Raw genomic sequence first — 115,343 nt, forward strand, 5'->3', positions numbered from 1 at the left:
ACTTCATTTAATAACTTTAGTTCATCAATACATTCCTTATCATCTTTTATTTCTCCCATTATTTTCCTTCCTTTATCAATATAATCCTTAAGAATGGATGAAACTTCAACCACCCCAGGTTTTATACAAAATCCTTCATAAAGGATATTTAAGCTATAGCGAAAAATAATTCTCTTTTCTTTAGGTGTAAAAGCATCATTTTCAAACAGCATGGTTTCAAAATTTGGAAATGTGAGAGTCATCGCACTTGATAACTGTCCACAGACGCACTGAACAAAGAAGCCATAATCTTGATTTTTAATCTCTACAAATTCATTTCTAAGCTCCTGACTTTTGCTAGCTAAGGTGTGCGTTCTTTCAACAAATCCTTTTGGTGCTAAATTCTCAGTATAGTGCTTATAAAAATCGCCCAATTCTTGGAGTTTATTAATTTTTGACTTATTATTGTCTTTTAAGATATTTGAATTAATTTTCTGTATAACAACTTTAATTTCTCGGTCTTGACTGTTTTTATTACGCCACTCTCGAAGGATTGTTTCAAATGAATATTTTTCGCGGATATCAGCAGAAAGTTTGGCATAAGCTTTGCCGACAATACATCTATAATTATATTCAATGACTTCGAGTACCGCAACCTGGTAAAAGCGATTAATAGTTGCTTTTGGCCCATCTTTCTCAACGAATTTTTCGCATTCCTGAGTTAATACGGATCGCAAACAGGAAGCAAGATTATTTTGAATTAAGTTCTTGTTTTCCTCCGTTATATTATCACCTAAAATAATGCTTCGTAATTCACCAATTACCGCCGCTGCAGCATCCGTGCCCTCTTCCAATGGAAAAAAGCGTCCTAAACATTCTTTCGTAAACAGGTCGTCATAATTTTGACTGAATATATGATAAAATGCTTTGTCTGGCATATCACGTGCATAAAGATATAGGGCGATTCTGACATCTGGATATTCCTCTAATTTCTTTTGAAAATCCATAAACGCCCGCATCAAAATGATCGATTGTTCATCTCCTTTTCCCCCTGGCATAAGTACATCAATCCCTGTCACAGGTTTCATGACACCATTTTCTGAAATGCTTCCAAAACCATAAAAATTTTGGGTAAGTCTTAAAACATTTTTAAAGGCTCTTGTTCCCCCACCATTGATGACTTCTTGGGCTAGATTCTTAACCGCGTGCTCTGAAAATTGATTTTTAAGAAAATCACCATAAAACTTAAAGGTGGAAAAAACTGCTTTCAATTGTTTGCGTACTTCCTCGTCTTCAACAGACGATAAACATGCGTCTCCAAAATTATCTTCAACAAAGGCCATCGGTAAATTTGCATATAAACCGACAAATTCCTGAACTGCTTTTGGATAAGGAATCAGCAAACTCTTAATCTGCGACCCTTGTACTGCTCTTACATCACCAAGGATATGCTCCTGGACATTACCGCTCAAATCGTTGATGGGTGAATTTTTGTGTTCATAAAAAATGTTCGATACAATTGAGTCGAAGTCATTTTTGTTTATTTCTACTTGGTCACTTCGTAGTATTTGTATTAATTCTTCTTTATTACTATCTATTGATTTGAGCTCGGTCTCACTTATGACATCTATTATTATTTGTTTTAAATTTACCGTTGCCGCATTAGGGTCAACTTTAGCACGAACAGCCTGTTCTAATATCTCAATATCTTTACGAAGTTTAACAACTTCGTCAAAATAGACTCTCATTTCTGAGTCTTTCGGGGAGTTTCTTTTTAAATTGACTCACCCATGGTCCCAATGCTGTAGTCACTTCATTGCTGATTCGCTCTTGCAACGTGAGCGTAATCTTGATAGGTTCAGGTTGTGATGAATCCATACGTACCACATCGGAAGATGATCCGATATTATTGTTGAAATGACTTTTACTTTTCGTTCTACTCATAATCTTAATACCACTCAAATATTCGCATATTATTCAAATATAGCAACTTCTTGCCATAACGAGGAATGCCACTATACACCGTTTTCTTGACACTATTATGACTATCAGATTCTGTTTTCTAAAGAAAGGAATATTTTATTTTTAATATAAGATTCATAAAACACAATAACCACAGAAAAAATTAAACAAACCAATATTCTATAATTCCCAGGAATCGTATCTATTCTGTATCTCAAAAATTGCATTTTTAATATTGTCCCCCTACCCAAAAGAAGCTAATATCTAACTTTTGAAAATTATTCACGATCCTTAATCCCATATGCCTCACCAACCTGCCCTTTTTGAAGCTCCCTCCCCCTTACTACAAAGGGTTGAGCGCGTCTGTAGGCATACCCTCAATTCTGAAAAAGCAACAGCAACAGAAGCTACCATTCAAAAAGAAATTACCTCCATCCTGGAATCCTTATCCCAAACGCCTCCCAAGGAACTGGCCCAATCAGCCGGATCACTTATCCCCCCCTTGTTTGACACCATTAGCCAACACCACCAATACTACGAGCGGGATAACGCCCCCCTTATCAGCGACAGCCTCTATGACCAGCTCAGGGGCTTATATGAATCCCTCGCCGATCTCCTAATGAAAGAAGGCATTACGGTTCCTGCACTCCCGGTTGGATTTACCGCGGATAGCACCTTTGCCCCCGTCACCCACAAAAAACCCATGCTTTCCCTTGATAATGGTTTTAATGAAGACGATATCGCCAAATTCTTAGAGCGTGTGCGTAAATTCCTCGGTCTTGCTAGCCACGATCACGTTGATATACTCTGCGAGCCCAAAATTGACGGATTGTCGTTTTCTGCCACCTTCCTTAACGGAAAATTCGTCCAGGGTGCTACCCGTGGCGATGGTGAAGTGGGCGAAGACATCACCGCCAACCTTAAACATGTAGTCTCCTTTCCGCACCATCTTAACACTAAAACGCCATCTATCCCCCATAGGCTGGAAGTACGCGGAGAAGTGTATATGTCGCATCACGACTTCCTCCTCCTTAACCAACGCCAGGAGCGCGAAGGCAAAGATCCCTTTGCTAACCCACGCAATGCAGCTGCGGGTTCCTTGCGACAACTTGATTCTGCCGTAACCGCTAAACGCCAGCTTCGCTATTTTGTTTATGCAGTGGGGGATTATGAAGGCATTAGCTTTACCACTCAAAGCGATATGATCCTTCAACTGCAACAGGCTGGCTTTTGCGTAAATCCCTTAAACCGCCTCTGTACTAGCCTTGAGGAGATGTTAGCCTTCTATCAAGATTTAGGTGAGCAGCGCTCTGCGCTTGATTATGATATTGACGGCCTGGTCTATAAGGTCAACCGCCTTGATTTACAGGCACGCTTAGGCCATTCAACCCGGGCTCCCCGCTTTGCTATCGCCCATAAATTCCCCGCCGAACAAGCGCAAACCATCCTCGAAGATATCATCGTCCAGGTGGGAAGAACCGGTGTACTCACCCCGGTCGCGGTGCTTAAACCCATTACCGTAGGCGGTGTCGTGGTGTCACGCGCGACCTTGCATAACCAGGATGAGATCAACCGCAAGGATGTCCGCATTGGCGATACCGTCACCATCCAACGTGCGGGCGATGTCATTCCCCAGGTGGTCCGCGTTGATCTTCATAAACGACCTGTCGGTACAACGCATTTCCACCTTCCTAAGCACTGCCCCATCTGCCACGCAGAAGCCATCCGCGAAGAAGGCGAAGCGGCTACTCGCTGTAGTGGTGGCATTTCGTGCCCGGCTCAGTTACTGGAGCAGCTCAGGCATTTTGTTTCCCGCGATGCTTTTGATATTGAAGGGCTGGGCGAAAAACAAATCACTGCCTTTTTTGAAGCAGGACTGATTCACAGCCCTGCCGACATCTTTACCCTGCAACAGCGTGATACCACCAGCGAAACACCGCTTAGAACCTGGGAAGGCTGGGGCGAGAAATCAGCTGATAATCTCTTCAAGGCCATCCAGGATCGCACCACCATCAAGCTTCACCGTTTTATGTATGCCCTGGGTATCCGCTTTGTGGGCGAAAAAGGGGCTAAACTGATCGCCCGCCATTATGGCTCCTTTAATCGCTGGTTTGAAGCCATGCAGGAACTTGTTCACGGACAAGGCGCTGATGATTTACTCTCTATCGATGGTATCGGCCCTAAAGTGGTCGATTCATTAACCCTGTTCTTTAAAAATAAAAAGCACATTAGCCTCATTGCCCAATTAGGCGCGCTTCTTACCATTGAAGACGAAAACCAAATCCAGGGCAATTCCCCTTTAGCCGGTAAAACCATCGTCCTCACCGGCACCCTCACCACCATGACCCGCCAGGAAGCCAAAGCCCGCGCCGAAGCCTTAGGCGCTAAAGTCGCCAGCGCCGTATCGGCTAAAACCGATTTTGTGGTCGCTGGCAGTGAAGCAGGGTCAAAATTGACGAAAGCCCAAGAATTGGGTGTGAAGGTGCTTACCGAAGATGAGTGGGTTGACGTTGTTAATTCATAATATTCTACGATCAACTTCGAACCATTCAACACCATCATGATCTTTATTTTCGTAAATCAATGCCCCTTATCTCCGATGATCGTGGTTATAAGGCACTGGAACAGACTCGCTACCCAGAAAACCAGGTAAGACTAGCAAACCTTGCTTTTGTCGTAGCATTTCACAAATACCCACTTGACTTTATCTGCTGAACATCGTCAACTATGGTGCCATCAACCTATTGATACATAACATTCTGTTCAATGACCGACTTTATAAGTATTCCATGCTCCGACTGACCGAAATCAAACTTCCACTTAACCATTCCGCAGAAGCAATCACCGATGCGGCGATTGCACGTCTGGGCATTGCCCCCCACGATCTTATTTCCTGCACTGTTTTTCGCCGTGCACACGATGCACGCAAAAAATCTGCTATTATGCTGATTTATTCATTGGATGTAGAAGTCCAAGATGAAGCAAATGTGTTGAAACGCTTTGCCAGAGACATCCACGTAAAACCGACTCCCGACATTGATTACCGCTTTATCGCTAAAGCCCCTGAGACACTTTCAACACGCCCCCTGGTGATAGGTGCAGGCCCTTGTGGATTATTTGCGGCTTTATTGCTGGCGCAGATGGGCTTTCGACCTATTATACTTGAACGCGGCAAAGTGGTGCGCGAACGCACCAAAGACACCTGGAAATTATGGCGGCAATCGGTGCTTGATCCCGAATCCAACGTGCAATACGGCGAAGGCGGTGCAGGTACATTTTCCGACGGAAAACTTTACAGCCAGATCAAAGATCCACGGCATCTAGGCCGCAAAGTCTTGACCGAGTTTGTCAAAGCAGAAGCACCGCCAGAAATCCTGACGGAAGCCCACCCCCATATCGGCACATTCCGCCTGGTAAAAATGGTTGAGAATATGCGCGCAACCATTGAATCGCTTGGTGGAGAATATCGTTTTCAAAGTCGCGTCAGCGACCTTGACATTGCGATAAGCCATGATGGGACACGACAAGTTCGCGGTGTTATTTTAGCTAATGGCGAACAGATTGCTTCCGATCATGTCGTGCTGGCCATTGGCCATAGTTCACGGGATACGTTTCAGATGCTGGAAGATCGCGGTGTTTATATTGAGGCAAAACCTTTTTCACTCGGTTTCCGCATTGAACACCCGCAATCGCTCATTGACAATGCGCGCTTCGGAGCAAGTGCCGGCAATCCTATTCTGGGTGCTGCCGACTACAAGTTAGTCCATCACGCCACAAACGGGCGCGACGTGTACAGCTTCTGCATGTGCCCTGGCGGCACTGTAGTTGCCGCCACCTCTGAAGAAGGACGCGTGGTTACCAACGGCATGAGTCAATATTCGCGTGCTGAACGCAATGCCAATGCCGGCATTGTGGTGGGCATCACTCCCGATGATTACCCAGGTGGGCCCCTGGCTGGTATCGCCTTCCAGCGAAAATGGGAATCAGCGGCCTTCATAGCAGGCGGCAGCTCGTATAAAGCCCCCGCACAACGTGTAGGAGATTTTATTAAAGGAATTCCATCCACGTCACTTGGCAGCGTCATTCCTTCCTATAAACCTGGGCTCACCCCAACGGATCTGTCCTCGTGCCTACCCAATTACGCGATTGCTGCCATCCGCGAGGCGCTTCCTGCTTTTGGCACTCAGATACGTGGCTTCGATATGGATGATGCCGTACTGACAGGCGTAGAAACCCGCACCTCCTCCCCCATACGCATTAAACGTGATGAAACTTTTCAGAGCTTGAACACAAAGGGTTTGTTTCCAGCAGGAGAAGGAGCTGGTTATGCAGGGGGTATTCTTTCAGCAGGCGTTGATGGAATTAAAATTGCCGAAGCTGTCGCCCTCAGCATATTAGCCCGTTAATTAAGTCGATCGGCAACGACAACTGCAATTCTACCAACGTTGTCCTTGACCTCTCTCCCCTTTCCTATAAACTGTGACCACTACTCAATTAGAACATGTTATGAAACACCATTTAACAGACATAGCCATTATCGGTGCAGGGCCCGTAGGATTATTTTCGATTTTCCAGGCAGGCATGCTCAAAATGAAATGCCACGTCATTGATACGCTTGACATGGTCGGCGGACAATGTACCGCCCTTTATCCCGAAAAACCGATTTATGATATTCCTGCCTGCCCGTCGATTTTAGCGCAGGAACTCATCGATAATTTAGAAAAACAAGCATCCCCTTTTCATCCGGTGTATCATTTGGGCCAACAGGTTACCGGCCTAGAACACGCTGATGGAGGATTTGTGCTAACCACCTCCATTGGCACTATGATTGCGGCCAAAGCCGTCATCATTGCTGCAGGCTGCGGTGCATTCGGTCCAAACCGCCCCCCCCTGGAAGGGATTGAACTGTATGAGGGCAAGTCCGTTTTCTATCTGGTGCAACGACGCGAACATTTTCGTGATAAACATGTGGTGATTGCCGGTGGTGGTGACTCAGCCGTTGATTGGGCTATCTCCTTGCAGGAAGTTGCCAAATCGGTAACCGTTATTCATCGCCGCCCTAAATTTAAAGCAGCACCTGAAAGCGTTGACCGTTTACATAAGCTAGCCGAACAAGGGGCTATTACCTTAGAAATCCCCTACCAATTATCGGGACTGAAAGGTGATAAGGGCCAACTTAAACAAGTGGGAATTGCCACACTTGACGGTCAGGAAAAATGGCTGGAAGCCGATATATTATTACCCTTCTTTGGTTTGGCGATGGAATTAGGCCCCATTACCCATTGGGGGTTAAATCTTGAGTATAATCATATCCTGGTAAACCCTGAAACCATGCAGACATCTACCACCAACGTATTTGCGGTAGGTGACATTGCCCGTTATCCAGGCAAGCTTAAACTGATCCTCTCGGGTTTTGCCGAAGCTGCCATGGCCTGTCACGCGGCTTATGCTATCGTCAATCCTAATCAAGCACTGCACTTTGAATATTCCACCACCAAAGGCGTGACTGTTATTTAATAAGGTATCCCTATGACTACGATTATTGATGGCAAAAAAGTTGCCCAATCCCTCCGCGATCAATTAGCAATCGATGTTGCCCAATTTAAAAACGAACATGGCTTCGCACCTGGGCTTGCCGTTGTTCTGGTAGGCATGAATCCTGCCAGTCAGGTTTATGTAAAAAACAAATGCGTGCAAACCAAGGAAGTGGGGATGGAATCATTTTCCTTTGAACTGCCAGAATCAACCTCACAGGCTGAATTGTTAAAACTCGTTGAAACCCTCAATAATGATCCTAAAATACACGGTATTCTGGTCCAGCTTCCGTTGCCTAAGCATATTGAAGAAGCTGCCGTGATTGAAGCCATTCATCCCGACAAAGACGTCGACGGATTCCATGTTGTCAATAGTGGCAAACTCATGACCGGACAAAAAGGCTTAGTACCGTGCACTCCCAAAGGTTCAATGATCCTGTTGCGGCAAATCCATCCTTCCCTCGATGGTCTCCATGCCGTGGTGATTGGCCGTTCCAATATCGTGGGCAAACCTATTGCCCAATTATTATTGCAAGCGCATTGTACCGTGACCATCACCCATTCTAAAACCAAAAATCTCGAAGAGATCGTGCGTCAGGGCGATATTGTCGTGGCTGCGTTAGGTAAACCTCATTTTGTGAAAGCATCCTGGGTTAAACCAGGTGCAACCGTTATTGATGTGGGTATCAACCGCATCACGACAAGCGATGGTAAAACCAAACTGGTTGGCGATGTTGACTATGATGAAGTAGCCGCTATTGCCGGTGCCATCACTCCCGTACCTGGGGGTGTTGGTCCGATGACAATTGCGTGCCTGTTACAAAATACGCTGGAAGCAGCGAAGCATCTGTTGTGTGCTTAAAAAAGTGAGAGTGACGGAGTTGTGGGGATCCAGCACAAAACTTATTGCATGACTACCACAATTACCCATTCTTCCTTTTTTAAGTATAACGTATAAATTATATAGTTTATATGAAACCTACGATAAACTTAAGAAAAACCCAGTTTCTATTACCTGCTTCACCAAAAACAAAGTGACAGGCCGCTTATGCTGCATAGAGTTTTTATCCAACGCACGCATCAGTCGGTTTATATAACCGTAGCTGCGTTCCCCATGTTTTAAAATAAAGGAAACGACCTCCGAAGACACGATCAGTTGGTGATCCGATGCATATTTATACATAATCACGCTCAATGTTTGTTCGTCAGGTTCGTGTAATTTCATAATTTCACAAGCCTTAATCCGAGACGACACATCATTGATATGCCATTGCCAGTAGTAGGGATCAACTTGAGTGGTCATTAATAATTTTCCACCTAATTCTTTGATGGTATTAAATGTATGAAATAATAAAAGCTCATCGGCACGCTCAATGCCATCGACCACCACATAAGGTACAGGGATAATCCGCAAAAGATTATTCAGCCCTTCTGGAGATAGATTGGTTAAGTTCAGAAATGTTGCGCAATATTTGTTGGCCCAGATATGCGCTAAATGGGTTTTTCCTGAACCTTCAGAGCCACAGACCAACAAAGCATGTGCCAGCCATTGGCTGGTTTGCATTACATGTTGATATGATAACTCATGCGCGGGGCTTACATGGTAATCTGCTTCGCAATAGGAAGGTTGAAGCTCAAGATCAAGCACCATTTGCTGCATGTAATTTACCTTAAAAAGACTCCATGGTTTCTTCACAGACCACCACGCGCTTTCCTAAATACAGCACACTGTGACGATAACGATCGACAGAAAACCGAATCAATACGCCGATCACAGCCGTTACCGGCACCGCAATCAATATACCAATAAATCCAAAGATAGCTCCACCAGACAGTAACCCAAACACAATCCACAGCGGATGAAGCCCTACTTTTTTACCCACCAGTCGTGGAGTGACAATATTGCCCTCCACTATTTGCCCAACGGCAAACACGGCAACCACCATACCTAAATGCGTCCAATCCCCCCAAAACTGGAAACCACCGACAATCATCCCAACCACAAAACCAAATAATAATCCTACATAAGGAATAAACGTCAGTATCCCCGTTGCCATTCCAATAAATAAACCAAACTGCAAGCCTACCGCTGTAAGGCCGATGCCATAAAATACGGCCAGAAAAAGGCACACATTGGTTTGCCCCCGAATATAGGCTGAAATGGTCTTATCGATTTCTTTGCATTGCTGGCGAATGGTTTCCGCATATTCAAGCGGCAGTAAATGATTGATATGTTCGATAAACTTATCCCAGTCTTTTAACAGGTAAAACGCAACCACTGGCGTGATGAATAAAAGCGATAACACGTTCACAACAGCTAGACCAGAATTCCACAAATCGCCCATCATTTGAGCCACATAACGCAAGATACTGGATGAAGCATCACCGAGAATTTCTTTTCCTTTTTCTACAGCACCTGGATCTAAATGCTCAATCACATCATAAACTTTGGGCATCCATCTGGTTTCAATATACATCGAATATTCTGGCATTTTATGGATAAAGGCCAAAAACTGATCAGAAAAAATGGGCATTAACAATGCCACCAAAGTCACCACAATCAGGAAAAAACTAAAACAGAGAATAAAGGTAGCCAATGATCGAGACACGCCCCATAATTCTAACCTATCCGCTGCCGGATCAAGAAAATAAGCAATAATAGCGGCCACAACAAAGGGCAATAAAATCCCTTTGATTAAAAAAACAAATAAACCCAGCAAGACTGCAATAACCAACCACATTGCCAATTTTTCGCGCAGCCGTAAGGTTTGAAGAATGGTTGTCATATCCCTATACACTAATTAACAAACTGTAAGAGCGGAATTCCCCGTCTCGGCGTTAGCATGAACCCTTTTTGTTGTAAGGCAATACCAAATGCGTCAAAGGTTCCTTTATAATTCATATCGACGACCACTTGCTGTATGGTGATTTCCTTGACATTTAATTGCTTAATGCTGGTGATTTCCTTTAACTGTCCACGAATTTTTACCCATTGCGCAGGAGATGATACCGATATCGCAAAAAGCTGATGATTGCCATCGATTTTTTCCTTGGCACTTTTAGAATCAATTAGATTTTTTTGCTCTAACAATTGCCGTGCTTGCACAGGGTTGAAACTGATCTGCATAACAGCTTCATAATGCGATGCAGAAATATGCTCGTTTTGAACTTCCATACTCTGCACCAAGCGATTAATCTCAATCGCATCTATTTGCATTGCTGCTGCTTTGCTAGGCGGGATCAATCTTTCAGCCACCGTTTTAAAGGCTTGAACCTGCCCATCCGCAATCGCTGTTTCCCGCGCCTGAGTAGCACTGACACCATCTGCAGCAATTTTTATATCTTTGACTTTAAACAGGTCATCAGCATCAACGGTTGCAACGAAAAACAGGGCGATACACACAGATAGCAACCATGTGAAAGACTGCCAGGAATATCTGCTTCGCATCGTTAGATAGCTCCTTCCTTGGGCTCAATAGCAATAGCGACACTATTGGGAACGGCCGAAGATGCAGGTGTCATAGTCAACGGAACCGATGCTGAAGCTGCTGGAGCCGGAGTTTTAGACACTTGTGCCTGAGGCTTAGATTGCTCTTCAGGCTTTTTGGGCTGTACCTGAACCGGGGCAGCTGCTTTTGGTTTTTCACCAGGTTTAGCCGATGAATCCTTCGCAGGAGGCGCAGTTGTTGTTGTCGCAGGAGTAGATTGAGGTGTCTCAGGCGTTGTCTTACCAAATACTTCTTCAAAAATAGTGATGGTCTGTGGAATAGTTTTGCCATTAATCACCGTTTGCTTCATCGGCTCGCGTTTGATTTCAAGTGATAAATCCACGCCAGAAATGGGCTGACCATCGGTACTCACCAGGCGGCGTGCTAGCAAATCATATTTCGCCAGCTCTTCGGCGTTAACCGTCACTGGTTGTATCTGACCATTAGCATCTTTATTTTCACCTGCAAATGTACGAACCATCGCCAGATTATCTCCAGCAATTTCAATCAACAAAGGAAAGTTTTTAACGTTGATATTAAATTGTCCAACAGGAAATAATTCATTAGCAACCGTACGCACACTTCCATTGATATTTAAATTTAAGTTTGCCGATTCCAGGGCTATTTTATTCACATCAATGGTAATCAGCGGAATCCCTTTCACTTTACTAAATTCGGCAGGAAGAGTCGATTTAACATCAACTTCCAGCGTATTAGGTCCTGTTTTAGAAAGGGTATGGAAATACGATCTCAATAAGGCGGGCACCATTTCTTCTTTCATCGCCGTATTGATATAGGTAGGACCAGAATTTACAGCCAATGCCAGATTAATCTGATTATCTTTTTCATCGGATGCAGTTAAATGTAAATTTGTTGGTCCTTGAGTAAAGATAACACCCTCATGACCTTTAACCTGGATTGAATTTCCTTTATCCTGAAATAAGATATCCTGAGGATAGTTTTTGCCCCACACCACGCTTACTTGTGGTTTATCTTCAAATAGCTTAACAAGCTCAAGTACCGTTTCCTTTTTCCCATCAGCATTTGTTTTCACATAGGCAACATTGGCCTCTTTGGAGAATTCAAGGCTGAATGATTTGGGCTTGAAAATTGATGTACTCGATCTTACTTCAGAAAATTCCGAATTGATTTCGTATCCTAACGTCGGCAGATGAATGACCGGCTTATCAAAAACAAGCGTGACATAAAAAGGGTAACCTCTTAAAGACACGTTGCCATACGTAATCAAGGGCTGCTTTTGTCCACCTTTGCCACTTGGCAATAAAATCTGTGCCAACATCTGTTCTGTATTTTTACGGACATCAACTGCTTTTTGGTACCAAAACACCGAATAACCCGCTAAAGCCGCGATCCCAAGTACAGCTACCCCAATCCCAACATATTTCCGAACGCATTTTTTTTTCTTGGTCATACGATTACTCCGCTACCTATAGTATTTTTATATTTATTCCTCTTTGTTTCCCACCATCATATTGCGTGTCGCCGAGGGTAAGAAAACTTTCATTCCATCAAGTGCATCAGTCAAACGAATTTGACACCCTAGTCTAGAAGTATGAGTCAACCCAAACGCGAGGTCAAGCATATCTTCTTCTTCGTCTGATGCGGTATCTAATTTATCATACCATTTTTCATCAACCACAACGTGGCAAGTAGAGCATGCCAGCGAGCCTTCACACGCACCTTCCAAATCGATATGGTGTTGATGTGCTACTTCTAAAACAGAGAGCCCAACTGGAGCATCAATGGTTTTTTCTATTCCGTCTTTAAGGACAAAGGTAATTCTGGGCATAATAACTCCTTGATCATATGTAAACCGGCACTATATCACGGAGGGTGGTTACAGACAAGTCGCGATATAAGAGCCCTCACCTTCCCGCATCCCTACAAGCCACTTGGAGCAGCTGCTACCCATCGACATTAGCCGATTTGAACTTCATCTGCCATTTATTGATCGCCCATCTGAAGGGCGCATAGCCCATAGCCCCTAACCATGATCGGGTCGGCAACCCAATCCAAGCGGGCTGAGGATGGCAGAATTATGCAGTGGCACAGGCGCAGAATAATCCGGATAGATCACTCTGTTGCACAGCCATATACAGACCACTCAACCACTAAGCATGATGCTTCACTTTGCCATACTATTCTGTCAAACAAAACCTGATCATCCACCCCTCCCTCTGTCTGCTACGTTAGATTTGCTTAAAAGAAGTTGTTCGAGATAACTTCCAGGTTTAACGTAGTCTATTGCCCTGTTTCCACGGACATCATATTGGCCTATAGCCAGGTCATCATTCTTTGATTCAAGGAGTAATTGAGCGATACGATCATTTCCCTTTTTTAAAGCACGTATAAGCGGAGTTTTGTTACCTATGGATGTACAAGTATTTAAACGAGCCCCCTTAGCAAGCAACTGCTCACATAAGTCAAAATCTTCTATTTTGATGGCATAATCCATGGCGGTATAACCTCCAGAATCTTGCAAATTGATGCCGATATCCCCTTTTTGTCCCAGAATTAACATAGCTACCTTAGGTCGACCATACTTAATTGCCCTCATAAGTGGGCTTTCTCTGCTACCATTTATGATGCTTAAATTAGCTCCTGCGTTTACCAATGAATTGATTATGTCATAATTATTTTGCAATACAGCCCAGTTGACGGCCGTATTACCCTCGAAATCTCGCAGATCTAACCCAATATCTTTATTTAAATTTTTAGCATTTATTAAACAATTAACGACACCAGCATGTTGCGCGATAACCGCACGCATTAATGGAGTAAAACCTTCGCTATCGATATCAGCTAGTTGCGCTCCCTTGTAAATTAATGATCCCATTATTGCAGGGTTCTTGGAATATCTAGCTGCGTAATGAACAGCCCTATCTCCCACTGAATCTCGTTCTTCTAGATCATATCCTAATTCAATTAATGTTTGTGCAGCATTATCACAGCTATGCATACATGCTACCATCAGAGGAGTCATACCATAACTTTCTAAAATTTTATTTAAATTTATGTCTAAGAGTCCAGTTTCTTTTAATATATTATATTCCTTTATTAGATGAGCATTATTTTCGAATACAGCTAAATAAGCAGCAGCTTCATAATGTCCATACGAAAGCGCCAAACCTGAGGGCGTTGTATCTTGACCATTTTTAGTCGCCATATTAGCTCCTGCGTTTGCAAGCCTTTGAAGAACCGAGTTACGATTATTCATTGCTGCGTAATGAACGGCCGTATTTCCCCATGAATCCTTCTCGTCTAGATCACATCCTAGTTTAATTAATTTTCGTGCAATTTTATTACGGTTATATTTACATGCGACTATCAGAGGAGTCATACCACAACCTTCAAGTCTCCTATTTATATTGAAATTTATTGGCCTATTTCTACAAAGATTAATTGCTTTTATATCTTCTGCGACTACCGCCAAATAAACAGCAGCTTCATAATGTCCTCGCATCTGTGCCAGGCATAAAGGTGTTTTACCCGCAACATTTTGAATCTGCGCATCAGCACCAGCAGCAACAAGCATATCGATTATGTTGCACCGATTAAAAAATGCAGCATAATGCAAGGCGGTATAGCCCAATTTAGCTTTTGCATTAACTGCTAAATCTCTATGCTCCAGAAGGATTTCAACGGCATTAAAACAGCTATTAATACATGCGACTATAAGTGGCGAATATCCATCCTCACTCAACTGATAATTTACATCAGCATTTGCTTGTATTACCAGATTAACTACATCGCGATTATCGGTTGAAACAGCAAAAAATATAGGTGTGAAACCACCAATCAAGGCATTTACTCCTATTTCCTTTTTGGAATTAACAAGACAACGGATCATTCCAATATTTTTACTTTGTATTGCTGCAATTAATGGCGTACTGTTACTTAAGTTGCTTGGTACATCAAGAGGTATATCATGCGTTATCAATACGTCCATTATATCTATTTTATTTTGCTGGATTGTCAGCGTGAGGCCTTGATGGACAATAAAATCTATTATATGACTAGTTTTTTCGTTGTTTGCATTCTTGATTGATTGAATCGTATTAGAAAGCAATACACATTGATTTTTGTCAATCAGGTACTTGATAAGCAGTTTAATGAGAGGCTCTTGCAGTGTGAACTGATTGTCAGACAAAAGTGCCACGATAAAGGCGTTTTGAGAATCGCCTGCCAATTGTTCTAATGTTTTAAAAGAATGATATTTAGAGATTTCAAGGGCCATGGCATCTGCTGCCATGTGCCAGTACTCTGGTGAGCTATCACTCAGAGTTTGCAATAAGGCTGATTCTGGTTTTTCAAGACAATGGAGATGCAATGCCAACATAAGCGGTTGGGTTTTTATCCACGATGTTCCCGTTTTTGGATCATAGCCAATAGTGGCATGTTTCTGTGAATTTAAAATAACGTTTTTCAATATGGAATGCCGATCAGATTCGTTTAGTTTGTTAAAGAATTCTATGAGAATAGCAGCCTCTTTTGATTGAAGAAACATGCCCTTACTTATACCCTCTTGTATTCTTAAGATGGCCTCATTACACAAACGTTCGAAATGAGTGTTGATATCGGTAACACCCTCAAGAGATGTATATAATACTTGATGCAAATCCATTAAGGGAGTGAGCCTTCCTATAAAATTATCAAGTATGTCGCTTAGCGGCATAAATGGGGTTTTGCTGTGCCTAGGGTCTGCCAGTTTACAGCAATATTCTTGCCAGCGCTGCTTAACATTATCTTCAGGCGCAATGTTGTCCTTGCCAAGGACGAGGTACGCTTGCATATCTGGCGTGCAGTAGGTTTCCATTTCTCTACTGAAGGATGCTATAGCTTTGGTGGTCATCGTCTCATAAAGATTTTGAGCTCCTACTTCACTTTGTTCTCCCTCGATTGACTTATAGACATAATCGAGGATCTGTAATTGTTGTTCATACGAACATAGCCAGAATTGGTTAATAAGAGCCCGTTTGACTCCTTCACGTAATGGCTCTTCCAGTTGGTCTTTGCTAGAAGCAATGAAAATCAAGGGAGAGCACTTGATATTGAGGGAAGCAAAGAAGTTATTAAATTGGCCTGAAGCGCAATATCCTCTTTTTTCCCTTATGCCAGCAGCAAGTAATTCCAAGCGGGAATGAATGATCTGATGACGATAGGTTTCGGCAGGTTGTTCAGCATTTTCAAGGGCATTAATCAGCTCAATATCACAAGCTGAACGATACATGGGGTCATACACCAGCGATAAGATTAAAGCCAGTCCTTCATGCAATTTCATTTGGTAATGTACGAGGAATTCCTGATTTAAATGCTCAGGATCACTATATGCTTCGACCATGTCAGCAATATCTGGTGCGTAATCTTTTACCCATAGTTTAAAATTACCAAATAGAACCTGGCTATTATTAATATATTCAGGGTATAGCACATTGAGTTTTGAAATCGATCGTTGAACACATAATGTCGTTATGGGATCATGGGTGTCTTGAATAATATTTCCTCCGCTCCTAACGTTATACTGAAGAAGTAATGTTTCAAGCGGTTGGTTATTTGCCTCCTTTGCGAAATCAAGTGCAGACCAGTACTGAATCGTGTCATCCAAGTCTTTATGTCGCAAAACAATTTCTTTATTAAACGTAAGTTCCTGCGCTTTTAGCTTTTCAAGGAAATACCGAACCAGATCAACGTTGCCGCTTTTAACACAATGGATGAAATACGGGGCAGATAGGTTGTCATGCGTCACGAATTGATTGAGGTTATACGTCCTATTGTTCAGCTCTTCTTTGACCGCATCCAATGGCTTCACTGCATCTGTGTTACGAGATGGATTACTGTAAATGATCTCAATAAGTAATGGCATAACAGAGCTTCCTTTATCTACTCAAAATAAATTATGCCATCAATTTTAGTGTTTTTATTCTAATTGTAAATAAAAAATAATATTTTATTATGAATTAACTTGAAGAATCCCCAGAACCTGATGGAAAATCCAAAGGCCGCTGTAAGCACTCGTGCCCAACAAGCAATACATTGATCTATCATGATTATTCTGCGTCACCACACCATGACATCGTCCTCAGCCCGCTCGGTCCTAGAACCCAGCAGGGGTATATTAGGTGCTTATGGCTCTTGCTTTAGTTTTAACTGTTTTGCTAGACTTAAGCAGGGTGTGTCCCACCAACCAATTGCTCAACTAACGCTTTTAATGCATTTTTTGTTTGCACAATCAGATCACGATTTTCGCTTTCCAAGGTTTGTTGAAGGCATTGTCTATATTCTTCAACGTGTTCATACTGCTGAACTGATAAACGGTTCTTTAATAATCCAAGCCATTGTTCTACTTCATCAATGGTCTGCCTGGCCTCAAGCCTTGATTCAATCAGCAATCGCTGCCGATGGTCCTGCTCATTGTGAGCAAATGACTCTTTCAAAATGGCAATGATTTCCTGTTCAGTCAGACCATACGTTGGCTTCACTTCTACCACTTGTTCAATCCCTGTCATTTCTTCCCTGGCGCGAACCGTCAGCAACGCATCGGCATCTACCTGGAATGAAATCGTTACCCTGGCTTTTCCGGCGTGCATCGGCGGAATGCCCCGTAAGGTGAATTCGGCAAGTGACCTGCAATTGGCAGCTTTTTCCCGTTCACCTTGGACCACTTTAATTTTAAGAGTGGACTGGCCATCCTGATAGGTAGTAAATACCTGCGATTTTGATGCAGGTATCGGGCTATTGCGAAAAATAAGTTTTTCGACGAGTCCTCCCATGGTTTCTATCCCCAGGGATAGTGGCAATACATCCAGTAACAGAGTTGAACCACCTACCGTTAATGCGTGCGCTTGAATGGCCGCGCCAAATGCTACCACCTGCTCAGGATGCAAACTGGATAAAGGTTCTTGGGCAAACATCCGCGATACACTCTCCCTAACAAGGGGAACATAGGTAGATCCACCCACGAGTACGACACGATGGATATCACTTATATCCAATTCCTGCTCAATCAATACCACCCGCACAAGATGCAGTGTTTTCTCAACCAGCGGCGCAATGAGCCTTTCAAATAATGCCTTGCTGAGAACAACCTCATACGATTGCCCGGCATAATTAAATTGCACAACCGTATCTACATGGTGCGAAAGTTGCTCTTTAGCATCACGGGCAATGGCCATCAGATAGCGGATAGTTTCATCAGACGGAACGTGACTTACATGAATGGATTGAAGCAAATATTCAACAATCTGGTGATCAAAATCATCGCCACCCAACACCGTATCCCCAGCCGTGGCAATCACTTTAAATACGCCTTTTTGCAAGTGGAGCAGGGAAAAATCAAACGTACCCCCACCTAAATCATACACCGCATAAAGCCCCTCTTCCTGCTGGTCTAAACCATAAGCAACAGCAGCGGACGTAGGCTCACTAAGCAACCTCAACACCTCAATTCCGGCCAAGCGGGCAGCATCTTTTGTAGCCACACGTGCCGCATCATCAAAATAAGCCGGCACCGTAATAACGGCCTGCGTCACTTCATGGCCTAAATGTTTTTCAGCCCGCTCTTTGAGACTAGCCAAAATCACCGACGACACTTCAATCGGCGTTACTTTTTTATCGCCAACCTGAAGCCTCACCACCGACTCTTTCGTATGCGAATCGTCTTCATCTATTTTATAAGGCAAATGGCCGCCAATAGCGGGGATATCTTTAATACCCTTTCCCATTAAGCGCTTAATGGAGGCAACAACATGGCTCTTACGGTGATAAAGTTGTTCTTTTGCTTCATAGCCAACATGAGGGATATTGGCATGTTCATACGATACGACCGAAGGTAACGTCACACGACCTTGATCATCGGCAATAGCAACCGGGTTACCTTGAGAATCAACGTAAGCAACCAACGAGTGGGTCGTGCCAAGATCTATCCCGACCGCGTTTAGAGGCCGTGCAGACTCGTGATTGAGTAACGTTGTTTTAGGTTCCTGAATCTGTATGGGCTGCATGATTTCCCCTATGACATGTGTTTTATCAATTGCTGCCTGGCATCCTTGACAATCTTACTGATATATTGAAGCGTAAGAGTCTCCTTGGCTGCTTCAGCCCAGTTTTTACTGGAGAATGCGTCGTGTAATGCCTGTTCTAATTTTTTTTCTTTCTGTTTTAAATCAATGATTAATTGATTGAGGCCTGCAAAATCCTTTGCTTCTGCAACGGCTTCCCGTAATTCCATGACTTCCATTAATAACGCCGGATTTTTGCTGATTGCCAATTCATCATTATCCATCCATACGCCAAAACGATTCAGTAAATGGATCGCACGTTTGATGGGAGAAGAAAGGATGAAATAAGCATCATTGACATGCGTAATGTAATCAAGCGAACGCTCTTTATCAGAGGCGGAGCGGTTAGCAAATTGGTCGGGATGAACTCGCTGCTGAATCTCTAGATAATGTTTTTCAAGGACCTGACTATCAACATCAAAGGTTTCAGGAACATCTAATAATTCAAAATAAGAACAAGCCTGCGGATCGATAAAGATCTTGCACTGTGAACATTGAGCTGCCTCTGCTGTCAAGGATCTTCGACAATTCCAACAGATTTCTTGCTGATTAAACACTGAATGATTCACCACAACCGCACCTCGCCTTTTCATTAGGATTTTTAAAGGTAAAGCCCGACTTCATTTGCTCTTCAACATAATCCATCTGCGTGCCAATTAAATACATAACAGCCTTGGGATCTATCAATACATGGATCGCACTTTCTTCATTAGAAAACTGGTAGGTTACCTCTTCATCAAACGATTGTTTTTCGTCAACAAATTCTAATTTATAACTAAGTCCAGAACAGCCACCCTTATCCACGCCAACACGTACCCCATAGGTAGGTTTGCCGCGTGAATCAATCAGGTTTTGCACCTGTTTGGCTGCCGCTTCGGTGATAGTCATGATTTGCCGCATGGTTACGCATCCTGTTTATTTTTGAAATCCTGTAACGCAGCTTTGACCGCGTCTTCCGCCAGCATTGAACAATGGATCTTTACCGGTGGCAAATCAAGCGCTTCAACAATATCGGTATTTTTCAATTGTGAAGCCTGTTCAATGGTTTTGCCTTTGATCATTTCGGTTGCCAGTGAACTGGACGCGATTGCCGAACCACAACCAAATGTTTTAAATTTGGCATCCGTAATAATACCATTATTATCGACTTCAATTTGCAGCTTCATCACATCGCCACAAGCAGGTGCTCCAACTAAGCCGGTGCCAACATTCTTCTGTGTTTTATCAAGTGATCCCACATTTCTGGGATGTTCGTAATGATCTTCAAGTGCTTTACTGTAGGCCATGTGTGTCTCCTTAATGCTTGTTTTTAGTTTTTAGATTCCAGTCTTATCTTTCCTAATGGGCAGCCCATTCAATTTTACTGAGATCAATACCTTCTTGAACCATTTCCCACAACGGACTCAGTTCACGCAGCCTCTCAACCGAACCACGCACCACTTTAATCGCATAATCAATTTGTTCCTCCGTGGTAAAACGTCCCAAGCCAAATCGAATCGATGTATGCGCCATTTCATCACTTAAGCCAAGAGCCCTTAGCACATAAGATGGCTCAAGACTGGCTGAAGTGCAAGCAGAACCAGATGAAACGGCCAGATCTTTAATGGCCATAATCATTGACTCACCTTCTATATAGGCAAAACTAAGATTTAGGTTGCCAGGTATGCGTTGTGTTAAGTCGCCATTAGCAAACACATCTGGAATATGGTCAACGATGCCGTGATACAGTTTCATCTGTAATTGATACAGGCGAGCCGCTTCCATGGTCATCTCTTCTTTAGCAATGCGCGCGGCCTCTCCAAATCCCACAATCAAAGGCGTAGGCAAGGTTCCCGAACGCATGCCGCGTTCTTGGCCGCCACCATTAATAAGAGGTGTTAAGCGCACACGCGGGCGACGCCTTACATACAGAGCACCAATCCCTTTGGGTCCATACATTTTATGAGCAGAAATACTCATTAAATCAATGTTCATGGCCTCTACATCCAGCGGAATTTTGCCAAATGCCTGGGCTGCATCCGTATGGAAGAATACACCTTTCTCACGGCACAATGCACCAATGTCTTTCAAAGGCTGAATCACGCCAATTTCGTTATTCACTGCCATAATCGAAATCAACACTGTGTTTTCTTTAATAGCTGCTCGTAAGGCTTCCACGTTGATCAAACCATCTTTTTGTACCGGCAGATAGGTAACTTCAAATCCTTCCTGCTCTAAATGCCTACATGTATCAAGAACGCATTTATGTTCGGTGACTACCGTAATAATATGGTTCTTTTTGTCCCCATAAAAATGGGCAACGCCTTTAATTGCCAAATTATTGGATTCGGTAGCGCCTGAAGTAAAAATAATTTCTTTTTCATTAGCGCCAACTACCGATGCCACGAATGTACGCGCTTGATCTTCCGCGGATTCAGCTTCCCACCCAAAAGCATGGCTACGTGAACCTGAATTACCAAATTTTTCTAAGAAGAAGGGTTTCATCGCTTCAAAAACACGCGGATCCATCGGCGTTGTTGCCTGATAATCCATATAAATGGGCAGTGACAACGACGACGCTCGATTGATGATCGCGGCTGAATCCTGGTTAACTGACATATATCCTCCTATGCTTTACGCATGTTGTTTTAATTCTTGGTTTGCTCTCACCTCCGCCAGGTGGCGTTTAGTCAACTGCATGTGATACAATTGACGCCAGGCGGTGATGAATGTTTCGATGTCTTCACGGCAAGAAGCCGGCGTTAGGCTAATTCGTAGTGCTGTCTGTGCAATTTCTTTTGATATCCCCATCGCCAACAATACCGGCGAAACGTCTACTTTTCCTGATGAACACGCAGCTCCACTGCTTACCGCAATATTAGCCAAATCAAAATGGATTAACTGGGTTTCATGTTTAACACCCGGCATCGTTAAGCAGCTCGTGTTAGGTAAACGCCATCGGTGCTGGCCAAACACTCTGGATTCTTTAGAAATCTCGGCAATACCCACTTCAAGCTGGTCTCTCAAACTTGCCAAATTTTGAAATAACGCTGTCGTTCTAACGAGATGGCTGCATGCCACACCAAAGCCTCTAATAGCAGCAACATTTTCAGTGCCGGCACGAAAACGCATTTCCTGGCCACCCCCCCATTGAATGGCATGTAACGGCACAGATTTTTGGAAAACCAGCGCAGCTACCCCTTGCGTTGCCCCCATTTTATGTCCCGACAAGGTCATCATATCAACGCCAAGAACCTCTAAATCTACATCGATTTTGCCTACCGCTTGGCTGGCATCTGTATGCACAAACGCATTATATTTTCTGGCAATATCCACGACATCCGTCAATGGCTGTATCACACCTGTTTCATTATTGGCAAGCATCACCGAAACCAATTTAATCGGTGCATCTGATGTAGCCAACGCGTCCTCCAACGCTTCAACGTTAATCACTCCTGTTTCTAAAACAGGAATAATCGTTTTTGCTCCTGTATGTTGGGCAGGCTGTAGAACCGATGTATGCTCAATAGCCGAAGCAAACACATGGGTTGCTTGACCTAAACCTCTTAAGGCCAGATTATTAGCTTCCGTACCGCAGGAGGTAAACACCACATGCGCCCCTTGAGCCCCAAGATATTGGCCTACCTGCGAACGGGCTTCTTCTATCACATACTTGGCATACGCCCCATATTGATGAATAGACGACGGATTGAGCGGTCTGCGCAAATGCTCAACCACGGCATCCACGACTTCCGGTAAGGGAGCTAATGTAGCATTCGCATCTAAATAGATTGCTTTACTCAAATCAGCCATGGGTTGCTTCCTCATGAAAATCAGGCACTAATGATACGTGTCTGTCGTGATTGATACCTTGAATTGTTTGTGGCGAATCAAGGCTACCAAATGGATCGATCCTTCGTTTGCACACATCTTCCAAACTAACCATCTTTAGATATCGGTAAATCTGATTGCCAAGCGCTTCCCATAAATCATGAGTCAGGCATTTGGCTTTTTCCTGCAAACAACCATCTCCCTTGGATTCACAGCGTACCATGGCAATTTCCTCTTCCACAGCACACATAATGTCGGATATCGAAATGAGATGGGGTTCGCGGTTCAAGCGATAGCCTCCACCAGGTCCTCGGGTAGATAAAACAAGATCGTGCCTACGTAATTGGGCAAATATCTGCTCAAGGTAGGAAATTTGAATTTCTTGACGCACTGCAATATCCGCTAAGGTAATAGGCTGGCCACTTAGACCATTCTTGGTCAAATCAACCATTGCCATAACCGCATAACGTCCACGTGTTGTCAGTCTCATAAAAGCCCTATTGATTCTTCCCGCTGTCTTTTGATACGGAATGCTCGATAGATCGGTATGCTTCCAGTTCTTCGAGCCGTTGACATAACAGCGCTATTTCTTTTTTAACATTATCCAGCAATTGCTGCGATGGATCCCCCATCGATCCGTGAATCAAACCATAAGCATCAAGCTTATCCTCTTCATCATTCGCGGGTTTGCATTTTTCGACTGGCTTGGCGGGGATACCCACCATGGCCATACCATCAGCGACATCCTTAACAACAACGGCGTTAGCACCTATTCTTGCTCCTGAACCGATATGGATGGGTCCTAAACATTTGGCACCAGCCCCAATCACCACATGATTTCCTACCTGCGGATGGCGCAAAGACCCTTTTTCTGCGACTGCAGAAGTACCACCTAATGTAACTCCATGATAGATAGTAACATCATCACCTACTTTTGAGGTTTCACCAATCACCACTCCCATACCATGATCGATAAAAATATGACGCCCCAATACCGCACCTGGATGAATTTCAATCCCCGTAAACATTCGCGACACATGAGCCAGCAACCTGGCTAACAAAAGCAGTTTCCATTTCCACAAGCGATGAGCCACGCGATGAAAGAACACAGCATGGAACCCGGGATAGCAAAGTATCACCTCAAGCCGCGACCGCGCAGCCGGATCCCGGTGATAAATAGAGTTAATATCTTCGACAATGCGTTTAAACATAAATACCTTTGCAATGAAAAACTTTGACTTTTGAATAAAAATCCGTACATTAGTCTGCCTTGCACGGTTTTGGAAACAAAGCTGTTATTGATGTTTTTCGCTGGGTCCAGATATATTTTTATAATAACCAAGCAAAATAGTCAAGAATTATAAGTTACAGAATCCCTTCCTTGACAGCATGAGGGGAATATGTTACGGATTTTTGACAATTGGTTGGGTTTTTATCAGTTTAAACGCGTGAGTGAAGGAAATAAACATGGCTGAGGTTATTATTCCAGGACCTGAGGGTCGTCTTGAAGGACGCTACCATCAATCGTCAATTAAAAGAGCGCCTGCCGCAGTTGTTCTACACCCGCATCCGCAGCATGGCGGAACCATGAATAATAAAGTAGCCTATAACCTCTACCATCAATTTGCCAATGCAGGTTATTCGGTCCTTCGCTTTAACTTTAGAGGTGTAGGCCGCTCTCAGGGTAAATATGATGAGGGTGTCGGTGAATTGGCCGATGCAGCTGCTGCACTTGATTGGTTACAAAATGAAACACCTGATGCAGGTTCTTACTGGGTAAGTGGATTTTCCTTTGGTGCCTGGATTGCGATGCAATTACTGATGCGACGCCCTGAAATTGAAGGATTTGTTTCTATTTCGCCTCCGGCACATAAATATGATTTCTCCTTTTTATCGCCGTGCCCTTCCCCAGGCCTTATTGTTCAAGGCGATGCTGACAGCGTCGTGGATGAAGAATATGTGGCTAAACTGGTTGATAAACTGGTCAAACAACGGCGTAATGGTGATTCGGATATCGAATATCATGTGATCGCTGGAGCCGACCATTTTTTCCGTGAACGGATGAATGAGATGAATAAAACCATTCTGGAATATTTGTTGTCTAAGCAGGAAGATTCACCCAAAGAAAAGCCGGTGAAACGTGATCGCAGACGCAGGCAATTGCCAGTAGTTTAAGGGTTGATTATTAAGAATGATAAGGGTATGGGCTATTAACTTCTCGCGCATACACCTAGAATCTTAGTTAGGCTCGTATCAAAAATGGTTTTTTCCACCTATTTTTTAGCATTACATCCCCCCGGAAGTTCCAGACGCTTTCTTTTTGTTTGGAGCCATGATCAATCCAGTGGTAATTGGTTTCGTGACCATGGATATTAGTTCGGGTTGACAATGCTTAAGATGACCATCGATTTGCTCAGCTGTACAGAAAATGCATCTATCTTTTCATATGCAACATCCTTTTGACTATCTGTTTGAACAACAAACATCATAAGGTGTTGCACTTCATTTTACAGGCCGCATGTTCCATAATAAGCAGCACTGGTCACTGGAGTCTGCGCACCAGTCGTTTTCTCAAAGGTAATCGGCAAGCCCAATAAGCATCGCACCGCCAAATAACCGAAGGCCTGAGCCTCAAGACCATCACCATCCCACGCCACTTTTTCACAAGGATCGACTGGATGACCTAATAGTTGCCGCATGTGTTTAAGAATCGTTTCATTTAAACGCCCGCCCCCGCAGATCAACCACCGTTGGGGAACCTTTGGCATGAGCTCCTGTGCCTTGCAGATAGCATGCGCAGTAAATGCAGTCATCGTGGCTACAGCATCCTGAAAAGGCAAACCATCCACCAAGGATTCTGCATCAAAGGTATGCCGATCAAGCGACTTAGGATAAGTCTGACTAAAATAAGCATGCTGCAATAATTGATCCAGAATCGGTTGATGAATGCGCCCTTTGGCAGCCGTTTCACCAAAATGGTCATACGTCTGCCCCGTATGTTTAAACATGATATCATCAATATGGGCATTTCCAGGACCGGTATCAAACGCAAGGATAACCCCGTCCTCATCGCTGCGATCAATATACGTCACATTGGCAACCCCACCAATATTAACGACTGCGACTGTTTTTTCTTTAAGATCCCGACACAAGGCTGCATGGTAGACCGGAACCAGTGGAGCCCCCTGGCCTCCCGCAGCCATATCACTTCGTCTAAAATCTGCGATGACAGGGATTTTATGAGCTTGATAGATCTTAGCCGCATTCCCCATTTGCCAGGTTAAGCATTCTTGAGGACGGTGAATAATTGTCTGTCCTGGAAAGCCGATAACGTCAATATCTTGGCATGTTAATTTGGCCGATTCTAAAAGGACGTTAATCGCTTTAATGTGATAGCGTGTAACAACATCTTCCAAAAACAAAACATCTTCCTGCATGGGATTCTTGATTAGGGCACGCAACCGGCTTCTTAATTCATACTCGTACGGAAGAACGATACCAGGGTTACATTTAGAAACAGACACCCCATCGGTTTCAATCAACGCGACATCAACTCCATCCATAGAAGTCCCACTCATCAAACCAATGGCACGGTACATTTTTTTATCCATCGTTCACTCTTTTTCAACTTGCGTATTGCGGATAGAAGATACGGTGTTCTGGAAATTTAGCCATCACCGTTGTTCCCAATCCTGGCGTACTTTCGATCACAAGCTTACCTTGATGCATTTCAAGCAGCATAATCGTCAGCGGTAACCCTAAGCCACTGCCATCATAGCGTTTAGCCATCCCTGATTCAACCTGCCCAAAACGCCGTAATGCTTTGGATACATCTTCCTTACTCATACCAATACCGGTATCTCTAATCACAATGCCCATTTCAACTTTGCCGGAATTTTCAATTTCAACTTTGATCTGGATATTCACCTCACCACCTTCTGGAGTAAATTTAACAGCATTGGTTAGCAGGTTAATAATGATTTGCTTAAATCGCAGGGGGTCAACAAATAAAAGTGGCAATTTAGGCTGAAATTCTGTCGTGATTTTAACTCTACCTTTAAAAGCCCTGTCCGCCACCAACTTGATACAGCGCATAATCACATCTGGAACACTCACATGCTCTTCGGTGATATCGATACTGCCGGCTTCGGCTTTTGAAAGGTCTAATATGTCATTGATAAGATTCAATAAATGTTTCCCCGATATATTAATATCCATGGCATATTCAAGATATTTTTCATTGGTCAATGGCCCCATCATCTCGTTTTTAATAATTTCAGAAAAATTAATAATAGCATTCAAAGGCGTTCTGAGCTCATGACTCATATTTGCCAAAAATTCTGATTTTGATTTATTCGATTCTTCTGCGGTAATTTTAGCCTGGAGCAGTTCCTGGGTCCTTTCTTTCAACGCTGTATCCCGTTCCTCTACCTTGCTCACCATGGTATTAAAACTATCAACCAGGATTGAGATATCATCATCCGAACGCGTACCAGGTGGCTTTTCAGCTCGAATCGTTAAATCACTGGTTTCAGAAATGCGTTCTGCGGTTTGAACCATTGAATGGATAGGCTTGGAGATTGTTTTTTGGAACCACAGTGCCAGCATATACGAAACAAATAACACGTTAAAAATAACAGCAATTACCAGTTCGATTTGCTTGAAAAAATAACGTTGTAACGGCTCTAAACTCTTTTCAACGAAGAGCATCCCCACCGTTTCATTATTAAGGGTCATTAATTCATAAATCTGAATAAAATTATCAGTGACTATAATTTTAGGAACCATGCCTATCGGGCAGGTTTGCCTTACGATTTTAGGATTAAAATAACTTGCATATACACGTCCATTATCGCCAATCACACACGAGCGCATAATGGTTGGATCTTGAAAAAGCACTTGCAAACTTTCACTGGCAAATGCCCCCACATTTTGATCAGCAATAACACGCGCAAGTGTTTTAGCTTCGGTAATATAATTCTCTTTTGCATGCTGGATCGAAATGCACAACATCAACGTCGCTGTCATAACGATGGCAAACGTGCTTACCGTCATAATAACAGCTAGAAGTCTTGAACGAGTTGACAATTTAAAAAACAAGCTACCCATGCACCCACAAACTTATAAGTTTCTTTAGCACATCATTCACCGGCCCTACTTAGAATTGATAAGGATAATGCGCCTGGTGTATTTTAGCTGTATATTGATCGTTTAGAAAGAACTTTGTTGAAATTTTATGACAAAGCACTGATTCTTTAAAGATTTTTAACTGTATTTTTTCAGGATAAGGGAAGCCAAACAAAATTTAGTTGATTAAGGAATGTACCATTAACTTGCACCTCAGGGGCACTTTGATGTATAATCAATCCAACTTTACATAAGGAAACATTATGGCTACTCCTACCCCTATTGAATCTTCTCATCTTTCTGCCGTAGCAGGATCCAGTGTTAATCACGGTGCTGCGGACATGTCATTTCTAACAATGATTATGAATGCGGATATTATCGTTCAATTCGTGATGTTGCTACTCATCATTAGCTCTATCTGGTCGTGGTCTATTATTTTCGATAAATATATGCGTTTTCGTACGCTGAAAGATAAAACATCAAAATTTGAAAAAGTTTTCTGGTCAGGCCAACCACTGGAAAATCTTTACGAAAGGGTTAAAACCTTTGCTGACAATCCCTTTGCTATGGTATTCGTTGCTGCTATGGAAGAATGGAAACGAAACAATCAACCCATGCAGCAGGATTCTGCACTTCGTTCAGGGGTTAAAGAGCGCATCTTTCGCGCAATGCAGGTGGCTACCAATCGCTCACTTGAACGTATCGAAAAACGGTTGAGCTTTCTGGCAACGGTTGGATCGTCTGCTACTTTCGTAGGATTGTTTGGTACCGTGTGGGGTATTATGAACAGCTTTAAATCGATTGCTGTCGCCAACAACACAAGTCTGGCAACTGTGGCTCCTGGTATTGCTGAGGCTTTGTTTGCAACAGCCGTCGGCTTATTTGCAGCTATTCCAGCGGTTGTGTTCTATAATATGTTCAGTAACGAATTAAATAAATTTATCATTCGTTTAGAAAATTTTACCCATGAGCTTGGCAGTTTATTGTCTCGTGATATTGACCAAAACCGATAAACATTGAGAGATCCAATATGTCTATGCAACTTCCTTCTGGCAGCGTTAGTCGACACAATCGGCATACACACCATTTAAGTAACGAGATTAACGTCACTCCAATGGTCGACGTAATGCTCGTACTTCTGATTATTTTCATGGTAACGGCGCCTATGGTTGTGTCCGGCGTAAAAGTAGATTTACCAGACTCGGCTGCCAAAACCATTCCCGAAAAAACTGATCCACTTGAAATTTCAGTTACATCCAAGGGGAAAATTTACCTTCAGGATACACAGATACGCTTCGATGAACTGGTTCCCAAATTAGAAGCCATTACCAAGGCCAATACAGAAACCCGAATTTATATCCGTGGTGATCGCAAAGTCAATTATGGTATTGTTATGCAGGTTATTGGCGCTGTTAATGGTGCCGGCTTCAATAAAGTAGCCCTGTTAACTGAACCTAAACAGAACAACTAGTTAGAGACTTAAGCATGGAACGCAACCTCATTTATTCGTTATTGCTCCATGCCATTGTGCTTGTGTTTCTTATCTTCAAACTTCCATTCATTGAAGACAAAAAAGATATTACCGACGCTACAGCCTTCACCGTTGAATTAGTTCCTATTTCACAAATCACTAATCTGCCAAGTCAACCTACGCCGCCCAAACAGGAAGTGAAAGAAGAAAAAAAGCTCAAAAAAACAGAACCTAAAAAAGCACCACCCAAACCAAAACAGGCTCCTCCTCCGCCTCCATCGGCCAAACCCGCACCTAAGGAAACCAAGGTTGAGCAACCTAAACCTAAAGAAAAAGCCGAAGTTGCTAAACCTGAAGAAAAAAAGGAAAAGCCTAAAGAGGAAAAAAAGGAACCACCTAAAAAGGAAACTGAAAATCGTGAAAAGGTCGATAATGAATTCGATAACATGATGAAAAATTACCTTAAGGATACCAAGGAACAACAGCCGGATAAAAAGCCAAGCCCTCCTCAGCCACAAGCACAGCCTGCCGCAGATCCCTATGAGCAAATGAAGGCCGCGATTGCTCAGGATGCTTTAAATCCTTATAATCCTAATATTCCTGTGTCTTTGAGTGAAAAAGATGGTCTCCGTCAGCAGTTTTACGAATGCTGGAAACCACTGGTTGGTTCAAAGCAAGCAGACTTATTATCTGTCAAAGTAGAAATTATTCTTGATCGAACCGGTTATGTGCGCAATTATAAGGTTCTAACACTATCTCCCCCACCAGGAGTTGATCCCACCTTGTATGGTGCGGCGCAACAACGTGCGATTATGGCTATTCAGAATGACGCCTGTCGTAAGTTACGCCAAATTCCATCACAAGAAAAATACGGTGGTGATAATGGCTGGTGGAGAATTGAGCTAAACTTTGACCACTCTATATATTATTAAGCCGATGAGGACTTTATGAATCTATCTAAACACCTAATGCTCAAAACATTCTGCTTTCTTTCACTTGCTACCGCCATCGTGTACCCACAACCGTCACACGCTGTATTGCGTATTGATATTACGCAGGGTAAAATTGAACCGTTACCGGTAGCCATCACCGATCCGGTTGCAGGCCTGCCTAGCGATAGTCAGATGGGAAACGACATCATGAATGTTGTTAAAGCCGATCTTAAACGTTCTGGGCTCATTGCTCCGATTGATAAAGGAGCCTTCATTGAGCATATTACCTCTATCAATACCTATCCCAACTTTCCAAGCTGGAAACGTATTAATGCAAATGCTTTGGTTACCAGTTCGATTTCTACATTTGTTGATAAGTCGGGTGAGCCTGCCATTAAAATGGAATTCCGTCTATGGGATACCAATGGTGAAAAACAGCTTGATGCAGCGTCACAAGTAACCAAGAGGGACAATTGGAGACGCCTAGCGCATAAAATCGCGGACTCAATCTATTCAAAATTAACGGGAGAACAACCTTATTTTGATTCACGTATTGTTTATATTGCTGAGTCTGTTGCTGGAAATCGCAAAGTTAAACGCTTGGCTATCATGGATCAAGATGGCGCTAACCACCGTTTATTAACAGGTGCTGAAACGCTCGTATTAACCCCGAGGTTTTCTCCCACCACCCATCAAATCACCTACTTGTCGTATGCCAATAACACGCCACGTGTTTATTTACTCGATACCTTTACTGGACGTCAACGGTTAGTCGGTGATTTTCCTGGCATGACATTTGCTCCTCGTTTTTCTCCTGATGGAAAAAGCATTGTGATGTCAGTTGCCGATCACGGAAACTCTGATATCTACAGCATGAATCTAGCTACGGGCCAAAGAATGCGCCTCACTAGCAGCCCAGCTATTGACACCTCCCCCTCTTACTCACCTGATGGGAAGCAGATTGTTTTCAACTCTGACCGTGGGGGCTCTCCTCAGCTTTATGTTATGAGTGCGAGTGGCGGCAATCAAACACGTATCAGCTTTGGTAATGGCACAGCAGAAACTCCAGTATGGTCGCCTCGTGGAGACTTGATTGCATTTACTAAACGCTATCAAGGCGATTTCTATATTGGTGTCATGCGCCCTGATGGATCTGGTGAACGTCTTATTACGCGTGGATTCCTCGTTGAAGGCCCAACATGGGCACCCAATGGCCGCGTACTCATGTTTACCCGTGAAGAACGCAATCGCGGCAACTCGCCTAATTTAGCTCAGCTTTATTCAATCGATTTAACCGGTAATTTTGAGCAACGGGTTGAAATCCCCTACAGCGGATCAGATCCTGCCTGGTCACCACTATTACCTAATTAAACGTTATGCGTCATCTTCCTATAGGGGAGATGTACGCATGTAAGCCACTACCAAAAAGGTGCAGCGTCAAAAATGCTGCACCTTTTTTTTGTTTATCTGTGGCATAAAATCAACAGTGTCAAAAAAAAATGATTTTGACGCACTTCTTGTTAGATCGCTCTTGCTATTTTCTGTCATATCGCTTTAATGTTACCATATCTATCTATGGAGCATTGTGCTCTTTAACAGGTAGGTGAATTACATCACTACTTATAATTTTAGGAGGCTTTATGCGCACATCAAAGGTGCTTTTACCAATCCTTGCAAGCGTTCTTCTCGTTGCTTGTACCTCAACCAAAAAAACTGATTCAGTTGGAGCAAGTTCACCAAATGGTAGCGGAAACACTGGCGATTCGTCATCTGTTTTGGCTCCTTATCCTGGCGATAAAGCTGAATTAGGCAAAGACTTGCAAGACCGCGTATTTTTCGGTTTTAATTCTTCTGATTTAGACAGCACTTCTACTGCTATTTTAGAAAACCAAGCTCGTTGGTTGTCTGCTAACAAAAGCAAAAAAGTTGTTGTTGAAGGACATGCTGACGAACGCGGAACCCGGGAATTCAACCTTGCTCTTGGTGAGCGTCGTGCCAATGCGGTTAAAGAATACTTAACTGGTCATGGTGTTGATTCTTCACGCGTAAAAACTATCTCTTATGGTAAAGAACGTCCTGCTGTTCAAGGTTCTAGCGAAGAATCTTGGGCTCAAAACCGCCGTTCTGTCTTAATCGAAGAGCAAAAATAGTACTTGATAGTTGTATAACTTATAGTAAAATGCCGTCAGAGTTATAATGGATTCTTTAATTGTTAAAGACCTAAGGAGGTATTATGCTAAAAAAACTATGTTTGGTTTTCATGTTGTTGCTTACATTTTCTGCTTGTAAGTATGATGATGCAGAAGTAACGACAACTAATGTTCCGGGCATAGGCCGCCGAGGTCCCGAATCAGTTTCTGGTGTAGACCAGTATGCTGGGGTGGATGACGGTGGTGATTTAGCAAACCTTAACTCTGACGGTAACTCTGACGGGGCTAATACTGGGGATGACAACGGCAGTGGCGATGGAGCCGGAGCCGGAACAGAAACCCAGGATTATTTTGCCTCACATATTGGCGACCGGATATTCTTTGCTCTAGATAGCAGCAACATTTCTTCCGAAGGCCAGGCGATCTTGAATCGCCAGGTAGGATACCTGAAGCAGCATCCGAATATTAAAGTAACGATTGAAGGACACGCTGATGAACGTGGAACCCGTGAATATAACCTTGCACTTGGTGACCGCCGTTCGATCTCAATTAAAAACTACCTAACAGCACAAGGTATAGGTGAAAACCGTATACAAACCATCAGTTATGGTAAAGAAAAGCCAGTGAAATTTTCCTCTGATGATACTTCATATGGCGAAAACCGCCGTGGTGTAACTGTTATAAGCAAATAATTTGAGATCATTGCCCCACCCTGCCCTCCAGAGGATGGGGTGGATGGGAAGTACGCAGCTCCTTTCCTTTACTTTCCTCTATTTTTTGCTATAATCCTAGCTACTGGAAATATAGTTTATTACCAGGCAAAGAAAATACTTTGAATTATTATAGGTTTTATATGCGCTCTCCTGCAATCGTATTAAGTTCCCTCGTGTTTTGTCTTTTATTTTCAGTACCAGCTTTTTCAGCTTCTGATAATACAAAAGAAAGGCTTCAGCGCATTGAGCAGGACATGCTTGTGTTACAGCGTCAGTTCTATGGACAGGACGCGTATATGATTAACGAGTCAGGCGGCCTTAATGCCACCAACGCACCGAAGCCGTCCCCTTATATTGTTTCTACGTCTAAATTACAGATTCAAATATCCGAACTCGAAGAACGCCTCCGCCAACAAACGGGTCAAATTGAAGCTATTCAACACCAAAATCAAGGACTTCAAGAACAGATTAAACGTTTAGCAGCCGATATGGATATCCGCTTTAAAACGCTCCAATCCATGCCACCTGTAGCTCAGCCCCTCCTCCCTGCACCTGCTGCCAATGCGGTTCCGCAGGCACCCCAACCGGCCCAATCATCGCTTGCTAACCATGCGTCCACCACCAATTTATCGTCGGTAACTCCTGTGCCAACGTCGGCTACTAAACCTGCTCCAGCAGCCGCTACGCCAACGAGCCCACAGCCTCCTGTTACAGGGATTCAGCCAGGAGCGCAAGGTAGTGCGACCAACGACCCCAAAGTAACCTCACCCGAAGCTAGTTATAATTATGCCTTTAATCTATTGAGCCAAAATAAATTTCAAGAAGCACAATATTCGTTCAGAAATTTTATTCAGGACAACAAGAATCATCCGTTACTTCCTAACGCCTATTACTGGTTGGGAGAATCTTATTACGTTCAAAAAGATTATTCTACGGCCGCTGTACAGTTTTTGAAAGGATTTCAGGAAGCACCCAAAGGTCAGAAGGCTCCAGACAATATGCTCAAGCTGGGAATGTCACTCGGGAATGCAGGTAAAAAGTCAGAAGCCTGCACAACCTTTAAAAAGCTAAGCAACGACTTCAAAGATGCACCGGAAACGATTCTAGAGCGTGGCAAAGCAGAAGCAGAGAAAGTTGGCTGTTAATATCCTCAACATGGCATCGTAATGGGTCAACATCTCACCGAGACTTTTGATAACATTATCGACTCGTTATGTGGCGATGTTCAACACACTCCCCTTGCAGTGGCGGTATCCGGTGGTGCCGATAGTTTAGCGCTTGTCTTTCTTCTCAAACGATGGGCAGATAAAACCGGCAAAACAATACTGGCATTAACCGTCGATCACGCTTTAAGACCTGAATCCAACCAAGAGGCGCTCATCGTTGCCAAGCTGTTAAAGTCACATCACATTGATCATCATATTTTAGCCTGGGAGCACCCACCAGTTAGACATAACATACAGGCACAAGCGCGGGATGCTCGCTATCAACTTATGTGTTCATGGTGCGCTGATCACAACATACCTATTTTAATGACCGCACATCACCGTGATGATCAGGCAGAAACCGTCTTATCGCGACTATTCAGAGGAAGCGGTGTCACAGGGATGGCCGGCATTCCCGTGGAATCAACGCGCTACGGCATTCGTATTATTCGCCCACTACTTGGAATCCCTAAGCAGCAATTAAGTCACTATCTGTCCGAGAACCAGATTTCTTGGATTGAAGATCCCTCCAATGAAAATCTCCATTATGACAGGGTCAAAATACGCAAGCTACTCACGCATCTTGAGCCCGATTTACAGGTGAGTACTGGCCTTATAAAATCTCGCCTCGCCGATCACGCCCGTCATATGGGCCGCGTTAAAGATTACCTTGAACAACAAACCGTTATGGCGCTCAAACCTGCGGAATTTAACCACGAATTTGGGTTTGCTTCTATTTCTAATAGCCATTGGTTAAGCCTCCACCTTGAAATACAATATCGGGTTATCTCCTCACTCCTTAACCAGGTCAGTCATCAGGAGATCGCTCCTCGTTTTGATAGTTTAGAGCGGCTCTGTCATTCTTTTGCGAATGCTTCGGCACTACAAGCAACTTTACATGGGTGCATCGTTTATCGACATAAAGATACGCTCTATATAATCCGCGAACCTGCTGCAATTGCTTCTGTATCAATAGATATACCCACTCCCATTCAATGGGATAATCGTTTTCATCTCGATCTAGCATCTATCTCCTCTACTGATTTAGCTGAATCTAATATGGCTATCCATCCTCTGTGGCTCTATCGAAAGGCCATTCCTTTAACTGCTATGGAATCACTCACTTCGTTGAGAATAACCCCCAGCAATCGTCTTAATCAGTTAATATTTTCAGGGTTACCTGTACTGACAGCCCTTGAAAAAATCGTAGCCATTCCCCATATAGGTTATTACGACTCTTTCCTAAATAAGGAAAATACAGTGTTCCAGGTTGCGTCACTTTAAAAATGATTGTTTCCTTTAACTCAAGTTCGTATACTAATAGATAGACGTTATTATGGAGCCTCGTTCATAGATGAAACAAAGCAGAAAAAACGGAAAAAATTTCTTTTTCTGGGTACTCATTATTGTTGCAGTTACACTTTCTTATAATTTTTTTAAAAACCTAGGAGAGATACGAGGGCAGTCCATCCCTTTTTCAGATTTTCTTGAAAAGGTTGATGCAGGTCAAGTTGCTGACGTTGCCATTAATAATTCCAATATTAACGGTCACCTAAAAGACGGTGCTGGATTTAAAACGCTTGCCCCCAATTATCCTGACCTTATTTCTGATTTGCGCGACAAGCATGTTCGGATTGAAGTCGTGGAAGAGGACGTGAATTGGATTGTGACCCTACTCTTTTCATTTGGCCCGGTCGTGTTGCTGATCGGTGCTTATATTTTTGTGTGGAAACAAATGCAAAGCGGTGGATCATCGGCCATGAGCTTCGGTAAATCGCGTGCTCGACTGATGACGGAAAAACAAGAAAAAGTAACCTTTAAAGATGTTGCTGGAATCGAAGAGGCACAGGAAGAACTGGAAGAAATCGTTGAATTTCTAAAAGATCCTGGAAAATTTCAAAAACTCGGTGGAAAAATTCCTAAAGGCTGCCTGCTGATTGGTCCTCCAGGAACCGGTAAAACGCTGCTTGCCCGTGCTATTGCTGGAGAAGCTAATGTTCCTTTTTTCAGCATCTCCGGTTCTGACTTTGTTGAAATGTTCGTCGGCGTAGGTGCAAGCCGTGTTCGTAATATGTTTGAACAAGGTAAAAAACACGCACCATGTATTATCTTTATCGATGAAATTGATGCCGTAGGACGTAACCGCGGCTCGGGTCTTGGCAATAGTAATGATGAGCGTGAACAAACGCTCAACCAATTGCTGGTAGAAATGGATGGTTTTGAAGCCAATGAGGGTATCATTATTATCGCGGCCACTAACCGTCCAGACGTCTTAGATCCAGCATTGCTGCGACCTGGACGTTTTGACCGTCAAATCACGGTTTCCAATCCAGACATTGAAGGACGTAAAAAAATCATTGAAGTCCATTTACGCAAAATAGCTTTTGGTCCGGATGTAAACGCCGAAATTATCGCTCGTGGTACTCCTGGATTCTCAGGTGCTGATCTTGCGAATCTGGTCAATGAAGCCGCTTTGCTTGCCGCACGTAAAAACAAAAAAGTTGTCACCATGCACGATTTAGAAGATGCCAAAGATAAAGTGTTGCTAGGCGTTGAACGCAAATCAATGGTTATGAGTGAAGAAGAAAAGAAACTAACAGCCTATCATGAAGCAGGACACGCCGTACTCGCCATTTATTGTATTGGTTCGGATCCCATTCATAAAGCAACCATCATACCACGCGGAAGAGCTCTTGGTTTAGTGATGCGTCTGCCGGAAAAAGATCGCGTTTCACTGACGCGTGAAAAATTAAAAGCGGATATTTGTGTTGCCATGGGTGGCCGAGTTGCCGAAGAAATGATCTTCGGCTATGAAAAAGTCACCAGTGGTGCTTCCATGGATATTAAACAGGCAACCGCCTATGCAACAGCCATGGTTAAAGAATGGGGCATGAGTGATAAAGTTGGACCACTTTATCATGGTGAAGACCATAGCCGTCCATTTACCATGCCGGAAATGCAGGCGCAGGATACTGTTTCATTGATTGATCAAGAAATAAAATCTCTGGTTATTCAGGGCTATGATCAGGCGAAACAACTTCTGAATCACCATTTGGATAAATTGCATTTATTGGCCAAAGCCTTGCTCGAATTTGAAACCCTTAGTGGGGATGAGATCAGAGACCTTATGGATGGCAAACCTATCCTTAGGAAAAAAATAGATGACGGTTCTGGTGACATCGAATCAGAAGGCTTCACCCGCCGCTCTTCCGTTCCTTCTTCGTCTCCAAAACCAGCTAACGATAAAGATGCTCCAGCTAATCCGGCCAATCATAATCCGGATTCGCATCAAGACGATGGATCACTTGAAGTTTAGTATCTGATCATTTTCTAGCGTGAGGGAAACAATGGGAACATTATTTGGTACAGATGGTGTTAGGGGAAAAGCAAATGTTTATCCCATGACGCCTGATTTGGTTCAGAAAGTAGGGATGGCCGCAGGTTCACTGTTTCAAAATGGCAAACATCGCCATCGCGTTGTGATCGGTAAAGACACACGATTATCTGGCTACCTATTTGAACCGGCTCTGACCAGCGGTTTTATCGCCGCGGGCATGGATGTGATGCTGGTTGGCCCAATGCCAACTCCTGCCGTTGCGATGCTTACCAAGTCATTGCGTGCAGATCTGGGTGTCATGATTTCAGCCTCACATAATCCTTATCAGGATAATGGCATCAAGTTATTTGATTCTCATGGGCTTAAAATTTCTGATGAAATGGAAAAAACCATTGAAGATATGATACTGGGTTCACATCCCATTCCCATGGCACCTTCCGAAGAATTAGGACGCGCCAAACGCCTGGACGATGCACGCGGCCGCTACATCGAAGTCGTCAAACGTTCTTTCCCTAAAGGTCTTCGTTTGAAGGGTTTAAAAATTGTCATCGATTGTGCCAATGGCGCAGCCTATCATTTAGGTAAAACTATTTTGTGGGAACTGGGAGCTGACGTCATCGAGATGGGAATTTATCCCGATGGTACTAATATTAATCAGGGATGTGGTTCTACCCATCCCGAAGCGATGTGCGCGATGGTGAAACAGACCAAGGCCGATATTGGTTTAGCTCTGGATGGCGATGCTGATCGTCTAATTGTCTGTGATGAGAACGGTCAAATCATTGATGGCGACCAGCTCATGGCGCTCATTGCAACGTATTGGAAAGAGTTAGGTAAGCTGACTAACAACGGAATCGTTGCTACGATTATGTCTAACATGGGATTAGAAAAATATCTGCACACACAAGGCCTTGCCATGCAACGAACCCCCGTAGGTGACCGTTTCGTAGCCCAACACATGCGGGAGTTTGGTTATAATCTCGGTGGCGAACAATCGGGTCACATTATTCTCAGTGACTATACGACAACCGGGGATGGGTTAATTGCCGCATTACAGATTCTTGCCGTACTGGTACAAAAAAATCAAAAAGCCAGCACTGTACTGAATGTATTTGATCCCTTTCCGCAAATATTGAAGAATGTGCGTTTTCAACATCAAAACCCACTTACCCATGATCATGTTCAAAAAACCATCAAGGAAGCCGAATCATTACTCGCTGGCAAAGGCCGATTACTGGTTAGAAAATCAGGAACCGAACCGCTGTTGCGGGTTATGGCTGAAGCCGAAGATTTAGATTTAGTTGATCAATCCGTAAAAATGGTGGTAACATCCATTGAGGAGATTGTGAACCGCCATGGGTGATGATTGTTCGAGTTATAAAAATCTGGCACGTATTCTTGTTATTGCGGGATCTGATTCTGGCAGTGCTGCAGGTATTCAGGCTGATATAAAAACCATTATGCAGCTAGGTGGCTATGCTACTACCGCCATTGCAGCTCTAACCGCCCAAAACACACAAACAATTACCGATATTTTTGCGGTTCCCGTTTCATTCTTAGAAGCCCAGATAAAGGCCATTATGTCTGATATAGGTGCTGATATTATTAAGACAGGGATGCTATACTCTGATGAAAATATTCTTTTCACATCTCAGTTTCTTAAAGAAAACCCTCACATACCTTCAATCGTTGATCCTGTTTTAAAAGCAACCACAGGGGCTTCATTGACCCAAGATGATAAAGCTGATCTTTATAGACAATACCTTATTCCAACAGCCACACTCGTGACACCCAATATTATCGAAGCCGAAACATTAACCGGGATACCCATTAAAACAGTCAATGACATGCAGGCAGCTGCGCTGGCTATTTATCAAATGGGTTGCAAAGCAGTCCTTGTCAAAGGTGGCCATCTGCAGAGCAGTAGTATTACGGATGTTCTATTCGATGGTATTCGCTGGCATTTGTTTACCAGCCCGCGTATCTCCATACGTGATGTTCATGGCACAGGCTGCACCTTGGCTGCGGCCATTGCTTGCGCACTTGCACAAAAAAAATCGTTAACAGAAGCCGTACAATATGCCCGAACCTACGTCATTGCGGCAATTGAACAGGCCTTACCCATTGGTTGCAAATATGCACCACTAAATCATGCCGTTAGCATAACCACCTTTCAACCTGAAGGAGTCTAAATGGACGAAAGTATTTTATTTATCTATATTGTTTCTATCGTTTTCTGCGTTTTTGCATCTGGCTTTTTTTCAGCAGCAGAAACCGGAGTCATTGCCAGTTCCAGGGCACGTATCTATCAATTGAAAGAGCGTGGCGATAAACGCGCCGCTTTGGTCAGTCACCTTCTGGATCGCAAGGATGAACTGATCAGCGCCATTCTTTTAGGAAACAATGCAATTAATATTGCGTGCTCATCGATTAGTACGACCGCTGCCATCCACTATTTTGGTGATATCGGAGCCCTTTATGCTTCGTTGGGCTTAACGCTTATCATTATTATTTTCTCAGAAATCATACCCAAAACCTATGCGGTCTATCACGCAGAAAAAGTCGCTCTGGCTGTTGCCCCGTCGCTTAAGGTAACGGTATTCATATTAGCTCCGATCCTTAAATCCATTGAGATATTGGTGAATTGGATTATGAAAAACATTGGTTTCCGCCGCAAAGAAGGTTTAGACCGCAATGCAGTGAATGAAATTATCCGCGGCACCATTGCCATGCACCACCAGGAAGGTGCTATGTTAAAAGAAGATCGTGATATGCTCAGCAGCATTTTAGATCTTGCCCACCGCGAAGTCTCAGAAATCATGACCCATCGTACACATGTGTCATCACTCAATATCGATATGAACCCACTTGAACTTACCAGCTTGGTACTTGATAACCAGCATACGCGTATCCCCTTGTGGAAAGATAATCCTGATAATATCATTGGTATTCTTCATGCACGCGATTTATTAAAAGCTCTAAAAACCCACGAAAGGCCCATTGAAGAATTATCCGTTACTGATATTGCTTCTCCGCCTTGGTTTATTCCCGAGTCCACCTTGCTGCACGATCAGCTTAAAGCGTTCCGCGCCCGCCGCAGCCATTTTGCCGTAGTGGTTGATGAATATGGCAGTGTTCAAGGCATTGTAACACTTGAAGACATTCTCGAAGAAATTGTCGGTAATATCGATGATGAGCACGATACCGTCCGTGAAGATATCGTCCCTCTTCCTGATAAAGGCTACCGCATCGCTGGACACGTAACGATCCGTGATCTTAACCGTAAACTCGAGTGGGATCTTCCCGACGATCATGCCGCCACCATTTCAGGATTGGTTCTCCACGAAGTAGGTGAACTGCCAGAAGAAAAACAATCCTTTCGCTTTTACGGTTATCGTTTTGAAATCGTCAAACGCGGGGATAAGAAGATCAAATGGCTAAAAATAGAACGCCTACCGCATGAGGGAAACGACTCGCAAGGGGAATAACGAAGACTTTAGAACATCAAACGCAAACCTAAGCTTGTTATAAAATCATCTGTGCTTTCATGCTCCCTTCTGGCGATAGAGGCTGTTTCTCCCCATGTACGCTCATAGCGTACATCAAGGTAAGGCGCACATGTGCGCGTGAATTCATAACGCGTTTGCAAACCAAATTCGCTCGCTGCCACCCCAGCGCCAACGTTTTGGTCTGTTACATCCTGCATAAACATATTTATCTCTATATGAGGCTTTAAAATTAATGCTTGAGTCATCAGAAAATCTTTTTCCGCTCGTATACGCACACTGACATCGCCTTCATCGCTGATAAACAAGTGAGCTTCCGTATCAAAGAAATAAGGAGCCATTCCCTCAAATCCAACGATAGCATACGGCGTAGAATGTGGTTTAATATCTTCTCGAATACCAAGTTGTGCATCCCAAAAATCCGTAATGTTTCGGCTATACATGGCCCAAAATTCCCCTTGGTGAGTCTCTCCATCAAGCACCTCGCCTTCGCTCTTAAACCATAGTTTTTGTGTATCACCACCGATCCAACCATCGAACTCCCAGCGTATATTGGCTCCTTCACGACCAACTCCAATATCCGTTTCTAGTCTGAAACTATGAAACACGGTAGGATCGCCACGCATTCCATGTCCGTCCGTGGCTAAAGTACCCAGAGGAATGGTACCCCATAAACAAGAAAACAAGGCCATCCATTTAGTGTACATGATGGTATCCTTTATCCTCGATAATGACTGGCTTAGGAGCCACGTTATCTGTATTTGCCTTCGTGACATTAATGCTGGTCATCATTCCAGACATCATATGATAGAGTAAATGGCAATGAAAGGCCCATTCCCCAGGTTCATTGGCCGACAGCAAGACCGAATAGGTTTTCCCTGGCGGAATAATAACCGTATGTTTATTCGGCAGTTTTTCGGCTGATTGGCCATTTTCAAGCTGCATAAACATACCGTGCAAATGCATCGGATGCGCCATCATTGTCTCATTGACGAATGTAAGGCGTACCCTTTCACCATAGCTAAGCATCATCGGTTCTGACTCTTCATGGGGTTTACCATTGAGTGTCCACACATATCGTTGCATATTTCCATTAAGCCTCACCGTTATCTCCTGTGTTGGCGCACGTGTATCCGTCTGTGCTCCCAAATAACGTAAATCTTTATAGTCGAGTATCCTCTGCCCTAACGGTGCATGAGCATCAGCCCAACCTGTTTTTATATCGTTACTAGAAGTAGCACCCATGCCTTGCATATCAGCCATATCATGGTCCATCGACATGGCATGGCCTGCATGCTCATCATGACTATCTGACATCATTCCCATATCAGCCATCGTTAATAATGCACGTGGTCGCTGTGGTGGGAGATCTCCGCGCATTCCAACTTGTGGTGCCAATGTACCAAGGGCAAAACCAGTGCGATCTATCGGTTCAGCAACGATGGTATAGGCCTTTGCTTCCTGTGGTTCCACAATGACATCATAGGTTTCTGCATTGCCCAAACGAAATTCGTCTACTTTCACTGGTTCAGTATTCTGCCCATCAGCCTGCACGACCGAGAGTGACAATCCAGGAATCCGTACATCATAAATCGACATCGCTGACGCATTGATAAAACGTAGTCTTACTCGCTGGTGAGGAGTAAAAACGCCTGTCCAGTTTTGAAGTGGAGTTTTGCCATTGATGAGAAAGATATAACCGCTCACATCCGATAAATCGGTAGGAGACATGCGCATTGCTCCCCAGTTCATGGTCGTCTTCCACGCGGATGAAAAACCACTTTTTCTTACATCATTCACAAAATCACCAAGCGTGCGTTTTGCATAATTATAATAGCCAGAATCCATTTTAAGATTACCTAATATCTTAGTACCGGCGTCATCAGCAAAATCAGAAATAAGCACAACATAATCGCGATCCGATTGAATCTTGTCTTTTCCTTTCGGTGTAATAACGATAGAGCCATATAACCCGTCTTGTTCCTGGCTTGACGAATGCGCATGATACCAATAAGTACCTGATTGACGAACGTGAAAATGATAGGTAAATGTTTCACCCGGGCTTATTCCCATAAAACCATTCATTCCAGGAACACCGTCCATCGTCGCCGGTATTAAAAAACCATGCCAGTGGATGGACGTTGTTTCATCCAAATGATTCGTAACCATCACGGTTACTGCTTCGCCTTCTGTGAAATGCAATGTAGGACCAGGAAGCGCCCCGTTAACCGTGATTTTCTTAACCGGCTTTCCCAATAGGTTCACCATCTGCGAACCAATATCCAGACGATAGCTGGCGGCCTTTACTGGGAAAGCAAATGACATGAAACCAAAACAGATAATAATGAACAGTCTCAACGTCAACACTCCACCTATTTTTCCTTAAAGGATAGCATACTCATCACCCCTGTCATCCGTTTAATTATCGCCGCCAATAGCGCACCCCCAATGTAATAGAGACGATGTATCCATTGGAAAAGCTATTTTACGCATGCTGATAACCTTTTTCTTGTTTTCGTCGGCTACTGAGCTCTCAAGAACCATCTTTCATGCCTCGTTCAAGCTACCAGGATCAGGGAAAGATATAACCCGATTTAACCACTTATCTGCAGATCAAAAAAGTTGATCGATCTCTAAAACCTCGTTTCGGGTGTCCCATTGACGAAGGCAGGAGTGCATGATCTTCAACAAACACACGGGATGACCTTGCACGTGGTTGAGACCTAATAATTCATATGCACGCTTCATTCACACCGCGTGAAACATTACCAATGACGGATCGCTTCAATAATATCCTGATGGTGTTGGACATGCACAGCGGGGGGAACATCTTTATATTCATCACCCGTATGATCACCATCACCATAAAATATTGGAATGCACCCCGTGGCATATGCTGTTTGCATATCCGTCAGGCTATCACCAATAAACCAGATATCTGGGCCGACCTCCAATCCACTTCCTTCTAAGGACAAATGAACCGGATCAGGCGCAGGCTTATCACGCTTGGCATCAAGCGCACCAACCACTTTCTTGAAATAATCTTTCCACCCTAAGAATTCCACTTCTTTGCGTAAGAATTCGCCCGTTTTATTGCTCACCACAGCCAGATAAACTTCTGGAAAATGATGGATTGCCTTCAGCATCTCATGAGCACCAGGAAGAGGCCGTATTTTTTCTAAATGGCAATGGCGAAAATTATTCATGTAGAGGTCTTTTGCTTCTTCCCACCTGTGGCCAAATAATTCAGGGAACGAATCACGCAGCGATTTATGGACCCGTATTTTGGTTTCTTCCAGTGTCCAGGGTGTTTCTCCCATGGCGATAAACGTTTTGGCTAAAGATTCGTGGATAATCGGCCAGGTATCCGCCAGTGTATTATCCCAATCAAAAAGTATCCCCTTTGGTTTGTTACGCAGCATGTTCAGTTCCATCGTGTGTCTCATCTTCCAAAGCCGAGAGAATATATTTGCGATAAAGCTCATTCAGAGCTTTTGTCACAGGCCCTACGCTACCGCCTTTAATAACAGTATCATCAATTTCAACAATCGGACAAACTTCCAGAACCGTACTGGTTAAAAATACTTCCGATGCGGCTTTAGCCGCTTCAAGCGAAAAGGGAACTTCTCGAACTTTCATCCCTTTATGGCGTGCTAGCAACAAAACCGTTTCACGTGTAATTCCCCCTAATATTTGCTCATTAGCAGGATGGGTCACAATGGTTCCATCACCTTCTACCATATAAATATTGGTTGAACTTCCTTCAGAAACCATTCCTTTCTCATCGACCAAAATGGCTTCCATCACACCTTCATCTTTAGCAGCCTGCTTAGCTAAAATATTAGGCAACAATGAAATGCTTTTGATATCGCGGCGAGACCAGCGACGATCTGGAAAACTTATAGCCTTCACCCCTTCGGTATAATATTTCTCTGGCGTTTTAGGCATTTTCATCAGCTCTACAACGACGTTTGGCAGCATATCACGTTTATAATGATGCTGTCGCGGTGCCGTACCTCGTGTAATTTGAATATAAATATAGCCCGTATAACAACGGTTACGTCGGCATAATTCATCAATAATCACATTCAACATGGAGGTAGCTATCGGATTGCCAAAATCAAGTTCAGTCTGCGATCGCAGCAACCTCTTAAAATGCGGTTCGCCGTCAATCAACACGCCCTTCACTAATTTTATGACTTCATACACACCATCGGCAAACAAATAACCACGGTCATCAATATGGGTCGTGGCATGGATATGTGGAAGGTAACGGCCGTTAACGTAGGTATAAGAAGCCATGGTAATGAACCTTATTTAGTCGGTTGCAACTGGTGACGATAGATAAAAGGTATTTGGCTCAACATAAAGGCAAATGTCAATCCTAAAAGTCCAAACACTTTAAATTGCACCCATGCCGATTCCGACATGGTACGCCACACACACTCATTGGCAATCGCCATGAGCGCAAAGAAGACCATCCAACGCTTGGATAAAATCAGCCATGCCTGATCCGGCAATTCAACCGCTTGCCTGAGGATATACGAAATCAACCCCTTGCCTTTTAATAAGCCAATGCCTAATGCTAGCGCAAAACTTCCGTACAAAATAGTAGGTTTCATTTTTATAAAACTGGTATCGCCACTCAGCAATGTGATAGCGCCAAGAACCAACACAATAAGGGTCGAAGCCACGACCATTACCGGTATTTTGCGTTCAATCCAGTATGACAATCCCATCGCGATTATGCTTAACACCAGCACCACGCCGGTAGCCGCCATCATCCCATAGAATTTATAAGCAATAAAAAAGCCAACCAATGGGGCAAAATCATTAAAAACTCTAACAAGGCTTTTCATAATGCTTTCCTAAAATAAGGAGTGAATGAGATGGAACAAAGGCCAATAATAGGTTATTATACCATCTGCACCACCTGAAAACAATCATTTCACCGATGAAACAGCCATCTCCATCCCAACAACCGCCAGCTCCTGCCCAGGATCAAACGGTCCCTGCCCCTAAACCCACAGAAATAGGTGGCCCCAAGGGGCCAGAGCCTACCCGATACGGGGATTGGGAAAAAAATGGGCGATGCTCTGATTTTTAACATCAAGGCTATTCTTAGTAGCCTTGATGGTTCTTTTATGAACTGGTATTTCCAACATAAGATCTCCTTACATGCGTGTTAATGCCAGCCCTGCAAAGAGGCAAAGGCTATGGATAGCCATCAACCTCTAATGTCCTGCTATGCAGGACATCCAGGAACGATTCCTGGACACCTCATTTGTATCGCAATTTTTAACACCATCCATTAGCAATTTATTGTTTTGTATTTTTTTAAAAGGACATCCGCTGCCTGCATAAAAAATGAAGCCTCTATGCCAACGGAGTCACTAAAACGATGCTCGTTTAAATAAGTTTAAAAATAATACTATTCCAACACAAAATCGTCACACAAATAATATATAGTAATCAAAACAAATATTACTTAAATTATTGACGGTATTTTTATGAAAGACATAGCGCACTATAACGATTTGATCAAATCATTTATAAAAAGTGAAATATATATTTGCGTCTCAGACGCCTTTGATTGGGAAAACTCTAAAAAAATAAAAGAGAAAAAATTACCAATAGACCATACCTATGATTATTACACGTATCAAACCAAGCGTGGACCCGTAGAGTTTCGACGTATTTTTAAACAACGGAATGAAACGATCATAAACCTGGACACTCTCTTTATACGTTTACAAGAAAAAAGTCAGCAAGCTTTCTCAAAAGAACTGATAACATGTCTACAGCAACAAATACTTTCATCCTTATATCCCGACCACCGACTGCACATGCACAATAGCTCGCATACATCTCACATTGTAATCGAGCCAAATTGGAACCTTAAGTCCCTTTATCTTTCTCCACGTTCTCTTGCGGCAGAGTCCAAAATTAAAAGTGATTCTCAACAAAGAAAATTATTACGTGACGTCTCTATCAATAATATTATTCACCGAACGGTTAGAGAATCTAAGAAAGGAAGCTTTTCAGAATTTACGGGTATGTTGGATAGAAATTTTGAGAACGATACTGAACTTAACCTTTCAATGGCCTTAACAGCGTGTTCATTGCCCCCCACGCTACTCAATGAAATCAATATCGCTCATGATGCCTATTGCAAGCAAGTGCACACATTGCCTTATCCGCATTTTACCGGAGATACGGCCAAGGGGGACATCGCTGAGCGTGAAATAGCCTTATCGCGAAGTTTCTGTAATCATTTTGAGAACAGCTTACTAGAAACAGGATTTTTTAATAAGCAAGAGCAACTTGGATTATTGTTTAACCACTTAAGGATAACACACCCTTTTGCCTTTGTTAATGCAGAGCAAATATGTGGAATAACAACGACGATGCACAATTCCGCCATCGAATATTTATATAATGAAAAAACGTATATATCGCTTGTAGACCACGAGTTCCATGAATATTTATTAAAAATGGAACACACAAACTTAACGCTCCTCTGTGAATATGCAACCAGTGGACTAGCCCCCAACCGCATCGCTGATAAGCACCAATCGTTGACCGAATTGCTCAGCGACAAGAAGCGACAATTATCGCTGATTTCCGAATCATGGCAACACCGGGTTTCAAAGGGTGATGCTGAAGTTGTTAGGACTGCCTAATAGGCCAATGCTGATAAACGCTGACATACATTTTTACATTCATACCCTTGGATTTATGATATCCAGCGAATGAATTTTTATAGTCGTTCTATTCTGGTATTTCTGGCATAAGTTTCCTTAACATTAGGATTAATGGCCACTATGCAAAGCTCAGAGCCTATCGATCGGCATAAACTCATTATGTCACCAAGCTCCACATTCAGAAATAATTCCTTGGCCAAAGATTTGAATCTGACATCTCAATTAAATCAATTCACAACTTATTTAAGTTGTGAATTGAAAATTAAAAGAATTCGCTATATTAATTTATTTTAATAATCTCGCGTCGCAATTTGCATTTATAATAAGAGGGGATTTTAATGAAACAACATTGCGTCATTTCGCATAGGGATACTGCTGGTAATGACCGTTTACTTGAAGATCACCTAAAAGAAGTAGCAAGACGTACAATGAAAAATGCTGATAAATTTTCCAGTGGTGACTGGGGCTATCTTGCTGGATTATGGCATGACTTGGGGAAATATAATGCAGAATTTCAAGATTACATACGAACTGTTTCCGCTATTGACACTGAGGATAGTGAAAATGCACATTTAGAAGTGCATGAAGACAAAAACAAAAGGCGAGGTCCAGATCATTCTACTGCTGGCGCATTACACGCATTAAGGCGTTTTAAACAAGTCTCAATGAGTGATATTCCTGGACGAATTCTTGCTTATATAATTGCGGGGCATCATGCAGGCTTGGCTGATTGGGATCCGGATGAAACAGGTAACAGAGCCTTAAGTAACAGACTTCAAAAAGACATTCATATTCAAAAAACAATGGAGGCCAAACCCGATGAAACTATTTTAAATGCACCTCTTCCCAGGAGTCACGCGCCTAGAAATGCAAGTCATTCACTTTGGATACGGATGTTATTTTCATGTCTTGTAGATGCGGACTTCCTGGACACAGAAAATTTTCTAACACCTGTTAACTCAAAAAAACGCAATCAATATCCCAACCTCAATGCCATTAAAACCACTTTCGACAATTACATGGGATTAATGTCTGAAAAATTAAAACAGAAAAATCTTGCCGATACCCAAGTTAATAGTTCTAGAGCAACTATTCTTAAGATGTGCCGCCAGAAATCTGTATTACCCCCAGGACATTTTTCTTTAACGGTTCCTACAGGTGGAGGAAAAACCCTAGCCAGCCTTGGATTTGCACTGGAACACGCTCATTACCATAAAAAGGAACGCATCATCTACGTTATCCCGTATACTAGCATAACCGAACAAACAGCCCAAGTATTCCGGGATGTATGCGAACCACTGGGTGACATTATCGTCGAACATCACAGTAATTTTAATGACGAATATGAGCAAGAAAAGCAAAACAGTAAATCACGCCTAGCCACAGAAAATTGGGATGCTCCGATTATCGTTACGACAACGGTACAATTCTTTGAATCGCTGTTTGCGGCACGCACTAGCCGGGTACGCAAACTCCATAACATCTGTAACAGCATCGTGATATTAGATGAAGTTCAATTACTTCCAGCAGAATTCTTAAATCCTATTTGTGATATAATGAACCAATTAAAAGACATTTATAGCGTCACCTTTGTTCTATCCACGGCGACGCAACCCGTTCTTGAAAATCTTAATTTGCCTGATTACGAAAGAAAGTTTAAAGGATTAACAAACGTCAGAGAAATCATTGATAATCCCGATTTTTTCTATAAAACACTACAACGTGTTTCTATCCAACTTCCTAATGTTAATAAACGATATGAGTGGCCTGAGCTGGCTGAAGAACTCCAACAATATAAACAAGTTCTCTGTATTGTCAGTAAACGTGAAGATTGCCGTAACTTGCATCACTTAATGCCTGAAGGCACTATCCATCTCTCCGCCTTGATGTGTGCTGAACATCGTAGAGAAGTTATCAACAATATCAAGATACGAATATCCAATAATGAATCCATCAAAGTCATAAGCACTCAACTCGTAGAAGCTGGCGTAGATTTTGATTTCCCAGTTGTTTATCGATCAATGGCTGGACTTGACTCAATTGCACAGGCTGCAGGTCGCTGTAATCGCGAAGGTAAATTGGGTTATGCTGGTGGTAAAGTAGTAATCTTTCATGCGCCACAAGATCCTCCTAAGGGTATACTCAAAAAGGCAGCCCAAGCTGCCGAACATGCACTACGTATTTATGATAACGCCCCCCTAAGCCCCAATGCATTTCACACTTTCTTCGAATATTTCTATTCTCAAGTACCCTCATTAGATAAAGCCAATATCATAACTCGAATGGAGAATAACCCGTCCCTTACATTCCCATTCCGTACTATCGCTCAAGAATTTTCATTAATTGACGATGGCTTTAATCTTCCCGTAGTCGTGCGTTATGGGAAAAGTACCCACCGTATTGAACAATTACTAAACGGCATGAAAGCTGAACGATGGCTATGGAGAGAGTTACAGCGATTTAGCGTTAATATTCCTAGATCCGTACATGCAGAGTTGATTAAAAACAATGAGATAAAAGAGGTAATGGGGGGATTATTTGTTCAAATACGTCCTGAATTATATGATCCCGTGTTAGGATTTTGTGAAAAAAAACAGATGGAATATGCCGCAAATAATCTAATAGGCTAAATTGGCGAAAGATAATTTTAATAGTAGCGAAGCGCTTATTATTATAATATATATAGTGTTTTTTTATTGACTCTTATTGAAACATTGATAAAGGATTTTCAATCCTAGGATGAATTGCTAGCCCGGATATTTCATGAAGCAGTCCATTTCTGATTAATTCTGTCGAGTGTTTGCTTTTTGTTATTAAGACGTCAACGAAAGTTATTTTTTAGTATGATTTCCAGATTTTGGACACACTTCCCCCATACCCCCATTATTTGCAAGTGCCGGGGGGAAGCACAGGCATTTTCGCTTATTCAGTTGCCAGGCGTTTTGCAATGAGGAGGAAAAGGTGTTGATGGGGGTAATGGGAAGCCATACGAACGTAGATACGCCTGGTATTCCTGGTAACCACAGCACCAATTTTAATAAGTTTTAAGCGGATGGTTTCCATAGTAGCATTGGCCATTTGGGTGCCTTTGAGAATGGTTGCCCGTAAACGCTCAAGCAAAATATAAGCCAGTGAAGAAAAAATCTGCCGCATCTGGTTTGGCCACCATTCATGGCAAGAGGTACGGCCTGCAAATAAATCCAATTGCTGCTCTTTGATACGGTTTTCCATTTCGCCTCGTGCACAATAGATTTCATCGTACAGCGTCCTGGAATCACCCTCGAGGCTGGTGACGATAAAGCGAGGATTCGGTTGATCGCGGTTGTATTCAGCCTTGCCTATGACTTTCCTTGAATGCCTCCAACTACCAGCTTGATAGGTAAAAGGGAAAAAAATGCGCTGCTTTTGCCCGCTATTGCGGTAAGCCTCTGCCGCAACACACATCGTTGGCCTTAGCTTTCCCTCCAATGTTTTATTCCGTGCAATGCCAAATTGCTTTACCAACAAGGATAAGATAGCCCAGCTGTGCTTGGCTCCATCAATGTTTGAGCGACGCAAATAACTGACTAAGAGCTGTTTTCCACAAAACACATATAACGGTAGGAAGCAGTGATTCCCATATTAACCGTGGAAATACTTTCCCACTTGATCGCCGTGTACAAGCGTATCGGTGGCATCAAAATCAAGGATTAACTCCTGGGGCGGTGTTGAAAACGAAGCGATGAAGGTTTCAACTATGGCTCGATGTGCCGTTATGGCAAATTGACGGTTAGCTGTGTGCTCAAAACGATTCAACGTTGGTGGACTTGCCAATAAACTATTCTCATCAACTGCCGTTTGAAACGCTATATCATGCCGAAGGGTAGCGTGATCGTTCCCATCCTCATAACCTTACGCAATACCATAAATCCGTTGCCGAAGCATACTACGAATACTATGGGTAACCTTACTTTGGTCACGCAAATCAGGCATCGAACCGGCAATACGATCGGTTAATCCAAGACGACGGTCTATCTCACGTATAAGCAAAACTCCGCCATCGCTGCTTACGTGACCGCCTGAAAAATCAATCTTCAATCTACGACGTTTTAAACCTGGAAATAATGGCGAATTACTGGTACATATTGTCATTGGCTGGATCCACTTATAATTGGTTTTAAGCAACTGTAATATATAAGATAAAGGCGGTTCCGCCAACCTATTACTTCATGCCTTCATGAAATATCCGGGCTAGAAAGAAATCCCCTCCACAAGGATTTTGACTATAGCGTGGATTTTAACACAGTCGCGAAACGGATTGTTTTTTCTTAAAATGCCTCTGTACTAAGTACAGAGGCTCACCAGGAGATTTGTATGGAAACATTTATCATAACCGTTGATGGTACATATGCGTGTTTTACACGTCCCGAAATGAAAGCAGAACGGGTTTCATATGACGTCATTACGCCCTCTGCAGCACGGGCTGTTTATGAAGCTATTTTCTGGAAGCCAGCCATAAATTGGATTATCACCCAAATAGAAGTACTCAATCCTATTCAATTTACCAACATTCGGCGCAATGAAGTTGGCTGCGTGATTTCCTCCAGGAATGTAACTCAGGCCATGAACAACGGTTCTGGCAATTTAGGTATATACATAGAGGATGAGCGGCAGCAACGCGCAAGTGTATTGCTGAAAGACGTAAAATACCGCCTTCACGCACAAATGAAAATAAAGCCTGAGGCATTAGCACAAAATTCAACCACAAAAATGCATGAAATGTTTAACCGGCGTGTGTCGAAAGGCCAATGCTTTATGCAACCTTATTTAGGATGCAGAGAATTTCCGGGTTATTTTTCCCTTTCTTCATCCGAAGAAAAGGTTCAACCGATCTCAAAAACAGATGATCTTGGCTGGATGCTTTATGATATGGATTACTCACAGGCTAATATTCCCATGCCTCGTTTTTTCAGAGCGAAAATGATTAATGGCCGCATTCAGGTTCCCTCACCAGATAGCATGGAGATCCGAGGATGATACTACAATCTCTTTATGAATATTATGTGCGTAAAGAAGCTGATTCTGAGCTTAATGGTCAATCATCACTTACTCCTTCTGGATGGGAAAGAAAGGAAATTCCTTTTATCTTAGTCATTGATTCAAGCGGTCAACTTGTATCTATCGAAGATCAACGCGATGAAAATGGCAAACGCGCAAAAGCATATTTAGTACCCCAAGCCATCAAAAAGACAAGTGCGATTGCAGCTAATCTTTTCTGGGACAATCCAGAATATGTATTAGGCTATGTTGCGGAGGGGAAGAAGGCTGAACGCATCCATGAACAACATCAAGCTTTCATTCAGAAGATTAGAGATTTTTTTCCCAATCATCATACCGACATAGGGATTGAAGCCTTACTAAATTTTCTCATTCACGATCCACTTACTCAAGCAATGGCTCTTGCTGAATGGAAAAACATTGAAAAAGCGTCTAAGTCTAACCTTTCGTTTCGTTTAAGCACAGATACTCTGCTGATTTGCCAACGTCCTATCGTAATGTCACTAATGGATACAAACAATAAAACAGAAGCAACAGATGCTATCAAAGGACATTGTTTAGTCACCGGCGAATATTCAACTATTGCCCGATTACATCCAGCTATCAAAGGCGTATTTGGCACACAAACTGCAGGAGGAAACATTGTCTCATTTAATCTTGATGCTTTCCGCTTTTATAGAAAACACCAAGGTAATAATGCACCTATAAGCGAAAAGGCTACTGAAACCTATACAAAAGCACTTAATTATTTGTTACGTAGAGAGTCGCAACAAAAAACGCTAATGGGAGATGGAACCACCCTCGTTTGGTGGGCAGAACAACCGGAAGCCAGACAGATAGAAGAAGATTTTTGGTTGTTATTTGTTGAACGCGACAATCCAGATAAACGTTCTGAAGCTATTCGCAGTCTCCTCAAGAGCCCCTGGAATGGAAGCCAATACAGTGACAGTGAAAATACGAAATTCTTTATACTAGGATTAGCTCCTAATGCAGCAAGGATCGCCATACGTTTTTTTAGAGTAGCTACTGTCACTGAATTTGGCAAAAATATAAGTGCTTATTTTAAAGAGATTGCTCTTCCCCATTTTGAGGAAACTTCTTTCCCATCAATATCTTCCTTATGCGCAGCAATCAATGACCTAGATAGACTACCCGCTAATTTTCAGGGCAGACTATTTGAGAGCATCATTTCAGGAACCCCATATCCTAAACTACTGTTTCATAGCGCTCTACATAGAATACGCGCTACCCGATTTGTTACCCATAATGCTGCCGCCATACTTAAAGCATGCCTGATTCGAAATTTTCCTAACAGCAACTATCATCGTGAGGTACTTATGACATTACAAGAAGATAATAGAGACATTGGCTATGTACTCGGCCAATTGTTTTCCATTTATGACAAATTAAAAGAAGAAGAAACAGATGGTCGTGCGAATAGACGAGATAAGTTTTTTAGTGCCCTTTCGACCCGACCCTGTGCTGTCATTTCCCGGTTAGAGCATTTATCCCAATGTGATTTAAAGAAACTGCGGAGAAGTAAAGAAACACGTGGATTAGCAATTACACGCGAAAAACAAATCCAGAAGGCAATGTCAAAATTAGCTGGCCCAATACCGCCAACGCTTAGTGTAGAACAACAGGCCATGTTCGCATTAGGTTACTACCATCAACGGCAAGATTTTTTCACCAGCAAAACTAAACCAACCGATCAAGAAGACGCCGCATAATTTAACTTTTAAACTTTAAAGGAGTATGTATATGAACCCTATCCAACATCGTTATGATTTTGTATTTTTGTTTGATGTCCTAGATGGAAATCCTAACGGCGATCCCGATGCAGATAATTTGCCTCGTTTTGACCCAGAAACAGGACATGGATTAGTAACCGATGTATGCTTGAAACGTAAAATAAGGAATTTTGTCAGCCTAGCTCATAATAATAAAGCACCCTATGATATCTATATTAAGGAAAAAGCTGTTCTTAATGACATCCATGACCGAGCATATACAGCTCTAGGTATAGATACCAGCGATAGTAAAGATGGTAAACGCAAAGGCAAGGGTGATGAAGTCGATAAAGCCCGTCAATGGATGTGTCAAAATTTCTATGACGTAAGAACATTTGGTGCCGTTATGTCTACTGGTACTAACTGCGGACAAGTACGTGGTCCTGTTCAGTTTTCTTTTGCTCGAAGCTTTGATCCTGTTATCCCAACAGAACACACCGTAACCAGGATGGTCGTAACAACAGCAAAGGAGGCAGAAAAACAGCAAGGTGATAATCGTACTATGGGTAAAAAAAATACCATCCCATATGGTCTTTACATGGCACATGGCTTTATATCTGCTAACTTGGCCGCACAAACTGGTTTTTCAGAACATGACCTCCAACTCTTATGGCAAGCTTTGGGTATGATGTTTGAACATGACCGTTCAGCTGCTAGAGGGCTCATGTCGACTAGAGGCTTGTATGTATTTGAACATGAAAGCAAATTAGGTAATGCCCCAGCACACGCATTATTTGAGCGTATTCAAGTAACACCAAAAGATAACGATAAAATTGCACGAAAATTTGGTGATTATGAGATTAATATCCATAATTCAGAATTACCCCAAGGTATTACGCTGCATTGTATGCACGAAAGCCAGCTGTTAGCAAAAGCCGCTTAAATATAGTTTATGCTAAACTATATTCCACGACAAGATATTGACGGAGAGCAATTCACATTGCTTCCCGTCTCTATTTCTGCCCTTCAGCATTACAGTTATTGTCCAAGACAATGTGCCCTCATTCATCAAGAGCAGCAATTTTCAGACAATATACATACTGCGCGGGGCCACGCAGTTCATGCAGTTGTGGATATTCCCGAAAGTGATATTGCCAAAGGAATACCTGTCGAGCGTGCACTTCCGATCTATTCACGTCAACTAGGGTTAGTCGGCAAGGCTGATGTTGTTGAATTTCGTGATAAAGTTCCTTATCCAGTCGAGTATAAACATGGTGGTCGACGTGCAAAGATACACGACGACATCCAATTAGCTGCACAGGCAATTTGTCTGGAAGAAATGCTGAGTATTTCAGTTTCCAGGGGGGCTATATATTATTTTAGATCACGCAGAAGGCGTGAGGTTGTGATTGACGATGAGTTACGAACGTTAGTTTACCAAACAACTTTAGCAATACGCAATATCATGAATAGCGAAGACCTACCAACCGCTTTCAATGATGCCCGCTGCAATGAGTGCTCTCTCTATGAAATATGCCAACCCAAAGCCTTAACCGCTCAATCCACTATAAAACAGATGATTGATGATCTTTATAATCCGGGAGATAAAAACGAATGACCCATCAGTTATTAAATACCTTATATGTAACAACTATAGGAGCTTATGTCCGTTTAGAAAACGACACTGTACGTGTTGAAAATGAAGGACAAAAACTTGTCCAGGTTCCATTACAGCATATTGGTTCTATTGTTACTTTTGGCGAAACATTGATTTCACCTATTCTAATGCACCGATGTGCAGAGCAAGGTATTTCTCTTACTCTACTCGATCGTAATGGTGTGTTTAAAGCGAGAGTTGAAGGATCAGTCAGCGGGAACGTCCTTCTTAGACAATCGCAATATAAACATGATGCCATCGCTACTATTGAATTGGCACGCAACATTGTTGCTGCAAAAATTAGAAACAGCAGACAGGTCATGCTGCGAGGCGCCAGGGAATCTCGGGTAGATAGCGATAATGAATCACTTAGACTTTCTGCTGAAACATTGGATAAATTGTTAATCAGTCTTAGGGGTGTAGAGAATCTTGACCAAATTCGAGGTTTAGAGGGAGAAGCTGCTCGTAATTATTTCGGTGTTTTTTCCTTACTAGTTAAACCATCATCCAGGGAAGACTTTACATTAAATGGCCGTACACGTCGGCCACCATTAGACCGCATGAATGCACTGTTATCGTTTCTTTATACACTTCTGACTCATGATTGTCGTTCTGCAATAGAAAGTGTAGGGCTTGATTCACAATGGGGATTCCTGCATGTTGCTCGCCCAGGTCGCCCCTCTCTTGCATTGGACCTCATTGAAGAATTCAGAGCTTATATGGCTGACCGCTTGGCACTAACCTTAGTAAACCGTGGACAAATCAAGGCCTCTAATTTTACTATAAGACCAGGAGGCGCAGTTTGGATGGATGATGATGCCCGCCGTGCTGTTATAGTGGCCTACCAGGAACGCAAGAAAGAAGAGATTCTTCATCCATTACTTGAAAAAACTACCCCGCTTGGCTTATTGCCATTTGTTCAAGCACGCCTGTTGGCACGAACAATTCGCGGGGATATGGAAGGGTATGTTCCATTTATAACACGGTAATTTCGATATGCTTATTCTTGTAAGTTATGATGTGCGCACCGAAAATCCTGAAGGCAGAAGGCGTCTTCGAAAAGTATCTAAAATATGTGTAGCTCATGGACAACGTGTACAAAAGTCAGTTTTTGAATGTCAACTCACAATGATGCAACTAGAAGAAATGGAACGTCGTCTACTTCAAGCCATTGATGAAAAAGAAGATAATTTACGAATTTATCGCCTAAGTGAATCTTCTAACTGGAATGTTAAGCAATATGGCTGTTTTCGATCACTGGATTTTAGTGGACCACTTGTGGTATAATCGCCCTAGGTTGTGTCTTGCGCGAATCTAGAGAGGCACCTCAATTGTCAGCAGGTTCGCGTACTATATAATCTGTTGATTTTTAATAATTATTCACCCCCCAATTTTTTATGCTTTCCATCCAGTCTATCAAAATTTCCTGGTTCGCGAAATTAGCGCTACCAGGCCATATGTGGAAAGCCATGAAAAGTCAGGGGGTTCTCCTACCTTCACCGGTAGGAGTGGATTGAAACAATTGCTTCGCGTTCAGACATGGCTAACCCCTCGGTTCTCCTACCTTCACCGGTAGGAGTGGATTGAAACTACTATTGCTCTGATGGTTTCCAGTATTTTAATGGTGGTTCTCCTACCTTCACCGGTAGGAGTGGATTGAAACCTATCAAATCCAGCCCTCTCCATTGCCGGGTACAGGTTCTCCTACCTTCACCGGTAGGAGTGGATTGAAACATTACTTCGGCAGCCCTTAACAAGGCCACATCCGGTTCTCCTACCTTCACCGGTAGGAGTGGATTGAAACATCGTCGAAAAACAGCGCCGAGGCTATTATTTTGGTTCTCCTACCTTCACCGGTAGGAGTGGATTGAAACATCATGCTGGCTAATACGCTCAATACGGTATCGGGGTTCTCCTACCTTCACCGGTAGGAGTGGATTGAAACTCCTTTTGAGAGGTTAAAAGGCCTGCCGCAAGGGGGTTCTCCTACCTTCTCCGGTAGGGAAAGCCACCTCACACCAAATCCAAAAACGTAAACCTATCCCTGGTTAATGATGCCAGCTGTACTCCTCTATGGTAATCTTCTGGATCCCATCCTAAATCTTCGGGCACCTGGGGAGCGCCGATATCTTCTAATACGTGTTTGATATCACCATACGGAACAATTAATGGTTCAATCATTTCGGCAAATTGATCCCAACCATCACTTATTTTATCATTGAGCTCTTTGGCCTTTGCGGTATCGATGGCTTTGATTTTAAGTGAGGCAAACCAGGTTTCGTCACCCTCGCCAAAGCGATCATTATAGCGGGCGATCCGTTCGTGTGTTGGCTTAATCACCGGATACATCGACAGGCAATTTTCCTGCAACAGCGACATGGTCAAGGTGCTCAGGGCAATTTGCTCTCCGTGGAAACTGTGGGGCAAACGCTCACCAAACACCATATCCATGGTATGGGCAATCATGTGTTCTCCTTGACTAGCAGGATAACTGCCTTTTGCTAACGTCATGCCGATGCCAGACAGCACTAGCAAATGCGCCAGATGCTTCATGGCTTCCTTATCACCTGCCATTAACGCCTGCGCATGTTCAAACAGGATAAATTCATAGGGTTCCAATAATTCAAACGGAACCGGATTATAATCTGTGCCCAGTAACCAGTGCGACAGCATCCAATCAACCTGGGCCGTTGTCCGGCAGAGCGAATCACCAATGCCACTTCGAATCAGCCGTTTGGGAGCAGCGGCTAAAATATCAGTATCAAGGATAATCGCTGTTGGCAAATGCGCCGGTAACGAATGGTGAAAACCATCCTCAATAATCGATGCATTGGCCGAAGCGTAGCCATTCATTGAAGGGGCCGTACCAAACACGAGATAGGGTTTATCAAGCAGATGGCTGGCATACTTACAGATATCATTCATCGTACCACTGCCTACGGCAATAATCGTATCTACCCCGCGTGCCTGCTCTAACACGGTATTCACAGCGGATTGATCCGGCCGTACATTTGCGGGTAATACACATTGTTCCACCAACCAGTTATCGCATGTGTCTTTGACTAACTGGTGAGCAAGAATTTCGTTGGTGGTTGCATCACACACAATCAATAAACGCTTGCCAAGTTCAAGCATCGCTAACATATCAGGCGCATGATTCATCAAACCACTATCAATAGCAATGGCTTGAATAGGAATCGTTACTGGTTCGCCAGAGGAAGGGCTCGCCCATGTTCCTTCCATAATTTGCTGGATGATGTGTTCCATGGAATTGCTCACTTTATATCTTGTATATCTTGTATATCTTGTAAATCTCTTATATCGCTTATATCTCGGGCTTCATTCTTTATTTTTCTACCCCGCCTTAGACTCAGTCCTAGACATGTTGTTTGGAAGGCGTATGAATCATGCCCTGTAAAGGAGATGAAGCAACAGCAAAATCTTTCTTAGGCATCCTGCCGGCTAAATATGCCAGACGTCCCGACTCAACCGCCAATTTCATTGCTTTAGCCATCGTAACTGGGTAGGTGGCATGAGCAATAGCGCTGTTCATTAACACCGCATCACAACCAAGCTCCATAGCCTTAGCCGTATCTGAAGCCGTGCCAACACCAGCATCAACTAACACCGGCACACTGACGGATTCGATAATAAACTGGATATTAAGTGGATTTTGAATGCCAAGGCCCGAACCAATCGGCGCACCTAATGGCATAATGGCACAACACCCCATATCTTCCAGACGTTTGGCTAAAATAGGATCATCGCTGCAATAGGTCATCACATCAAATCCCTCTTTTACCAACACTTCGGCTGCGGCGAGCGTTTCTATCATATCAGGGTATAGGGTTTTATGCTCAGATAAAACTTCTAATTTTACCAGGTTCCATCCTCCCATCTCCCGTGCCAGTCGCAATGTCCTTAAGGCATCATCTTTTGTAAAACAACCGGCCGTATTGGGAAGATAGGTATATTTTTTAGGATCAAGATAATCCTGCAACATCGGTTCATCCTTCTTGTGGACGTTCACCCGGCGTACGGCAACGGTGACAATTTCAGCACCCGAGGCTTCTATTGCCGCCTGGGTTTCCTGAAAATCTTTGTATTTGCCCGTACCCACAATCAATCGCGATTGAAACGCTTTGCCTGCAATGGTCAAGCCATCTGTCATGACTAACCTCCACCTATAAAATGAATAATCTCGATTGCGTCGCCTTCATTGACGGGAGTCGTCCCGTGCTGCGAGCGCACCACTACTTTTTGGTTTCTCTCAACCGCTACTTTGTTTAAATCAAGTCCCAGATGCTTGACCAGCGTTTCGATGGTCATCGCCTGGTCAAGATAATAAGGTTCGCCGTTAAGTTGAATTTCCATGGTTTATGCCTCTGTCGCCTGGGCGCGATTCTGACATAAAAAGCCAGTTTCTGCAAGACAAACCTCTTGACAGCCGCCCTTACAGCCGTATAATAAATCACTCTTAGTCAATGTTAAAATGACATCAAGGATTATATTATGTCTGGTAAAAAGAAAAAAAATTCACTGCTTTTCAAACTGGTCAGCACTGCTGGAACCGGCTTTTTCTACGTTGTTAAACGTAACCCTAAGCAATTGCCAGAGAAACTTGAATTCCGTAAGTATGATCCAAAAGTGCGTAAGCATGTGATCTTCAAAGAGAAAAAGCTTTCTAGCTAATCTTTGTTTGGACCCATTATTTCATTTTATTGAACAGCTTCTTCATGGCTGGAACAGACATAGCAATCATGTGGGTTGATGCTTTGAAGGCTTGTTCCAATTCGGCGATCATATTCCGTTCAATGTTCACATTGAGGATTAATTTTGCTTTATCAGCCACAATCTTGTGCCCGCCTTCGCTGATTTCCTGGATAATACTATCTTCCAGTATTTGTCCTTTGGGCATATGCTGCGATTCTAAAATAAAATCAGCATGGCTTTTAAGGAATTTTTTGGTAGCAATATAGAGATCTCTAAAGCCAGTCATCTGCTCAGTCCCCATATTAAAGCTGCTCATTTTAGCTTCAAAATCCATATCCAGTTGCTTATGAAGATGTTCTTTGGAAAGCACATATTTTACCGCCGATTCAAACACACGCTGAATACCAAGAATCATAGATTCTTTCTGAACGTTCTTACAGCTGGCTTTAATGTGATTTAGCGCTTGTTCAACCGATTCTTCAAATTTATTCAATTCCGGCACTGGGTTATGTGTCATAAGGCATTCTCTCCACTCATCTTTCTAGTTCTTATTATCCATCTTATGGTTTAATAATGTGTTAAACCCTTTATGCCTAGGCTTTATGAATGGACTTGCTTAGGGAAAACTCCTCTATATAATTAGTAAGATCACTCGCTGGAAGCCTTTATGACACATTCAATTCTTATTTTAAACGGCCCTAATCTAAATCTCCTTGGCACCAGGGAGCCTGAAATCTACGGGCATGAAACCCTTGCCGATATCGAAAATATGTGTCAGAAAAAAGCTAAGGAGCACGGCCTCACCGCTGATTTTCGCCAATCAAACGATGAGGGCATGCTGGTGCAGTGGATTCAGGAAGCCAGGGGCAAGCACCAGGCTATTATTATTAATGCAGCCGCTTATACCCATACGTCTATAGCGATTGCCGACGCACTCAAAGCCGTTAATCTGCCAACCATCGAAGTGCATCTGTCGAATGTTTATCAACGCGAAAGCTTCCGCCATCATTCTTATATTTCACCCATTGCGCGGGGGGTAATTTGTGGATTTGGCAGTGTTGGTTACCTGCTTGCACTTGACGCTGCGGCCACTCTCTATGAATGTTCACTCAGATAATTGCGGATGGGTGCAAAACTGCGGCGGTGATGCTCGGTAATACCATATCGAGCAATGCCTTCCTGATGCGCTTTGGTTCCATAACCTGCGTTTCTTTCCCAGGCATAATGCGGACATGCCTGGGCTAATTCGTTCATAAGTCGATCACGGGTTACTTTAGCCACAATAGATGCCGCGGCAATGGTTAAACTTAAACTATCCCCTTTCACCAACGTTTTCAGGGGGCACGGCAGTGCAAAGACCTGATTACCATCAACCAAGACACCATCAATCGTAATTTTCAAGGTAAGCTGTTCATACGCGCGGCGCATTGCCATAAAGGTTGCCTGAAGAATATTGTGTTGGTCAATTTCTTCGACGCTGGCGCTACCGATACCTACATGGCTATGATTTAAAATAGTTTCAAAAAGTATTTCTCGCTGTGCGTGTGTTAATTTTTTAGAATCATCAATGCCCTCTGGAATATGGTTCCTATCCAACACAACGGCAGCCGCCACTACAGGCCCAGCCCATGGACCACGCCCTGCTTCATCAATGCCTGCAATAACACCGTTCATGCCATTTTCATAAAAAAAATCGGGCATATTTACTCCTGATTCCAACCACAATACGCAGGTACACTAATCAATCCTGTTACATATGCAACTTGTTTTTTATCTCTGAAAAGGATAGATATAGGAGATGTCTATTTTTTCGTATAAGCAAATGAAGCAATGTGTTTGGGGTCTTGTCTTACTTACGTTGACAAGCGCTTGCACTAATCTGGAATCCGTACGTCGGCAAACGATTTCCGGTGATGATTTTTATTCACGATTAGCCAAAGAATATCAGCAATTTGCGCTTTCGGAAGCCGAGCATTATGATTGGCGAAACGCTGATTATTTTGCCAAAAAATCAAAAGACGCCCTTCATAAAAAAGAAGTCGAACCCGAGTTACCTTTAGCCCCCAGGTGGACATTACCTGCTGATGTGGCAGAAACACTGATGTCTGCACGGCTTTATTTCATGGATGCCTACGAGCAGCGACACAACCCATTCATGGCATCGGATGTCGCCCAGGCTCAATTAGCTTATGATTGCTGGGTTGAACAAAGCAGTGAAAACCCTCAAAGCACCGATACCACCACGTGTAGGGAATCGTTTTTTGAAGTGATGGAACATCTCACAGCCAAACTTCCATCTAAAGCAGCAGCCGAAAATCCACCTGAAAAAATTCTTGAGCCTCTGCCTACCTGTACCTCTGTGTTTTTTGATTCAGGAAGTTCTAAATTGAAACCCAAGGCCATCAGAACACTAAATGTGCTTATTGAAAAATTACAGCAATCGCCCCAAAAACGAACCCTTTATTTATACGGTAATGCTGACCGTACCGGATCAATTGCTTCTAACCGTAAACTTGCCCAAAAAAGGATCAACACGGTTAAAACCTATCTCCATAAAAAGACCACGCAGTTGTCGTTGCCAATTCATTTTGTGAATAAGGCCCGTGGCGAATCCAAACCCAAGTTACCCACTCGCGATAATCGCGCTGAGCCACTCAACCGTAGCGTCGATATTGGCCTTAAGCCTCAAAAACCTGGACATTGCCACGCATTATCAGAATAACATTTAAATGGAATTGTTATGTTTTCCTTACACCGCTTGCACACTGCCATTTCCTCCCTTACTATCCTTTTTGTTGCGACGTTAGGTTTGTACGGATGCATGACAACGCCTCCCAAAGAAACAATTGTCACCCCGTTTCAAATGGCCCTGGCCGATGGCTATCAACGATTTGCTAATGTCAAAAAAGATGACAGCCACCTGTTGGATTCGTACCATTTTGCACAGAAATCACGCCAGGCACGCGAAGGTTATAATGTTGCACCCGAAGATCCTAAAAATTGGAGCCTCAATCCCGATGACACCCAGCAGCTCACTGTAGCCAGGTCCGAACTAATTAAAATCACGACCGAAAACCTTACTCAACAAAAGCCTAAAGATGCGGCCATCCTGCAGATTGCCTTTGATTGCTGGCTGGAAGAATTAGAGAAAAATCCTGAAGGCGACAATACATCTAAATGCCAAACTCAATTTTATAAATCACTGCGGGCTATCAAAAAATGGGATAAGGAACAAGTGATTGCCCAGTTACCAGAGAATTTGCCTGAATCTGAGCCTGGCACTCCCGCTGTTCCCTTCAAAACATCAATTGAAGCCCCACAATCCCAGCCTCAGGAAACTAAAACAGACCAAAACGGCATTATTTATTCAGTCTATTTTGACCACGGGACCGGTATCCCTTCGGCCTCGGTTAAAAAACGCATCAAAGCGATATCCCGCGACATTGTCTCGCGAGGATTGCAAAACCAAGCTATCATCTTAAGCGGCTATACCGATCATACTGGCCCCAGTGACTTTAACCAGTTTATCGCCGAAAAGCGGGCTAAGGCCATAAAATCGCTGTTGATTAACGAAAATATCCCTGCTGCCAACATATCTCTCTTTGCTTTTGGTGATTCTCAGGCTAAAATGACCACCCAGGACGAAGCGCAGGAAGCTAAGAATCGCCGTGTTGATATCCTGATTGGCCAATAATGAAGTAATCACCTCAATGACGTTAAGCCCTGCCCTACACCATTCTTCAGCTGGTACCCCAAACGCGTTTTCGTTTGAGGATATACGCGGCTTGATCGCCAGCGACCTTGCGGCCGTGGATCAGCGTATCCTATCCTTAGCTGAAAAAAGAGCTCCTCTCATTGGTACGTTGCTTCATCATATTCTTTCTTCCGGTGGCAAACGCCTCCGCCCGATGCTAACATTACTCTCTGCCCAGGCTTTCAACTATAAAGGCCAGTATCATATTGACCTGGCCGCCAGTATTGAATTTATCCATACCGCAACGCTCCTGCATGATGATGTTGTAGATGGCAGTATGCTGCGTCGCGGCAAACCCACCGCCAATGATGTGTGGGGAAATAAAGCGAGTATCCTTGTGGGTGACTTCCTGTTAAGTCAGGCCTTTGAATTGATGGTAGGCACAGGCTCCATTTCAGTACTGGATATTCTGTCTCGCACCTCCTCTATTATTTCAGAAGGTGAAGTGTTACAGCTGAGTAACGAGCGTAATCTGCGCATCACCGAAGATACCTATATCCATATCATTACCGCTAAAACAGCTGCACTTTTTTCTGCAGCGTGTGAAGTGGGAGCCGTCATCGCCAATCGCGCTTCGCATGAACAAGCTGCCATGGCCGATTATGGCTTAAACCTTGGTATTGCTTTCCAGATTGCTGATGACACCCTCGATTATTCGGCTGAACAAGCCAAGCTGGGAAAAACCGTCGGCGATGATTTCCGTGAAGGAAAAGTAACGCTGCCGATTATTCTTGCGCTAAAACAGGCAACTCCTACCGAAGAACTTTTCTGGCATCAAGTCATCACAACGGGCGAACAACACCAGGATGATTTACAGGTCGCTCTTAAATTGCTTCAGGAAAAAAACATCATTGAGGCATCCCTTGATATCGCCAAGGATTATGTTAACAAAGCCCTTCAATCGCTAGCCAATATGCCAGCAAGCCCCGCCAAGGATGCCATGCTTTTGCTGGCGCAATTTGCGGTAAATCGGGCTTATTAAACAGATTTTCATAACCTCTATTATCGCCTTATTTTTTAAGAAAGAACGAAGCATAAAGTTCTATTGCAAAGAAAATAACGATCATGAGTTCCATCCAAAACATGCGTGAGTTGGTCAATTCACTTTGAGTAACGGTGTAGAGCGTGTCTACGTGTTCTAACCGATCCTGCACACTCGTGCGCCATTCATCCAGGTGAAAACGTTCTCTGGCTCCCAGATAGACACGAGCTAAATACCAATCTCCAAAAAATTTAGTGATATGGGTGACCTCATCATTGAGTTTGGTTACATCCACCCGTAATTCCCGCAACTTGCGTAAAACAGATTCGTTGCCTCTAAAGGTTCCAAAACGTTTACGCTGAATACTCTCGTAGGCTTTATTTAAGTAACGATCAAGACGTTGATCCATGACACGATATTCTTCTAACTGCAGATTAGCTAATTCCAGCACATACACCGTATCTTCAACATAACCGGTAAGATCCACCATCAACGCAGCATCCCAATCGATAATAGTGATGTCGGATGTTGAATAGGAATGATACACCTTCAAAACTTCATTGACCTGCATCGGATTTAAAATTCCAGGATGATTTTCTGTCAGCAAATCGGCAATGGCCATACGGTTCTCAGAAAACCAATTTCCTAAATCCTGATCTTGTCCAGGCATCTCCGTGATACAAAATACCGTATACGCTTCAGGTTCGAGCAAAGGCGAGGTTCTGATCATGATCTCTTTGAGGCTGGTGCATGCCTCGGTACATAAGCGCCGTGCCAATTGATCAAGCGATTGTTCCTGATTAAAAAAGGGCGTATGAAAAGGCATCAATTCAGGAATGGAGTTCACCACAAACGGAACATGGATTGCAATAGAAATAACTCCGATATCATAAATACGAATACGGGGAAAAATTTCCTGGCCTCCCCAATCAGAAACCGGTTGTGATGGTTCAAGCGATAAGGGTTTATACATGGGCATATCTTTAGGCGAGGTATGGTCAGTCCTTATTTCAAAGGGCGCGACCCGGTTTGCCAGGACATCTTTGATTTCATCTGTTTTGATCTCATTTGCTACATCGAATGCGTAGAGATAGATCACTTCACCTTTCATAACCCCTTACCCCCATCAGAAACCTAACAACATCAGACCAGATCTCCTATTTTCATTCCATTATGGTCGCTTTCATAAACGAATGCAATCTTCAAAGAAAGCGTCTACTGGTCTAAAGAGAGATTTTATGCTATACTGCGTCCTCGCAAAGCCCCAAAGGAATATCATGACCAGCCAATGTACGTTAAGCACACAACCGCTTATCATACCTACCTCAGTTACTCCAACCATCGTGGTTGAGCCTATCTGTGCGGGTAAAACCCCACAACAAACCAGGGTCGTGGTCGCTATGTCGGGTGGGGTCGATAGCTCGGTTGTCGCCGCCCTGCTCCATAGCCTTGGCTACGAAGTCATCGGCATTACGTTGCAGCTTTATGATCATGGCGAAGCACTCCAGAAAAAGGGTGCTTGCTGCGCCGGCCAGGATATACGCGATGCCAAACGTGTTTGTGAGGCCCTTCATATCCGCCACTACGTACTTGATTACGAAAGCCTCTTTAAACAATCTGTGATCGAAGAATTTGCCGATAGCTACCTTCGCGGTGAAACCCCGATACCCTGTGTCCGCTGTAACCAGACTGTTAAATTCAGGGATTTATTCCAGGTTGCTAAAGATCTCAATGCCGATGCCATGGCGACTGGCCATTATATCAAGCGCACCGTTGGCCCCCATGGCCCTCAATTGCATCGTGCTTATGATGATGGCAAGGATCAAAGTTATTTTCTGTTTTCCACTACCCGCGAACAACTCGAATTTCTCCGTTTTCCCTTAGGTGGAATCCCTAAAGCACAAACGAGGCAGCTTGCCGAGCATTTTGGCCTACAAGTTGCTGTAAAACCAGATAGTCAGGATATCTGTTTTGTCCCCGGGGGATCCTATGCTAAAGTTATCGAGCGCCTGCGTCCAGGAGCATTTACCCCTGGCGATGTGGTTGACATGCAAGGCAATATCCTTGGCCAACATCAAGGCATAGCCCTTTTCACCATCGGCCAGAGGCGCGGACTAGGCATTGCTTCCAGTAGCCCCTTATATGTGGTTAAAATTGACCCCACCACTAATCAGGTTATATTAGGGCCAGAATCAGCGCTAGGCAGCCTGTCACTGACGATCAAAGAACTTAATTGGCTTGGTCATGAGCCTATTCCCGAAAGTGGCCTAGCCGTCAATGTTAAAATTCGTTCTGCAGCCAAACCCATTCCAGCCACGATTCATCCATTACCAGATAATCATGCAAAAGTAGTGTTTAACACGCCAGAACGCGGCACCAGCCCAGGTCAGGCTTGCGTGGTGTACCACGAATCTGTTTTACTCGGTGGCGGTTGGATCGTTGGTTAAATGCCTGCGGCTCAGACTACTTTAAAAGGTTGAAGATGATGGATTTGGGGAAAATCAAGCTTCGCACTTGTTGTTAACTGTGGGGAGTGCCAACACACTCCGTCATCTATGGACATCTTCAGATCTTCTTGGAGTGTAAGCCATAGGCGAGTACGGAAAAAAGGTCTGGAGAACCAGGCCTCTTCTTAATACTTCCATCCTTACTTCTACAGGCTTCTGTATCCGTTTCACACACAGCAACGAGTCGCACTTCATTTTAGAACAGGTCCCAAACACCACTAAAATTTTTCTTTTTTAGCCAGCGTCATAATCGTTTCGAGTAAACCTGGGAAGCGTTCGTTAATGTCATCTTCACGCACCACATTACGGTGTTCAACCCCCTGTTTGGTTGTGTAAATAAGGCCAGACTCGCGCAATATTCTAAAATGATGCGACAAGGTTGATTTTGGAATGTTGGGACAAGGCGATGCTTCTGAGCACGACATACAACCATCCTTTTTCATCAGGCTTTGAAAAATTCGCATACGCAGGGGATCGCCAAGCGCACTAAGGACGCCAGCTAACGTAATATCATTTTTGGATGGGTGAATAAAGTGGGCCATAAAATAACATAACATAACGGTTGACACAATACAATAGTTCGATATTATTGAACTATCGAACTAGCTGCTGGCTACGATACGTTGCCAACTCCTGGTTGTTAGCCCATAATCATCTCTAAACGAATGTAAAAGGAAATACACCATGCCCCATTTATTCGACCCTTTAAAACTGGGTGCCCTTACCCTGCCAAACCGTATCATCATGGCACCTTTGACTCGTAGCCGCGCAGTTCATCAGCGAATTCCCAATGACCTCATGTGCGACTATTATACACAACGGGCAACGGCAGGCTTAATCATAAGCGAGGCTACTTCTGTCTGTCCGATGGGTGTTGGGTATGCCAATACGCCTGGTATCTGGTCTGATGCGCAGGTGGAAGGGTGGAAACAGATTACGGATGCCGTACATGCAGCTGGCGGACGTATGTTTTTGCAGCTCTGGCATGTAGGACGCATTTCCGATCCGATGTTTTTAGAAGGCAAGATCCCGGTTGCACCGAGTGCCATTCAACCGAAAGGGCATGTGAGTTTAGTTCGTCCTGAAAAAGCCTTTGTTACTCCACGAGCATTGAATATCGATGAAATTCCCGGCATCATTGAAGACTTTAAAACTGGCGCAAAAAATGCCAAAGCCGCTGGCTTTGACGGTGTTGAAATTCATGGAGCCAATGGCTATTTGCTTGATCAATTTTTGCAAGATAGCACCAATCATCGCACTGATGCTTACGGTGGCAGCATTGAAAACCGAGCCCGCTTAATGCTGGAAGTAACAGACGCTGTTATTGCTGTATGGGGCTCCGACCGCGTTGGCATGCACTTAGCCCCCCGTGGAGATGCTCATGATATGGGTGACTCCGATTTGCTTGCAACCTTTTCCTATGTTGCCAAACAATTAGGCAAACGAAAATTAGCCTTTCTATGCGCTCGCGAATCCCTGAGTGAAAACTGGTTTGCTCCTGCCTTAAAAGAAGCCTTCGGTGGAGTGTATATTGCCAATCAAGGGTTTAACAAGGAAACCGCAACAGCAGCGTTACAGTCTAATGCTGCCGATGCAGTAGCGTTTGGCCAATTATTCATTGCCAACCCCGACTTGCCCTACAGGTTTAAAACACATTCTCCACTCAACGCACCAGACCCATCGACATTTTATGCATCAACCAGTATAGGTTATACTGATTATCCATTCATCAACTCACAGGTCACTGCGAGTTAATGACCTACGCCACTTTTTGTTCAATTTTATTCATTTAATCAAGGAGTTACACCATGTCACTTTCCATGTACCAGGCTTCCATTCCTGTTTTTATCCGTATGCTCGGCCACCTCAACGACATTCTTGCCAAGGGCGAAGCCCATGCAACGGCTAAAAAAATTGATCCTTCTGTTTTTATCAATGCCCGCTTAGCACCTGATATGTTTGCACTTGCGCGTCAAATCCAAATTACCACAGATGGCGTTAAAGGCTGTGCAGCCCGCCTTGCTGGTATTGATATTCCCCGCTATGAAGATACAGAAACCACTTTTTCTGAACTTTATGCACGCATCAACAAAACCATCGATTTTCTAAAAACAGTAACCGCACAACAGATTGATGGCACGGAAGAAAAGCAAATCAAGCTCAAAGTTGGACCAAGGGAACTTGAATTCAAAGGCCAGGCTTACTTGCTGAATTTTGTCATCCCTAATTTCTATTTCCATCTGGTAACCACCTATGGCATCCTCAGGCATAATGGTGTGGATATCGGCAAAATGGATTTTTTGGGTAAAGAATAGTCTGGTTATCCGATCAGGCACCTGCACATGATGCAGGTGCCTGATCATCGCTAAACAAGGGTGCATCCATGGAACTTTCCAATATTCCTTTTACCGTAACAGACTGGTCAAAGGTACCGAAGACCGAACATAAAGGTGAAACCGGAACTGCCCTTTGGCGTACGCTTGATTTAGGCTGCGTTCGCATCCGCATGGTCGAATACAGCGCAGGCTACAGCGCCGATCATTGGTGTAAACGTGGACATATACTCTTCGTTCTCCACGGTGAGTTGGTGACCGAATTAGAAGATGGACGTATGTTCACTCTCACCGCCGGCATGAGTTATGAAGTCCAGCACGATGGTGAAGCGCACCGCTCACAAACCAATACCGGAGTGACATTGTTTATTGTCGATTAGACATAAACGTCGTACGGGTTAGCATCCTCAGCCGATCAAACTTTAAGCGGCATTACCCGCATCATTCTGATTTACATGCTTCCCACACAGTGTTAACCAGAGCATCGTAGATACGAATTACATGAATCTTTGTCGGGTAAATTCTTCAGCCATGTTCGAGATTAATTGTCACTTTACGGATTTCAGGGTTTCCTCAGCACCACGTTTAGTATATCTGTCCGAACTTAAACTTAGTTCCTTTAAAATAGCAACCGGCGTATGTTTATTATGCACCAGGCCCCATTGAATAAGATATCCATCCTTATTGTTTTTAGACTTTTGATAAAGGGCTTCAAGAGAAGCTGCTGGCGTTTTTGGATTACCCGCGACACTACCTTGCAAATACGGCTCATTCATTTCCCCCAAGAACGATAGGGTGGAAGAATCGACATTTGGGTGTAGGGCCACTAATCTGGCAACAGATAAACCTTTTCTATTTTTACCTAACAGGCCATAGCGCGAATACAGCTTATCATGAATGGACGGATCTTGTATCCTGGCTATCTTATCAAGTTCTACCGCATTCAAGTCATTTCTTTCCAGCAATGCATTTAATATAAAGATGCGTTGATTGCCGCTTTCCGGCAACGAGGGATAACGCGTTATTAATTGGTCGATCAGTGTATGGTTCATGTGAGAAATGGGAGCAATGACCGCTGCTACCGTTTTAGAATCAAAAAAAGGCTTGGCGTATTCTTTGTTCAGATAAAAACCGCTATAGAGAATGAAGATGAAGCTAAGCACTCCGTATAGTACACCAATACGTTTTTTCCCTACCATAAATTTACGGGAAGAGAAGATGGCACAGTAATAAACCAGTAACACAAGAATAATCGCTGGTGCTACACCGAAAGGAAGAAAAATATAGCCTATGGCTGCCGTTGAAATCGTCGATTGGCCAATGGCAACAATATCCGGATAGGTTAGAAATCCTCCCACGATTAATGCCAAAATAAATGCGCGAAAATGAATCATGATTTTCCTTTTAAAGCATCAACATAATCAATCAGGAATTATTATACTATTCATCATGAAAATCGGAAGAACCACTATTGAATTTCCTATACACCTGGCCGACCGCACCGACGTCATCGCCTTTCATTATGAATGCACCTGCAAACTATACAGTTTTTATACTGCATCATAATTATGATGATGCACTATAACAACTATTTCGCTAAAGTCCCGCGCTTCTTTGGCTTGATATAAATCAAATCAACGCTGCATAGCGAGCCATAATTCAGGTGTCGTATCAAAAGCAATTGATAAACGTTTCGCCAGTTCTGTACTGATATCGGCTCGGCAATTAACAATTGCGTCCAACGTTTTTCTCGTTACTCCTAAAGCACTTGCTACTTCAGTAATCGTTTTCTCTCGCGGTTCTATATAAGGGTGCCATAGAACTTCCCACGGATGGGCTGGATGTTTCATGCTCATAATTTTCTCCCCATCAATGGTAATCCATATAATCAACATCATATGCATCACCGTCATCAAAACTAAAGACGCTACGCCAGGCAGGCCGTACTTCGATTTCCATACCCTTGAAATACACGTAACCTGCCAGAACTGCATGCAATACGAATCATAAATTTATATCTATCCTCTTGACTGATATTGAATGTGATATTATAACATTACGTTACTATGGTTTTGAGAGGCATTATGGCGTCATTTGTACAAAAATTTGGCTTTAGCAAAAAGAATGGTGGAGGCAATAGCATCCAGCAGGAAGTTATTCTTGAGTCTATGAAAGAGGCGCAGGAGAGCCTTGCTGCTCAGATTTCGCAGGATACTAGCTCTGCAAGTAACATTGAAGTAATACTGACCCGTGGCAGCAAAAGCCTTACTTCGAACATCAAAACCCAGGAGTCAATTCTACTTGAACAGGACATTGAAGAAAATTCACTCGAACGCCTACTGAAATCCATAGAACGTGCATCATCACTGGAAGAATTATCTGCCCTGATGCAGCGCTATGAGGAACTTGTAGCAAGCTGGTGTGATAAGGCATCAAAGCTCAGTAGCGAGAAGCGCCTCAAGGAATATCTCTCCATAATAGCCGCGCTAAACATGCTACAAAAGATGTTGCAGAATCCAGACTTGCTATTTTCAGGCAAGGAAATTTCCGAACGGCTGCAAACCGGCCTTATATCACAATCACAGGCAATTGAAAGTCAGGCGAAAGTAATGCACGCCCAGAACCAGAAACTGCATGAACAAACTGGGCAAAGCTCCGGCCAGATTATGCAGGCACACGTTGCTGCTCTGGCTATAGATAAATTACCCGTGTCCGTACTACCTCTGGAAATGAAAGGGCAAATGCCGATAGAGCAAAAACCACCTGTCAACCAAATACAAACAGAATCTGTAAAAGATAAAAATATACTAGCACCACATATTGATGAACGGCTTTCTGTCCTATCTCAAAGGATTCAGGAAGCAAATGCTTTAAAGGATGCAGAGTTAGTACCTACCACTAGCATTCACTCCCACCCCCCCTTGGAACTCTCAGGAATTATTAAAGATAATGTTATCGATATAACCGCAAGATTGAGAGAAAGAATAGAAGTAGAAAGCAGCACCTATAAACCGCTTTCTAAAGATGCGTTAAGCCAGGCGCACGTTTGTACAGCAGGATGTAGCCATGGACATTCGCATGCAGCGCATCAGGATGTTCAACCTAAAATGATGGGGAGTGGTGATCCGGTAAGCAAAGGGGCATGTCTGTATTGGCCCAAATTGCTGTGGCGGACATGACCACCATACGCATCAACCGGAAACCAAGAGCGAGGCTCATCCTAAAGAGCATGAGCACGATCATCCCTGTTCATGCTGCGGTCATGGAGCCAAGGCAATGGAAATAAGCTGGTCACAGCAAATAGCTAAGTAGGCGAATAAAATTATAGATTAATAGGAAATATTTATGTCATATCATCACAATCTTCACCCACTTGGCCGTAAATATACGTGTCATGAACATGGCCACGAGCATGCGTCTACAGAATCACATACGTCTGCTTGGCTGCTTGAACTACTCAAAAAAGTTCTGCAAGCGCAGCCGGATGAGCGCAGCATAATAACGGGAAATTTTACCTGTCCGGAGGCCAGTTATTTTAACCAAAAGATAAACGCTTGTAGGAAAGTATCAGGCGCAACACCAGTTAATGAGCATGAGCATCATCCTAAATTTACAAAGAAAGAGCGCAACGTTGCTGTAAAAGAGATAGCGCAGGAAATACATAAAAGGATGGATACTTATCCTCTAGCCATTGTCAGCAAAAAGCCGAATGAAATTATTTATGGAAACGCTGATAATCCCGATGGTCAGGTAATATACACATTTAAAAATGGCCATTGGTTAATTACAACAGGGAAAAATGTTGATGCTATTATCATTGATCCGGCAGGAAAGGTAATCGAGATAAAACCTGGTCCTCATATTCACCAATATGGTGATGGTGGCAACTTAGTGGTAGCAGGAGCATCTAAAAGCCATCATGAAGAGCATGGGCATAGGCATGGGCATAGGCATGGGCATGGGCATGGGCATTCCCATGACCATAACAATCATCATAATGAAGGGCCATGCTCAAACGCATGTGGCCATGGTGCCAAATCCCATGAACACCATCATCATAAACATGGTCATAAACATGGCAGTAGCTGTAGTCTCAGTAACTATTAGGGAATAAATCATGCAACCACATTTTCTAAAAAAGAAAGACATCATCATCTTGGTGGAATCCACCGATAACGGTAAACCTGCCTGGTGGTATGTCAAATGCAATAACAGGATTTCAGCAGAGAAAATTAAGGGTGTCTGCCGCCTCGGGAACCTTGATACTATTCCTCTACAAGAATATGGCGAAATCATTCTTTCGGGCTGGGGTGCTAATCCTCCACCGGAAGCGATTAAACAAATAGAAGAACAATATAATTAAAAGGGAAAAAATATGTCAGTATTTATAGGCCTGCAAGCACCTGAATTTTCATCACCAGCCTTAATGCCAGATGGAAATGTGAATTTTGAATTTACTCTATCCAATTACCGTGGAAGCAAAAAATGTGTGGTCTTTTTTTACTCGATGGATTTCGCGCAGGTAGACCCAACAGAACTAGTAGCACTTGGAAAGGTTCATCAGGAATTTGAGACGCGCAATACCAAAATCATTGCCATTAGTACGGATACTTTCCTTTCACACCAGATGTGGCAGAAAATCCCTGCCGGAAAAGGCGGGGTGGGAAAATTACCATTTCCTTTGGTTGCCGATTACACAAAGGGCATTGCTAAAGGATATGACGTTATTATGAATGATACGTTTGCGATGAGGGCTACATTTATATTGGACAGCGAAGGCTATGTGCGTCACCAATCCATTAATGACTTTCCTATCGGCAGAAATATCAACGAGATAATCCGCATTATCGATGCAATGGATTTCCATGTTGAGAAAGAGCAACTATGCCCTGCAAATTGGCAAAAAGGAAATCAGGGTATTGCACAACATGATGAATTTGCACGGGAGTATTTAAGCTCGGCAGCTTAAATACGTTCCTGCGGTGTGTATGGCAAGGAACCAAAAGAGGTTCGCCATGATAAGCCCTTTTGTCCACGTCACTACAGAGGTGTGATTCAAGTTCTCCATCTAATACCGCCCCCAGCACTCCCTTAATTACAGAGGTCAAAACACCTCCATCTCCCATCAGTGGCTTACCAGATCGGATCGATGCTCTGATCTCCTACTGCAATGGGGTTAATAACGATCCTGGCCAGAAAAATACCAAGGCTTTAAGTGAACAATATTTGGCTTTGATTCTAGATTGATAGATTCACTTTCAATTGTTTCCAAAACCAATTAGTGGTCTTTGTAAACGCCATGAACGAGATGGGCAAGATATTTGAGAGCCCTGTAAAACTTGAGAAAAAGGCGTTCAAGTTTGAGCCGATGGCAATAGCTGCATAAATTTTGGAACTAATCATGCCCTTTGATCTTTCAGTCGAGAGCGATCTAAAGTCGCTGCGCCGTGGCCTGAGTGCGCTGGAGAAGCAGGCCGTGCCGCAAGCGACCGTGCGAACCCTGAACCGGGTGGCCGAGAGCGCGAAGGTTTCAAGCGCCCGGCACATTGCCCCACAAATGGGCGGCAGGCAGGCTGCGGTAAAAAGACGTATCGAGACCCGCCCATCTACCTTCCGGCGCTTATGGGCGGCGCTGGTAGCAAGTGAGCGGCCATTGCATTTGATCGAGTTCGTGGTCGGCTCCAAGAAGCCTACGCAGCAGCCCGGTGGCAAGCGTGGATTGGTGAAGGCCAAAGCATGGGGAAAGAACCGCACCTATCGAAGCGCCTTCATCGCGCCGCGCAAGAAAGGATCGAACGCCACGGAAGTTTATCTGCGGAAATCTGGTAAGCGGCTGCCGCTGAAGCTGTTGTTCGGACCCGGCATCATGCAGCTGTTTAAGCAACGGGAGAATGTCCAAACAATGGAACAGACGGTGAATGACCGTCTGCCCAAGGAGTTTATGCAGAACCTCGCCTACTACATGGCGAAGATCAGGCGATAATACAGTCGATATGTCTTTTCCAAAGGGCTGAGATGTCTTGTAAAAAGTAAATATACAAGCTAAGTTGTTCACATGGAATATGCGTTAATCAACACTATTATTGCGAGTATTGTGACGGCATTTGTCTTTGGCATGGCCGCTAAAAAGATGAAGCTGCCCGCAATTTTCGGTTATCTGCTTGCAGGTGTTGCGATTGGACCCCATACGCCCGGATTTGTTGCCGATGTTTCTCTGGCAAAGCAACTCGCGGAAATCGGGATCATCCTGCTGATGTTTGGTGTTGGTCTGCATTTCTCGCTAAAGGATCTTGTTGAAAGCCGAAAAATTGCATTGCCCGGTGCGATTGTGCAAATGGCCTCTGCAACTATCATTGGCGCAGTCTTGGCTGTCGTTCTCGGATACCCAGTTTCTTCTGCCTTAATTTTTGGCTTTTCTCTTTCGGTGGCCAGCACCATCGTGTTGCTTCGCTCGCTGGAACAACGGAATTTATTGGAAAGCAATGGCGGTAAAATTGCGATCAGCTGGTTGATCATCGAAGACATTGCCATGGTTTTTGCGTTGGTAATGCTACCGGTCATCGCTGAAATTACGCATGATGCGGATGCGTCATCATCGCTTATTCTAACGACTTCACTTTCTGTGCTGTTCAAAATAGCCGGATTGTTTGTTTTCATGTTTGTGGTGGGCAGACGATTCTTGCCGTGGTTGTTTGTAAACATTGCCAAGATGCGCTCACCCGAACTTAATACGCTGGGAACGCTTGCGATTGCTTTGGGATTTGCTTCGATTGCTTATGTCGTGTTTGATGCTTCGTTGGCGCTGGGAGCATTTCTGGCTGGTGTCATGCTGAACGAAAGCGAGATTGGTAGAAAGTCTGCCGAAACCACGGTATCCATGCGCGATGCGTTTTCCGTATTGTTCTTCGTATCGGTTGGAATGTTGTTTAATCCGCTAACGCTGATTGAACAACCAATCGCAGTAGTCATGACATTCCTGACTATCGTGGTGGCAAAAAGTGTGGCAGCCGTAGCAATCACCAGCTTTTTCAAGCAGACCAAAGAAGTCAGTTATGCCGTGGCAATCGGGCTTGCACAGATAGGTGAGTTTTCTTTCATTCTTGGTGGGCTTGCCCTTTCCAAGGATCTGATTAGCCAAGATCTCTACAGCCTGATACTTGCAGGAGCGATGCTATCGATTGTTGCCAATCCCTTCCTCTTCAGGATTTACGACAACAAATTCTCAAGAAAGCAGCCTGCTGGGATCAGCAACTAGTATTCATGCGAGAGCATGATTGTCAGCACGCGGGTGGTGACGTCGGGGTTGGCCGGGTCTTCTGATCCGGCGTCCATGGTGTTGTTGTAATAGTCGATCTTCCAGAAGAACTTCTGACCATCAATAACAACTTTGCCGAAGTCATGTTCACCGTGTGGATCGTTGCGCCAGTTAAATCTATCGAACTCAGACACGGCTCGAAACAGCCGTGCCTTGATGTCTTCGGATAGTTCGTTCACGCCGCAGGTGGTCATGACCTTGCCGCCCCAATAGGTTTGGCGGAAGCGATCATTCAATTCGGCGATGCGCTTGGCATATTCGATGGATTCGGGTGTTTTTTCGTTGCTGTTGGTGGCTGCTATCATGGTGTTTGGCCTTTCTTGCTGGGGTTAAACCTTCCATCGGATAACACCCTGCCACCTGCAATCAAGGTTGTTTTCTATTGTTTTACAGTTGGTTGAACGGATGGCTGGCGGCGGGTCCTTCCAGCCGATGCTGCACGGGTACGCCGCGAGCGCGGGATTTCCCCAGCGCCAGCTTCAAAATGTCGATTTCGTTTCGTTTTTTTCGGCACATCCCACTGAGAAACAACGAAAACACGAAATCAAAAAACGAAATGGGGTGCGAAATGCACTTCGTAAAACCAAGGAGATAAGCCGATGAAAGTAGAACTGGTGCCGGTGGATCAGGTGATTCCCTATGCGCGGAATCCACGGATCAATGCCCACGCGATTGAAAAGGTGGCAGCATCCATCAAGGAGTTTGGTTTCCGCCAGCCGATTGTCACCGACAAGGAGCTGGTGATCGTCGTTGGCCATGTGCGCTTTGAGGCAGCCAAGCGGCTGGGCTTGAAAAAGGTTCCAGTGCATATCGCCACCGAGCTTACGCCTGAGCAGATCAAGGCCTACCGGATCACTGACAATCGCGTGGGCGAAGAATCGGAGTGGGACAAGGCGCTGCTTCAGCTGGAGATCGCCGAGCTGGATGATGCCACCTACGATACCGAGCTGCTCGGTTTCAACGCGGAGGAATTGAAAGAGATTCAGTCATCACTTGATTCGATGGAAGACGGATTCGGCGAAGATGATGATGACGACATCGAGGAAGCAGACACCACTGCCCGGATCGCTGCTTACACATTCCCTATCCCACGCGAGCAATATCTCGAATGGATGGAAGCCATAAAGCAGCAGGTTGGCTTCGAGAAAAAAGAGATCATCGCAGAACTTAAACGCAGGCTTGGATTATGAAACTCGTAAATGTGAAAGACATTGCGCCCTCGACGTATAACCCGCGTGTGGCTGATCCGAAGCGGCTGGACTTGATCGAGCTATCGCTTCGTAAGCTGGGGTTTTTGTTGCCGCTTTATGCAACGCCGGACGGAGAAATCATCTCCGGCCACCAGCGTCATCATGTGGCGTGCCGTATGGGTGCCAGCCAAGTGCCTCTGGCTGTCACCCGCCCGATGGATCTGGCCGAGCGAAAAGGTGTGAACGTGGTTTTTAACCGCGCCACCAATGATCTCGGCCAGAGTGACACGGTGGAGAAGATCAATACGCAACTGAACGCGGCGGATGTGGAGAAGCTGGCCGAAGCCGTGCCGGACAAAGCGGTGGATTCGCCGGAATTCTTTCCGTGCCTGAACGCGAAGCTGCACCCGATTGCACCGTTCCTGAAAGCCAATCAGGGACGCTGGAAGAATTACGCGCTGAACCTCGCCAAGACGCTCAAGCGCCGGGGCATCGCCATGCCGATTGTGGCCACGCGGGATTATCGGGTGGTCAATGGCATTGGCCGCTTGCAGCATTATGCGGAGCTGGGCGAAGAGCAAGTGCCGGTGGTGTTTGTGACAGACGCAGAAGGCAAGCTGGCAGAAGCCATGCTGAATTATCTCTCAATGGATTTTGATATTCATCGCCGTTACGAGGATCTGTTGCGCCACAATTCATTCCGGCGCCTGCGTCAGGTGCGCGAGTCGCTGGGGCGTGGGTTCATTTTCGCGGTGGCGGGTGATGCGACGGCCAAGAGCTTTGACGTCACCAAGCCGGAAAACCGTGATCGCTGGATCGGCAAGTTTGGGCGCTGCGTGCTGGATTTTGGCGCAGGGCATTTGCATGAAACCCGCATCCTGCGAAGTCTCGGCGTGATGGTGACGCCGTTCGAGCCTTACCGGGTGGCGGAGAGCAACGAGATCGACAAGGAAGCAAGCGTGGCGCTGGCGCGTGAGTTTCTGCACGCGATTGGCACAGACAAGCTGCGCTATTCTTCGATCTTCATCTCTAGCGTGCTCAACAGCGTTCCCTTCCGCGCAGACCGCGAGCATATCGTGTGTATCTGCGCGGCGCTCGCTCATGCCACCACACGGCTTTACGCGGTGGCATCGGCCAGCAACCACATCAACATCAAGCAGCTCAATGGCTATCATTCACTGAATGAGCGGCAAGCGAGCGGCGTGCTGTTCCAGCTGGATTATGAGGAAGGCATCACGCTGGGTGACATTGCCACTTCGCCGAAGGTGCAGAAGTATCATTCCCAGCGGGAGTTTTATGATCTGTTCAAGCTGTTCTTTGAAAAAGTCAGCGTGGATGAGTGCAATCAGAATGTGCAGGCGATCTGCGCGAAGCCGCTGGAATTAAATGTCAAAAGACTAAAAGCAGCTATCGAGTTTGAGTTTGATTTACCCTATCCTGATGGCAGCCGCATGGGATTGGTAGAGGAAGCAAAACGCGCATTCTCAGAGCGGCTGGGGGTGAAACTATGATTATACTCCTTGATCTGAACTACACGCTGGTGGCGAACAGTCACGAAAAGCACAAACCCTTTGCCTTGCAGATCCAAAAGGAAACCTATCGCAACTGGCTGGTGAGTCTGGTCGCGCCGTATCACACCATCCTGATGACGGCGCGGCCTGAAAAACACAAACAGGCCACGCTCGATAGCCTCTATTTCAAGGCCGGATGGGTGCCGCAAGAAGCGCATTTTAACCGCTTTCATAAACCGCCACACGAGGCCAAGCGCATCATGTTGGAAACACTGGTGTTCCCGAAGCATGGGCGCAGCGGCAACCAGTATCTGGCAATCGAGAGCAACCCACGCACACAAGGCATGTACGCCGATTACGGCATTCCTTCGATCAAAGTATTTGAGAACGAACAATGGACAGAACTTCCGAAACCTTAATTGACATCCCCAAGGAATGGTCGTTCGAGAATGCCAGTGTAGCCCAGAGTTTTAACCACCATGTCCGCGAGCAGCTGCCGTGGTATGATCTGGTGACGGGCGCAGTGGCGCATATCGCACGGCATTACATACCGCAAGGTGGTCTGGTCTATGACATTGGGGCATCTACCGGCAATATCGGCAAGGCGCTGGCGGATACACTCGCCCAGCGGCAGGCCAAGCTGGTGCCGATTGAGCCAAGTGCGGAGATGTGCGCCGAATATTCGGGACCGGCCAAGGAAAGCCTCGTGCAGATGGACGCCTGCGCGTTTGACTATGAACCGTTTGATGTCGCGATCTGTTATCTTGTCATGATGTTCATGCCGGTGGGTGCGCGGCGTGATTTTATCGCCAAGCTCCGCGCCTGCCTGAAACCGGGTGGCGCGATTGTGATCGTCGATAAATGCGAAGCGGCCACCGGCTATCAGGCCACGGTGCTGTGGCGGCTGACGCTGGCAGGAAAAGTTGCCGCCGGTGTAGAGCCAAAGCAGATCATCGCTAAAGAATTATCACTCGGTGGCGTCCAGCGCCCACTTGATCCTGCCATACTCGGAGAAGATGCAGCAGAATGGTTTCGGTTTGGAGAGTTTGCGGGGTGGATTATCACGACATGATAGGAATCCCTCATGCACATTCTTCACAAGGTCGCGGTGATTTCAAAGTTTTTGAACCTCACCGAGCGCCGGGTGCAGCAGCTGGCGCGGGATGGCATCATCCCCAAAGCAGAGAAAGGCAAATACGATCTGGTGCGCTCGGTGCAGCGCTATGTGCAGTATTTGCAGGATCGCGCCTATGGCAACGCTGATGCGCCGCGTGACACGCACTACGAACGCGCCCGGCTGATCAAGGCGCAGGCCGATAAGACTGAACTCGAAGTGGCCGCACTTCGTAACCAACTGATTCCGATTGAAACGATTGAACATGACTGGATGCAGCAAGTTTCTGCCTGCCGGATGCGGCTGCTTGCGATCCCCACCAAATGCGCCTTCCAGATCGCCGCCCTCAAGGAGCCCGCCGAGATTGAGCGATTCCTGAAGGCTGCGATTTATGAGGCACTCACGGAACTTGGCCATGATGACGCCCTACCAGAACTTGAAGAAGAAAGTCCGGCAAGTGTGGATGCCACCGCCGGAACTGACAGTGAGCCAGTGGGCGGACACGCACCGGAAACTAAGCCCGGAGGCAAGCGCCGAGCCCGGAAGGTGGAGAACGGATCGCGCCCCATACCAACGGGGGATGATGGACGCAGTGAATGAAACCGGCGTGCGCGAGGTGGTGTTTATGACCTCCGCGCAAATCGGCAAGACGGAGATTCTGAATAACATTCTGGGATATTTCGTTCATCAAGACCCATCGCCCATCCTGTTTATCCAGCCCACGCTGGAGATGGCAGAGGCATGGAGTAAAGACCGGCTCGCGCCGATGATCCGCGACACGGACGCACTGACCGAATTGTTCAAAGACCCCAAAAGCCGCAACAGCGACAACACGCTGCTGCATAAGAAATTCAACGGTGGGCATTTGACGATGGCGGGAGCCAATAGCCCGTCATCACTCGCCAGCCGCCCGATCCGGATTGTGCTGCTCGATGAAGAAGACCGCTATCCAACATCCGCCGGTAGTGAGGGTGATCCGGGATCACTCGCGCAGAAACGTACCACGACGTTCTGGAACCGGCTTTTGGTATCGGCCAGCACTCCCACGATTGAGGGCGAGAGTAAGATCGAAGCGCGATACGGCCAGAGTGATCAGCGGCATTTCTTCGTGCCATGCCCGGCATGCGGCACGTTTCAGGTGCTGCGCTGGGCGCAGGTGAAGTTTGATAAGAAACAGCCCGGTGCCGCGCATTATGAATGCGAGCATTGCAAGGCCACGCTGCAAGACAGTGACAAGCCGTGGATGCTCTCACGCGGCAGCTGGCGAGCGCAGGCTGAATTTAGCGGCGTGGTCGGGTTTCATATCTCGGAGCTTTATAGCCCGTGGGTGCGCTGGGGCGAGATGGTGGAAAACTTCCTGAAGGCCAAGCGCCTGCCGGAAACGCTGAAAGTCTGGGTGAATACCTCGCTGGGCGAAACATGGAAGGAAGCCACCGAAGGCGTGGATCATTCCGGCTTGATCAGTCGCAAGGAAAACTGGGGACGTGTCGCACCCGTTGGCGTGGTGGTGATCACTGCCGGGGTGGACGTGCAGGATGATCGGCTGGAGGCAGAGATCGTCGGCTGGGGTATCGGGCAGGAAAGCTGGTCGCTGCAATACCATGTGCTGCATGGTGATCCAGCGCAGGCGACTGTCTGGCAGGAACTTGACCGGGTGCTGGGGCAAAGCATCCAGCGTAGCGACGGCGTGGTGCTGAATGTCGGGTGCAGCTGCATCGATACCGGCGGCCACTACACGCAAAAAGTCTATGAATACTGCAAAGCGCGGGAGCATCACCGAGTGTTCGCGATCAAGGGCGCGTCACAAATTGGTAGGCCTTTGGTCAGTCGTTTCAGCCGCACTAACAAACTGCGGGTGAAACTGTTCACGCTCGGCACCGATACCGCCAAGCAAATGATCTATGCGCGGCTGCGTATCCACCAACCGGGTGCTGGCTATTGCCATTTCCCGGCGGAGTACCCGGAGGAATATTTCCGGCAACTGACATCGGAACGGGTGCAGACACGATTCATCAACGGCCACCCTGCGCGGCATTGGGTGCTTGCCAAAGGGCATCGCAACGAGGCGCTGGATTGCCGGGTGTATGCGCTGGCGGCGCTCTACATCCTGAACCCGAACCTCGATGCGCTGGTGCAGGAGATGGAGCGCGAGCATCTGAATCAGAAGAAGCCCGAAACGGCGCAGCCAGAAAAAGGCAATAGCTGGATCGGGTTTGATGATTGGAACTTTAACTAAAGGACATTCCCATGGCGGTGACACTTACCCACGCCAAGGCTGCGCTCGATGCGTGGCTGGCGGCAGATTTGGCTGTGGCCAAAGGCCAGAGCTATTCGATGAACGGGCGCAGCCTGACGCTCGCCAATAGCCGCGAGATTCGCGAGCAGATTCAATACTGGGAGCGGCGTGTGGCCGCTCTTGAGTCAGCCAATCAGAACCAACAAGCAGCCTTAGCGGATTTCAGCGATGTTTAATCTATTCGACAAAGCCATAGAGATGATCGCGCCAGAATCTGCCCTGCGCCGGGAAACTGCGCGGTGGATTCTGCGCCAGCAACGCGCCTATGAAGCAGCCCAGCCTTCGCGCCTGCGTAAAATCAAGGTGGATCATGGCAGCGGTGATGCCGTGGTGGAACGCGCCGGGGAAAGCCTGCGCCTGCAAGCACGGTATCTCGACGAAAACCACGATCTGGCGCGTGGTGTGCTGAACTGCCTTGTCAATAACGTCATCGGCCGTGGGATCACGATTGAACCACAAGTGAAACGCAAAAACGGCGAGCTGGCCAAAGAGATTAACGACCAGCTGATCGAGCTATGGGAAGAATGGGTGCGCTTCCCCGAAGTAACGTGGGAACTGAACTGGAACCAGATGCTACGCCTGCTTGCTCGGTGCTGGTTTCGGGATGGTGAAGTGCTGGTGAAACATATTGAAGGCATCAGCGCCACGATCAATCACGGCACGCTGGTGCCGTATTCGCTGGAACTGATCGAGGCAGATTTCCTGCCTTTTGATCTCAATGACCAGAAAAAAAGGATCATTCACGGGGTTGAAAAGAACGCATGGCGGAAGCCCGTGGCGTACTATCTCTACAAAGAACATCCCGGTGATCGACATGTGTTCGTAACGCGGCAGGACACCAAGCGCTATCCGGCGGAGAAGATCATCCACCTGAAAACCGTGGATCGCATCGCACAGACACGCGGTGTTTCCATGTTCGCCAGCGTGATGACGCGCCTCGATGACATTAAGGATTACGAACTTTCCGAGCGGGTGGCAGCCAAGCTGGCGGCCAGCCTGTGCGCCTATGTTCGCAAAAACTTGGATAGCCCGACGAGCGCCCAGAATATCGACGCCACCGGCAACCGGCTGATGAAAATGCAGCCCGGCATGATCTTCGATAATCTGCTGCCGGGGGAAGAAGTCTCGGTGATTGATAGCAAGCGCCCGAACGCGGTGCTGGAGCAATTCCGCAACGGCCAGCTTCGCGCTGTCGCTGCCGGAACCTGCACCAGCTATTCCAGCATCTCGAAGGATTACAACGGCACCTACAGCGCCCAGCGTCAGGAACTGGTGGAGCAGTCGGTGCATTACGCGGTGCTGCGCGAGCATTTCATCGAGCGGTGCGTGCGCCCGATCTGGGAACGCTTCGTGGATATGGCGATCCTATCTGGCAAGCTCACCGTGCCGGAAGCGCAGATCAATCCCATGAGCCTGAAGAAAGCCGGATTTCAGGGACCTACCATGCCGTGGATCGACCCGCAGCGCGAAGTGACCGCTGAGGAAAAAGCGGTGCAGTCGGGATTCAAATCGCGCACGCAGGTGATCCGCGAGCGTGGCGGCAATCCGCAAGACATTTTCGAGCAAATCAAACAGGAGCGCGAGCAGGAATCGGAGGCTGGCATCAGCTTTACGAGTTCGCTCGGCAAGCAACCCGCTCCGATAACCCCAAAGGAGGAACCATCCGATGACAAACCAGCCGGAAATACTGATTCGAACGATTGAACTTGCCTCCCGGTCAATCGTCGATACTGAAAGCCGCCTCGTGCGGCTTTCTTTTTCTTCAGAGGAACCCGTCACCCGCCAGAGCTTCTTCAGCGATCCGTGGATTGAGATTCTGGGGCATGAGCGCAGTGAGGTGGATCTCAGCCGCCTGAATAATTCTGCGCCGGTGCTGTACAATCACGACCGCAGCGAACGGGAGAACCGCATCGGCGTGGTGGAACGGGCATGGGTTGAGAATGGCCGAGGATACGCTGATATTCGCATCAGCCGCCGCGATGAAGTGGCCGGACTGTGGCAGGACATCACCGACGGCATCCTGCGCAATGTTTCGGTGGCCTACCGCATCCTTGAGCGCAAGCTCACCGAAGAATCCAAAGACAAGCCAGCCACTTACCGCGTCATCCGCTGGATGCCGATGGAAATCTCGCTGGTCGATATTCCCGCCGACGCAACCGTTGGCATTGGCAGGAAACTGGAGGCCGAAAGCCTCGCTTCACAACCCCAACCAACCATAAAGGAGACTACAATGCCTGAAGCAGTCAAAGAAACCGGGGAGCGTGCAGAAGTCACGCTATCCCCCACGCCGCCGGTGGATGTTCACCAAGTGCGGCAGGAAGCGCTGAATGCGGAGAAAGCACGCCGCACCGAAATCCGCACCCTGTTTGAAAAGCATGGTGATCAGGACAAGCTGCGCGATCAGTGTCTCGATAACCCGGAGGTGGATATTCACGAAGCCCGGAAGCTCCTGCTCGAATCGTTAGGCAAACGTGAGGAACCTGTCACCAGCCACCAGCGGATCGAAATCGGCGAAACGGACGTGGAGAAATTCTCCCGTGCTGCTGAAGATGCGATTTCCTTCCGTGCCGGTATTGCTGGCAAGGATGTCAAACCCACCGAACTGATGGGCTACACCTTGCTGGAGATGGCGCGTAAGTCGCTGGAACTGCGCGGCGTGCGTACTGCCCATATGGATAAGCGCGAGCTGGCTGCCCGTGCCTTCACCCATTCGAGCAGCGATTTTCCGAAGATTCTGGAAAACAACGCCCGTAAAGCCATGCTGCGCGGTTATGATGAAGCCGAAGAAGTTTTCCCGCTCTTTACCCGTGCCGGAAATCTGACCGACTTCAAAACCCATAGCCGCGTTGGGCTAGGTGTGTTTGATACGCTGGATGTGATCCCTGAAAGCGGCGAATTCAAGCACGGCACCATCGGCGAGCGTGCGGAATCGATCAAGCTGGCCACTTACGGCAAGCTGTTCTCGATCACCCGTCAGGCGATCATTAACGATGATCTGAATGCCTTCACGGATATTCCGCGCAAGATGGGGCGTGCGGCAGCCCGCACGGTGGGTGATCTGGTGTTTAGTATCCTCACCAGCAACCCCACGATGAGCGACGGGGTGGCGCTGTTCCATGCCAGCCATAACAATCTGGCAGGCAGTGGCACGGCAATCACGGCGGCAAGCGTGGGTGCAGGCCGCACGGCGATGCGCTTGCAGAAAGACGGCAAGGCAGTCCTCAATATCCGTCCTTCCTATCTGATTGTGCCAGCGGCGCAGGAAGATACAGCGCGGGTGCTGATGACGTCGGAAACCGATCCTTCCAAAACCAACAGCCGCGTGCCGAACCCGGTGCGCAGCGCGGCGGAAGTGATCGTAGATGCGCGTCTGGATGCTGCCTCCACCTTGTCCTGGTATCTGACCGCTGATCCCAATGTCTTCGATACGATTGAAGTGGGCTATCTCGACGGGATTGCCGCACCGTTCCTTGACCAGCAAGACGGCTGGACGATTGACGGCGTGGAATACAAGGTTCGCATCGACGCGGCAGCAGCGCCGCTGGAGTTCCGCACCCTGTATAAGAATCCGGGCGCGTAATCTTAACCCAAGCATCCAACCACCAGCGGCTTTTGGCCGCTTTTTTTATGTCTAAAACTCAAGGAGAAATCTCATGGCTAAAAACTTCGTTCAGGAGGGCAAAGCCCTCAACTACACCGCCGGGGCGGATATTCTATCCGGCGATTTTGTGCTGATTGGCACGATTGGCGGCATTGCCAAAACTGCCATTGCCAACGGCAAAGTCGGTGCCGTGCATATCACCGGCATTTTCAACGTGGCCAAGGCCACCGGTGCGATCACCCAAGGGGCAAAGCTCTATTGGGATAACACCAACAAAGTGCTGACCACCACGGCGAGCGGTAACACCATCGTGGGCGTGGCTGCTGCTGCCGCTTTATCGGGCGATGCAACGGTCGCAATCCTACTTAATGTGGGGCTGTGATGGGGTTCATGGAAGACATGGAAACCCACCACCAGACCCTGCTTGAAACACTCGACGGGCGGGAAATCTTTTACGTTCCGCGTATTGGCATTTCCCGCCGCATCACCGGCATGTTTCAGGCCTATTCCGAACTGGTGGATGGGGATTCGGTGGATGTAGTGGCAAACAGCCCGATCCTCTCCATCCGCACGCGGGATATTCCTGAACTCGCCACCGGGGATCGCTTCACTATCGACGGCAAGGAATTTGAGCTTGTCGTCATCCGCCCGGATAGTGAGGGCATCACTGAGCTGATGCTGGAGGCCGTATGAGCCATGTTCGCACGCAAATCCGGCAGGCGGTGGTGACGCTGCTTCGTAATCAGACATCGGCAGGCAACCGCGTTTATGCGTCGCGGGTGCATCCGCTGGATGATCCCAAACTCCCGGCCTTGCTGGTGTACACACCGCAGGAATCCGTGGGTAATCCAACCATGCAGCGGCCACGCACGCAAGCCCGGCAGTTGCAGCTGGTGATCGAGGGATACCTGAAAGCCAGAGGCGAAATCGACGATGACGCCGATCAGCTTGCCGCCGAAGTGGAGCAGCGCATCGCCGCCGATCCCACGCTTGGCGGTTTGGTGAAGGATGCCATGCTCGATGTCACCACCACCCAGCTTTCCGGCGAAGGTGAAAAGCCGATTGCCGTTTTAAGCCTCACCTTCGCGGTGCTGTACACCGTGAAGGAAAATGCACCGCAAATCGCGGTTTAACCACACTCAAACCAAGGAGAATCTTATGGCTACCCACGCAGGGAGCGAGGGGAAGGTCTTTGTCGGATCGTCCCAAGTCGCGGAAGTAAAATCATGGTCGCTGGAGGTCAACGCCGATACGGTGGATGCCTCCATCATCGGCACCGAATGGCGAAAAAACCAAGCCACGATCAAAAGCTGGTCAGGCAGTTTTGAAGCGTTCTGGGATGAAACCGACACCACCGGCCAAGGCGCATTGGCCGCTGGCGGCACGGTGACGCTGAACCTCTACCCGGAGGGCAACACCACTGGCGATAAGTTCTGGTCGGGCAATGTGATCATCACCTCCATTTCCTACAGCGCCTCGTTCGATGGATTGGTGGAAGCCACGTTCAGCTTCACCGGCACCGGACCACTCACCGAATCAACCGTAGCATAAGGAGGCAATCATGCGAGTGATCGAACGTGTAAAGCAGCATTTTGAAACGCAGAACCGGCTGGTAGTGTCCGTGCCGGAATGGGGCGATGGTGAAGCGCCGCTGGAAATCCACTTCTTCCCCATGTCGATGGAAGAAGCCGCGATGATCCAGCGCGTTTCCGGCAAGAAGGCCACTTCGGTGGAAAATGCCGTCTATTCCCTGATCGTGAAGGCACGCGACAAGGATGGCAACCGCATCTTCAGCCTGAATGAGCGCGGGGAAATGCTCAAATATGGCGATGTGCGGGTGATCCTGCGCATCAATGACGCGGTGGAAAAACACTTCTACCAATCCATTGAGGAAGCCAAGGGAAACTCAGACGAGACCCCATCCGATACAACCAGTTAGCGCTGGCCTATCGGTTATCGAGGCCACTCTCTGACATTGAGCAGATGAGTCCACGGGAGTTCTCGGAATGGCTGGCCTTTTTTCAACTGCAAGCTGAACTGTTAAGGAACCAGAAACATGGCCGCCATCGGTAGTGCTGAATTCATTATCCGTGCCGTGAATAAAACCCAAGCTGCGTTCGCGCAGGTCGGGCAAGGCGTGGACAATATGGATCGCCGCATGAAGAAATTCAGCGGTGGGCTCAACCGGCTGGGCGGCCTGTTTGCTTCGGCATTCGTTGGCAAGCAGATCACCGACACCATCACCAAGTTCGAGCGGCTGGAGGCATCGCTTCGTACCGTCACCGGCTCGGCGGATAAGGCAAGCGTGGCGTTCGGCTTTATCGAGAAGTTTGCCGCTGAAACGCCGTTCCAGTTGGAAGAAGTGGTGGATGCCTTCATCAAACTGAAGGCGCTGGGGCTTGCGCCTTCGGAGGAAGCGCTCACCTCTTACGGCAACACCGCCACCGCGATGGGAAAATCCTTAAACCAGATGATCGAGGCCGTGGCCGATGCCACCACCGGCGAGTTCGAGCGGCTGAAGGAATTTGGTATCAAGTCCCGCGTACAGGGCGAACAGGTGACGTTCACCTTCCAAGGCGTAAGCACCACGGTGGGTAAAAACGCCAAGGAGATCGAAGGCTACCTGCAGAGCATCGGCAATGTGCAGTTTGCCGGGGCGATGAAGGAACAAGCAGGCACGCTGAACGTCGCACTCTCCAACATGGGCGATGCGTTCTCCAAGCTGGTAAAAGCGATTGGTGATGCAGGCCTGACGGATATTCTGATCTTCATCGCCGATAAGGTGAAGTGGCTGGCGCAGGTGATCACGGATTCCATCGAGCCGTTCAAGCTGGGGTTCAAGGCCTTCATTGCCGAGGTGATCAAGTTCGGGAATCTGTTCATTGCCGTGTTTGAGGGCGTTGGTGATGCCTTCAATGCGTTTGGTGATGGGATTTCTGGGCGCTTTGAAGCGCTGGGGCAGGATTTGGCCAACTTCGTGAATGATCCGTTGTCGGGCGTATCGTTCGAGAATACGCGCAAGGCGCTGGAGACCGGCCTGTTAGATTCAATGGGAACCGCTTTCGATAAAGCACTCGCCAAAGCGCAGGAGTTCAATGCCTCGATTGATGCGGAGGTGCGTGCCGCCGCCGATAAGATTGTGGATGCACGCCAAGCTAAGAATCAATCGCTCTCGTCACTCTTTGAGGAAACCAAGCAGCCGGAGAAAGTGGCTGAAACCACCAAGGCTGTAAAAGCACTCAATAAGCAACAAGAGGAAGCGCAGCGAATTTTTGAAGCCACGCGCACGCCGCTGGAGCGTTACAACAAGGAAATGGCGCAATTAAACGCGCTACTAGAGAAAGGATACATCAATCAGGACACGTTCGGCCGTGCGGTGGAACAGGCTAACGAGCGGCTGGGCAAGGCCACCAAACAAACCGGCGAAACCATTGAAGGTGAATTCTCCCGCATCGGGGAAACGATGGAAGGCACCATTGCCGATTCGCTGGATGCGATTGGTGGGCGCTTTGATGGGTTCGGTGATTTCTTCAAAGGCTTTCTGTCTGATCTGAACCGCACCCTGCTGCAATATGCGCTGAAGGATCTGGGCATCAGCGGTAAAGGCGGCATTATCGACGGGCTTTTTAGCTCTATCGGTGGTCTATTCGGTGGTGGTGGCAGCGGTGGCGGTGGTGGGTTTGGCGGGTTCTTATCGGGGATTGGCGATTTCTTCGGCGGATTTTTCGCCGATGGTGGCCGCCTTAGCCCCGGCAAGTTTGGCATCGTGGGCGAACGCGGTCCCGAACTGGCCTATGCCGGAAACGCGCCCATGCACATCATGCCAGACATGGGCATGAGCGCCGCGCCGATTACGATCAATATGAACGTGCAAACGCCGGACGTGCGCAGCTTCAAGCAAAGCCAAAACCAGATAGCAGCGGATATGGCACGGAGCATTGAACGAGCAAGGAGGAATTTATGAACTGACAATTTTTGCTTCGGCGGATATGCTGCTGGCATGAAATGCGAAAAACTCATATGCCTGCTTTCCACGCACGCTTCACGCTGGACGATCTTTGTCCGTCTGGCGCTGGCTGGTGTATTTATTCCTGAAGGCATCCAGAAACTGATTTATCCGGAAATCCTCGGCACAGGGCGCTTCATCAAAATGGGCATCCCGTTCCCGGAGTTCACGGGTCCGTTTGTCGGCTGGGTGGAAATCATTTGCGGCACGCTGCTTCTGCTCGGCCTATTCACGCGCTTTGCCGCCGTGCCGCTGATTGTTACGATGCTGGTGGCCATCACCGCCACCAAAATCCCGGTATGGATGGGGCATGATTGGGTGGTGACGGAAAATATCACCTTCTATGTGCGCGAATTGAAACGCTACGGCTTCTGGAGCTTCATGCACGAAACCCGGCTGGATTGGTCGATGCTGATGGGCGCGTGTTACTTGTTGGCCGTGGGCGGCGGCGCATGGTCGCTCGATAAGCGGCTTACACAGGAATCACCAGCCAGCCGATAATGCCGCAGGCGAGTATCACGCCCGGAATCGCCCATTTGCTTTTGATAAGGTAAAACGCGGCCAATGCAGCGGCGAACAGCGCCGCCTGCTGCCAACCGGTGATGACGTTTTGAAAAATCTGTAACGCGGTGATGGCAAGCAGCCCCACCACGGCGGCGGAAATGCCATCCAACGCACCATGCAATGCCTTGTTCTCAATCACGCGCTCCAGCTGGTTATGCCCCAGCAGCGTGAAAGCGAAGGCAGGCGCGAATATACCGAGTGTCATCAGCAGCGCACCCGTCAGCCCATCGGCAGCGAAGCCGAGGAAGGTGCCGAAGATAATCAGCGGCGCGGGAATCACGCTACCCAGTGCGATACCATCGAGGAATACTTGCTGGGTGATGGCGGGATAATGCCCAACCATACTGCTTTGCAGGAACGGAATGGCAGTATAAGCGCCGCCAAACGAGAGCAAGCCAGCCTTCAAGCCTTCCACCAGCAAATTGCCCGTGCCGCCGGTGCTGATGATGCCGGATACCGGAAACATCAGGCCGATGGTGAGCGCGGCGACAGTGAGTGCAATGCCGGTGATGATAGCGATGCGGTGCTTGCCAGCCGACCAGAGCGCCTGCCACGCCGCGCAGACGATAAACACCAGCAGGAAATGCACGCCCAGCAGCGTAAGTGCCACGGCAGCCAGTGCCGCCACCCAATGCGACCTGTCCACCAAAACATGCGCCCCGATGCGGTGTGCGGCGCGAACGATCATCGCGGTGACTGCTGGTGCAACGCCAACAAACAGCGGCAGCAACATCGCAGCACCATAATGTTGATAGCCCCATGCTAGCAGCACCATAAGGAGCAAACCCGGTAGCATAAAGCCGAAGCCAGCAAGGAAGCCGCCAAATCGACCGGCGCGAATCATGCCGAAATACACACAGAGTTCATGCGCCTCTGGTCCCGGCAGCGCCTGATAGACAGCCAGCACGCGACGGAACTTCTCCGGCGCAATCCAGCCCCGGCGCTCCACCAGTTCGTCGCGGATTATCGCAATCTGCGCAACAGGTCCGCCCCACGCCAACAGGCCGAAGCGAAGGAAAGTTAGAAAAACACTGAGATAGGAGTCTTTCATGATCTTGCGAACGCCAGAATGGGTTCGTAGTTGCCAGCATCCGCCTCACGCAGTGCGGCGATATAACGGGTGCGGATTTCATCCGGCTTGGTGAGGTCGGAGTTTCCGCCCCAGCTCAACTTTTCGCCGCCGAATTTAGCGATGATGACATCGGCGCACATGCGTGCATGCCTGCCGTTACCGTTGGGGAATAGGTGAATCTTCACCAGCCGGTGGTGGAAAATCACCGCCAGATCACTGATGGGATAGGTTTTGTTTTCCAGCCAATACGCAGCATCACCCAGCAGCTGATGAAGTTCGGTGGTGATGTAGATGCGATCCACGCCGATGTTCTTATTGGATTTACGGAACGTGCCTGCCCACTTCCACACATGGCCATACATGCGCTTGTGGAGGTTGAGCAGGAACTTCTCTGTAAACACATCCAGCTTGGCAAGAGTAGCTTTCTGCATCACCCACTTTCGGGCTTCGAGAATGTTCTCCTGCTCGAACGCATCGAGATCCTCGCGGGTCACGAGACTGGGAATTAGGTCGCGCTTTTCTTCTTCATCCAGTGGAGTCTGGCCTGCGATGTAATGATATTGCACGGCTTACTCCCACAGCTTGGTGTTGGGGTTCTTGGCGAGTTCTTCAGCGGTCTCCTTAATTTTCTGCTGGAGATTGCCCACGCCCTGCGCTTCCAGCTGCATGGTGTGATCCACGGCGGAAACGATGTCCTTCGCTTTAACGAGCGCCTGCTTGTCGAGTATGGCCTGCAAGCTGCCGTCATTCGGCACCAGTGCATACACCAAACGGCAGTTGAGCGATTCGGCTGCCTTACGCAACGACTTCAGGGTGATCGAATCCTCGGCCTCGTTTGTCTCTAAACGGGCGGCGGATTGCTGGGTCATGCCCATGCGCTCGGCCATCTGGCGGACGCTCATGCCCAAGGATTTGCGAACAGCAGCGATCCAACCGTCTGAAGGACGGTCGCAAACGCGCACTTCCGCCAAGTGGCGGTCAAGTGTCTGAAGTTGAAGTTGTTTCATTTTGCTAGCCATTTTACAGCCTATAACCTGTTTATGTAAGTCATAATAACAGAACATAGGCTGTAAGTAAATAGATAAGTTACAGCATAAAAGGTGTAAATATGAGCTTCGTAGAAGTCCAATTCCCCAGTGACATCAGCTATGGGGCAACCGGCGGACCCATGTTCTTAACGGATGTGGTGGCCACTGTCTCCGGCCATGAGCAGCGCAACAGCAAATGGAGCCAAGCGCGTGCGCGTTACAATGTAGCGTCAGGCGTTAAAACCGAAACGCAGTGGCAGGCGCTGATTTCCTTCTTCCGGGCGCGTCGTGGCAAGGCGGTGGGGTTTCGCTTCAAGGATTGGGGTGATTTCAAGGCGGTGAACCAGCCGCTGCTTTCGCTCGGCGGAACCCAGTATCGGCTGGTGAAACAGTATGTGAGCGGCGCGGTGGTGTCCGAGCGGATCATCACCAAGCCAGTGGCGGGAACGGTGAAACTTTACCGCAATAGCATTTTGCAGGCGAGCGGCTGGAGCATCGACACCACCACCGGCATCATCACCACATCGCTCACCGGCACGCTCACGGTGGATTTTGATTTCGATGTGCCGGTGCGTTTCGATACCGACGAGCTGGCGCTCTCGCTCGATAGCTTCAATGCCGGAAGCTGGAACAACATTCCACTGATCGAGGTGCGCGTATGAGAGTCATCTCCCCACAACTCGAAGCACATTTTGGCGGTGGCCTGACCACGCTCGCCACTTGCTGGCGCCTGACGCGACAGGATGGTGCGGAGCTTGGTTTCACCGACCTTGACCGCACGTTGATGATCGACACGCTGGAATATGATTCCATCGCTGGGTTCACGCCCACCACGGTGGAAAGTAAATCCAATATGAGCGTGGATAACCTTGATCTGGAGGGGCAGACATTTCCCTCGAAGATCATGGAATCTGATCTTCTGGCCGGAATGTACGACTATGCCGAAGTCGAGATATTCCTCGTCAATTACGAGGATCTGTCTCAGGGCAAGCTGGTGGTGAAGCGTGGGCGGCTGGGTGAAGTCACTCTGAACGCGCAGATGTTCCATGCCGAAGTGCGCGGCCTCACGCAGCATTTAAGCCAGACGATTGGTGAGGTGTATTCGCCTTCCTGCCGCGCCGTGCTGGGCGATAGTCGGTGCAAGGTGAATCTCGCCAGCGTCACCATCACCAGCACCGTTTCGGAAGTAGTGAGCAACCAGACTTTCAAAGCGAATAGCCTTACGCAGGCGGCGGGTTGGTTCACCGGTGGTGAAGTGGAATGGACAAGCGGCAATAATGACGGGCGGCGCATGGAGGTGAAGGAGTTTTCCTCCAAGCAGGTGGTGCTGGCGCTGCCGATGGGCAAATCCATCCAAGTGGGTGACGGGTTCAAGATCATCGCCGGGTGCGACAAGACGCATGAGACCTGTCAGGCGAAGTTTAACAATATCCTGAATTTTCGTGGCGAGCCGTATGTCCCCGGTGTGGACGCGCTGCTCACCACGGCAGGAACCATGAGCAAGAGCAACCGCAATGGCTAGAATCACCAAGCCAGAAATCATCCTGCAAGCCCGCACATGGCTCGGCACGAAGTATCACCATCAAGGGCGCTTAAAAAAATCCACTGCTGGCGCGGGTGGTGTGGACTGCATCGGCCTGATCATCGGCGTGATTGATGAGATGGGCTTGCAGGATGGAACCGGCACGCCGCTCTCGGCACATGATGAGTTTAACTACTCTATGTACCCGGAGCGTGGGCGGCTGGTGGCGAGCATCCAGAAGCATTTGCGCGAAGTGCCGCTGGCGAAAATGACGGAAGGCGATGTGCTGCTCTTTCGCACGTTTCGTGATCCTCAGCATGTGGGGCTGCTGACCAACTATCCCACGGGCGGACCCGGCTTGATCCATTGCAATTCCAGCGCTGGGCGCGTGGTCGAGCAACCGCTTTCCGATGCGTGGGTGCGGATGCTGACCCATGCCTATCGTTTCAAATCTGAACAACTCGAACCGTTGAAGTGAGTCATGGCTGATATAGTCCTTCCAGTCGTTGGTGGTGTGACCGGCTTTGTGCTGGGTGGTCCCTCCGGGGCGATCCTTGGCGCGAATCTGGGCGGCATGGCTGCCGGGATGTTTTTCCCGAAAAGCCAGCGCGTGCAGCTGCCTACGCAGGAGGGACCCCGCCTTGCCGATCTTCGGGCGCAGATTTCCACCTATGGGAACATGATCCCGAAAGTGTATGGCACAATGCGGCTGGCTGGGAATGTCATCTGGGCAACGGACATTAAGGAAATACGCAGCGAGAAAACCACCACGCAAACTTCCAGCGGCGGCGGCAAAGGTGGCGGCGGTGGCGGCAAAACCACCACCAGCCAAACCACCATTTTCTATGAGTATTTTGTCACGCTGGCGATTGCGATCTGCGAAGGCCAGATTGATGAAGTGATCCGCGTGTGGGCGGATAGCAAGGTGCTGACGGAAGCAGAACTTTCCGCCGCGCAGGGCAAATATAACGTCCATTTTGGGGATGAAACCCAAGGTGTCGATGACATCATGGCCAAATACCTGCCAGCCGGAACTATCCCGGCGCATCGTGGCTTGGCCTATGTGGTGATCGAGGATTTTCCGCTGGCGGCATACGGCAACCGCATCCCGAACTTTACCTTTGAAGTGCGCCGGACGGTGAAATTCAGCCCCAGCGTGGAAGAAAAAGTGAAGGATATTGTGATCATCCCCGGCGCTGGGGAATTTGTGTATAGCACGCAAGTCACCAGCAAGCAGGACGGGTATTATGCCTATTTCGGCGGTGCGTTCACGCCGTCGGGCGATAAGAAATCCATCAACATGCACAATTACGACGGCAAGGCCGATGTGCTGGTGGCGATTGATCAGCTGGTGAAAAACCTGCCCAACCTTGAATGGGTGGCGGTGGTGGTGACATGGTTCGCAACCTCCACCGATGCCGGAGCCTGCACGATTATCCCCAAGGTGGAGTTTCAGGGGACGACGCAGGTGTTGCCGCAAGACTGGAGTGTCGCAGGTATCAGCCGTTCAGCGGCGCAGGTGGTGCTGAATTTCGGGGATGACACTCCCACCTATGGCGGCACGCCTTCGGATCACACGGTGGTGCAGATCTGCGCGGAGCTGAAGAACCGTGGGTTGAACGTGATGTTCTATCCCATGATCTTCGTGGATACGATCACGCCGGAGCCAAAGCCTTGGCGTGGCCGCATTACGCCTGCCAACGCGACCGATGCCAACAACTGGTTCACCAAAACCAACGGCTACAATGCGTTCATCATGCACTATGCCAATCTGCTCAGTGGTGACGTGGATGCGTTCGTCATTGGCTCGGAGCTGGTGGGTATGACGAGCTTCACCGATGCGCCGGGCAGCTATCCAGCAGTGTCGCGCCTTGTAACACTGGCCGGTAGCGTGAAGGCCGCCATGTCAGGAACGATCATCACCTACGCGGCAGACTGGAGCGAATACCACAGCAAGAACGGCTGGTTTAACCTCGATCCGCTGTGGGCATCCAGCAATATCGACGTAGTGGGAATTGATAGCTATTTCCCGATTACACCGGACTTGCCGCAAAGCCAGATCACGCCGGAGCTGATCACCGAATACTGGGAGAAAGGCGAAGGCTGGGATTATTACTATGCGGATTCGGTGGCTCGCACTGGCCTCACCAACTACACGGATGCCAAATATGCGTGGAAAAACCTCGAATATTGGTGGAAAAACCCGCATGTGAACCCGAACGCGGTGGCCACCGCATGGACGGCCAAAATGAAGCCCGTGTGGTTTACCGAGTTTGGCTTTCCTTCGGTGGATGGCTGCACCAACCAGCCTAACGTGTTCTATGATCCGTCATCGAGCGAGAGCTTCTTTCCGCGTGCCAGCAAAGGCCGGGTGGATTTTCAGGCGCAGCGCGTGGCGATTGATGCAACGCTCGACTATCTGGAAGCACGCACGCTGGAAACCGGCAATGCTAACCTTGTGCCGCGCCGGTTTATCTGGACGTGGGACGCGCGGCCATTTTCCTTCTGGCCTGATCTGGAAGGCGTGTGGCAGGATTCCATCCTTTGGGCGACCGGGCATTGGGTAAACGGCAAGTTGGGTGCATCAACGCTCGGCGCAGTGGTGGCGGAACTGTTGCAAGCCGCTGGCCTTACGCCTTCGGATTATGACGTAACGCGCCTCACGGCCTCACTGGAAGGGTTTATTCTTCAGCAGCCCATCACGGTGCGCAATGCCATTGAGCAGCTGACCTCGGCGTTTTTCTTCGACATCGTGGAAAGCGACGGGATTCTGAAATGCGTCCCGCGTGGCAGCGCTTCGGTGAAGTCCATCCCGGAAGCTGACCTGATTCCCAGCGCCAAAAGCGGCGTGCAGGATGTGCTGGAGATCCATTACGCGCAGGAGCTTGAACTTCCCCAGCGCGTGAATGTGACCTATCTCGACCGGCCATTTAACTATGACCCGGTGACGCAGGTATCGCAGCGGCAGGTGGTGCGTGCGGTGGATCAGGTGACGATCAATTTTCCGATTGTCATGGGTGCAACGCAGGCCAAACAGGTGGCAGACATTACGCTTTATGGCACATGGAAGGAACGCCTGAGCTTTTCGCTCACAGTGCCGCCCAAATATGTGCGGTTAGAACCCACGGATGTAATCACCGTTACCGTTTCGGGCGTCGCACATGAAATGCGGGTGGTGAAAACCGATATGGAATCCAACGGCCTGATGAAGATCAGTGCCGTGGCGGAAGATGTGAGTTCCTACGATTTCTACACCCCACCGGGTGAGACATCGCGCAACATCACGCCGCCGGTGCTGGTGCCGGAAACGCTGGTGCAGTTTGTGGATGCACCACCGCTGCCCAGCGACACGGTGCAAAGCCAAGGCCTGCTGCGTATCGGTGTTGCGCCCGACGGCGCAGACTGGAACGGCGCAGCGGTCTATCGCTCGGATGATGGCGGCGAAGCTGGCGGCAACACCTTCAACCTGCTGGCAGGGCTCGAAGGTGCGGCCACGTTCGGCGCGATCATCACCAACCTTGCGACCGGAACCACCGTGACGTGGGATCAGTTCAATCAGGTCGAGGTGCTGCTCACTGCCGGAAGCCTCGCCAGCGTTAGCGAGCTTGCGGTGCTGAACGGTGCCAATGCCGCGCTGATTGGTGACGAGCTGGTGCAATTCCAAAACGCGGAACTGATCGGTGAAAGGACATATCGCCTTTCCCGGCTTTTGCGCGGCCGTCAGGGTACGGAATGGGCGGTGGGTAGTCATACCGCCGGAGACAGGTTCATCCTGCTTTCTCCGGCGTTATATACCACCGCAATCCCGAATAACCTGATCGGGCGGCAGCTGTTTTATAAGGCGGTGAGTGTTGGCAACTCGCTGGGCAATACCGACCAGATCACATTCACCTACACCGGGCGGAATCTGAAACCCTTCTCGCCGGTGCATGTGGCCGGTGTGAGGGATGGCTCTGGTAATATCACCATCAGCTGGGTGCGCCGCTCCCGCGTCGATGCGGAATGGCGCGACGGGGTGGACATCCCTCTGGGCGAGGAAGCAGAACGCTATGAGGTGGAAATCTATAGCGGGCTGACACTCAAGCGCACGATTGCCATCACCAGCCCTACGGCCAGCTACAGTGCCGCCGAGCAAACTGCCGATTTCGGCAGCACGCAAAGCAGCGTGAGTGTGAAAGTCTATCAACTTTCTGCTGTGGTGGGGAGAGGAAATGAATGCAATGTTTTTGTATAAGAAGAATGCGAAAATCTTGCGAGAAGAGTTGACCAAACGAAATTTGCAATGTAGAATGTGACGAAATATAGGGGATTAAAATGGAAGATAGAGATATTTTTGACCTTTCAGACCTGTCGGATTTGCCGCCAAGCATCAAGTCTGACCTTAATGTCGTCAAGAGAGATGATTTTGAAAACAAAATCATAGAGGTTTTTCGCAGAGCAAAACGCGATGTGACGCTTGACGAGGTTACAGTAGGATACTTTAGACTGCATAATGAGCAGAAAGAACGTAAGCAAATTATGAGTAAGCTATATAATATGTCGCGAGCAGGAAGGCCAGCGATAGAAAGTATAGCGGGGAAAAAAGGCGTGTATAAACTGATTCTGGGGGACGATGAATGACCCCCTAAACGAATTAAACCACCTGCGCTAACAGGTGGTTTAATAGACAAAATGAACGGCAGGAACTCCCGCTTTTTTCAGATCATCTCCAAGTCTGATTCTAGCAGGCTCCTTTCATTAGGTCAAGACCCTATGCTTTGGGCAGTTCCCTCAAAGCCGTTTCTTAACCTTAATTTTGAAAGGACATGAAAATGTCAAAGTTTACTATTTTTCTAGCTCGTAATGGCCAGTTCTACTGGCGCCTGAAGGCCTCTAACGGGGAAACGCTCTGCCATAGCGAAGGCTATACAGCAAAGCAATCTGCCCAGCGTGGCATTGAGTCCTGCAAGCTCAATGCTCTCACTGGAAAGTACACCGTATTTCAGGGAAATGATGCCCAGTTTTACTGGAACTTGAAGGCAGTGAATGGTGAAATCCTTTGCCACAGCGAGGGTTATAGCACCAAGCAGTCTGCAGAGAATGGCGTTGAAGCGTGTAAACGCAATGCTCCTGTCGCAAGGATCGTTGATGAAACACTGACCGACGCTTAGTAGTCAGGCTTAAATCAGTTCTCAACCGAGGGCGCACAGGAAACTGTGCGCCCTTTTTCGTATCTAAATCGCGAGTTCGTCATGTCAAATGTCACAAATAGATTATCGCTTCCTTACATTGTTTCCTCACAAGCCCAGAAAGAAGTGACTCACAACGCGTCGCTCAATATCCTTGATGCGCTGCTGCAAGCGGCGATGGAGAGCATCAGCGTCAACACGCCGCCAGTTTCGCCGGTGGCCGGTGAAAGCTATATTGTGGGCGCAGCTCCCACCGGCGCATGGGCTGGCAAGGCCAAGTCGCTCGCCTATTACAGCACGGCGTGGAACTTCATCACCCCGTGGGAAGGCCTGACCGTATGGGCGAAAGACGCCAACGCGCTCTATACCTATGACGGAACCAACTGGGGCGTGTCGGTGGCCACCCCGACATCGCTTCAGAATCTTTCGCTGCTGGGCGTGAACACCACGGCAGACTCCACCAACAAGCTGGCCGTGGCCAGTGAAGCGATCCTGTTCAACCATGTGGGTGGTGATCTTCAGATCAAGCTGAACAAAAATACGGCTGGGAATAAGGCGGGATTCCTCTTTCAGAGCAACTGGTCAGCGCGTGCAGAGTTTGGCCTGCTGGGGGATGACAATTTCACCCTCAAAGTCTCCCCGGATGGTTCAACGTTCTATGATTCGCTGAAAATGCTGGCAGGCAGTGGCCGTGCGGCGGTGAAGGCCAATGGCGCAGGCCTAAGCGCGGCAGGCACCACGCAAGGCACCGCCACGGCGATCACCAAGCAAACCAACCAGTTTACCACGGTGGGCGCTGGGCAAGGCGCAATCCTGCCTTCACCAGAGCAAGGCGAATTCATCTTTGTGGCCAATGCCGGGGCAAACGCGCTGAACGTCTATCCCGCCACCGGCCACAGCATTAATGCACTCGCAAATAACGCCGCGTTCTCGCTGGCCGTGGGCAAGAACGCCCTATTTTGGGCAGCCACGGCAAGCAAATGGTACGCACTTTTAAGCGCATAGGAACCCGTCATGACCACACACCCAGCTAAGCATAATTTCTATGTGTATCGCGGCGCGACGTTCAGCGAGCAGATTGAATGGAAGGACGAAAGCGGCACACCCGTGAACCTGACCGGCTTCACTGCCCGGATGCACATGCGTGAAACGCTCGAAGCCGCTGATCCATTCCTAACACTCACCACGGAAAACGGCGGCATCACCCTCGGTGGGGTGGCGGGAACCATCCAGCTGCTGGCCAGCGCCACACAAACCACCGCCATTACCGCCACCAGCGGCGTGTATGACCTTGAACTTGTCTCAGGCGCCAACGTCACCCGCTTGCTGGAAGGGCTGGTGATCATCAGCCCGGAGGTAACGCGATGACGGAAGTAGTCACCATTAACGAAGTGATCCATGTCGTCAAAGTCACCGAGCCGAAAGTGCAAGTGGTGACGGTTGGAACACAGGGACCACCCGGCACCGGCGGAGATATTGATCACGCCAGCCTGAACGGGCTGGATGCCGATGATCATCCGCAATACCACACCGATGCGCGTGGCGATGTGCGCTACTACACCAAAGCGCAGGTGGATGCTGGGCTGGCTAACAAAGCAAACGCGGCGCACGGGCATAGCGTGGCGGATGTAGCAGGCCTTCAGGCGGCACTGGACGCAAAAGCGAGTGCCAGCCACGGACACACGATTGCCGATGTCGCAGGGCTACAAACAGCGCTCGATAGTAAAGCGGCTGAAGTGCATGGTCACACCATTGCAGAAGTGGCCGGGCTGCAAGCTGCACTGGATGCAAAAGCAAGCGCCTCTCATGGCCACAGCATTGCTGAGGTGGCGGGACTGCAAACTGCGCTCGATGCCAAGGCAGATCAATCGGCTATGCCAAACACAGCGCAGGCGCAGGTGGATTTTGGCCACGAATCCGGTGGGGAAAGCAACTTCGCCAGTGCGTCGGTGTCTGCTGCATGGGTGACAAGCGGATCGGTGATCCTATGCGCGGTGGCGTCGGGATCAGCCGATCACGATCCCGAAGATGGGGCGCTCGAAGGCATTACGGCCACGGCCTGCAATCTGGTGGAAGGTTCGGGTTTCGACGTAATTGCCCATGCGCCGGGTGGCAGCTGGGGACGGTACAACATCAACATAATGGGGTTATAGCATGAGCATCATTCTCAAATCGGGCGATTCTGCCGATCTTGCATCGGTGGACGCCAATAAACGCCTGAAGATCAACCTGCCGATGGAGCTGGTGGATGCTGGCTACTCGGTGCTTGCCGGGGAATCTCACGACGGGCAAAGCGGCGAGCCGCGTCTGGTGCGTGCGGCGCGGGTATCAACCGACGGTCGCCTGCGCGTGGGCGTGGATAATATCTACTGGGCGGATACCTTCAATCACACGGTGGTGGATGGCAGCGCCTATCAATTTGTCAGTGTCACGGCCACCATCGCCATGACAGGCGGCTTTCTGGTGCTGAATGCTGGCAACTCGGTCGCATCGGCAGCGGTCGCACGGGCGCAGACATATAAAACTTTCCCGCTGCATCCGGCAGGATCACTGGAAGTGGCCTTCAGGCTACGCTTTGCCAATAACCCTATCGCCAACAATGTCTGCGAGTTCGGCTTGGGCTTTGCCGCTACCACCGCCACGCCAACGGATGGGGTGTATTTCAAGATAAATAGCTCCGGCAATCTCGTGGGTGTGATGAATATCAACGGCACAGAAACCACAACTGCACCGCTAACGCCACCGGTGGCTGGTCAAGTGCGCCACTATCGCATCGTGATTGATCAGGATCGGATCGAGTTCTTCATCGACGGCGTTCTGCAGGGTGTGATCCTTTCGCCCAATACCGCCGCCGCCGTATCGCTCTCGCGCTGGCAGCCGCTGCTCATGCGCTGCTACAATGCCGCCGCAACCGGCACCGCCCAGCGCATGGAAGTGGCCGATGTGTCGGTGATTGCCCGTGATCTGGCGCTGAACCGCCTCTGGCCTACGGCTATGGCTGGCGCAGAGTGCGGGAGCTACAACAACCCACGCGGCGCAGCGGTGGCGCAGTCTGCCAACTATGCCAACAGCGCAGCACCGGTATCCGCTGCACTTTCCAACATTGCGGCAGGCTACACTACACTTGGTGGCCAGTTTCAGTTTGCAGCCGTGGCCGGTGCGGAAACGGATTACGCGCTATTTGCCTTTCAGGTTCCGGTAGCGGCAGCCGGTGGCGGCAACCGCAATCTGGTGATCCGTGGCGTGCGGATTGAAACTTTCAACATGGGCGCAGCCTCCGCCACCACACCCACGCTTTTACAGTGGGCGCTGGGCATAGGCTCCACCGCTGTGTCGCTTGCCACGGCAGATTCCAACACGGCAGGCACACGCGCACCACGTCGCGTGCCGCTGGGCATCCAGTCCATGCCGGTGGGAACACCCATTGGTGGCGCATTAACACCTATCGACGTGAACCTTGATGCACCGCTTTATGTGGCGGCTGGCACTTTTGCCCATGTCATCCTTCGCATACCGGTGGCAACTGCCACCGCGTCCCAGATCATCCGTGGGTTGGTGATGATCAACGGCTATTTCGAATAACCAAACCCACCATCGCAACCACCACCGGCCATTGAGCCGGTTTTTTTATGTCTGGAGGAATCATGACACACGAACAGGAAACAGAACAGTTGGACGTACATGTGGCCGTGTGCGCGGAGCGGTACAAATCGCTGGAATATCGGCTGGATCGCATCGAGCGGGTGCTGTGGTGGTCAACCACCATCCTCATGACCGGCATGGGCGGCATCATCTTCAAACTCATCACATTACGGGGGATTTTATGATCACACTTCTCGGTGCCATTGTTGGCTTTATCAGCGCGGCGTTTCCCGACCTGCTTAAGCTGTTCAAGGATAGTCAGGACAGAAAGCACGAACTGACAATCCTGCGCCTGCAAATGGAGCAACAGGCGCAAGGCCACGCCAACCGGCTGGAAGAAATCCATGTACAAGCCGATATTGCCGAAAGCCGCGCCCTCTACAAAACCTTCTATTCCGGCATCCGCTGGGTGGATGCGCTGAATGGCACGGTGCGCCCGGTGATCGCATACAGCTTCTTCGCTCTCTATGCGGTGGTGAAGGTAATGCAGTTCTCCGCTGATCTGCCGTGGCTGCTGTGGACGGAAGAAGATCAGGCGATCTTCGCAGGCATCATCAGCTTCTATTTCGGCCAGCGTGCCATGACCAAAGTGCGGGGTGGAAAATGAGGCATGTCACACAAGAAGGCCTGAGCTTGATTAAGCGATTCGAGGGCTTTTCTCCGACGATCTATCTGGACGCAGCAGGCCTGCCCACGATTGGCTACGGGCATTTGCTGCGTCCGGGTGAAGCGGAGATGTTCCGGCGCGGCATCAGCCACGAGGCAGGCATCGCACTATTGATTAAGGATGTGGAAGCCGCCGAGCGTTTGGTGCTGCGCCTGATCACCGTGCCACTCACCAACGGCCAATTCGATGCGCTGGTGTCGTTCACCTTCAATCTGGGCGGTGGGGCGCTTCAACGCTCCACCCTCCGCCGCAAAGTAAACCGCGAAGAACATGACAACGTGCCAGCTGAATTCCTGCGCTGGGTTTGGGCTGGAGGGAAGAAGCTGCGCGGATTGGTTAGGCGGCGTGAGGCGGAGGTGGAATTCTATTTCGGCAACTGAACAATGGCCTCACCATCGAGTACAACGGCATCTTTTATCCAAGAACAAACGCTTTGTGACTGCATGAATAAAACCAACAGAAGCAATAATAAGCACTATGCCATTGATGGCTTCAAAGGCGGTAAGGAGGCGAAGTTCTGATAAGATGGGAGCGGTGTTACCAGTTCCCATTGCTGCGTAGGTAGTGGAGGCAAAGTAGTAATAATCCGCAAAACTTAGCAGGCTTTCTTTGGCCATGATGTGTGTCAGTCCATAAAATGCGGTTGCATAAAGAAATATATTAATGAAATGCACTGTGAACACTGACATTACAGCTGTCATGGCTCGGGTGCGGGGATATGCAATATTGGGCAATCTGCGCCAGACATGGCGCAAAGAAATATATGTGATTGTGGATGTTCCAATCATCAGAGTGATGGCGGTAAAAATAAGGATGAAATTCTCCATCATGAACCTCTCACATTATATCCAGCATCGACATAGATCGTCTGGCCGGTGACTTGTTTGGCGTTGTCGGAAACCAGAAACGCCGCCATTTCACCGATCTGTTCCAGCGTCACCAGCTGGTGCATGGGCGCTTTGCTGGCGGCTGCTTCCATCAACTTATCAAAATCTGTAAGGCCAGAGGCGGCGCGGGTTTTAACCGGACCAGTGGAAAGCGCATTGACGCGGATATGCTGCGCTCCCAATTCCGAGGACAGATATTTGACGCTGGCCTCCAGCGCTGCCTTCACGGGACCCATCAAATTGTAATGCGTGACCACTTTCTCCGCGCCGTAATAGCTCATGGTGAGGATGGAGCCGCCATCTTTTATCAGCGGTTCAGCTGCTTTGGCAAGGCGCATCAGCGAGTGGCAGGAAACATCCATCGCCTGAGAAAACCCAGCGCTGGAACTATCCACCACGCGCCCCTGTAAATCTGCCTTGGGCGCGAAAGCGATGGAATGTAGCAGGAAATCCAGCTTACCCCATTTTTCGGCAATCGCGGCAAACAGCGCTTCTTGCTCCTGCGGTTGCGTCACATCCAGCTTCATGCAGATCGGCGCATTCAGTTTTTCTGCAAGCGGCTGTACATAGGATTTTGCCTTGTCATTCAGATAAGTGATGGCAATCTCCGCACCATGATCCCGGAAGGCTTTGGCGCATCCCCATGCAATCGACGCATCGTTAGCGATACCCACTACCAGTCCTTTTTTATTTTTAAGCATTGGCAAGTGCATTTTGATCCCTTAGTTTTTTGATAATTTTTTCTATTGTCCCATCTTCCGTACCAACCTGTTGCATCAGCAAGCGTGCAACGCTTAAGCTCGATTCCAGTGTTTCTGCTACCACATATTTTGCGCCCATATCGTAAAGTGCTGCCATATCTGCGGTGTCCTTAGCGCGAACGATCACCGGTAGCAGCGGCCACTCAGCGCGAATGGATTTCAGAATGCTATGGGTGGCAGTGTGGTCATCAATGGCAATCACTGCCGCAATGACATGATCCGAATGCAACCGATGCCAGAGTTCCAGCTTCTTCGCATCCCCATAAATGATATGAAATCCCTCGCGTTTCAGGGATTGTACGCGTTCGGCATTATGGTCAAACCCTATATAGGCAATCTGCTGTTCGGCCAGTGCGTTCCCAAGCAGTTGTCCGACGCGACCAAAACCTGCAATAATAACTACACGCTCACCCAGTTGCGGAATATCCTGCTCTAACGCCGGTTTTTTAGAGAGATAGCCCGACATCTTAGCAGCCAGAGGCGCACACCTAAACAGCAGTGGCGTTACCATCATCGCAAGCGCCGTCACCAGCAAAAAGAACTGCACGTTGTGGGCAGGCATAAGATTCCCTGCCATGGCCACGCCCAAAATGAGCAGCGCAAACTCGCCCGGCTGCGCCAGATACACCGATGCTTCGGCTGCCTGCCGGTGCGGAACTTTGAACCACAGGCAGAGCGGAAAGATAATCGCCGCTTTCAGTATGAATATCCCCACCACAGAAAGTGCCAGCAGGAATGGTTGGCGTAGGATTTCTTCGACATTGATCATCATACCAACGGAGAGAAAAAAGATGCCAAGCAGCAGTCCCTTCAGCGGGCTGACGATGACCTCCACCTCATGTTTGAACTCGGTTTCAGCAATCAACAGCCCTGCCAGAAACGCGCCTAGTGCTAAGGAAAGACCCGCTGCTTCGGTGATCGCAGCGCAAGCTATCACCACGAACACGATAAACGCCGCCAGCCATTCCGCATTGCGTGAAGCACTCACAGATTGCAGTAATGGCGCAAGAATGCGCTTGCCGAGGAACATAATGGCAAGCACGGTACACAGGCCAATACCCAAGGCAGACAGCAATGTAATGCCAATGCTGTCCTCAGATGCGCCGGTGAAGGATGCTGCCAGCACCAGAATCGGCACCACCGCCAGATCTTGCATCAGCAAAATGGAGAAGCACAAAATACCGATGGGGCGATTGCTCAGGCGGCGCTCTTCCAGCAGTTTCATGACGATGGCCGTGGAAGAAAGTGCAAAGGATGCGCCAAGCAGAATGGCGGCTTCCAGCGCGTTACCGAACCAGAAGGCAATCAGAAAAATCGCCAGTGCCGTCACGATAATCTGCGCGGAGCCGAGGCCAAAAATAAACCGCCGAAGCTCTTTCAGCCGCCCCAGCGAAAGCTCCAGCCCAATCATGAACATCAGCGTGATGATGCCAAGCTCGCCAAGCGTCTGCACCGTGCTTAGGTCATCAATGGTGACAACTGAAAGCCACGGGTAGCTATCCGCCAGTGCTGCCAGACCGTAAGGACCAATGACCACGCCGCACAAGAGATACGCCAGTACAGGCGACATGCGAAGCCGCTGCAGCAGTGGCACAGCAACCCCTGCAATCCCGAAGAACAGCAGAATGTTCGAGAGTATCAGTGCCAGATGGTGTGCGCTGTGAGTGGCTTGTTCCATAAATCAAACACCCAGATACTTTTCAAAGTAAGCTCGAAGTGTTTCAAGAACGCGGGATTTTTTCTTCGATAGCGCATTGTCTTTATCGAACATGGATACCGGCGGCAATATTCCGGCAAAGCTGGTTCCTGTTGATTTCAACTCACCATCACGAAAGGCGTTAGCAACGAATCTGCGAGTTTCATACGGCTTCAGACTTTCCTGTTCAATGATCTTTTCGAGATCCTCGCTTCTGTTCCTGTCTGTAAACGCACGCCAATCCTTATCCACGTCACTATGGACGTTCAGCGTATTGATAAAGCGCTGGATCAGTTCTTTCTTGCTGCGTAGCTCGATGCTTGAATTCATCGCCTTATCAATAGCAGTAAGGATTTCTTTATCCTGCATTTTTGATTTTTGATACTTAGCAACAAGCTGAATAATATAATCAATGTTGATGGTGACTTGCTTCACCAGTTCGATCTCGAACTCGATGTCATCATTGATGTTTTCTTTGTCAGCCTCATTGTGCTTGCGATGCTTGTCATAAAGGTCGAGATAAGCGCTCTGATAATCCTGAAAATCCCGATCAGAGAGAATTTCATTCCCCTCAAATTCATCAAACGAAGTGAGAATATTCCGAAGCCTTAGAATGGCTCCCCAAAGCTTGATGAAATCTTTTTCTGCTTGCTCACCCTCAATATATACCGGCAGAGGGAAGCGCTCTTGCAGTTCTGCGATAATTTCAACGTATCCCCTCTGGTGCTTGCCGTCTTTTTCCCAGCCATTGTAATAATCGTTGTACGATTTCAGCAGAACAATACCGCCAGCTTCTTTGTTGCCGAAAATGGAAAGGGCATCGTTTGTTGCCTGCTCAAGATCACGGAAGCAGATGATATTTCCAAAGGTTTTAACGGAGTTAAGAATTCGGTTGGTGCGTGAAAAGGCCTGAAGCAACCCGTGATGCCGCAAGTTTTTATCAACCCACAATGTATTGAGGGTGGTCGCATCAAATCCAGTCAGGAACATATTGACCACGATCAGCAAGTCGATCTCACGGTTCTTCATGCGCTGTGAGAGGTCTTTGTAATAATTTTCGAACTTATCCGCGCTGGTATCGTAGCTGGTGCCGAAGTGACCGTTATAATCAGCTATCGCTCCATCGAGAAAATCACGGGATGGCTGATCCAATCCGCCTGTATCAAAATCTTCATCAGGCAGAATGCCATCTTCATTTTCTGCTTCATTCGCGCCAAAGCTGAAGATGGTAGCGATTTTCAGCCCTGAGTTTCGTGACTTAAATTCAGCATAATATTTCTTGGCAACCTCAATGGAACTCACAGCAAAGATGGAGTTAAAACCATTAAGGCGTACTTGGTTTCTGATTTCTTTGATTTTCTTCGCGGCGTCGCGCTCTTTATCTGAAACAACGTCCGCAATGTTGGTGAGTTTGCTGAAAGAATAGAACCCGCCATTGCGCTTTGTTTTTTGCTCGAAGTGTTCAAGGATATAATCCGTTACCTGCGCGATGCGTTCCGGTGAGTTAGCAGCGGCCTCTATATCGATAGCGCGAACCTTCTTGTCCTTAACGTCATCCTTCATTTTCAGGGTGTTGATGTAATCAATTCTGAAGGGCAGAACGTTTTCATCATTAATGGCGTCAACAATGGTGTAGGCGTGCAGTTTTTTCCCGAATGCCTGCTCCGTAGTTTTTAACTGTGGGTTGCCGCCAGATGAAGAGTTCTCTCCAAAGATAGGCGTGCCGGTAAAACCAAAAATATGATAGTTCTTGAAGGCCTTGGTGATTTGTGTGTGCATCTCGCCAAACTGGGAGCGGTGGCACTCATCAAATATCAAAACGACATGACCATCAAAAACGCTATGCCCCTTGTTGGCAGAGATGAATTTGGCCAGCTTCTGAATAGTGGTGATGATGATTTTGGCATTCGGGTCGGAAAGCTGTTTCGTCAATATAGCGGTGCTGGTGTTGGAATTGGCAGAGCCTTTTTGGAACTTGTCGTATTCCTTCATCGTTTGGTAATCGAGATCTTTTCTATCGACGACGAAAAGCACCTTGTCCATACCCTCAAGGCGGGTGGCGAGTTGCGCCGTCTTGAAGCTAGTCAGGGTTTTGCCGCTGCCCGTGGTGTGCCAGATATATCCGCCAGCCTCTAAAGTACCGAGCTGCTTGTGGTTGGTGGACATGGCAATGCGGTTCATAATGCGCTCTGCCGCTGCAATCTGGTATGGGCGCATGACCAGAAGCAATTTATCCGTCGTGAATACGCAATAGCGCGTCAGGATCGAAAGCAGGGAATGCTTAGAGAAAAAGGTTTTGGAGAAATCGACAAGATCGGAAATGCGTTTATTCTGTGCATCTGTCCACCAGCAGGTAAATTCAAAGCTGTTGCTGGTTTTCTTGCGGGATGATTTGCCTTGCTGCTCTTTAATGTGGGCGCTGCGTGTGGTGTTGGAATAGTATTTTGTATGCGTACCGTTAGAAATAACGAACAGCTGCACATACTCAAAAAGACCACTATCCGCCCAGAAGCTATCACGCTGATAACGGTTGATTTGGTTGAAGGCCTCCCGAATGGCCACGCCGCGCCGTTTCAATTCCACATGCACCATCGGCAGGCCGTTGACGAGTACCGTCACATCATAGCGGTTTTTGCGTGCACCCTCGGTTTCATATTGGTTGATCACCTGCACAAAGTTATTGTGGATGTTGTCCTTATCCAAAATCCGTACATTTTTGGTAGTGCCATCATCGCGCTTGAGGTTGAAGATGTGATCTTCCTGAACCTTGGTGGTTTTTTCTTCAATGCCTTCGTTTTTATTGGCCAGATAGTGAGTGAGCATCTGCTGCCATTCGGCTTCTGAAAACACCATGTCATTGAGTTTTGAAAGCTGCGCACGCAGGTTCTGGATAAGGTCGCTATCGCTCCTTATCGTCAAATATTCATAGCCATTGTTTCGCAGCAGGCGAATGAGCTCTAGCTCCAGTTCGTTCTCGGACTGATAATGCGTGGCGTCTTTCTTATCCGGCACATATTCCGCAACGACAGTGCTGTTCGGGTTCTCGGCGATAGTGTTGAAGCTAGACATTACGCCGCCTCCTGAAAGGTTAGAAGCTGATTGCGATAATGCTCGTACTGTTGGCGGCGAGCAGCGATTTCGGCAGGCAAGCCGCTGGCAATATCATTCACCAGCGCGTCAAACTTATCGAGAATAGCAACGATGCGCTCCTGCTCTTCGGGAGATGGCACGAGGACTTGATACTTCATGATCATTTGCTTGTTCCCGCGTGGCATCTTTGCGCCCTTGGAGGTTTTGACCGCATAATGGAAGAAGTCATCATCTGCTAGAATCTGGTACAGATAGCGAGGCAGAATATTTTGTTTTTCTTCAGGTTTTATGCGGATAACAAGAACGTCACCGTTAGTTCCGCCTTGCTGATCAGAGTGCCATATCTTTTTCAAATATGGCCTTATATTCCCAATAAGAATATCGCCTTCTTCATAGCAAGTGAGTCTGCCAGTCTCCGGCACATAATTTGACACGGTTTTACCTGCACGATTTTGCAACAGATTATCTACTCCAACGTAGGTTTTGTTATCCAAGGAAATGGCATTAATACGCGTGTCGGAATACATAGCTATTTCTCCGAGTGATCGCCATTGGACGAAACAGCTCTCTCTCTCTACGTTTCTGCCGATTTCATTGAATGAAAGGAGGGAGTTGCGATAATACGCATATTGCTGACGACGCGCTTCCAGCTCTGCTTCCAGCTCTGCTTCCAGCTTGGTAAACGCATCGAGGATGTCAACAATTTCTTTCTGAATTCTGGGGTGTGGATTGGGAATTTCAAAATCCGAATATGTGGAGATCCACTGACGAGCATGGCTTGAAGGTTTATATTGTATGTTCTTCATCGCATAATACACATAGCGAAAGTTCGCACCTTCTTTGGGGGTAAGCATCTTCATGGCAGAACTTTTAACTTTGAAGTTAAACTCGACCCAATGAAATGAGGTGGTGAAGTCATCAAAAATAATAACAGGCGCATCTTTGCTAGCTTGATAAATACCATCAATCTCACTGGTATATCCAAGTATAAAACTATCGCCTGCCGTTAATACAGGCGTTGAATAGCTATCATCATATTCTGTCGATCTAACAATATACGGAGTTGGCTGGGCATAGTCTAAAAGCTCTCCCAACTTGATATTCGTCACCCCATCTGGGCAATGCTCGGCAATCAGATCATCAATCCTGCTCATGCGGCATCTCCCTCTAAATCAGCGACAATGGCATCAATCTGCGTGCGAAGCTCGTTCTGACGGGCAACGATTGTTTCAATGCGTGCGTTAAGCTCTATAATGTTGACAATTTTTCGCTTGTCTTCCGCTGCAACGTAGGTGCCAACGCCAATATTATAATCTTTCGCTTCGATTTCTTTATGATCGACAAGGCGAGAGTAGTATTCCTCCGTGGAACGGTTGGCGTAGCAATCCAGAATACGCTTCATGTGATCGTCATTCAGCTTATTTTTTGCTGAACCGCGCACAAACTCAGCTGTTGCATCAATGAACAGAACCTTGCTGTCGGATTTATTTTTCTTCATCACCAAAATGCAGGTGGCAATAGTTGTTCCGAAAAATAAATCTGCTGGAAGCTGAATCACAGCATCGACGTAGTTATTATCAACCAGATACTTCCTGATTTTCTGTTCTGCTCCGCCGCGATACATCGCGCCGGGGAAAGAAACGATGGCCGCTGTACCGTTGGTTGCCAGCCATGAAAGGGCGTGCATCACAAACGCCAGATCAGCTTTTGATTTTGGCGCAAGAACACCCGCTGGCGTGAAACGATCATCGTTAATCATCAGTGGGTTTGCGTCACCATCCCATTTGATCGAGTATGGCGGATTAGAAACGATGGCTTCAAATGGTTCATCATCCCAGTGGTGGGGGTCGGTGAGTGTGTCACCATGGGCAACATCAAATTGCTCGTAGTTGATGTCGTGCAAAAACATGTTGATGCGGCAAAGGTTATAGGTCGTGATATTGATTTCCTGACCATAGAAGCCATTACGCACGTTTTCTTTGCCCAGCACTTTGGCAAACTTCAGCAGCAGTGAGCCAGAGCCGCATGCAGGATCATACACTTTGTTGACCTCTGTTTTTCCTACCACGGTAATGCGTGCGAGAAGCTCGGAGACTTCTTGTGGTGTGAAGAACTCGCCACCGGATTTCCCAGCGTTGGCCGCGTACATGGTCATCAGATATTCATACGCATCGCCAAATATATCGATTGAGTTATCGCCATAATTGCCAATCGGCAGCTCGCCAATAGCATTGAGCAGTTTAACCAGTTTTTCATTGCGCCTTACTACTGTTGCGCCAAGTTTATTGCTGTTCACATCAATGTCGTCAAACAGCCCCTTCATGTCGCTTTCGCTGTCGGTTCCTTGGGCAGAGGCCTCGATATTTTTGAACACTTTCTCAAGTGTTTCGTTCAAGTTGGCATCGGCGGCTGCATTTTTCCGAACATTCTCAAACAATTCACTTGGGTGAACGAAGAAGCCTTTTTCTTCGAGAATCGATTCCCTGCCATGCTCTGCATCGGTGTCGTTTAGAGCCGCATAATCAAAGTTGCGTTCTCCGACCTGCCTTTGTTTTTCATTAACGTAAGAACTCAGATTCTCCGAGATGAAGCGGTAAAAGAGGATGCCCAATACATATTGCTTGAAGTCCCAGCCATCGACGCTGCCGCGAAGGTCATTGGCAATTCGCCAAATGGTGGAGTGTAACGCTGAGCGTTCCTGTTCTTTTTTTGTGTCAGCCATTATTTGCTCTCCCTTTTTCCGGCTTCTTGCCGTTTAATCCACTTTTCAATCTCGCTGCGACGAAAACGCCATGATCCACCGACTTTGAAGCCGGGGATGTCACCCTTTGCCGCGAGGTGATAGGCGGTTTTCAGTTTCAGTTTGAGGTAGTCCGCCACCTCATCGATTGTCATTATGTCCGTGTTCATTGCCTCACCCTGTGAGAATTTCGCTTCAGAAAATACAGGAAATCACGGAACAAACAATCACTAACCATCCTGCATCTCCATTATTTTTTGCGATGGACTCAGGTGGGGCTCAGGTGGAGCCGGGATAGGGCTGCAAATAGGGCTCAGGCGGTAGAATCCGCGTCCGTTGGTGTGGATCAGTTCCTTCCATTTGGTCTGGTGGCGGAAGGCGTCGCGCATGATCATGGAATTGGAACCGGCATTCGATAATAGCGTTTTGCCATGCACCCACGGGTTATCGGTGGCGCTGGCTTCATAGAGCTGGCGGATGATGGCGGCCTGTATCTCGCCGAAGGTGAATTGTATTCCATCCAGCCGTACAAAGCGGAAGCCGTTCTGATAGCTGAAAAGCGCCTGAGTCCGGGCGGAGGATTTGGCATTGATTTTGTGTACACTAATCACCTTGCAAGGCTTGCTGGCCACCAGATGATACTCGCGCTCGAACTGACGCAGATCGTCATTCAGGATCACCAGATCAGCATCACGAAACTCGATTTTATTCAGGCTTTCGACGATCTGCAAATAAGTGTTGGGCAAGTTTGTCTGAAATTTCCG

At 47.0% G+C, this 115,343-nt stretch carries 112 protein-coding genes, 2 pseudogenes and 1 CRISPR repeat array (2 of these 115 running past the window's edge); of the genes and pseudogenes, 69 read left to right on the top strand and 45 right to left on the bottom strand.

Translation table 11 applies throughout. The features are described from left to right. Together IPP74_02020 and IPP74_02025 are read right to left on the bottom strand one after the other, a co-directional pair. Positions 1–1,727 carry the start of a hypothetical protein gene (locus IPP74_02020; GenBank protein MBL0318071.1) on the bottom strand. It extends 4,171 nt beyond the left edge of the window, so the window shows 1,727 of its 5,898 coding nt (coding positions 1–1,727); the start codon lies at positions 1,725–1,727; its stop codon lies off the left edge, out of view. Continuing rightward, a complete protein-coding gene (locus IPP74_02025; GenBank protein MBL0318072.1) occupies positions 1,711–1,923 on the bottom strand; it encodes a hypothetical protein in 213 nt (70 codons plus the stop codon). Before IPP74_02025 ends, IPP74_02020 begins: the two co-directional genes overlap by 17 nt. Before the next feature lie 451 nt (positions 1,924–2,374). Here IPP74_02025 and ligA point away from each other — a divergent pair, with 451 nt between their 5' ends. From ligA to folD, 4 genes are all read left to right on the top strand, one after another. Next, the gene (ligA, locus tag IPP74_02030) at positions 2,375–4,465 is read left to right on the top strand and encodes an NAD-dependent DNA ligase LigA (GenBank protein MBL0318073.1); all 2,091 of its coding nucleotides are present in this window, start codon (positions 2,375–2,377) and stop codon (positions 4,463–4,465) included. A 265-nt stretch (positions 4,466–4,730) separates the two neighbouring features. Then, the gene (locus IPP74_02035; protein MBL0318074.1) at positions 4,731–6,347 is read left to right on the top strand and encodes an NAD(P)/FAD-dependent oxidoreductase; all 1,617 of its coding nucleotides are present in this window, start codon (positions 4,731–4,733) and stop codon (positions 6,345–6,347) included. A gap of 100 nt (positions 6,348–6,447) precedes the next feature. After that, positions 6,448–7,458 carry an NAD(P)/FAD-dependent oxidoreductase gene (locus tag IPP74_02040; GenBank protein MBL0318075.1) on the top strand — a complete coding sequence of 337 codons (1,011 nt, stop codon included), beginning with the start codon at positions 6,448–6,450 and terminating at the stop codon, positions 7,456–7,458. Positions 7,459–7,470: 12 nt separating this feature from the next. Next, positions 7,471–8,337: a bifunctional methylenetetrahydrofolate dehydrogenase/methenyltetrahydrofolate cyclohydrolase FolD gene (gene folD / locus IPP74_02045; protein ID MBL0318076.1), complete on the top strand. Its 867-nt coding sequence runs from the start codon at positions 7,471–7,473 to the stop codon at positions 8,335–8,337. A 117-nt stretch (positions 8,338–8,454) separates the two neighbouring features. Here the strand turns inward: folD and IPP74_02050 are convergent, their stop codons facing one another. From IPP74_02050 to cysE, 14 genes are all read right to left on the bottom strand, one after another. Next, entirely contained in the window at positions 8,455–9,135 is a 681-nt protein-coding gene (locus tag IPP74_02050; protein ID MBL0318077.1) for a hypothetical protein, read from the bottom strand. Between the two features lie 10 nt (positions 9,136–9,145). Continuing rightward, complete coding sequence (locus IPP74_02055; protein ID MBL0318078.1) at positions 9,146–10,261, bottom strand: AI-2E family transporter; 1,116 nt, start codon at positions 10,259–10,261, stop codon at positions 9,146–9,148. 11 nt (positions 10,262–10,272) lie between these two features. Beyond that, positions 10,273–10,923 (bottom strand): hypothetical protein, encoded by a 651-nt coding sequence (locus IPP74_02060; GenBank protein MBL0318079.1) that lies wholly within the window; start codon positions 10,921–10,923, stop codon positions 10,273–10,275. 2 nt (positions 10,924–10,925) lie between these two features. Next, positions 10,926–12,395, bottom strand: coding sequence for a DUF2125 domain-containing protein (locus IPP74_02065; GenBank protein MBL0318080.1), 1,470 nt, complete (start codon positions 12,393–12,395; stop codon positions 10,926–10,928). 33 nt (positions 12,396–12,428) lie between these two features. Then, complete coding sequence (locus IPP74_02070; GenBank protein ID MBL0318081.1) at positions 12,429–12,773, bottom strand: ferredoxin family 2Fe-2S iron-sulfur cluster binding protein; 345 nt, start codon at positions 12,771–12,773, stop codon at positions 12,429–12,431. A gap of 372 nt (positions 12,774–13,145) precedes the next feature. Then, positions 13,146–16,847, bottom strand: a complete 3,702-nt coding sequence (locus IPP74_02075) for an ankyrin repeat domain-containing protein (protein MBL0318082.1) — start codon at positions 16,845–16,847, stop codon at positions 13,146–13,148. Positions 16,848–17,145: 298 nt separating this feature from the next. Then, positions 17,146–18,984: a Fe-S protein assembly chaperone HscA gene (gene hscA, locus IPP74_02080; GenBank protein MBL0318083.1), complete on the bottom strand. Its 1,839-nt coding sequence runs from the start codon at positions 18,982–18,984 to the stop codon at positions 17,146–17,148. 8 nt (positions 18,985–18,992) lie between these two features. Continuing rightward, entirely contained in the window at positions 18,993–19,613 is a 621-nt protein-coding gene (gene hscB / locus IPP74_02085) for a Fe-S protein assembly co-chaperone HscB (protein MBL0318084.1), read from the bottom strand. Further along, a complete protein-coding gene (locus tag IPP74_02090) occupies positions 19,591–19,941 on the bottom strand; it encodes an iron-sulfur cluster assembly accessory protein (GenBank protein MBL0318085.1) in 351 nt (116 codons plus the stop codon). The genes hscB and IPP74_02090 overlap by 23 nt, the downstream gene beginning before the upstream one ends. A 2-nt stretch (positions 19,942–19,943) precedes the next feature. Beyond that, positions 19,944–20,327 carry a Fe-S cluster assembly scaffold IscU gene (gene iscU / locus IPP74_02095; protein MBL0318086.1) on the bottom strand — a complete coding sequence of 128 codons (384 nt, stop codon included), beginning with the start codon at positions 20,325–20,327 and terminating at the stop codon, positions 19,944–19,946. A gap of 52 nt (positions 20,328–20,379) precedes the next feature. Beyond that, positions 20,380–21,612: an IscS subfamily cysteine desulfurase gene (gene iscS, locus IPP74_02100; GenBank protein ID MBL0318087.1), complete on the bottom strand. Its 1,233-nt coding sequence runs from the start codon at positions 21,610–21,612 to the stop codon at positions 20,380–20,382. A 42-nt stretch (positions 21,613–21,654) separates the two neighbouring features. Beyond that, on the bottom strand, positions 21,655–22,833 hold the full coding sequence (locus IPP74_02105) for a cysteine desulfurase (protein ID MBL0318088.1): 1,179 nt from the start codon (positions 22,831–22,833) through the stop codon (positions 21,655–21,657). Beyond that, positions 22,826–23,341 carry an Rrf2 family transcriptional regulator gene (locus IPP74_02110; protein MBL0318089.1) on the bottom strand — a complete coding sequence of 172 codons (516 nt, stop codon included), beginning with the start codon at positions 23,339–23,341 and terminating at the stop codon, positions 22,826–22,828. The genes IPP74_02105 and IPP74_02110 overlap by 8 nt, the downstream gene beginning before the upstream one ends. Before the next feature lie 7 nt (positions 23,342–23,348). Then, positions 23,349–24,062: a serine O-acetyltransferase gene (gene cysE / locus IPP74_02115; GenBank protein MBL0318090.1), complete on the bottom strand. Its 714-nt coding sequence runs from the start codon at positions 24,060–24,062 to the stop codon at positions 23,349–23,351. 256 nt (positions 24,063–24,318) lie between these two features. On the opposite strand from cysE, the gene IPP74_02120 reads away from it, so the two are divergent. Continuing rightward, positions 24,319–25,026 carry an alpha/beta hydrolase gene (locus tag IPP74_02120; protein MBL0318091.1) on the top strand — a complete coding sequence of 236 codons (708 nt, stop codon included), beginning with the start codon at positions 24,319–24,321 and terminating at the stop codon, positions 25,024–25,026. A 332-nt stretch (positions 25,027–25,358) separates the two neighbouring features. Here the strand turns inward: IPP74_02120 and IPP74_02125 are convergent, their stop codons facing one another. Both IPP74_02125 and IPP74_02130 read right to left on the bottom strand, forming a co-directional pair. Further along, positions 25,359–26,462 carry an anhydro-N-acetylmuramic acid kinase gene (locus tag IPP74_02125; protein MBL0318092.1) on the bottom strand — a complete coding sequence of 368 codons (1,104 nt, stop codon included), beginning with the start codon at positions 26,460–26,462 and terminating at the stop codon, positions 25,359–25,361. Between the two features lie 13 nt (positions 26,463–26,475). Continuing rightward, positions 26,476–27,906, bottom strand: a complete 1,431-nt coding sequence (locus tag IPP74_02130; protein ID MBL0318093.1) for a HAMP domain-containing histidine kinase — start codon at positions 27,904–27,906, stop codon at positions 26,476–26,478. A 335-nt stretch (positions 27,907–28,241) separates the two neighbouring features. On the opposite strand from IPP74_02130, the gene tolQ reads away from it, so the two are divergent. From tolQ to IPP74_02190, 12 genes are all read left to right on the top strand, one after another. Continuing rightward, positions 28,242–28,991 (top strand): protein TolQ, encoded by a 750-nt coding sequence (tolQ, locus tag IPP74_02135; protein MBL0318094.1) that lies wholly within the window; start codon positions 28,242–28,244, stop codon positions 28,989–28,991. 17 nt (positions 28,992–29,008) lie between these two features. Continuing rightward, on the top strand, positions 29,009–29,449 hold the full coding sequence (gene tolR, locus IPP74_02140; GenBank protein ID MBL0318095.1) for a protein TolR: 441 nt from the start codon (positions 29,009–29,011) through the stop codon (positions 29,447–29,449). Between the two features lie 14 nt (positions 29,450–29,463). Next, positions 29,464–30,381, top strand: a complete 918-nt coding sequence (locus IPP74_02145; protein ID MBL0318096.1) for a hypothetical protein — start codon at positions 29,464–29,466, stop codon at positions 30,379–30,381. A gap of 36 nt (positions 30,382–30,417) precedes the next feature. Further along, on the top strand, positions 30,418–31,752 hold the full coding sequence (gene tolB, locus IPP74_02150; protein MBL0318097.1) for a Tol-Pal system protein TolB: 1,335 nt from the start codon (positions 30,418–30,420) through the stop codon (positions 31,750–31,752). Positions 31,753–32,021: 269 nt separating this feature from the next. After that, positions 32,022–32,531: a peptidoglycan-associated lipoprotein Pal gene (gene pal / locus IPP74_02155; protein ID MBL0318098.1), complete on the top strand. Its 510-nt coding sequence runs from the start codon at positions 32,022–32,024 to the stop codon at positions 32,529–32,531. A gap of 110 nt (positions 32,532–32,641) precedes the next feature. Then, the gene (gene pal, locus IPP74_02160) at positions 32,642–33,223 is read left to right on the top strand and encodes a peptidoglycan-associated lipoprotein Pal (protein MBL0318099.1); all 582 of its coding nucleotides are present in this window, start codon (positions 32,642–32,644) and stop codon (positions 33,221–33,223) included. 161 nt (positions 33,224–33,384) lie between these two features. Then, positions 33,385–34,389, top strand: a complete 1,005-nt coding sequence (ybgF, locus tag IPP74_02165) for a tol-pal system protein YbgF (GenBank protein ID MBL0318100.1) — start codon at positions 33,385–33,387, stop codon at positions 34,387–34,389. 21 nt (positions 34,390–34,410) lie between these two features. Continuing rightward, the gene (tilS, locus tag IPP74_02170; GenBank protein ID MBL0318101.1) at positions 34,411–35,733 is read left to right on the top strand and encodes a tRNA lysidine(34) synthetase TilS; all 1,323 of its coding nucleotides are present in this window, start codon (positions 34,411–34,413) and stop codon (positions 35,731–35,733) included. Positions 35,734–35,803: 70 nt separating this feature from the next. Then, positions 35,804–37,765 (top strand): ATP-dependent zinc metalloprotease FtsH, encoded by a 1,962-nt coding sequence (gene ftsH, locus IPP74_02175; protein ID MBL0318102.1) that lies wholly within the window; start codon positions 35,804–35,806, stop codon positions 37,763–37,765. 31 nt (positions 37,766–37,796) lie between these two features. Continuing rightward, positions 37,797–39,149: a phosphoglucosamine mutase gene (locus tag IPP74_02180; GenBank protein MBL0318103.1), complete on the top strand. Its 1,353-nt coding sequence runs from the start codon at positions 37,797–37,799 to the stop codon at positions 39,147–39,149. After that, positions 39,142–39,978, top strand: coding sequence for a bifunctional hydroxymethylpyrimidine kinase/phosphomethylpyrimidine kinase (thiD, locus tag IPP74_02185; GenBank protein MBL0318104.1), 837 nt, complete (start codon positions 39,142–39,144; stop codon positions 39,976–39,978). Before IPP74_02180 ends, thiD begins: the two co-directional genes overlap by 8 nt. Beyond that, complete coding sequence (locus tag IPP74_02190) at positions 39,979–41,274, top strand: HlyC/CorC family transporter (GenBank protein MBL0318105.1); 1,296 nt, start codon at positions 39,979–39,981, stop codon at positions 41,272–41,274. A gap of 8 nt (positions 41,275–41,282) precedes the next feature. On the opposite strand, the gene IPP74_02195 is transcribed toward IPP74_02190, so the two are convergent. The 5 genes from IPP74_02195 to ispZ all read right to left on the bottom strand — a co-directional run bounded on the left by IPP74_02195 (position 41,283) and on the right by ispZ (position 46,151). Further along, positions 41,283–41,999, bottom strand: coding sequence for a copper resistance protein B (locus IPP74_02195; GenBank protein MBL0318106.1), 717 nt, complete (start codon positions 41,997–41,999; stop codon positions 41,283–41,285). Further along, the gene (locus tag IPP74_02200) at positions 41,989–43,617 is read right to left on the bottom strand and encodes a copper resistance system multicopper oxidase (protein ID MBL0318107.1); all 1,629 of its coding nucleotides are present in this window, start codon (positions 43,615–43,617) and stop codon (positions 41,989–41,991) included. Before IPP74_02200 ends, IPP74_02195 begins: the two co-directional genes overlap by 11 nt. 440 nt (positions 43,618–44,057) lie before the next feature. Beyond that, entirely contained in the window at positions 44,058–44,714 is a 657-nt protein-coding gene (locus tag IPP74_02205) for an HAD hydrolase-like protein (protein ID MBL0318108.1), read from the bottom strand. After that, entirely contained in the window at positions 44,704–45,594 is an 891-nt protein-coding gene (locus IPP74_02210) for a D-amino acid aminotransferase (protein ID MBL0318109.1), read from the bottom strand. Before IPP74_02210 ends, IPP74_02205 begins: the two co-directional genes overlap by 11 nt. Positions 45,595–45,605: 11 nt before the next feature. After that, the gene (gene ispZ / locus IPP74_02215; protein ID MBL0318110.1) at positions 45,606–46,151 is read right to left on the bottom strand and encodes a septation protein IspZ; all 546 of its coding nucleotides are present in this window, start codon (positions 46,149–46,151) and stop codon (positions 45,606–45,608) included. A gap of 95 nt (positions 46,152–46,246) precedes the next feature. Here ispZ and IPP74_02220 point away from each other — a divergent pair, with 95 nt between their 5' ends. The 3 genes from IPP74_02220 to cas3 all read left to right on the top strand — a co-directional run bounded on the left by IPP74_02220 (position 46,247) and on the right by cas3 (position 50,626). Further along, positions 46,247–46,399 carry a DUF1674 domain-containing protein gene (locus IPP74_02220; GenBank protein MBL0318111.1) on the top strand — a complete coding sequence of 51 codons (153 nt, stop codon included), beginning with the start codon at positions 46,247–46,249 and terminating at the stop codon, positions 46,397–46,399. A 403-nt stretch (positions 46,400–46,802) separates the two neighbouring features. Further along, positions 46,803–47,975 (top strand): hypothetical protein, encoded by a 1,173-nt coding sequence (locus IPP74_02225; protein ID MBL0318112.1) that lies wholly within the window; start codon positions 46,803–46,805, stop codon positions 47,973–47,975. Positions 47,976–48,424: 449 nt separating this feature from the next. Next, positions 48,425–50,626, top strand: a complete 2,202-nt coding sequence (cas3, locus tag IPP74_02230; protein ID MBL0318113.1) for a CRISPR-associated helicase Cas3' — start codon at positions 48,425–48,427, stop codon at positions 50,624–50,626. A gap of 292 nt (positions 50,627–50,918) precedes the next feature. On the opposite strand, the pseudogene IPP74_02235 reads toward cas3, so the two are convergent. Continuing rightward, positions 50,919–52,127 (bottom strand): annotated as a pseudogene (locus IPP74_02235) (transposase). A gap of 222 nt (positions 52,128–52,349) precedes the next feature. On the opposite strand from IPP74_02235, the gene cas5c reads away from it, so the two are divergent. From cas5c to cas2, 6 genes are read left to right on the top strand one after another with little or no spacing between them, the layout of a single operon-like run. Next, the gene (gene cas5c / locus IPP74_02240; GenBank protein ID MBL0318114.1) at positions 52,350–53,012 is read left to right on the top strand and encodes a type I-C CRISPR-associated protein Cas5; all 663 of its coding nucleotides are present in this window, start codon (positions 52,350–52,352) and stop codon (positions 53,010–53,012) included. After that, complete coding sequence (gene cas8c, locus IPP74_02245; protein MBL0318115.1) at positions 53,009–54,763, top strand: type I-C CRISPR-associated protein Cas8c/Csd1; 1,755 nt, start codon at positions 53,009–53,011, stop codon at positions 54,761–54,763. The genes cas5c and cas8c overlap by 4 nt, the downstream gene beginning before the upstream one ends. Positions 54,764–54,794: 31 nt before the next feature. After that, positions 54,795–55,706 carry a type I-C CRISPR-associated protein Cas7/Csd2 gene (gene cas7c, locus IPP74_02250; GenBank protein MBL0318116.1) on the top strand — a complete coding sequence of 304 codons (912 nt, stop codon included), beginning with the start codon at positions 54,795–54,797 and terminating at the stop codon, positions 55,704–55,706. A gap of 9 nt (positions 55,707–55,715) precedes the next feature. Beyond that, on the top strand, positions 55,716–56,381 hold the full coding sequence (gene cas4 / locus IPP74_02255) for a CRISPR-associated protein Cas4 (protein MBL0318117.1): 666 nt from the start codon (positions 55,716–55,718) through the stop codon (positions 56,379–56,381). Then, positions 56,378–57,409, top strand: coding sequence for a type I-C CRISPR-associated endonuclease Cas1 (cas1c, locus tag IPP74_02260; GenBank protein ID MBL0318118.1), 1,032 nt, complete (start codon positions 56,378–56,380; stop codon positions 57,407–57,409). The genes cas4 and cas1c overlap by 4 nt, the downstream gene beginning before the upstream one ends. Before the next feature lie 7 nt (positions 57,410–57,416). After that, positions 57,417–57,707 (top strand): CRISPR-associated endonuclease Cas2, encoded by a 291-nt coding sequence (cas2, locus tag IPP74_02265; protein ID MBL0318119.1) that lies wholly within the window; start codon positions 57,417–57,419, stop codon positions 57,705–57,707. A 196-nt stretch (positions 57,708–57,903) separates the two neighbouring features. Beyond that, positions 57,904–58,436: a CRISPR direct-repeat array (repeat unit 37 nt; unit sequence GGTTCTCCTACCTTCACCGGTAGGAGTGGATTGAAAC). A gap of 267 nt (positions 58,437–58,703) precedes the next feature. On the opposite strand, the pseudogene IPP74_02270 reads toward cas2, so the two are convergent. The 3 genes and pseudogenes from IPP74_02270 to thiS form a co-directional block, all read right to left on the bottom strand. Continuing rightward, a pseudogene (locus IPP74_02270) lies at positions 58,704–59,687 on the bottom strand (iron-containing alcohol dehydrogenase). 109 nt (positions 59,688–59,796) lie between these two features. Next, positions 59,797–60,591, bottom strand: a complete 795-nt coding sequence (locus tag IPP74_02275; GenBank protein MBL0318120.1) for a thiazole synthase — start codon at positions 60,589–60,591, stop codon at positions 59,797–59,799. Positions 60,592–60,593: 2 nt separating this feature from the next. Further along, positions 60,594–60,794 carry a sulfur carrier protein ThiS gene (gene thiS / locus IPP74_02280; GenBank protein ID MBL0318121.1) on the bottom strand — a complete coding sequence of 67 codons (201 nt, stop codon included), beginning with the start codon at positions 60,792–60,794 and terminating at the stop codon, positions 60,594–60,596. A gap of 138 nt (positions 60,795–60,932) precedes the next feature. On the opposite strand from thiS, the gene rpmG reads away from it, so the two are divergent. Next, the gene (rpmG, locus tag IPP74_02285) at positions 60,933–61,112 is read left to right on the top strand and encodes a 50S ribosomal protein L33 (GenBank protein ID MBL0318122.1); all 180 of its coding nucleotides are present in this window, start codon (positions 60,933–60,935) and stop codon (positions 61,110–61,112) included. 16 nt (positions 61,113–61,128) lie between these two features. Here the strand turns inward: rpmG and IPP74_02290 are convergent, their stop codons facing one another. After that, a complete protein-coding gene (locus IPP74_02290; protein ID MBL0318123.1) occupies positions 61,129–61,650 on the bottom strand; it encodes a hypothetical protein in 522 nt (173 codons plus the stop codon). A gap of 150 nt (positions 61,651–61,800) precedes the next feature. On the opposite strand from IPP74_02290, the gene aroQ reads away from it, so the two are divergent. After that, on the top strand, positions 61,801–62,250 hold the full coding sequence (aroQ, locus tag IPP74_02295) for a type II 3-dehydroquinate dehydratase (protein ID MBL0318124.1): 450 nt from the start codon (positions 61,801–61,803) through the stop codon (positions 62,248–62,250). On the opposite strand, the gene IPP74_02300 is transcribed toward aroQ, so the two are convergent. Continuing rightward, complete coding sequence (locus tag IPP74_02300; protein ID MBL0318125.1) at positions 62,229–62,834, bottom strand: ribonuclease HII; 606 nt, start codon at positions 62,832–62,834, stop codon at positions 62,229–62,231. The two genes, aroQ and IPP74_02300, sit on opposite strands and share 22 nt — an antisense overlap. Before the next feature lie 97 nt (positions 62,835–62,931). Here IPP74_02300 and IPP74_02305 point away from each other — a divergent pair, with 97 nt between their 5' ends. The 3 genes from IPP74_02305 to IPP74_02315 all read left to right on the top strand — a co-directional run bounded on the left by IPP74_02305 (position 62,932) and on the right by IPP74_02315 (position 65,869). Then, the gene (locus IPP74_02305; GenBank protein MBL0318126.1) at positions 62,932–63,855 is read left to right on the top strand and encodes an OmpA family protein; all 924 of its coding nucleotides are present in this window, start codon (positions 62,932–62,934) and stop codon (positions 63,853–63,855) included. A 99-nt stretch (positions 63,856–63,954) separates the two neighbouring features. Then, a complete protein-coding gene (locus IPP74_02310) occupies positions 63,955–64,827 on the top strand; it encodes an OmpA family protein (GenBank protein ID MBL0318127.1) in 873 nt (290 codons plus the stop codon). Between the two features lie 16 nt (positions 64,828–64,843). Beyond that, positions 64,844–65,869 (top strand): polyprenyl synthetase family protein, encoded by a 1,026-nt coding sequence (locus IPP74_02315; GenBank protein ID MBL0318128.1) that lies wholly within the window; start codon positions 64,844–64,846, stop codon positions 65,867–65,869. A gap of 28 nt (positions 65,870–65,897) precedes the next feature. On the opposite strand, the gene IPP74_02320 is transcribed toward IPP74_02315, so the two are convergent. After that, positions 65,898–66,980, bottom strand: coding sequence for a hypothetical protein (locus tag IPP74_02320; GenBank protein ID MBL0318129.1), 1,083 nt, complete (start codon positions 66,978–66,980; stop codon positions 65,898–65,900). Between the two features lie 166 nt (positions 66,981–67,146). Between IPP74_02320 and mnmA the strand changes: the two genes are divergently transcribed. Then, positions 67,147–68,316, top strand: a complete 1,170-nt coding sequence (mnmA, locus tag IPP74_02325; GenBank protein MBL0318130.1) for a tRNA 2-thiouridine(34) synthase MnmA — start codon at positions 67,147–67,149, stop codon at positions 68,314–68,316. A gap of 278 nt (positions 68,317–68,594) precedes the next feature. On the opposite strand, the gene IPP74_02330 is transcribed toward mnmA, so the two are convergent. After that, positions 68,595–68,918, bottom strand: coding sequence for a helix-turn-helix transcriptional regulator (locus IPP74_02330; protein MBL0318131.1), 324 nt, complete (start codon positions 68,916–68,918; stop codon positions 68,595–68,597). A gap of 142 nt (positions 68,919–69,060) precedes the next feature. Here IPP74_02330 and IPP74_02335 point away from each other — a divergent pair, with 142 nt between their 5' ends. The 3 genes from IPP74_02335 to IPP74_02345 all read left to right on the top strand — a co-directional run bounded on the left by IPP74_02335 (position 69,061) and on the right by IPP74_02345 (position 71,089). Continuing rightward, entirely contained in the window at positions 69,061–70,131 is a 1,071-nt protein-coding gene (locus tag IPP74_02335; GenBank protein MBL0318132.1) for an alkene reductase, read from the top strand. Positions 70,132–70,184: 53 nt separating this feature from the next. Further along, on the top strand, positions 70,185–70,691 hold the full coding sequence (locus tag IPP74_02340; protein MBL0318133.1) for a DUF1993 domain-containing protein: 507 nt from the start codon (positions 70,185–70,187) through the stop codon (positions 70,689–70,691). 68 nt (positions 70,692–70,759) lie between these two features. Then, positions 70,760–71,089, top strand: coding sequence for a DHCW motif cupin fold protein (locus tag IPP74_02345; GenBank protein ID MBL0318134.1), 330 nt, complete (start codon positions 70,760–70,762; stop codon positions 71,087–71,089). Between the two features lie 168 nt (positions 71,090–71,257). On the opposite strand, the gene IPP74_02350 is transcribed toward IPP74_02345, so the two are convergent. Together IPP74_02350 and IPP74_02355 are read right to left on the bottom strand one after the other, a co-directional pair. After that, complete coding sequence (locus IPP74_02350; protein ID MBL0318135.1) at positions 71,258–72,103, bottom strand: hypothetical protein; 846 nt, start codon at positions 72,101–72,103, stop codon at positions 71,258–71,260. 240 nt (positions 72,104–72,343) lie between these two features. Then, on the bottom strand, positions 72,344–72,565 hold the full coding sequence (locus tag IPP74_02355; GenBank protein MBL0318136.1) for a HigA family addiction module antidote protein: 222 nt from the start codon (positions 72,563–72,565) through the stop codon (positions 72,344–72,346). A gap of 228 nt (positions 72,566–72,793) precedes the next feature. Here IPP74_02355 and IPP74_02360 point away from each other — a divergent pair, with 228 nt between their 5' ends. From IPP74_02360 to IPP74_02385, 6 genes are all read left to right on the top strand, one after another. After that, positions 72,794–73,888 carry a hypothetical protein gene (locus IPP74_02360; GenBank protein ID MBL0318137.1) on the top strand — a complete coding sequence of 365 codons (1,095 nt, stop codon included), beginning with the start codon at positions 72,794–72,796 and terminating at the stop codon, positions 73,886–73,888. Positions 73,889–74,054: 166 nt separating this feature from the next. After that, positions 74,055–74,816 carry a hypothetical protein gene (locus IPP74_02365; protein MBL0318138.1) on the top strand — a complete coding sequence of 254 codons (762 nt, stop codon included), beginning with the start codon at positions 74,055–74,057 and terminating at the stop codon, positions 74,814–74,816. Positions 74,817–74,826: 10 nt separating this feature from the next. Beyond that, positions 74,827–75,072, top strand: coding sequence for a hypothetical protein (locus tag IPP74_02370; GenBank protein MBL0318139.1), 246 nt, complete (start codon positions 74,827–74,829; stop codon positions 75,070–75,072). A 12-nt stretch (positions 75,073–75,084) separates the two neighbouring features. Further along, entirely contained in the window at positions 75,085–75,678 is a 594-nt protein-coding gene (locus tag IPP74_02375; GenBank protein ID MBL0318140.1) for a peroxiredoxin, read from the top strand. 432 nt (positions 75,679–76,110) lie between these two features. Further along, positions 76,111–76,692: a phage tail protein gene (locus IPP74_02380; protein MBL0318141.1), complete on the top strand. Its 582-nt coding sequence runs from the start codon at positions 76,111–76,113 to the stop codon at positions 76,690–76,692. A gap of 72 nt (positions 76,693–76,764) precedes the next feature. Further along, positions 76,765–77,964: a cation:proton antiporter gene (locus IPP74_02385; GenBank protein ID MBL0318142.1), complete on the top strand. Its 1,200-nt coding sequence runs from the start codon at positions 76,765–76,767 to the stop codon at positions 77,962–77,964. On the opposite strand, the gene IPP74_02390 is transcribed toward IPP74_02385, so the two are convergent. Continuing rightward, positions 77,961–78,329, bottom strand: coding sequence for a DUF3768 domain-containing protein (locus IPP74_02390; GenBank protein MBL0318143.1), 369 nt, complete (start codon positions 78,327–78,329; stop codon positions 77,961–77,963). The genes IPP74_02385 and IPP74_02390 overlap by 4 nt on opposite strands. Positions 78,330–78,623: 294 nt before the next feature. Here IPP74_02390 and IPP74_02395 point away from each other — a divergent pair, with 294 nt between their 5' ends. The 15 genes from IPP74_02395 to IPP74_02465 all read left to right on the top strand — a co-directional run bounded on the left by IPP74_02395 (position 78,624) and on the right by IPP74_02465 (position 92,243). Further along, positions 78,624–79,214: a ParB N-terminal domain-containing protein gene (locus tag IPP74_02395; GenBank protein MBL0318144.1), complete on the top strand. Its 591-nt coding sequence runs from the start codon at positions 78,624–78,626 to the stop codon at positions 79,212–79,214. Further along, the gene (locus IPP74_02400; GenBank protein MBL0318145.1) at positions 79,211–80,725 is read left to right on the top strand and encodes a ParB N-terminal domain-containing protein; all 1,515 of its coding nucleotides are present in this window, start codon (positions 79,211–79,213) and stop codon (positions 80,723–80,725) included. Before IPP74_02395 ends, IPP74_02400 begins: the two co-directional genes overlap by 4 nt. Next, the gene (locus IPP74_02405) at positions 80,722–81,144 is read left to right on the top strand and encodes a hypothetical protein (GenBank protein ID MBL0318146.1); all 423 of its coding nucleotides are present in this window, start codon (positions 80,722–80,724) and stop codon (positions 81,142–81,144) included. Before IPP74_02400 ends, IPP74_02405 begins: the two co-directional genes overlap by 4 nt. After that, a complete protein-coding gene (locus IPP74_02410) occupies positions 81,120–81,797 on the top strand; it encodes a class I SAM-dependent methyltransferase (protein MBL0318147.1) in 678 nt (225 codons plus the stop codon). Before IPP74_02405 ends, IPP74_02410 begins: the two co-directional genes overlap by 25 nt. Positions 81,798–82,254: 457 nt before the next feature. Then, a complete protein-coding gene (locus IPP74_02415; protein ID MBL0318148.1) occupies positions 82,255–84,075 on the top strand; it encodes a phage terminase large subunit family protein in 1,821 nt (606 codons plus the stop codon). An 11-nt stretch (positions 84,076–84,086) separates the two neighbouring features. Continuing rightward, a complete protein-coding gene (locus IPP74_02420; protein MBL0318149.1) occupies positions 84,087–84,311 on the top strand; it encodes a hypothetical protein in 225 nt (74 codons plus the stop codon). Next, entirely contained in the window at positions 84,304–85,839 is a 1,536-nt protein-coding gene (locus IPP74_02425; protein ID MBL0318150.1) for a phage portal protein, read from the top strand. The genes IPP74_02420 and IPP74_02425 overlap by 8 nt, the downstream gene beginning before the upstream one ends. After that, positions 85,802–87,715 carry a Mu-like prophage major head subunit gpT family protein gene (locus IPP74_02430; protein MBL0318151.1) on the top strand — a complete coding sequence of 638 codons (1,914 nt, stop codon included), beginning with the start codon at positions 85,802–85,804 and terminating at the stop codon, positions 87,713–87,715. The genes IPP74_02425 and IPP74_02430 overlap by 38 nt, the downstream gene beginning before the upstream one ends. A 73-nt stretch (positions 87,716–87,788) precedes the next feature. Then, the gene (locus tag IPP74_02435; GenBank protein MBL0318152.1) at positions 87,789–88,118 is read left to right on the top strand and encodes a DUF2190 family protein; all 330 of its coding nucleotides are present in this window, start codon (positions 87,789–87,791) and stop codon (positions 88,116–88,118) included. An 8-nt stretch (positions 88,119–88,126) separates the two neighbouring features. After that, positions 88,127–88,429, top strand: coding sequence for a hypothetical protein (locus IPP74_02440; protein MBL0318153.1), 303 nt, complete (start codon positions 88,127–88,129; stop codon positions 88,427–88,429). Beyond that, positions 88,426–88,869, top strand: coding sequence for a hypothetical protein (locus IPP74_02445; GenBank protein ID MBL0318154.1), 444 nt, complete (start codon positions 88,426–88,428; stop codon positions 88,867–88,869). Before IPP74_02440 ends, IPP74_02445 begins: the two co-directional genes overlap by 4 nt. Before the next feature lie 25 nt (positions 88,870–88,894). After that, positions 88,895–89,287, top strand: coding sequence for a hypothetical protein (locus IPP74_02450; GenBank protein ID MBL0318155.1), 393 nt, complete (start codon positions 88,895–88,897; stop codon positions 89,285–89,287). Positions 89,288–89,297: 10 nt separating this feature from the next. Next, complete coding sequence (locus IPP74_02455) at positions 89,298–89,675, top strand: hypothetical protein (GenBank protein ID MBL0318156.1); 378 nt, start codon at positions 89,298–89,300, stop codon at positions 89,673–89,675. Between the two features lie 117 nt (positions 89,676–89,792). Then, positions 89,793–91,700: a hypothetical protein gene (locus IPP74_02460; protein MBL0318157.1), complete on the top strand. Its 1,908-nt coding sequence runs from the start codon at positions 89,793–89,795 to the stop codon at positions 91,698–91,700. Between the two features lie 36 nt (positions 91,701–91,736). After that, complete coding sequence (locus IPP74_02465) at positions 91,737–92,243, top strand: DoxX family protein (protein MBL0318158.1); 507 nt, start codon at positions 91,737–91,739, stop codon at positions 92,241–92,243. Here IPP74_02465 and chrA read toward each other — a convergent pair. Genes chrA through IPP74_02480 form a run of 3 tightly spaced genes read right to left on the bottom strand, consistent with a single transcriptional unit; the run spans position 92,215 to position 94,397 of the window. Continuing rightward, the gene (gene chrA, locus IPP74_02470; protein MBL0318159.1) at positions 92,215–93,357 is read right to left on the bottom strand and encodes a chromate efflux transporter; all 1,143 of its coding nucleotides are present in this window, start codon (positions 93,355–93,357) and stop codon (positions 92,215–92,217) included. The genes IPP74_02465 and chrA overlap by 29 nt on opposite strands. Then, positions 93,354–93,944, bottom strand: a complete 591-nt coding sequence (locus tag IPP74_02475; protein ID MBL0318160.1) for a mobile mystery protein B — start codon at positions 93,942–93,944, stop codon at positions 93,354–93,356. Before IPP74_02475 ends, chrA begins: the two co-directional genes overlap by 4 nt. 3 nt (positions 93,945–93,947) lie before the next feature. Then, complete coding sequence (locus IPP74_02480) at positions 93,948–94,397, bottom strand: mobile mystery protein A (protein ID MBL0318161.1); 450 nt, start codon at positions 94,395–94,397, stop codon at positions 93,948–93,950. Between the two features lie 89 nt (positions 94,398–94,486). On the opposite strand from IPP74_02480, the gene IPP74_02485 reads away from it, so the two are divergent. The 13 genes from IPP74_02485 (at position 94,487) to IPP74_02545 (ending at position 105,785) form a co-directional block, all read left to right on the top strand. Further along, complete coding sequence (locus IPP74_02485; protein MBL0318162.1) at positions 94,487–95,068, top strand: DUF2460 domain-containing protein; 582 nt, start codon at positions 94,487–94,489, stop codon at positions 95,066–95,068. Further along, on the top strand, positions 95,065–95,928 hold the full coding sequence (locus tag IPP74_02490; GenBank protein MBL0318163.1) for a DUF2163 domain-containing protein: 864 nt from the start codon (positions 95,065–95,067) through the stop codon (positions 95,926–95,928). Before IPP74_02485 ends, IPP74_02490 begins: the two co-directional genes overlap by 4 nt. Beyond that, positions 95,921–96,406, top strand: coding sequence for a C40 family peptidase (locus IPP74_02495; protein ID MBL0318164.1), 486 nt, complete (start codon positions 95,921–95,923; stop codon positions 96,404–96,406). The genes IPP74_02490 and IPP74_02495 overlap by 8 nt, the downstream gene beginning before the upstream one ends. 3 nt (positions 96,407–96,409) lie before the next feature. After that, on the top strand, positions 96,410–100,162 hold the full coding sequence (locus IPP74_02500) for a glycoside hydrolase TIM-barrel-like domain-containing protein (protein MBL0318165.1): 3,753 nt from the start codon (positions 96,410–96,412) through the stop codon (positions 100,160–100,162). Positions 100,163–100,242: 80 nt separating this feature from the next. Further along, complete coding sequence (locus IPP74_02505; GenBank protein ID MBL0318166.1) at positions 100,243–100,548, top strand: hypothetical protein; 306 nt, start codon at positions 100,243–100,245, stop codon at positions 100,546–100,548. A gap of 185 nt (positions 100,549–100,733) precedes the next feature. Next, the gene (locus IPP74_02510; GenBank protein MBL0318167.1) at positions 100,734–101,078 is read left to right on the top strand and encodes a YegP family protein; all 345 of its coding nucleotides are present in this window, start codon (positions 100,734–100,736) and stop codon (positions 101,076–101,078) included. An 81-nt stretch (positions 101,079–101,159) separates the two neighbouring features. Further along, positions 101,160–102,101, top strand: a complete 942-nt coding sequence (locus tag IPP74_02515) for a DUF2793 domain-containing protein (protein MBL0318168.1) — start codon at positions 101,160–101,162, stop codon at positions 102,099–102,101. A gap of 9 nt (positions 102,102–102,110) precedes the next feature. Then, positions 102,111–102,464 carry a hypothetical protein gene (locus IPP74_02520; GenBank protein ID MBL0318169.1) on the top strand — a complete coding sequence of 118 codons (354 nt, stop codon included), beginning with the start codon at positions 102,111–102,113 and terminating at the stop codon, positions 102,462–102,464. After that, positions 102,461–103,249 (top strand): hypothetical protein, encoded by a 789-nt coding sequence (locus IPP74_02525; GenBank protein MBL0318170.1) that lies wholly within the window; start codon positions 102,461–102,463, stop codon positions 103,247–103,249. Before IPP74_02520 ends, IPP74_02525 begins: the two co-directional genes overlap by 4 nt. A gap of 1 nt (position 103,250) precedes the next feature. Continuing rightward, positions 103,251–104,678 (top strand): hypothetical protein, encoded by a 1,428-nt coding sequence (locus IPP74_02530; protein ID MBL0318171.1) that lies wholly within the window; start codon positions 103,251–103,253, stop codon positions 104,676–104,678. Between the two features lie 62 nt (positions 104,679–104,740). After that, positions 104,741–104,923 (top strand): hypothetical protein, encoded by a 183-nt coding sequence (locus IPP74_02535; GenBank protein MBL0318172.1) that lies wholly within the window; start codon positions 104,741–104,743, stop codon positions 104,921–104,923. A gap of 113 nt (positions 104,924–105,036) precedes the next feature. Next, complete coding sequence (locus IPP74_02540; protein MBL0318173.1) at positions 105,037–105,345, top strand: hypothetical protein; 309 nt, start codon at positions 105,037–105,039, stop codon at positions 105,343–105,345. Beyond that, complete coding sequence (locus IPP74_02545; GenBank protein MBL0318174.1) at positions 105,342–105,785, top strand: lysozyme; 444 nt, start codon at positions 105,342–105,344, stop codon at positions 105,783–105,785. The genes IPP74_02540 and IPP74_02545 overlap by 4 nt, the downstream gene beginning before the upstream one ends. A gap of 9 nt (positions 105,786–105,794) precedes the next feature. Here the strand turns inward: IPP74_02545 and IPP74_02550 are convergent, their stop codons facing one another. The 8 genes in view from IPP74_02550 to IPP74_02585 are tightly spaced (at most 60 nt apart) and all read right to left on the bottom strand, a layout consistent with a single transcriptional unit that may run on beyond the window. After that, complete coding sequence (locus IPP74_02550) at positions 105,795–106,235, bottom strand: hypothetical protein (protein ID MBL0318175.1); 441 nt, start codon at positions 106,233–106,235, stop codon at positions 105,795–105,797. Next, positions 106,232–106,993, bottom strand: coding sequence for an enoyl-ACP reductase FabI (gene fabI, locus IPP74_02555; GenBank protein MBL0318176.1), 762 nt, complete (start codon positions 106,991–106,993; stop codon positions 106,232–106,234). The genes IPP74_02550 and fabI overlap by 4 nt, the downstream gene beginning before the upstream one ends. Then, the gene (locus tag IPP74_02560) at positions 106,986–108,731 is read right to left on the bottom strand and encodes a cation:proton antiporter (protein ID MBL0318177.1); all 1,746 of its coding nucleotides are present in this window, start codon (positions 108,729–108,731) and stop codon (positions 106,986–106,988) included. The genes fabI and IPP74_02560 overlap by 8 nt, the downstream gene beginning before the upstream one ends. A gap of 3 nt (positions 108,732–108,734) precedes the next feature. Next, a complete protein-coding gene (locus tag IPP74_02565) occupies positions 108,735–111,818 on the bottom strand; it encodes a type I restriction endonuclease subunit R (GenBank protein ID MBL0318178.1) in 3,084 nt (1,027 codons plus the stop codon). Next, positions 111,818–112,993, bottom strand: a complete 1,176-nt coding sequence (locus tag IPP74_02570) for a restriction endonuclease subunit S (protein MBL0318179.1) — start codon at positions 112,991–112,993, stop codon at positions 111,818–111,820. The genes IPP74_02565 and IPP74_02570 overlap by 1 nt, the downstream gene beginning before the upstream one ends. Then, positions 112,990–114,561 carry a type I restriction-modification system subunit M gene (locus IPP74_02575; protein ID MBL0318180.1) on the bottom strand — a complete coding sequence of 524 codons (1,572 nt, stop codon included), beginning with the start codon at positions 114,559–114,561 and terminating at the stop codon, positions 112,990–112,992. The genes IPP74_02570 and IPP74_02575 overlap by 4 nt, the downstream gene beginning before the upstream one ends. Further along, entirely contained in the window at positions 114,561–114,749 is a 189-nt protein-coding gene (locus IPP74_02580) for a helix-turn-helix domain-containing protein (GenBank protein MBL0318181.1), read from the bottom strand. Before IPP74_02580 ends, IPP74_02575 begins: the two co-directional genes overlap by 1 nt. Before the next feature lie 60 nt (positions 114,750–114,809). Beyond that, positions 114,810–115,343, bottom strand: partial view of a hypothetical protein gene (locus tag IPP74_02585; protein MBL0318182.1) — the 3' portion only. The gene runs 258 nt beyond the window's last position; 534 of the gene's 792 nt are visible here — the last part of the coding sequence; its start codon lies beyond the right edge, outside the window; its stop codon occupies positions 114,810–114,812.

The sequence above is a fragment of the Alphaproteobacteria bacterium genome (assembly GCA_016722515.1).
Classification (GTDB): Bacteria; Pseudomonadota; Alphaproteobacteria; order Rickettsiales; family JADKJE01; genus JADKJE01.

Excerpts from the sequence above, each read along its gene's own strand:
- IPP74_02025 (MBL0318072.1), bottom strand. The coding sequence starts at position 1,923 with ATGAGTAGAACGAAAAGTAAAAGTCATTTCAACAATAATATCGGATCA.
- IPP74_02035 (MBL0318074.1), top strand. The coding sequence starts at position 4,731 with ATGCTCCGACTGACCGAAATCAAACTTCCACTTAACCATTCCGCAGAA.
- IPP74_02040 (MBL0318075.1), top strand. The coding sequence starts at position 6,448 with ATGAAACACCATTTAACAGACATAGCCATTATCGGTGCAGGGCCCGTA.
- folD (MBL0318076.1), top strand. The coding sequence starts at position 7,471 with ATGACTACGATTATTGATGGCAAAAAAGTTGCCCAATCCCTCCGCGAT.
- IPP74_02050 (MBL0318077.1), bottom strand. The coding sequence starts at position 9,135 with ATGCAGCAAATGGTGCTTGATCTTGAGCTTCAACCTTCCTATTGCGAA.
- IPP74_02055 (MBL0318078.1), bottom strand. The coding sequence starts at position 10,261 with ATGACAACCATTCTTCAAACCTTACGGCTGCGCGAAAAATTGGCAATG.
- IPP74_02060 (MBL0318079.1), bottom strand. The coding sequence starts at position 10,923 with ATGCGAAGCAGATATTCCTGGCAGTCTTTCACATGGTTGCTATCTGTG.
- IPP74_02065 (MBL0318080.1), bottom strand. The coding sequence starts at position 12,395 with ATGACCAAGAAAAAAAAATGCGTTCGGAAATATGTTGGGATTGGGGTA.
- IPP74_02070 (MBL0318081.1), bottom strand. The coding sequence starts at position 12,773 with ATGCCCAGAATTACCTTTGTCCTTAAAGACGGAATAGAAAAAACCATT.
- IPP74_02075 (MBL0318082.1), bottom strand. The coding sequence starts at position 16,847 with ATGCCATTACTTATTGAGATCATTTACAGTAATCCATCTCGTAACACA.
- hscA (MBL0318083.1), bottom strand. The coding sequence starts at position 18,984 with ATGCAGCCCATACAGATTCAGGAACCTAAAACAACGTTACTCAATCAC.
- IPP74_02090 (MBL0318085.1), bottom strand. The coding sequence starts at position 19,941 with ATGCGGCAAATCATGACTATCACCGAAGCGGCAGCCAAACAGGTGCAA.
- iscU (MBL0318086.1), bottom strand. The coding sequence starts at position 20,327 with ATGGCCTACAGTAAAGCACTTGAAGATCATTACGAACATCCCAGAAAT.
- IPP74_02105 (MBL0318088.1), bottom strand. The coding sequence starts at position 22,833 with ATGGCTGATTTGAGTAAAGCAATCTATTTAGATGCGAATGCTACATTA.
- IPP74_02110 (MBL0318089.1), bottom strand. The coding sequence starts at position 23,341 with ATGAGACTGACAACACGTGGACGTTATGCGGTTATGGCAATGGTTGAT.
- cysE (MBL0318090.1), bottom strand. The coding sequence starts at position 24,062 with ATGTTTAAACGCATTGTCGAAGATATTAACTCTATTTATCACCGGGAT.
- IPP74_02120 (MBL0318091.1), top strand. The coding sequence starts at position 24,319 with ATGGCTGAGGTTATTATTCCAGGACCTGAGGGTCGTCTTGAAGGACGC.
- IPP74_02125 (MBL0318092.1), bottom strand. The coding sequence starts at position 26,462 with ATGGATAAAAAAATGTACCGTGCCATTGGTTTGATGAGTGGGACTTCT.
- IPP74_02130 (MBL0318093.1), bottom strand. The coding sequence starts at position 27,906 with ATGACGGTAAGCACGTTTGCCATCGTTATGACAGCGACGTTGATGTTG.
- tolQ (MBL0318094.1), top strand. The coding sequence starts at position 28,242 with ATGGCTACTCCTACCCCTATTGAATCTTCTCATCTTTCTGCCGTAGCA.
- tolR (MBL0318095.1), top strand. The coding sequence starts at position 29,009 with ATGTCTATGCAACTTCCTTCTGGCAGCGTTAGTCGACACAATCGGCAT.
- IPP74_02145 (MBL0318096.1), top strand. The coding sequence starts at position 29,464 with ATGGAACGCAACCTCATTTATTCGTTATTGCTCCATGCCATTGTGCTT.
- tolB (MBL0318097.1), top strand. The coding sequence starts at position 30,418 with ATGCTCAAAACATTCTGCTTTCTTTCACTTGCTACCGCCATCGTGTAC.
- pal (MBL0318098.1), top strand. The coding sequence starts at position 32,022 with ATGCGCACATCAAAGGTGCTTTTACCAATCCTTGCAAGCGTTCTTCTC.
- pal (MBL0318099.1), top strand. The coding sequence starts at position 32,642 with ATGTTGTTGCTTACATTTTCTGCTTGTAAGTATGATGATGCAGAAGTA.
- ybgF (MBL0318100.1), top strand. The coding sequence starts at position 33,385 with ATGCGCTCTCCTGCAATCGTATTAAGTTCCCTCGTGTTTTGTCTTTTA.
- tilS (MBL0318101.1), top strand. The coding sequence starts at position 34,411 with ATGGGTCAACATCTCACCGAGACTTTTGATAACATTATCGACTCGTTA.
- ftsH (MBL0318102.1), top strand. The coding sequence starts at position 35,804 with ATGAAACAAAGCAGAAAAAACGGAAAAAATTTCTTTTTCTGGGTACTC.
- IPP74_02180 (MBL0318103.1), top strand. The coding sequence starts at position 37,797 with ATGGGAACATTATTTGGTACAGATGGTGTTAGGGGAAAAGCAAATGTT.
- thiD (MBL0318104.1), top strand. The coding sequence starts at position 39,142 with ATGGGTGATGATTGTTCGAGTTATAAAAATCTGGCACGTATTCTTGTT.
- IPP74_02190 (MBL0318105.1), top strand. The coding sequence starts at position 39,979 with ATGGACGAAAGTATTTTATTTATCTATATTGTTTCTATCGTTTTCTGC.
- IPP74_02195 (MBL0318106.1), bottom strand. The coding sequence starts at position 41,999 with ATGTACACTAAATGGATGGCCTTGTTTTCTTGTTTATGGGGTACCATT.
- IPP74_02200 (MBL0318107.1), bottom strand. The coding sequence starts at position 43,617 with ATGTCATTTGCTTTCCCAGTAAAGGCCGCCAGCTATCGTCTGGATATT.
- IPP74_02205 (MBL0318108.1), bottom strand. The coding sequence starts at position 44,714 with ATGCTGCGTAACAAACCAAAGGGGATACTTTTTGATTGGGATAATACA.
- IPP74_02210 (MBL0318109.1), bottom strand. The coding sequence starts at position 45,594 with ATGGCTTCTTATACCTACGTTAACGGCCGTTACCTTCCACATATCCAT.
- ispZ (MBL0318110.1), bottom strand. The coding sequence starts at position 46,151 with ATGAAAAGCCTTGTTAGAGTTTTTAATGATTTTGCCCCATTGGTTGGC.
- IPP74_02220 (MBL0318111.1), top strand. The coding sequence starts at position 46,247 with ATGAAACAGCCATCTCCATCCCAACAACCGCCAGCTCCTGCCCAGGAT.
- IPP74_02225 (MBL0318112.1), top strand. The coding sequence starts at position 46,803 with ATGAAAGACATAGCGCACTATAACGATTTGATCAAATCATTTATAAAA.
- cas3 (MBL0318113.1), top strand. The coding sequence starts at position 48,425 with ATGAAAAATGCTGATAAATTTTCCAGTGGTGACTGGGGCTATCTTGCT.
- cas5c (MBL0318114.1), top strand. The coding sequence starts at position 52,350 with ATGGAAACATTTATCATAACCGTTGATGGTACATATGCGTGTTTTACA.
- cas8c (MBL0318115.1), top strand. The coding sequence starts at position 53,009 with ATGATACTACAATCTCTTTATGAATATTATGTGCGTAAAGAAGCTGAT.
- cas7c (MBL0318116.1), top strand. The coding sequence starts at position 54,795 with ATGAACCCTATCCAACATCGTTATGATTTTGTATTTTTGTTTGATGTC.
- cas4 (MBL0318117.1), top strand. The coding sequence starts at position 55,716 with ATGCTAAACTATATTCCACGACAAGATATTGACGGAGAGCAATTCACA.
- cas1c (MBL0318118.1), top strand. The coding sequence starts at position 56,378 with ATGACCCATCAGTTATTAAATACCTTATATGTAACAACTATAGGAGCT.
- cas2 (MBL0318119.1), top strand. The coding sequence starts at position 57,417 with ATGCTTATTCTTGTAAGTTATGATGTGCGCACCGAAAATCCTGAAGGC.
- IPP74_02275 (MBL0318120.1), bottom strand. The coding sequence starts at position 60,591 with ATGACAGATGGCTTGACCATTGCAGGCAAAGCGTTTCAATCGCGATTG.
- thiS (MBL0318121.1), bottom strand. The coding sequence starts at position 60,794 with ATGGAAATTCAACTTAACGGCGAACCTTATTATCTTGACCAGGCGATG.
- rpmG (MBL0318122.1), top strand. The coding sequence starts at position 60,933 with ATGTCTGGTAAAAAGAAAAAAAATTCACTGCTTTTCAAACTGGTCAGC.
- IPP74_02290 (MBL0318123.1), bottom strand. The coding sequence starts at position 61,650 with ATGACACATAACCCAGTGCCGGAATTGAATAAATTTGAAGAATCGGTT.
- aroQ (MBL0318124.1), top strand. The coding sequence starts at position 61,801 with ATGACACATTCAATTCTTATTTTAAACGGCCCTAATCTAAATCTCCTT.
- IPP74_02300 (MBL0318125.1), bottom strand. The coding sequence starts at position 62,834 with ATGCCCGATTTTTTTTATGAAAATGGCATGAACGGTGTTATTGCAGGC.
- IPP74_02305 (MBL0318126.1), top strand. The coding sequence starts at position 62,932 with ATGTCTATTTTTTCGTATAAGCAAATGAAGCAATGTGTTTGGGGTCTT.
- IPP74_02310 (MBL0318127.1), top strand. The coding sequence starts at position 63,955 with ATGACAACGCCTCCCAAAGAAACAATTGTCACCCCGTTTCAAATGGCC.
- IPP74_02315 (MBL0318128.1), top strand. The coding sequence starts at position 64,844 with ATGACGTTAAGCCCTGCCCTACACCATTCTTCAGCTGGTACCCCAAAC.
- IPP74_02320 (MBL0318129.1), bottom strand. The coding sequence starts at position 66,980 with ATGAAAGGTGAAGTGATCTATCTCTACGCATTCGATGTAGCAAATGAG.
- mnmA (MBL0318130.1), top strand. The coding sequence starts at position 67,147 with ATGACCAGCCAATGTACGTTAAGCACACAACCGCTTATCATACCTACC.
- IPP74_02330 (MBL0318131.1), bottom strand. The coding sequence starts at position 68,918 with ATGGCCCACTTTATTCACCCATCCAAAAATGATATTACGTTAGCTGGC.
- IPP74_02335 (MBL0318132.1), top strand. The coding sequence starts at position 69,061 with ATGCCCCATTTATTCGACCCTTTAAAACTGGGTGCCCTTACCCTGCCA.
- IPP74_02340 (MBL0318133.1), top strand. The coding sequence starts at position 70,185 with ATGTCACTTTCCATGTACCAGGCTTCCATTCCTGTTTTTATCCGTATG.
- IPP74_02345 (MBL0318134.1), top strand. The coding sequence starts at position 70,760 with ATGGAACTTTCCAATATTCCTTTTACCGTAACAGACTGGTCAAAGGTA.
- IPP74_02350 (MBL0318135.1), bottom strand. The coding sequence starts at position 72,103 with ATGATTCATTTTCGCGCATTTATTTTGGCATTAATCGTGGGAGGATTT.
- IPP74_02355 (MBL0318136.1), bottom strand. The coding sequence starts at position 72,565 with ATGAGCATGAAACATCCAGCCCATCCGTGGGAAGTTCTATGGCACCCT.
- IPP74_02360 (MBL0318137.1), top strand. The coding sequence starts at position 72,794 with ATGGCGTCATTTGTACAAAAATTTGGCTTTAGCAAAAAGAATGGTGGA.
- IPP74_02365 (MBL0318138.1), top strand. The coding sequence starts at position 74,055 with ATGTCATATCATCACAATCTTCACCCACTTGGCCGTAAATATACGTGT.
- IPP74_02370 (MBL0318139.1), top strand. The coding sequence starts at position 74,827 with ATGCAACCACATTTTCTAAAAAAGAAAGACATCATCATCTTGGTGGAA.
- IPP74_02375 (MBL0318140.1), top strand. The coding sequence starts at position 75,085 with ATGTCAGTATTTATAGGCCTGCAAGCACCTGAATTTTCATCACCAGCC.
- IPP74_02380 (MBL0318141.1), top strand. The coding sequence starts at position 76,111 with ATGCCCTTTGATCTTTCAGTCGAGAGCGATCTAAAGTCGCTGCGCCGT.
- IPP74_02385 (MBL0318142.1), top strand. The coding sequence starts at position 76,765 with ATGGAATATGCGTTAATCAACACTATTATTGCGAGTATTGTGACGGCA.
- IPP74_02390 (MBL0318143.1), bottom strand. The coding sequence starts at position 78,329 with ATGATAGCAGCCACCAACAGCAACGAAAAAACACCCGAATCCATCGAA.
- IPP74_02395 (MBL0318144.1), top strand. The coding sequence starts at position 78,624 with ATGAAAGTAGAACTGGTGCCGGTGGATCAGGTGATTCCCTATGCGCGG.
- IPP74_02400 (MBL0318145.1), top strand. The coding sequence starts at position 79,211 with ATGAAACTCGTAAATGTGAAAGACATTGCGCCCTCGACGTATAACCCG.
- IPP74_02405 (MBL0318146.1), top strand. The coding sequence starts at position 80,722 with ATGATTATACTCCTTGATCTGAACTACACGCTGGTGGCGAACAGTCAC.
- IPP74_02410 (MBL0318147.1), top strand. The coding sequence starts at position 81,120 with ATGGACAGAACTTCCGAAACCTTAATTGACATCCCCAAGGAATGGTCG.
- IPP74_02415 (MBL0318148.1), top strand. The coding sequence starts at position 82,255 with ATGATGACGCCCTACCAGAACTTGAAGAAGAAAGTCCGGCAAGTGTGG.
- IPP74_02420 (MBL0318149.1), top strand. The coding sequence starts at position 84,087 with ATGGCGGTGACACTTACCCACGCCAAGGCTGCGCTCGATGCGTGGCTG.
- IPP74_02425 (MBL0318150.1), top strand. The coding sequence starts at position 84,304 with ATGTTTAATCTATTCGACAAAGCCATAGAGATGATCGCGCCAGAATCT.
- IPP74_02430 (MBL0318151.1), top strand. The coding sequence starts at position 85,802 with ATGACAAACCAGCCGGAAATACTGATTCGAACGATTGAACTTGCCTCC.
- IPP74_02435 (MBL0318152.1), top strand. The coding sequence starts at position 87,789 with ATGGCTAAAAACTTCGTTCAGGAGGGCAAAGCCCTCAACTACACCGCC.
- IPP74_02440 (MBL0318153.1), top strand. The coding sequence starts at position 88,127 with ATGGAAGACATGGAAACCCACCACCAGACCCTGCTTGAAACACTCGAC.
- IPP74_02445 (MBL0318154.1), top strand. The coding sequence starts at position 88,426 with ATGAGCCATGTTCGCACGCAAATCCGGCAGGCGGTGGTGACGCTGCTT.
- IPP74_02450 (MBL0318155.1), top strand. The coding sequence starts at position 88,895 with ATGGCTACCCACGCAGGGAGCGAGGGGAAGGTCTTTGTCGGATCGTCC.
- IPP74_02455 (MBL0318156.1), top strand. The coding sequence starts at position 89,298 with ATGCGAGTGATCGAACGTGTAAAGCAGCATTTTGAAACGCAGAACCGG.
- IPP74_02460 (MBL0318157.1), top strand. The coding sequence starts at position 89,793 with ATGGCCGCCATCGGTAGTGCTGAATTCATTATCCGTGCCGTGAATAAA.
- IPP74_02465 (MBL0318158.1), top strand. The coding sequence starts at position 91,737 with ATGAAATGCGAAAAACTCATATGCCTGCTTTCCACGCACGCTTCACGC.
- chrA (MBL0318159.1), bottom strand. The coding sequence starts at position 93,357 with ATGAAAGACTCCTATCTCAGTGTTTTTCTAACTTTCCTTCGCTTCGGC.
- IPP74_02480 (MBL0318161.1), bottom strand. The coding sequence starts at position 94,397 with ATGGCTAGCAAAATGAAACAACTTCAACTTCAGACACTTGACCGCCAC.
- IPP74_02485 (MBL0318162.1), top strand. The coding sequence starts at position 94,487 with ATGAGCTTCGTAGAAGTCCAATTCCCCAGTGACATCAGCTATGGGGCA.
- IPP74_02490 (MBL0318163.1), top strand. The coding sequence starts at position 95,065 with ATGAGAGTCATCTCCCCACAACTCGAAGCACATTTTGGCGGTGGCCTG.
- IPP74_02495 (MBL0318164.1), top strand. The coding sequence starts at position 95,921 with ATGGCTAGAATCACCAAGCCAGAAATCATCCTGCAAGCCCGCACATGG.
- IPP74_02500 (MBL0318165.1), top strand. The coding sequence starts at position 96,410 with ATGGCTGATATAGTCCTTCCAGTCGTTGGTGGTGTGACCGGCTTTGTG.
- IPP74_02505 (MBL0318166.1), top strand. The coding sequence starts at position 100,243 with ATGGAAGATAGAGATATTTTTGACCTTTCAGACCTGTCGGATTTGCCG.
- IPP74_02510 (MBL0318167.1), top strand. The coding sequence starts at position 100,734 with ATGAAAATGTCAAAGTTTACTATTTTTCTAGCTCGTAATGGCCAGTTC.
- IPP74_02515 (MBL0318168.1), top strand. The coding sequence starts at position 101,160 with ATGTCAAATGTCACAAATAGATTATCGCTTCCTTACATTGTTTCCTCA.
- IPP74_02520 (MBL0318169.1), top strand. The coding sequence starts at position 102,111 with ATGACCACACACCCAGCTAAGCATAATTTCTATGTGTATCGCGGCGCG.
- IPP74_02525 (MBL0318170.1), top strand. The coding sequence starts at position 102,461 with ATGACGGAAGTAGTCACCATTAACGAAGTGATCCATGTCGTCAAAGTC.
- IPP74_02530 (MBL0318171.1), top strand. The coding sequence starts at position 103,251 with ATGAGCATCATTCTCAAATCGGGCGATTCTGCCGATCTTGCATCGGTG.
- IPP74_02535 (MBL0318172.1), top strand. The coding sequence starts at position 104,741 with ATGACACACGAACAGGAAACAGAACAGTTGGACGTACATGTGGCCGTG.
- IPP74_02540 (MBL0318173.1), top strand. The coding sequence starts at position 105,037 with ATGGAGCAACAGGCGCAAGGCCACGCCAACCGGCTGGAAGAAATCCAT.
- IPP74_02545 (MBL0318174.1), top strand. The coding sequence starts at position 105,342 with ATGAGGCATGTCACACAAGAAGGCCTGAGCTTGATTAAGCGATTCGAG.
- IPP74_02550 (MBL0318175.1), bottom strand. The coding sequence starts at position 106,235 with ATGATGGAGAATTTCATCCTTATTTTTACCGCCATCACTCTGATGATT.
- fabI (MBL0318176.1), bottom strand. The coding sequence starts at position 106,993 with ATGCTTAAAAATAAAAAAGGACTGGTAGTGGGTATCGCTAACGATGCG.
- IPP74_02560 (MBL0318177.1), bottom strand. The coding sequence starts at position 108,731 with ATGGAACAAGCCACTCACAGCGCACACCATCTGGCACTGATACTCTCG.
- IPP74_02565 (MBL0318178.1), bottom strand. The coding sequence starts at position 111,818 with ATGTCTAGCTTCAACACTATCGCCGAGAACCCGAACAGCACTGTCGTT.
- IPP74_02570 (MBL0318179.1), bottom strand. The coding sequence starts at position 112,993 with ATGAGCAGGATTGATGATCTGATTGCCGAGCATTGCCCAGATGGGGTG.
- IPP74_02575 (MBL0318180.1), bottom strand. The coding sequence starts at position 114,561 with ATGGCTGACACAAAAAAAGAACAGGAACGCTCAGCGTTACACTCCACC.
- IPP74_02580 (MBL0318181.1), bottom strand. The coding sequence starts at position 114,749 with ATGAACACGGACATAATGACAATCGATGAGGTGGCGGACTACCTCAAA.